100 protein-coding genes, 2 tRNA genes and 5 pseudogenes (2 of these 107 running past the window's edge) are annotated in these 115,343 nt (G+C 62.1%); 58 read left to right on the forward strand and 49 right to left on the reverse strand.

Translation table 11 applies throughout. The annotated features are described in order from the left end of the window. The 3 genes in view from ACPPVP_RS22915 to ACPPVP_RS22925 are tightly spaced (at most 54 nt apart) and all read left to right on the forward strand, a layout consistent with a single transcriptional unit that may run on beyond the window. Positions 1–134, forward strand: the final stretch of a protein-coding gene (locus tag ACPPVP_RS22915) for a thiolase C-terminal domain-containing protein (protein ID WP_426524674.1). It extends 1,126 nt beyond the left edge of the window; the window shows 134 of its 1,260 coding nt (coding positions 1,127–1,260); its start codon lies off the left edge, out of view; the stop codon is at positions 132–134. A 5-nt stretch (positions 135–139) separates the two neighbouring features. Then, a complete protein-coding gene (locus tag ACPPVP_RS22920) occupies positions 140–652 on the forward strand; it encodes a Zn-ribbon domain-containing OB-fold protein (protein WP_426524676.1) in 513 nt (170 codons plus the stop codon). A 54-nt stretch (positions 653–706) separates the two neighbouring features. Then, a complete protein-coding gene (locus ACPPVP_RS22925) occupies positions 707–1,873 on the forward strand; it encodes an acyl-CoA dehydrogenase family protein (RefSeq protein WP_426524678.1) in 1,167 nt (388 codons plus the stop codon). A gap of 11 nt (positions 1,874–1,884) precedes the next feature. Here the strand turns inward: ACPPVP_RS22925 and ACPPVP_RS22930 are convergent, their stop codons facing one another. Further along, complete coding sequence (locus ACPPVP_RS22930; RefSeq protein ID WP_426524680.1) at positions 1,885–2,715, reverse strand: SDR family NAD(P)-dependent oxidoreductase; 831 nt, start codon at positions 2,713–2,715, stop codon at positions 1,885–1,887. A 1,000-nt stretch (positions 2,716–3,715) separates the two neighbouring features. Here ACPPVP_RS22930 and ACPPVP_RS22935 point away from each other — a divergent pair. Continuing rightward, positions 3,716–4,531, forward strand: coding sequence for a Hint domain-containing protein (locus ACPPVP_RS22935; protein WP_426524682.1), 816 nt, complete (start codon positions 3,716–3,718; stop codon positions 4,529–4,531). Positions 4,532–4,681: 150 nt separating this feature from the next. Here ACPPVP_RS22935 and ACPPVP_RS22940 read toward each other — a convergent pair whose 3' ends face one another. Both ACPPVP_RS22940 and ACPPVP_RS22945 read right to left on the reverse strand, forming a co-directional pair. Further along, positions 4,682–4,954: a hypothetical protein gene (locus ACPPVP_RS22940; RefSeq protein ID WP_426524684.1), complete on the reverse strand. Its 273-nt coding sequence runs from the start codon at positions 4,952–4,954 to the stop codon at positions 4,682–4,684. Between the two features lie 98 nt (positions 4,955–5,052). Continuing rightward, positions 5,053–5,127 (reverse strand) — tRNA-Asn (locus ACPPVP_RS22945). A 269-nt stretch (positions 5,128–5,396) separates the two neighbouring features. On the opposite strand from ACPPVP_RS22945, the gene ACPPVP_RS22950 reads away from it, so the two are divergent. The 5 genes from ACPPVP_RS22950 to ACPPVP_RS22970 all read left to right on the forward strand — a co-directional run bounded on the left by ACPPVP_RS22950 (position 5,397) and on the right by ACPPVP_RS22970 (position 12,208). After that, the gene (locus ACPPVP_RS22950) at positions 5,397–5,573 is read left to right on the forward strand and encodes a hypothetical protein (protein WP_426524686.1); all 177 of its coding nucleotides are present in this window, start codon (positions 5,397–5,399) and stop codon (positions 5,571–5,573) included. 134 nt (positions 5,574–5,707) lie between these two features. Beyond that, positions 5,708–6,373, forward strand: coding sequence for a protein-L-isoaspartate O-methyltransferase family protein (locus ACPPVP_RS22955; protein ID WP_426524688.1), 666 nt, complete (start codon positions 5,708–5,710; stop codon positions 6,371–6,373). Positions 6,374–6,620: 247 nt separating this feature from the next. Next, entirely contained in the window at positions 6,621–8,027 is a 1,407-nt protein-coding gene (locus tag ACPPVP_RS22960; RefSeq protein WP_426524690.1) for a TolC family outer membrane protein, read from the forward strand. 316 nt (positions 8,028–8,343) lie between these two features. Beyond that, a complete protein-coding gene (locus ACPPVP_RS22965; protein ID WP_426524692.1) occupies positions 8,344–9,066 on the forward strand; it encodes a PopZ family protein in 723 nt (240 codons plus the stop codon). A gap of 277 nt (positions 9,067–9,343) precedes the next feature. After that, on the forward strand, positions 9,344–12,208 hold the full coding sequence (locus ACPPVP_RS22970) for a valine--tRNA ligase (protein WP_426524694.1): 2,865 nt from the start codon (positions 9,344–9,346) through the stop codon (positions 12,206–12,208). A gap of 505 nt (positions 12,209–12,713) precedes the next feature. On the opposite strand, the gene ACPPVP_RS22975 is transcribed toward ACPPVP_RS22970, so the two are convergent. Both ACPPVP_RS22975 and ACPPVP_RS22980 read right to left on the reverse strand, forming a co-directional pair. After that, positions 12,714–13,199 (reverse strand): cupin domain-containing protein, encoded by a 486-nt coding sequence (locus ACPPVP_RS22975; RefSeq protein WP_426524696.1) that lies wholly within the window; start codon positions 13,197–13,199, stop codon positions 12,714–12,716. A gap of 151 nt (positions 13,200–13,350) precedes the next feature. Continuing rightward, positions 13,351–14,643: a M20/M25/M40 family metallo-hydrolase gene (locus ACPPVP_RS22980; RefSeq protein WP_426524698.1), complete on the reverse strand. Its 1,293-nt coding sequence runs from the start codon at positions 14,641–14,643 to the stop codon at positions 13,351–13,353. Between the two features lie 239 nt (positions 14,644–14,882). Between ACPPVP_RS22980 and ACPPVP_RS22985 the strand changes: the two genes are divergently transcribed. The 4 genes from ACPPVP_RS22985 (at position 14,883) to ACPPVP_RS23000 (ending at position 18,027) form a co-directional block, all read left to right on the forward strand. Beyond that, entirely contained in the window at positions 14,883–15,023 is a 141-nt protein-coding gene (locus ACPPVP_RS22985) for a hypothetical protein (RefSeq protein WP_426524700.1), read from the forward strand. A gap of 2 nt (positions 15,024–15,025) precedes the next feature. After that, positions 15,026–16,618, forward strand: a complete 1,593-nt coding sequence (locus ACPPVP_RS22990) for an ATP-binding protein (RefSeq protein ID WP_426524702.1) — start codon at positions 15,026–15,028, stop codon at positions 16,616–16,618. Positions 16,619–17,009: 391 nt separating this feature from the next. Then, positions 17,010–17,516: an NUDIX domain-containing protein gene (locus ACPPVP_RS22995; protein WP_426524704.1), complete on the forward strand. Its 507-nt coding sequence runs from the start codon at positions 17,010–17,012 to the stop codon at positions 17,514–17,516. Positions 17,517–17,781: 265 nt separating this feature from the next. Then, positions 17,782–18,027, forward strand: coding sequence for a hypothetical protein (locus ACPPVP_RS23000; RefSeq protein WP_426524706.1), 246 nt, complete (start codon positions 17,782–17,784; stop codon positions 18,025–18,027). A gap of 287 nt (positions 18,028–18,314) precedes the next feature. On the opposite strand, the gene ACPPVP_RS23005 is transcribed toward ACPPVP_RS23000, so the two are convergent. Further along, on the reverse strand, positions 18,315–18,920 hold the full coding sequence (locus ACPPVP_RS23005) for a DNA-3-methyladenine glycosylase (protein WP_426524708.1): 606 nt from the start codon (positions 18,918–18,920) through the stop codon (positions 18,315–18,317). 181 nt (positions 18,921–19,101) lie between these two features. On the opposite strand from ACPPVP_RS23005, the gene lipA reads away from it, so the two are divergent. From lipA to ACPPVP_RS23020, 3 genes are read left to right on the forward strand one after another with little or no spacing between them, the layout of a single operon-like run. Beyond that, the gene (gene lipA, locus ACPPVP_RS23010; protein WP_426524710.1) at positions 19,102–20,061 is read left to right on the forward strand and encodes a lipoyl synthase; all 960 of its coding nucleotides are present in this window, start codon (positions 19,102–19,104) and stop codon (positions 20,059–20,061) included. Positions 20,062–20,076: 15 nt separating this feature from the next. Further along, positions 20,077–20,616: a DNA topology modulation protein gene (locus ACPPVP_RS23015; protein WP_426524712.1), complete on the forward strand. Its 540-nt coding sequence runs from the start codon at positions 20,077–20,079 to the stop codon at positions 20,614–20,616. Further along, positions 20,616–21,095 carry a type II toxin-antitoxin system RatA family toxin gene (locus ACPPVP_RS23020; RefSeq protein ID WP_426524714.1) on the forward strand — a complete coding sequence of 160 codons (480 nt, stop codon included), beginning with the start codon at positions 20,616–20,618 and terminating at the stop codon, positions 21,093–21,095. The genes ACPPVP_RS23015 and ACPPVP_RS23020 overlap by 1 nt, the downstream gene beginning before the upstream one ends. Here the strand turns inward: ACPPVP_RS23020 and ACPPVP_RS23025 are convergent. Beyond that, the gene (locus tag ACPPVP_RS23025; protein ID WP_426524716.1) at positions 21,092–21,823 is read right to left on the reverse strand and encodes a FadR/GntR family transcriptional regulator; all 732 of its coding nucleotides are present in this window, start codon (positions 21,821–21,823) and stop codon (positions 21,092–21,094) included. The two genes, ACPPVP_RS23020 and ACPPVP_RS23025, sit on opposite strands and share 4 nt — an antisense overlap. 224 nt (positions 21,824–22,047) lie before the next feature. Between ACPPVP_RS23025 and ACPPVP_RS23030 the strand changes: the two genes are divergently transcribed. After that, positions 22,048–22,959 (forward strand): NAD(P)-dependent oxidoreductase, encoded by a 912-nt coding sequence (locus ACPPVP_RS23030; protein WP_426524718.1) that lies wholly within the window; start codon positions 22,048–22,050, stop codon positions 22,957–22,959. Positions 22,960–23,059: 100 nt separating this feature from the next. Continuing rightward, complete coding sequence (locus tag ACPPVP_RS23035; protein ID WP_426524720.1) at positions 23,060–24,733, forward strand: thiamine pyrophosphate-binding protein; 1,674 nt, start codon at positions 23,060–23,062, stop codon at positions 24,731–24,733. Here ACPPVP_RS23035 and ACPPVP_RS23040 read toward each other — a convergent pair whose 3' ends face one another. Together ACPPVP_RS23040 and ACPPVP_RS23045 are read right to left on the reverse strand one after the other, a co-directional pair. Beyond that, positions 24,734–25,336: a CinA family protein gene (locus ACPPVP_RS23040; protein WP_426524722.1), complete on the reverse strand. Its 603-nt coding sequence runs from the start codon at positions 25,334–25,336 to the stop codon at positions 24,734–24,736. A 1-nt stretch (position 25,337) separates the two neighbouring features. Continuing rightward, positions 25,338–26,534, reverse strand: a complete 1,197-nt coding sequence (locus ACPPVP_RS23045; protein ID WP_426524724.1) for a bifunctional 2-C-methyl-D-erythritol 4-phosphate cytidylyltransferase/2-C-methyl-D-erythritol 2,4-cyclodiphosphate synthase — start codon at positions 26,532–26,534, stop codon at positions 25,338–25,340. Positions 26,535–26,822: 288 nt separating this feature from the next. On the opposite strand from ACPPVP_RS23045, the gene dusB reads away from it, so the two are divergent. The 14 genes and pseudogenes from dusB (at position 26,823) to ACPPVP_RS23115 (ending at position 43,955) form a co-directional block, all read left to right on the forward strand. Continuing rightward, complete coding sequence (dusB, locus tag ACPPVP_RS23050) at positions 26,823–27,824, forward strand: tRNA dihydrouridine synthase DusB (protein ID WP_426538009.1); 1,002 nt, start codon at positions 26,823–26,825, stop codon at positions 27,822–27,824. Next, the gene (locus ACPPVP_RS23055) at positions 27,821–28,996 is read left to right on the forward strand and encodes a two-component system sensor histidine kinase NtrB (protein ID WP_426524726.1); all 1,176 of its coding nucleotides are present in this window, start codon (positions 27,821–27,823) and stop codon (positions 28,994–28,996) included. The genes dusB and ACPPVP_RS23055 overlap by 4 nt, the downstream gene beginning before the upstream one ends. Positions 28,997–29,005: 9 nt before the next feature. Further along, positions 29,006–30,448 (forward strand): nitrogen regulation protein NR(I), encoded by a 1,443-nt coding sequence (gene ntrC, locus ACPPVP_RS23060; RefSeq protein ID WP_426524728.1) that lies wholly within the window; start codon positions 29,006–29,008, stop codon positions 30,446–30,448. Between the two features lie 187 nt (positions 30,449–30,635). Beyond that, positions 30,636–32,987: an ATP-binding protein gene (locus ACPPVP_RS23065; RefSeq protein WP_426524730.1), complete on the forward strand. Its 2,352-nt coding sequence runs from the start codon at positions 30,636–30,638 to the stop codon at positions 32,985–32,987. Between the two features lie 17 nt (positions 32,988–33,004). Beyond that, a complete protein-coding gene (locus tag ACPPVP_RS23070) occupies positions 33,005–34,375 on the forward strand; it encodes a sigma-54-dependent transcriptional regulator (protein ID WP_426524732.1) in 1,371 nt (456 codons plus the stop codon). A gap of 300 nt (positions 34,376–34,675) precedes the next feature. Next, positions 34,676–34,924 (forward strand): RNA chaperone Hfq, encoded by a 249-nt coding sequence (hfq, locus tag ACPPVP_RS23075; RefSeq protein WP_006020546.1) that lies wholly within the window; start codon positions 34,676–34,678, stop codon positions 34,922–34,924. A gap of 11 nt (positions 34,925–34,935) precedes the next feature. Further along, a complete protein-coding gene (gene hflX, locus ACPPVP_RS23080) occupies positions 34,936–36,312 on the forward strand; it encodes a GTPase HflX (protein WP_426524734.1) in 1,377 nt (458 codons plus the stop codon). A gap of 98 nt (positions 36,313–36,410) precedes the next feature. Further along, entirely contained in the window at positions 36,411–37,577 is a 1,167-nt protein-coding gene (locus ACPPVP_RS23085) for a transporter substrate-binding domain-containing protein (RefSeq protein ID WP_426524736.1), read from the forward strand. Next, complete coding sequence (locus ACPPVP_RS23090; RefSeq protein WP_426524738.1) at positions 37,574–38,191, forward strand: ANTAR domain-containing response regulator; 618 nt, start codon at positions 37,574–37,576, stop codon at positions 38,189–38,191. The genes ACPPVP_RS23085 and ACPPVP_RS23090 overlap by 4 nt, the downstream gene beginning before the upstream one ends. Positions 38,192–38,479: 288 nt before the next feature. Continuing rightward, positions 38,480–39,311, forward strand: a pseudogene (locus tag ACPPVP_RS23095) (nitrilase family protein). 51 nt (positions 39,312–39,362) lie between these two features. After that, positions 39,363–40,532 (forward strand): substrate-binding protein, encoded by a 1,170-nt coding sequence (locus ACPPVP_RS23100; protein WP_426524740.1) that lies wholly within the window; start codon positions 39,363–39,365, stop codon positions 40,530–40,532. 66 nt (positions 40,533–40,598) lie between these two features. Next, positions 40,599–41,435: a branched-chain amino acid ABC transporter permease gene (locus ACPPVP_RS23105; RefSeq protein WP_426538011.1), complete on the forward strand. Its 837-nt coding sequence runs from the start codon at positions 40,599–40,601 to the stop codon at positions 41,433–41,435. Continuing rightward, the gene (locus ACPPVP_RS23110) at positions 41,428–43,257 is read left to right on the forward strand and encodes an ABC transporter permease subunit (protein ID WP_426524742.1); all 1,830 of its coding nucleotides are present in this window, start codon (positions 41,428–41,430) and stop codon (positions 43,255–43,257) included. The genes ACPPVP_RS23105 and ACPPVP_RS23110 overlap by 8 nt, the downstream gene beginning before the upstream one ends. Then, positions 43,254–43,955 carry an ABC transporter ATP-binding protein gene (locus ACPPVP_RS23115; protein WP_426524744.1) on the forward strand — a complete coding sequence of 234 codons (702 nt, stop codon included), beginning with the start codon at positions 43,254–43,256 and terminating at the stop codon, positions 43,953–43,955. Before ACPPVP_RS23110 ends, ACPPVP_RS23115 begins: the two co-directional genes overlap by 4 nt. Positions 43,956–43,991: 36 nt before the next feature. On the opposite strand, the gene mazG is transcribed toward ACPPVP_RS23115, so the two are convergent. Next, the gene (gene mazG / locus ACPPVP_RS23120) at positions 43,992–44,849 is read right to left on the reverse strand and encodes a nucleoside triphosphate pyrophosphohydrolase (protein WP_426524746.1); all 858 of its coding nucleotides are present in this window, start codon (positions 44,847–44,849) and stop codon (positions 43,992–43,994) included. A 129-nt stretch (positions 44,850–44,978) separates the two neighbouring features. Here mazG and queC point away from each other — a divergent pair, with 129 nt between their 5' ends. Continuing rightward, on the forward strand, positions 44,979–45,686 hold the full coding sequence (gene queC / locus ACPPVP_RS23125; RefSeq protein ID WP_426524748.1) for a 7-cyano-7-deazaguanine synthase QueC: 708 nt from the start codon (positions 44,979–44,981) through the stop codon (positions 45,684–45,686). A 90-nt stretch (positions 45,687–45,776) separates the two neighbouring features. On the opposite strand, the gene ACPPVP_RS23130 is transcribed toward queC, so the two are convergent. Genes ACPPVP_RS23130 through nthA form a run of 3 tightly spaced genes read right to left on the reverse strand, consistent with a single transcriptional unit; the run spans position 45,777 to position 47,466 of the window. Next, a complete protein-coding gene (locus tag ACPPVP_RS23130) occupies positions 45,777–46,160 on the reverse strand; it encodes a nitrile hydratase accessory protein (RefSeq protein ID WP_426524750.1) in 384 nt (127 codons plus the stop codon). After that, entirely contained in the window at positions 46,160–46,819 is a 660-nt protein-coding gene (gene nthB / locus ACPPVP_RS23135; RefSeq protein WP_426524752.1) for a nitrile hydratase subunit beta, read from the reverse strand. The genes ACPPVP_RS23130 and nthB overlap by 1 nt, the downstream gene beginning before the upstream one ends. Next, the gene (gene nthA, locus ACPPVP_RS23140) at positions 46,819–47,466 is read right to left on the reverse strand and encodes a nitrile hydratase subunit alpha (RefSeq protein ID WP_426524754.1); all 648 of its coding nucleotides are present in this window, start codon (positions 47,464–47,466) and stop codon (positions 46,819–46,821) included. Before nthA ends, nthB begins: the two co-directional genes overlap by 1 nt. Before the next feature lie 62 nt (positions 47,467–47,528). Between nthA and ACPPVP_RS23145 the strand changes: the two genes are divergently transcribed. From ACPPVP_RS23145 to ACPPVP_RS23195, 11 genes are all read left to right on the forward strand, one after another. After that, a complete protein-coding gene (locus ACPPVP_RS23145; RefSeq protein WP_426524756.1) occupies positions 47,529–48,290 on the forward strand; it encodes a hypothetical protein in 762 nt (253 codons plus the stop codon). 87 nt (positions 48,291–48,377) lie between these two features. Next, on the forward strand, positions 48,378–49,184 hold the full coding sequence (locus tag ACPPVP_RS23150) for an enoyl-CoA hydratase/isomerase family protein (RefSeq protein WP_426524758.1): 807 nt from the start codon (positions 48,378–48,380) through the stop codon (positions 49,182–49,184). Between the two features lie 358 nt (positions 49,185–49,542). Beyond that, positions 49,543–51,441 carry an adenylate/guanylate cyclase domain-containing protein gene (locus ACPPVP_RS23155; protein WP_426524760.1) on the forward strand — a complete coding sequence of 633 codons (1,899 nt, stop codon included), beginning with the start codon at positions 49,543–49,545 and terminating at the stop codon, positions 51,439–51,441. A 5-nt stretch (positions 51,442–51,446) separates the two neighbouring features. Continuing rightward, the gene (urtA, locus tag ACPPVP_RS23160; protein WP_426538013.1) at positions 51,447–52,721 is read left to right on the forward strand and encodes an urea ABC transporter substrate-binding protein; all 1,275 of its coding nucleotides are present in this window, start codon (positions 51,447–51,449) and stop codon (positions 52,719–52,721) included. A gap of 148 nt (positions 52,722–52,869) precedes the next feature. After that, positions 52,870–53,247 carry a rhodanese-like domain-containing protein gene (locus tag ACPPVP_RS23165; protein ID WP_426524762.1) on the forward strand — a complete coding sequence of 126 codons (378 nt, stop codon included), beginning with the start codon at positions 52,870–52,872 and terminating at the stop codon, positions 53,245–53,247. A 33-nt stretch (positions 53,248–53,280) separates the two neighbouring features. Continuing rightward, positions 53,281–53,685, forward strand: a complete 405-nt coding sequence (locus ACPPVP_RS23170; protein ID WP_426524764.1) for a DUF302 domain-containing protein — start codon at positions 53,281–53,283, stop codon at positions 53,683–53,685. Positions 53,686–53,750: 65 nt separating this feature from the next. Then, positions 53,751–54,557, forward strand: a complete 807-nt coding sequence (locus tag ACPPVP_RS23175) for an NAD-dependent protein deacetylase (RefSeq protein WP_426538015.1) — start codon at positions 53,751–53,753, stop codon at positions 54,555–54,557. Between the two features lie 334 nt (positions 54,558–54,891). Next, positions 54,892–55,911 carry a TRAP transporter substrate-binding protein gene (locus ACPPVP_RS23180; RefSeq protein ID WP_426524766.1) on the forward strand — a complete coding sequence of 340 codons (1,020 nt, stop codon included), beginning with the start codon at positions 54,892–54,894 and terminating at the stop codon, positions 55,909–55,911. A 72-nt stretch (positions 55,912–55,983) separates the two neighbouring features. Continuing rightward, positions 55,984–57,882, forward strand: coding sequence for a TRAP transporter large permease subunit (locus tag ACPPVP_RS23185; protein WP_426524768.1), 1,899 nt, complete (start codon positions 55,984–55,986; stop codon positions 57,880–57,882). Positions 57,883–57,905: 23 nt separating this feature from the next. Next, positions 57,906–59,555: an acyl-CoA synthetase gene (locus ACPPVP_RS23190; RefSeq protein WP_426524770.1), complete on the forward strand. Its 1,650-nt coding sequence runs from the start codon at positions 57,906–57,908 to the stop codon at positions 59,553–59,555. 14 nt (positions 59,556–59,569) lie between these two features. Further along, positions 59,570–60,163: a DUF2199 domain-containing protein gene (locus ACPPVP_RS23195; RefSeq protein ID WP_426524772.1), complete on the forward strand. Its 594-nt coding sequence runs from the start codon at positions 59,570–59,572 to the stop codon at positions 60,161–60,163. 9 nt (positions 60,164–60,172) lie between these two features. Here ACPPVP_RS23195 and ACPPVP_RS23200 read toward each other — a convergent pair whose 3' ends face one another. The 7 genes from ACPPVP_RS23200 to ACPPVP_RS23230 all read right to left on the reverse strand — a co-directional run bounded on the left by ACPPVP_RS23200 (position 60,173) and on the right by ACPPVP_RS23230 (position 67,476). Next, entirely contained in the window at positions 60,173–60,805 is a 633-nt protein-coding gene (locus ACPPVP_RS23200) for an antibiotic biosynthesis monooxygenase family protein (protein ID WP_426524774.1), read from the reverse strand. A gap of 152 nt (positions 60,806–60,957) precedes the next feature. Beyond that, a complete protein-coding gene (locus ACPPVP_RS23205; protein ID WP_426524776.1) occupies positions 60,958–61,755 on the reverse strand; it encodes an MBL fold metallo-hydrolase in 798 nt (265 codons plus the stop codon). Continuing rightward, entirely contained in the window at positions 61,752–62,543 is a 792-nt protein-coding gene (locus ACPPVP_RS23210; protein WP_426524778.1) for a TatD family hydrolase, read from the reverse strand. The genes ACPPVP_RS23205 and ACPPVP_RS23210 overlap by 4 nt, the downstream gene beginning before the upstream one ends. A 14-nt stretch (positions 62,544–62,557) precedes the next feature. Further along, positions 62,558–64,501: a methionine--tRNA ligase gene (gene metG / locus ACPPVP_RS23215; RefSeq protein ID WP_426524780.1), complete on the reverse strand. Its 1,944-nt coding sequence runs from the start codon at positions 64,499–64,501 to the stop codon at positions 62,558–62,560. Between the two features lie 52 nt (positions 64,502–64,553). Beyond that, positions 64,554–65,594, reverse strand: a complete 1,041-nt coding sequence (locus ACPPVP_RS23220; RefSeq protein ID WP_426524782.1) for a DNA polymerase III subunit delta' — start codon at positions 65,592–65,594, stop codon at positions 64,554–64,556. Then, a complete protein-coding gene (gene tmk, locus ACPPVP_RS23225; RefSeq protein WP_426524784.1) occupies positions 65,591–66,277 on the reverse strand; it encodes a dTMP kinase in 687 nt (228 codons plus the stop codon). The genes ACPPVP_RS23220 and tmk overlap by 4 nt, the downstream gene beginning before the upstream one ends. Before the next feature lie 2 nt (positions 66,278–66,279). Next, positions 66,280–67,476: a D-alanyl-D-alanine carboxypeptidase family protein gene (locus tag ACPPVP_RS23230; RefSeq protein ID WP_426538017.1), complete on the reverse strand. Its 1,197-nt coding sequence runs from the start codon at positions 67,474–67,476 to the stop codon at positions 66,280–66,282. A 244-nt stretch (positions 67,477–67,720) separates the two neighbouring features. Here ACPPVP_RS23230 and ACPPVP_RS23235 point away from each other — a divergent pair, with 244 nt between their 5' ends. Then, the gene (locus tag ACPPVP_RS23235) at positions 67,721–68,665 is read left to right on the forward strand and encodes an alpha/beta fold hydrolase (RefSeq protein WP_426524786.1); all 945 of its coding nucleotides are present in this window, start codon (positions 67,721–67,723) and stop codon (positions 68,663–68,665) included. On the opposite strand, the gene ACPPVP_RS23240 is transcribed toward ACPPVP_RS23235, so the two are convergent. The 3 genes from ACPPVP_RS23240 to ACPPVP_RS23250 form a co-directional block, all read right to left on the reverse strand. Continuing rightward, complete coding sequence (locus ACPPVP_RS23240) at positions 68,662–69,585, reverse strand: septal ring lytic transglycosylase RlpA family protein (RefSeq protein WP_426524788.1); 924 nt, start codon at positions 69,583–69,585, stop codon at positions 68,662–68,664. The two genes, ACPPVP_RS23235 and ACPPVP_RS23240, sit on opposite strands and share 4 nt — an antisense overlap. Positions 69,586–70,606: 1,021 nt before the next feature. Beyond that, a complete protein-coding gene (locus ACPPVP_RS23245; protein WP_426524790.1) occupies positions 70,607–70,963 on the reverse strand; it encodes a hypothetical protein in 357 nt (118 codons plus the stop codon). A 202-nt stretch (positions 70,964–71,165) separates the two neighbouring features. Further along, positions 71,166–71,369, reverse strand: a complete 204-nt coding sequence (locus ACPPVP_RS23250) for a hypothetical protein (protein WP_426524791.1) — start codon at positions 71,367–71,369, stop codon at positions 71,166–71,168. Between the two features lie 364 nt (positions 71,370–71,733). Between ACPPVP_RS23250 and ACPPVP_RS23255 the strand changes: the two genes are divergently transcribed. Further along, positions 71,734–71,823, forward strand: a tRNA-Ser gene (locus ACPPVP_RS23255). Between the two features lie 43 nt (positions 71,824–71,866). Here the strand turns inward: ACPPVP_RS23255 and ACPPVP_RS23260 are convergent. Then, positions 71,867–72,266, reverse strand: a pseudogene (locus tag ACPPVP_RS23260) (IS481 family transposase); the annotation flags it as partial. 320 nt (positions 72,267–72,586) lie between these two features. After that, complete coding sequence (locus ACPPVP_RS23265) at positions 72,587–72,763, reverse strand: hypothetical protein (protein WP_426524793.1); 177 nt, start codon at positions 72,761–72,763, stop codon at positions 72,587–72,589. Positions 72,764–73,029: 266 nt separating this feature from the next. Between ACPPVP_RS23265 and ACPPVP_RS23270 the strand changes: the two genes are divergently transcribed. From ACPPVP_RS23270 to ACPPVP_RS23280, 3 genes are all read left to right on the forward strand, one after another. Next, positions 73,030–73,317: a hypothetical protein gene (locus ACPPVP_RS23270; RefSeq protein WP_426524797.1), complete on the forward strand. Its 288-nt coding sequence runs from the start codon at positions 73,030–73,032 to the stop codon at positions 73,315–73,317. A 385-nt stretch (positions 73,318–73,702) separates the two neighbouring features. Beyond that, the gene (locus ACPPVP_RS23275; RefSeq protein WP_426524799.1) at positions 73,703–74,542 is read left to right on the forward strand and encodes a class I SAM-dependent methyltransferase; all 840 of its coding nucleotides are present in this window, start codon (positions 73,703–73,705) and stop codon (positions 74,540–74,542) included. 123 nt (positions 74,543–74,665) lie between these two features. Continuing rightward, complete coding sequence (locus ACPPVP_RS23280; RefSeq protein ID WP_426524801.1) at positions 74,666–77,929, forward strand: AMP-binding protein; 3,264 nt, start codon at positions 74,666–74,668, stop codon at positions 77,927–77,929. A gap of 338 nt (positions 77,930–78,267) precedes the next feature. Here ACPPVP_RS23280 and ACPPVP_RS23285 read toward each other — a convergent pair whose 3' ends face one another. From ACPPVP_RS23285 to ACPPVP_RS23295, 3 genes are all read right to left on the reverse strand, one after another. Further along, positions 78,268–78,414, reverse strand: coding sequence for a hypothetical protein (locus tag ACPPVP_RS23285; protein ID WP_426524803.1), 147 nt, complete (start codon positions 78,412–78,414; stop codon positions 78,268–78,270). 1,011 nt (positions 78,415–79,425) lie between these two features. Next, on the reverse strand, positions 79,426–82,869 hold the full coding sequence (locus ACPPVP_RS23290; protein WP_426524805.1) for a WD40/YVTN/BNR-like repeat-containing protein: 3,444 nt from the start codon (positions 82,867–82,869) through the stop codon (positions 79,426–79,428). Between the two features lie 436 nt (positions 82,870–83,305). Next, a complete protein-coding gene (locus tag ACPPVP_RS23295; protein WP_426524807.1) occupies positions 83,306–84,250 on the reverse strand; it encodes a Bug family tripartite tricarboxylate transporter substrate binding protein in 945 nt (314 codons plus the stop codon). Positions 84,251–84,735: 485 nt separating this feature from the next. Between ACPPVP_RS23295 and ACPPVP_RS23300 the strand changes: the two genes are divergently transcribed. Beyond that, on the forward strand, positions 84,736–86,496 hold the full coding sequence (locus ACPPVP_RS23300; protein WP_426524809.1) for an adenylate/guanylate cyclase domain-containing protein: 1,761 nt from the start codon (positions 84,736–84,738) through the stop codon (positions 86,494–86,496). A gap of 282 nt (positions 86,497–86,778) precedes the next feature. Here ACPPVP_RS23300 and ccoS read toward each other — a convergent pair whose 3' ends face one another. The 11 genes and pseudogenes from ccoS to ACPPVP_RS23355 form a co-directional block, all read right to left on the reverse strand. After that, positions 86,779–86,973, reverse strand: a complete 195-nt coding sequence (gene ccoS, locus ACPPVP_RS23305; RefSeq protein ID WP_426524811.1) for a cbb3-type cytochrome oxidase assembly protein CcoS — start codon at positions 86,971–86,973, stop codon at positions 86,779–86,781. Next, the gene (locus ACPPVP_RS23310) at positions 86,973–89,165 is read right to left on the reverse strand and encodes a heavy metal translocating P-type ATPase (RefSeq protein ID WP_426524813.1); all 2,193 of its coding nucleotides are present in this window, start codon (positions 89,163–89,165) and stop codon (positions 86,973–86,975) included. Before ACPPVP_RS23310 ends, ccoS begins: the two co-directional genes overlap by 1 nt. 67 nt (positions 89,166–89,232) lie before the next feature. Then, positions 89,233–89,730, reverse strand: coding sequence for a FixH family protein (locus ACPPVP_RS23315; RefSeq protein ID WP_426524815.1), 498 nt, complete (start codon positions 89,728–89,730; stop codon positions 89,233–89,235). A 20-nt stretch (positions 89,731–89,750) separates the two neighbouring features. Then, entirely contained in the window at positions 89,751–91,214 is a 1,464-nt protein-coding gene (gene ccoG, locus ACPPVP_RS23320) for a cytochrome c oxidase accessory protein CcoG (protein ID WP_426524817.1), read from the reverse strand. A 98-nt stretch (positions 91,215–91,312) separates the two neighbouring features. Continuing rightward, positions 91,313–92,186: pseudogene (gene ccoP, locus ACPPVP_RS23325) on the reverse strand (cytochrome-c oxidase, cbb3-type subunit III). Between the two features lie 7 nt (positions 92,187–92,193). Next, positions 92,194–92,358 carry a cbb3-type cytochrome c oxidase subunit 3 gene (locus tag ACPPVP_RS23330; protein ID WP_426524819.1) on the reverse strand — a complete coding sequence of 55 codons (165 nt, stop codon included), beginning with the start codon at positions 92,356–92,358 and terminating at the stop codon, positions 92,194–92,196. 28 nt (positions 92,359–92,386) lie between these two features. After that, positions 92,387–93,121 carry a cytochrome-c oxidase, cbb3-type subunit II gene (ccoO, locus tag ACPPVP_RS23335; protein WP_426524821.1) on the reverse strand — a complete coding sequence of 245 codons (735 nt, stop codon included), beginning with the start codon at positions 93,119–93,121 and terminating at the stop codon, positions 92,387–92,389. A gap of 11 nt (positions 93,122–93,132) precedes the next feature. Further along, positions 93,133–94,779, reverse strand: a complete 1,647-nt coding sequence (gene ccoN, locus ACPPVP_RS23340; RefSeq protein ID WP_426524823.1) for a cytochrome-c oxidase, cbb3-type subunit I — start codon at positions 94,777–94,779, stop codon at positions 93,133–93,135. Positions 94,780–94,908: 129 nt separating this feature from the next. After that, on the reverse strand, positions 94,909–95,142 hold the full coding sequence (locus tag ACPPVP_RS23345) for a hypothetical protein (protein ID WP_426524825.1): 234 nt from the start codon (positions 95,140–95,142) through the stop codon (positions 94,909–94,911). 117 nt (positions 95,143–95,259) lie between these two features. Beyond that, complete coding sequence (locus tag ACPPVP_RS23350; protein WP_426524827.1) at positions 95,260–95,400, reverse strand: hypothetical protein; 141 nt, start codon at positions 95,398–95,400, stop codon at positions 95,260–95,262. A 158-nt stretch (positions 95,401–95,558) separates the two neighbouring features. After that, positions 95,559–96,272, reverse strand: coding sequence for a Crp/Fnr family transcriptional regulator (locus ACPPVP_RS23355; RefSeq protein ID WP_426524829.1), 714 nt, complete (start codon positions 96,270–96,272; stop codon positions 95,559–95,561). 186 nt (positions 96,273–96,458) lie between these two features. On the opposite strand from ACPPVP_RS23355, the gene ACPPVP_RS23360 reads away from it, so the two are divergent. Beyond that, positions 96,459–96,776, forward strand: coding sequence for a c-type cytochrome (locus ACPPVP_RS23360; RefSeq protein WP_426524831.1), 318 nt, complete (start codon positions 96,459–96,461; stop codon positions 96,774–96,776). A gap of 53 nt (positions 96,777–96,829) precedes the next feature. On the opposite strand, the gene ACPPVP_RS23365 is transcribed toward ACPPVP_RS23360, so the two are convergent. The 3 genes from ACPPVP_RS23365 to ACPPVP_RS23375 are packed head-to-tail and all read right to left on the reverse strand — an operon-like array spanning position 96,830 to position 99,850. After that, entirely contained in the window at positions 96,830–97,933 is a 1,104-nt protein-coding gene (locus tag ACPPVP_RS23365; RefSeq protein WP_426524833.1) for an ABC-type transport auxiliary lipoprotein family protein, read from the reverse strand. 4 nt (positions 97,934–97,937) lie between these two features. After that, on the reverse strand, positions 97,938–98,711 hold the full coding sequence (locus ACPPVP_RS23370) for an ABC transporter ATP-binding protein (protein ID WP_426524835.1): 774 nt from the start codon (positions 98,709–98,711) through the stop codon (positions 97,938–97,940). 2 nt (positions 98,712–98,713) lie between these two features. Then, positions 98,714–99,850: an ABC transporter permease gene (locus ACPPVP_RS23375; protein WP_426524837.1), complete on the reverse strand. Its 1,137-nt coding sequence runs from the start codon at positions 99,848–99,850 to the stop codon at positions 98,714–98,716. 77 nt (positions 99,851–99,927) lie between these two features. Between ACPPVP_RS23375 and ACPPVP_RS23380 the strand changes: the two genes are divergently transcribed. The 5 genes and pseudogenes from ACPPVP_RS23380 to ACPPVP_RS23400 all read left to right on the forward strand — a co-directional run bounded on the left by ACPPVP_RS23380 (position 99,928) and on the right by ACPPVP_RS23400 (position 104,725). Beyond that, a complete protein-coding gene (locus tag ACPPVP_RS23380) occupies positions 99,928–100,293 on the forward strand; it encodes a hypothetical protein (protein ID WP_426524839.1) in 366 nt (121 codons plus the stop codon). Position 100,294: 1 nt separating this feature from the next. Continuing rightward, positions 100,295–100,786, forward strand: coding sequence for a phage holin family protein (locus ACPPVP_RS23385; protein WP_426524841.1), 492 nt, complete (start codon positions 100,295–100,297; stop codon positions 100,784–100,786). 50 nt (positions 100,787–100,836) lie between these two features. Then, positions 100,837–101,262, forward strand: coding sequence for a hypothetical protein (locus tag ACPPVP_RS23390; RefSeq protein WP_426524843.1), 426 nt, complete (start codon positions 100,837–100,839; stop codon positions 101,260–101,262). Positions 101,263–101,265: 3 nt separating this feature from the next. Further along, positions 101,266–103,802 (forward strand): annotated as a pseudogene (locus ACPPVP_RS23395) (cation-translocating P-type ATPase). Between the two features lie 83 nt (positions 103,803–103,885). Further along, on the forward strand, positions 103,886–104,725 hold the full coding sequence (locus ACPPVP_RS23400; RefSeq protein ID WP_426524845.1) for a universal stress protein: 840 nt from the start codon (positions 103,886–103,888) through the stop codon (positions 104,723–104,725). A 61-nt stretch (positions 104,726–104,786) separates the two neighbouring features. Here ACPPVP_RS23400 and ACPPVP_RS23405 read toward each other — a convergent pair whose 3' ends face one another. Beyond that, positions 104,787–107,480, reverse strand: coding sequence for a GNAT family N-acetyltransferase (locus ACPPVP_RS23405; RefSeq protein WP_426524847.1), 2,694 nt, complete (start codon positions 107,478–107,480; stop codon positions 104,787–104,789). Between the two features lie 219 nt (positions 107,481–107,699). Here ACPPVP_RS23405 and ACPPVP_RS23410 point away from each other — a divergent pair. Then, positions 107,700–107,906 (forward strand): annotated as a pseudogene (locus tag ACPPVP_RS23410) (YgaP family membrane protein). A 28-nt stretch (positions 107,907–107,934) separates the two neighbouring features. Here the strand turns inward: ACPPVP_RS23410 and ACPPVP_RS23415 are convergent. The 6 genes from ACPPVP_RS23415 to ACPPVP_RS23440 form a co-directional block, all read right to left on the reverse strand. After that, positions 107,935–109,794: a PHA/PHB synthase family protein gene (locus ACPPVP_RS23415; RefSeq protein ID WP_426524849.1), complete on the reverse strand. Its 1,860-nt coding sequence runs from the start codon at positions 109,792–109,794 to the stop codon at positions 107,935–107,937. Positions 109,795–109,807: 13 nt separating this feature from the next. Beyond that, positions 109,808–110,176, reverse strand: coding sequence for a hypothetical protein (locus ACPPVP_RS23420; protein ID WP_426524851.1), 369 nt, complete (start codon positions 110,174–110,176; stop codon positions 109,808–109,810). Between the two features lie 164 nt (positions 110,177–110,340). Beyond that, positions 110,341–111,174 carry a universal stress protein gene (locus ACPPVP_RS23425; protein WP_426524853.1) on the reverse strand — a complete coding sequence of 278 codons (834 nt, stop codon included), beginning with the start codon at positions 111,172–111,174 and terminating at the stop codon, positions 110,341–110,343. A gap of 132 nt (positions 111,175–111,306) precedes the next feature. Then, positions 111,307–112,209 carry a CHAD domain-containing protein gene (locus ACPPVP_RS23430; RefSeq protein ID WP_426524855.1) on the reverse strand — a complete coding sequence of 301 codons (903 nt, stop codon included), beginning with the start codon at positions 112,207–112,209 and terminating at the stop codon, positions 111,307–111,309. Between the two features lie 2 nt (positions 112,210–112,211). Beyond that, the gene (locus ACPPVP_RS23435; protein WP_426524857.1) at positions 112,212–113,783 is read right to left on the reverse strand and encodes an AAA family ATPase; all 1,572 of its coding nucleotides are present in this window, start codon (positions 113,781–113,783) and stop codon (positions 112,212–112,214) included. Then, positions 113,780–114,763 (reverse strand): zinc-dependent alcohol dehydrogenase family protein, encoded by a 984-nt coding sequence (locus ACPPVP_RS23440; RefSeq protein WP_426524859.1) that lies wholly within the window; start codon positions 114,761–114,763, stop codon positions 113,780–113,782. Before ACPPVP_RS23440 ends, ACPPVP_RS23435 begins: the two co-directional genes overlap by 4 nt. Before the next feature lie 173 nt (positions 114,764–114,936). On the opposite strand from ACPPVP_RS23440, the gene ACPPVP_RS23445 reads away from it, so the two are divergent. Then, positions 114,937–115,343, forward strand: the 5' portion of a protein-coding gene (locus tag ACPPVP_RS23445) for a CBS domain-containing protein (RefSeq protein ID WP_426524861.1). Its footprint extends 322 nt past the window's final position; 407 of the gene's 729 nt are visible here — the first part of the coding sequence; the start codon lies at positions 114,937–114,939; the stop codon falls past the right edge of the window.

The raw sequence follows: 115,343 nt of genomic DNA on the forward strand, positions 1-115,343 counted from the left end.
CCGACGGCAGGCGGCAGCACACCTACGATTATCGCGAGGGTGGTTGTCGCCAGGTGAAAAATGCCGAGGTATCGGCCAATCTTGGTTGGGCGATGCCCGGCACGGGATCGGCCATGGTGATGCGGAGAGGGTAGAGCACATGATATCCGCGCAATATCTCGGCATGCCGCTTGAGATCAATGATCTCGACCACGAGAACCTCACCTACTTCGCCTATTGTGCGAAGCATGATTTCCGCCTCCAGCGCTGCGCAGCGTGCAAGCTGCTCCGCTACCCACCGACAACGGCGTGCCCTTGGTGTTCGGAGCTGATTTCGGAATGGGTGTCGGTCGAGGGGCGCGGCATCGTGCATTCCTACACCGAAGTCCATCATGCCATTCAACCTGCTTTCAAGCAGCACACGCCATACCTCGTGTTGCTGGTCGAACTGGACACCCAGAGCGGCGTGCCGACCAAGGAAGAGGGGCTCCGCGTAATCGGCAATCTGGTGCGGCCGGACGGGGTACTCGCGCCGAAGGCCGAAGTCGAGCGGGTGGGCATCGGCAGCCGGGTGCGCATGGTTTTCACCGATGTCGCGCCGGGGCTGGCGCTGCCGCAATGGACGATTGACGAGACCGCGGCCGGCGGCACGCCGTGGAGATACCGCGGGTAGGGGAGCCCGGTCCGCGCGCGGCGACCGCGATGCCCTGCCAATCCGAGGTGACGCATGGACATCCAGACCAGTCCGAACCCGGTTGCCCGCGCCCGCGAGCTCGGGGCGGAGATCGTCGCCGCGGCCGACGAGATCGAGCGGACGCGGCGCATCCCCGAGGCGTTGCTGGAGCGACTGCATGCCTCGCGGTTGTTCCGCATGCTGCTTCCGCGCGCGGCGGGCGGCGACGAGACGGAGCCTACGATCTACGTGGCGGCGATCGAAGAACTCGCCCGGCACGACGCCTCGATTGCTTGGAATGTATTCGTCGCCAACAGTTCCTGCCTGATTGCCGCCTATCTCGAGCCTGCGGCCAATCACGCCGTGTTCGCTGATCCACGCAGCTTCGTGGCCTGGGGACCGCCAAACGCTTCGCGCGCGCGAGCGGTCGACCGAGGCTATCTTCTAACCGGCAAGTGGGATTTTGCCAGCGGCTGTCGGCAGGCCCGATGGATGGGCGCGCACTGCCATGTGCTCGAAGCGGACGGCGCGTTGCGGCTCAACCGCTTCGGCCGGCCCACGGTCCGCACGCTGCTGTTTCCGGCCGGCGAGGCGACCCTGCTCGACACCTGGCGGACGATAGGGCTGCGCGGCACCGCGTCGGACTCCTATAGCGTCAACGAGTTGTTCGTGTTCGAGACGTTCAGCTCGACGCGCGAGGACCCGACACTGCGCCGCGAGCGTGGTCCGCTCTATGCCTTCACCATGCAGGGCCTTTACGCGGTTGGCGTTGCAGGCGTGGGATTTGGCATCGCGCGCGCGATGCTGTCCGAATTCATCGCGCTGGCGTCCCGCAAGGCGCCGCGGGGCCTTGCCCGGCTCGCCGACAATGCGGTCGTGCAGGCCGATGTGGCACGCGCCGAAGCCCGGCTCTGTTCAGCCCGCGCCTATTTGATCGAAACGCTCTCCACGATCTACGCGAATGCCGGCAGTGCGGTGCCGATCGAGGTCGCCGACCGGGCCCGCGTGCGGCTTGCCTGCACCAACGCGATCCACGCGGCGGCCGAGGTGGCAGATTTCGCCTACAAGGGAGCGGGCGTCGACGCGATTTTTCCGGGCAGCCAGTTCGAGCGTCGCTTCCGCGACATGCACACGCTCTCGCAGCAGATCCAGGCACGCGGCGCCCATTTCGAGTCGGTCGGGCAGATCCTGCTCGGCGTTCCGCCCGAGGAGTTTCTTTGAGCGAGCCGTGATCAATGATCCCGGGAATCGCGTTCCGGGCCTTGCAGCGTGACACCGCCGTCGACCACCAGCACTTGGCCGGTGATGTAGCGGGCATGTTCGCTGAGCAGAAATTTCACGGCGTGGCCGACGTCCCAGCCGGTACCTTCCGTCTTCAGCAACGAGGCGTTGGCGCGTTGGGCGCGCGCAGCCTCGCTCATGCCGTTGCCGCGGGCGTAGACCATCGGCGTGTACATCGGACCCGGGCAGATGCAGTTGACCCGGATGTTGTCGCGGCCGTGATCGACCGCCATCGCCTGGGTTAGTCCGATCACGGCGGCCTTTGAGGTCGTATAGGTGGTCAGGCCGCGTGGCCGCAGTGCCGAGATCGACGAGATGTTGACAATCGCGCCGCCTTTGCCGGTCTTGATCATGGCGGGAATGGCGTGTTTGGAAAGCAGGAACATGGTTTCGACGTTGACCTGCATCACCCGCCGATATTCCTCGACCTTCTCGTCGACAACGCTGCCGCGGCTGCCGATGCCGACATTGTTGTCGAGGAAGTCGAGCCGATCCCAGCGGTCGACGGCGGCCTCGACCAGCCGTTTGCATTCGGCCTCAACGGTGACGTCGCAGGCCATAGCCAAGGCAACGCCCCCCTCGGCCTCGATCATTTCGACGGTGCGCGCGGCAAGCCCCGGATCGAGATCGGCCACCATCACCTTGGTGCCTGCGCGCGCCAGCAAGATCGCCGCAGCCCGGCCATTGCCGATACCGTCGCCCGCAGCACCCCCACCGCTGACGATTGCGACCTTGCCAGCCAAACCGGCATCCTCGCGGTGGTCTATGCGCGCTTCCGCCAATTGCCTCTCCACGGTCTCGCCTGACAAAAAATGCCCTAAACCGAAACGTCATGCCAATTCATCAAAGCACGGCGCGTTGATGTTGGGCTAGGCAGAAATCCGGGATGGGTCGATACCGCTACAAAACGTTTCGACAGTATCGTTCAAAGAGTGTCGTGCTCGACTGCTTTCGCGTCCAATGTTCAGCCAACCGGGCGGAGGATCCAGTAGTCGCCGAAAAGCGCCCTAACTATTACGCTATAAATTATGCCGAGCTGCCGGCTCGGTTTTGGGGTCCCGGTGTTGGAGGTCCAGAGGAAAATGTGACTTGCCCGGAACTAAACGAAGCTTCGATCACGCCGCGATATCCAACCGGATTGTAAAGAGGCCCTATGCCGTAACTCGGGAAGCGTGTGAGGTGTCGCCGTCAATGGTGATCGATACGTTAAGCGTGGGCCAAAAATGGGCGCGTAGTGCTCGGTAGCGGATATGGGTTGCCGTTATAGGTGAACGAAGCGCCGGGCTGGTACGTGTCGTACGCACCAACATAGCTGTAGGTCGTTTGCACGGGCACAGCGTGAGCGGATGTGCCAATACCTAGGCCCGCAATGACTGTGAAAAAATAACGCAGCATCATGATCGAATCCCCCCGTTGGGAAAGAAGCACTCCACCATCGCGCGCGGTTGAGTCAACGCGACGTACATAAATGACCGTCCGAAGGCATTCGTTGTCCAGCTTCGAGCTTTCACTTGCGCCTGTGCGGATCCCTGCGATCTGGATTAAGGGTCGAGCCTTCGAGCACGGGACGATCACGCGATCTTTGGCCTCTGATCGTTCTGGTATCATGCCCAGCGAAACTGGCGCGCAACTTGTGCCCGATATTAATCTTACCATTTGAAAAAGCCGTAAGTGGTTCCGCGTGTGGAGCTTTTCGGCTTTTTCTAGTTGGCGCGTGGGCGCTTTTATGTTTGGTTGGCTACCTTAAGGTTGTGTAGTTTTTTGTTTAACCATGAGGCAGATGTGACGAAATCATCGCGTAGACAATTCCTTGGAATCTCGGCCCGCACAGCGGGAAAGGTTGCGGCCACCGGCCTTGTTAGCCTGCCCATGCTTTCGTCCATGTCGAAGAAAGCCGATGCATTGGGGTGGGGCGGTTGGCATGACGATCCACACGCACCGAACGGTGGTGGTGGTAACGGAAAATGTTTCCTTCGCGGAACGCTCATTCAGACTCCCAACGGCGAAATTCCCGTTGAAGAGTTGAAGATTGGTACGCTCGTCGATACTCTGCGGGGGCCGCAGCCGGTCAAATGGATTGGGCGTCAACGGTTCGAGAAAGCCAGCCCATCCTGGCACTGGAGTGTTGCTCCGATCCGTGTCGCGCAGTTTGCCCTCAGCGATGAATACCCTCGTCGTGACTTATTCCTTTCTCCTCACCACAGCCTCTTCATGGACGGCCTTCTCATTCCGGTTGAATGGCTGGTGAATGGAAAAACAATCACGCTGACCGAAATGGATGATTGTGAGGCCATCGACTATTTCCATATCGAGTTGGAAACCCACGAAGTCGTCTTCGCGGAAGGGACGCCGGCTGAAACACTGTTGGTTGACAACGATCGCGAGCACTTTGGGAATTTCGTTCAATACGAACAGCTCTACGGAGACGGCAACGAAGACGCCATGAAGCCGTTTGCTCCGCGTCTCGAATATCAAGGTCCTGGTGGCGAATTAAACCGCCTGCTGCGATCGGCGGTTTCGCCGATTATCGATTCTCGAGATCCCATCCAGAAAGCCCGCGCTCGCATTGCGGCAAGGAGCGAGCTGGTTCTCAGTTAGCTGAACGGAAGAATCTAGTTGACGGCTCTGGCAATCGCGCCAGAGCCGTTTCGCATCCAAGTGCCGCTGCAAATGAACCGCCCCACCTCAAGAAAGGCACCTGGGCGATATTCAGACTGCCATCTTCATTTAGCTGCCTTCAGCCCTGGTCTACAAGCCGGCGAATGGCTTCGGGGCGGCCGGGAGGTATTGCCAGTCCATCGAGAGTCTGGTCGGTGCGTAGCTCCCGAAAGATCCTGTCGCAGGTCTGCGGGTGATTGCGATCACCTTTAAACAACGAAACGTTCTTCGGCCCGGCCTAATCAATGCTGCTGCATCAATGCTGCTGCCGAGCTTGTTGATCTTGGCCGAGATTGAGGCGGCTACGGCGACCAGGGCAATGAGCAGCAGGATTACTGTCGCCACTATGGAAAGGATGGTCATGACCGGCGTCCGCCGACCTGTGTGCATTGGGTGTGCACACTAAAAACCCGCCCCCAAAAAAGATCGGTCGTATGCGGGCCTAAGTGATTGATATGGTTTGGCTCCCCGGGCTGGATTCGAACCAGCGACCATTCGATTAACAGTCGAATGCTCTACCGCTGAGCTACCGAGGAACAGGCGAACAAAGGTTCGCGAGGGGGCAGCGTATAACAAAGCCTTTCGAGTTTGCAAAGGACCAAATCACCGGCTGTGCGCTGGGTGGAGGCGGGGCCGGAAAGCTTCTGCGCTACAATGATTTGTCGTCGTTTTCGCTCCTCGAGCTGACGGTGGCTGGAACCAGAGCCGTGCAATTCCGTCATACACAAGTGTGATGGACCGGGCCGCCAAATCGACTTAATCGGCCAAAAGGCTTGGTCTGCCGGGTTTCATGGGAGCTGATTCGATGCCAGCCATTGCGACCGACCTCCGCGCGGTACCTTCGATCGTCCCAAGCGACATTCCCGCCATGAGTGACGACGAATGCCTGCTTCGGCTAGCGCAAGCCATTGAAGCGCATGACACCGAGCATCTGGACGAGGTCGTGCAGCTAATCGCCCGGCTCGCCGTGGCGATCGAATAGGCGGCTTTTCCGCACCATCGGGAGCGGCCCAGCAAGAGGCGCCCGCATGTTGCGTTTTGCCGGCGCTTGTACCAAAGATGACGCGGTTTCAGCTCTTTCGGCGGCAACGCCGCATGCTCTCAGGGTCTTAAGCAATGTCCGGTTTTGCGACCGCGCGCCAGAAAATGGTCGATGGTCAGGTGCGTCCAAGCGACGTGACCGATATCCGAATTCTCGATGCCATGCTGGCGGTGCCGCGCGAGGCCTTCGTTCCTGAAAACAAGCAAGCTCTGGCCTATCTGGACCTCGATCTCGACGTCAGCGAAAGCGACGCAGCCAAGCGGTTCCTGATCAAGCCGGCGGTGCTGGCGAAGATGCTGCAGGCGGCTGAGATCAAGGAGACCGACCGCGTTCTGGTGGTCGGCTGCGCCACCGGCTACGCCGCCGCCGTGATCGCCCGATTCGCATCCGAGGTGACCGCAACCGAGAGCGATTCGACGCTTGCCGCGAAGGCACAGGCTTGCCTGGCCAGCAATGGCTGTGGAAATGTCACCGTCCGCCCCGCAGCGCCGGCCGATGGCGATGCGGCGAAGGCGCCCTACGATGTCATCGTGCTGAACGGCGCCACCGAAATCGTACCGGAGCGGCTCTACGGGCAGCTGCGCGATGGCGGCCGATTGGTAGGCGTTTTTGCCACATCACGGCCGGCGCGGGCCACCATCGTGACCGCTTCGCACGGCGATTTCGGTCACCGGACGCTGTTCGATGCCGCTGCCCCGGTGCTGCCGGGCATGGAACTTGTTCCGGCCTTCGTTTTCTAGCGTTTCGCCGTTTCCCCGCCCAATATTCGCCCTTCGTCGCCAGCTAAATCCTCTTCGAAATCAGAAGTGTGGCCCGTTTGCCCCACGTGAAGAGTTTCGACGGCGTTTGCTTGCGGGGTGGTTCCGTCCAGCCTACGTGCGGAATAAGGTGAGCCCGGACTCACTTCGAGTGAAGCGACGTTCGGTTAATAATCATGTGCAATCATGGTTGTGGGCCGGGCGAACCAAAATGATTGGATTGCTTGGGATGCGTGGGGTGAAGGCATTTGCCGGGGCTGCGGCTTCGGCCCTTCTATTAGTATGCATGGGCCCGATGCCCGTCTTGGCCGACACGATTGAGGCGGCTTTGGTGCGCGCCTATCAGAACAATCCGCAGCTCAATTCGCAGCGTTCGCAGGTGCGTGTCACCGACGAAAACGTGCCGCAGGCGCTGTCGGGCTACCGCCCGAAAGTCGCGGTCACCGCGAGCGCAGGCTACCAGTATACGGATACGCTGAGCACGCAGGGCGGTGACGCCAACAGGCTCGTGAGAACCGATATTCACGGCGCCAATCCGCCGCGCAGCGTCGGCGCGACCATCACGCAGACGCTCTTCAACGGCCAGCAGACCGCGAACAGAACCAGAGCGGCTGAAGGGCAGGTTTCCGGCGCGCGCGAAGCTTTGCGTGCACTCGAACAGACCGTCCTGCTCAGTGCCGCCACGATCTACATGGACTATCTGCGCGATTCGGCGATCGTCGAGGTGCAGAAGAGCAACGTTCGCGTGCTCGAGCAGACGCTGAAGCAGACGCGCGACCGCTTCAATGTCGGCGAAGTCACCCGCACCGACGTGGCGCAGTCGGAAGCGCAGCTCGCTGCCGGCAGGACGCAGCTCCTGACGGCGGAAGCCAATCTGGTGACAACGCGCTCGAACTTCCGACGCATCATCGGCAACGAGCCGGAAGCGCTCGCGCCGGGCTCGCCGGTCGACCGCTTCCTGCCGTCGACGCTGCCGGCCGCCGTCGAACTCGGCCTGACGCAAAATCCAAACGTCACCGCGGCGATGTTCGGCATCGACGTCAGCTATCTCCAGGTCAAGGTGGCCGAAGGCGCGCTGTTGCCGACGGTCACGCTGCAGGCCTCGGTGCAGCAGACCTATGAGCAGAGCCTGATTCAATACAGGTCGTTCGGCGCTTCCGCGGTCACGCAGCTTACGGTGCCGATCTATCAGGGCGGCGCCGAATATTCGCTGATCCGCCAATCCAAGGAAACGGTGGCGCAGCAGCGCCTCGTTCTCGACCAGACCCGCGACCAGACCCGTGCCAATGTGGTCACGGCATGGGGCCAGCTTGTCGCCGGCAAGGCGCAGGTGCAGTCCGCCCAGTCGCAGGTGTCGGCGTCCGAAATCGCGCTGAACGGCGTACGCGAGGAAGCCAAGGCCGGACAGCGCACCACGCTCGACGTGCTGAATGCCCAGCAGGCGCTGGTGAATGCGCGCGTCGCTCTCGTCACCGCGCAGCACGATCGCGTGGTGGCGTCTTACTCCGTGCTGAGCACGATCGGACGGCTGTCGCCGACCGTGATGAACCTGCCGACCACAGTCTACGACCCGAGCGTGCACTATCAGCAGGTGCGAGACAGCTGGGCTGGCGTTCGCACACCCGACGGACGCTGATATCCGAGTCAATTTCCGCACAGGCGGGATGAAATCGTCGCCCGGCGCCTGAAGCGCCGGGCGCTTTGCTTGCAATCAATTGTGGCGATGACGTACCTTTTCTGGGGCGAGCTGAGCGATTCGTGGCCTGCGTCTTTGCGTTTCGCGGACGCGCGTCGGGTCGTTTTGAGGGGAGCAGGGACTTGCGCGCGATGCCGCGGGCGGGCCTGATCTGGGGACAAGTCGGGCTTGTGCGATGAAAATCCCGGTCTGCATATCCGGAACCAGCAATTCCTTCGTGGCTTTGGTGTAAAATGGTTTGGATGTGGAGTCGGAGATGACGCAACCTGCAAAGGTCCAAGAGCCCTCGATGGAGGAGATTCTGGCGTCGATCCGTCGCATCATAGCCGACGACGAGGCAAAGCCTGCTGCTGCCGAGAAGGCCGCGAGCCCGGCGGCCGCCGCGAAGCCGGCCGTGATGAAGGATATCCCGCCATCGGCGATTGCGCCGGCGCCGAAGCCGGCCGCCGTACAGAAGCCGGCCCCGGCCCCGCCGCCACCTGCGCCCGAACCGGTCGTCAGCAACAATCAGGACGACATCGATGCGATGTTGGCGAGTCTCGATGCGGCGACGCCCGAGGCCGACATAAGGCCTGCGCAGCCCGAGCCTGAACCCGACGTGTTCGAACTCACCGACGAGATGGCATTGCCGGAGCCGGCGTCGGCCCACGCTGCGGCAACCTTCAGCAAGGTCGAACCGCAGGACGACATCGAATTCACCGAAGCCAAGGCGGCACGTCGCCAGCCGGCCTTTGAGCCGCCGTTCGAGACCGCTGCGCCGGCGCGGCCCATTTTATCGCATTCGACCGTCTCCGCCGTGGAGTCCGCCTTCAACTCGCTGGCCAATACCGTGCTGAGCAACAACGCGCGGACGCTGGAAGATCTGGTCAAGGAAATGCTGCGGCCGATGCTGAAATCCTGGCTCGACGACAATCTCCCGGGATTGGTGGAGCGGATCGTCAAGGCCGAAATCGAACGGGTGTCGCGCGGCGGGCGCTAGGCCCAAGGCTGCGTCGAGGCTGCCTCAAGACTGCGTCGAGGCCTCGGCAGGCGTCGATCGGGAGCCCCTTGTACCTTCAAACCGGCGTGACCCGGGCTCCCCGCTGCCCGGGACGTGAGTTGTCAGGTTGACTTGAGGCGCTGTGGCGGCTTTCTAGGGCCGGGCCCGGTGCGATCGCATCCAAACCGGGGCTACCACGTTGATTTGATTTACATTCTTTGAGCGAGCCGGCGACGGTTTCGCTCAAGGGCGCCCCCACCATTCCAATTGCAGTGCCATGATCGAGAAAAACTACCAGCCCGCCGATATCGAGAGCCGCATGTCCCGGATCTGGGAGGAGAGCGGCGCGTTCATGGCCGGCCGCCCCGAGCGAAAAGACGCCGCGCCGTTCACCATCGTGATCCCGCCGCCGAACGTGACGGGCTCGCTGCATATGGGCCACGCGCTCAACAACACGCTGCAGGACATTCTCTGCCGTTTCGAGCGCATGCGCGGCCGCGACGTGCTGTGGCAGCCCGGCACCGACCATGCCGGCATCGCCACCCAGATGGTGGTCGAACGGCAATTGATGGAGCGGCAGGAGCACCGGCGCGACCTCGGTCGCGTCAAATTCCTCGAGCGCGTCTGGCAATGGAAGGCCGAAAGCGGCGGCACCATCGTCAACCAGTTGAAGCGGCTGGGCGCCTCCTGCGACTGGTCGCGCGAGCGCTTTACGATGGACGAGGGCCTGTCGCGCGCGGTCGTGAAGGTGTTCGTCCAGCTGCACCGCGAAGGGCTGATCTACAAGGACAAGCGGCTGGTCAACTGGGACCCAAAGCTGGTGACCGCGATCTCTGATCTCGAAGTGCTGCAGGTCGAAGTCAAGGGCAGTCTGTGGTATCTGCGCTACCCGATCGAAGGCAAGATCTTCAGCCCCGACGATCCCTCGACGTTTGTCGTCGTGGCCACGACGCGGCCCGAGACGATGCTCGGCGATACCGCCGTTGCGATACATCCTGACAATGAGCGGATCGGGCACCTGATCGGCCAGCACGTCATCCTGCCGCTGGTCGGCCGCCGCATCCCGATCATCGGCGACGATTATGCCGACCCGGAAAAGGGATCGGGCGCGGTCAAGATCACGCCGGCGCACGACTTCAACGACTTCGAGGTCGGCAAGCGACACGGCCTGCCGCAGATCAACGTGTTCGATCGCGAGGGCTGCATGGCGCTCAACGAGAACGAGGACTACCTGCGCGGATTGCCCGAAGGCGCGCTGATGCTGGCGGAAGAACTGCACGGCGTCGAGCGTTTCGCCGCGCGCAAGACGATCGTGGCGCGGCTGGAAGACTTCGGCTTCCTGGAGAGGATCGAACCCAACACCCACGTGGTGCCGCACGGCGACCGTTCCAACTCGGTGATCGAGCCCTATCTGACCGACCAGTGGTATGTCGACGCAAAAACCATGGCGCAGCCGGCGATCGCGGCGGTGCGCTCGGGTGCGACCACCTTCGTGCCGAAGAACTGGGAAAAGACCTATTTCGAATGGATGGAAAACATCCAGCCCTGGTGCATCTCGCGCCAGCTCTGGTGGGGCCATCAGATTCCCGCGTGGTACGGCCCGGACGACAAGGTGTTCGTCGCCGAGACCGAGGAGGAAGCCGTCGGCAACGCGCTGGGTTACTACGTCGAGCAGGAAGTCATCACGGAAGAGCAGGGGCGCGAGATGGCGCAGGATCCTGCCAAGCGCGAGGGCTTCATCACGCGCGATCCTGACGTGCTCGACACCTGGTTCTCCTCCGGGCTGTGGCCGTTCTCGACACTCGGCTGGCCGGACGACACCCCGGAAGTGAAGCGCTATTACCCGACCAACGTCCTCGTCACGGGGTGGGACATCATCTTCTTCTGGGTCGCCCGGATGATGATGATGGGCCTGCACTTCATGAAGGAGGCGCCGTTCTCGACCGTCTACATCCACCGCCTGGTCCGTGACGAGAAGGGCGCCAAGATGTCGAAGTCGAAAGGCAACGTCATCGATCCCTTGGGCGTCATCGACGACTTTGGCGCGGACGCGCTGCGCTTCGCACTGGCGCGCGGCGCGGCGCACAGCCACGACATCAAGCTTTCGTCGCAGCTCGTCGAAACCAATCGCAATTTCGCGACCAAGCTATGGAATGCCTGCCGTTTTGCCGAGATGAACGGCTGCGCGCAGCCTGCGGACTTCGATCCGACGGCGGCGAAGCAAACCTTGAACCGCTGGATCGCACATGAGACTTCGCGCGCCACGCGGGAGGTGACCGAGGCGATCGAGGGCTATCGTTTCAACGATGCGGCCAATGCGATCTACCGCTTCGTCTGGAACGTCTATTGCGACTGGTATGTCGAACTCGCAAAGCCCGTTTTGATGGGCGAGGAGGGGGCCGCCAAGACCGAGACCCGCGCCATGACGGCCTGGGCGCGCGACGAGATCCTCAAGCTGCTGCATCCGTTCATGCCCTTCATCACCGAAGAGCTCTGGGCGGTGACGGCCAAGCGCGACGGCCTGCTGGTGCTGGCCGAATGGCCGCGCAAGGCGAGCGCGGTCACCGAAGAACAGATCGCTGCGATGGCGCTGGCAGGGCCGGGCGATCCGCTGATCGCGCCGGTGATGGCCGCGCTCGACGCCGGCGATTTTAGTGACCCTGCCGCCGAGGCCGAAATCGGCTGGGTGGTCGATCTCGTTACCGCCATTCGTTCGCTGCGCTCGGAAATGAACATTGCGCCGGCGACGTTGATCCCGCTGGTGCTGTCGGGTGCGTCCACGGAGACAAAAGAGCGCGCCCAGCGCTGGAACGACACGGTGAAACGTCTGGCGCGTCTGGCGGATATTTCCTTCGCCGATCGTTCGCCGGAAGGCGCAGTGCAACTGCTCGTGCGCGGCGAGGTCGTGGCGCTGCCGCTGAAAGGCGTGATCGATCTTTCGGCAGAGAAGGCCCGGCTCGACAAGGAAATCGTCAAGGCCGACGCCGACATCAAGCGGGTCGACGCAAAGCTCTCCAACGAGAAATTCGTGGCGAACGCGCCTGAAGAGATCGTGGAAGAGGAAAAGGAAAAGCGCGAGGCTGCGGTCGAGCGAAGGACGAAACTGCAGGAAGCGCTCGAGCGGCTGAAGAAGGCGTCCTGACCAGGGCGTTGAGCTATCCGCGTCATTGCGAGCGAAGCGAAGCAATCCATGGTCCCGCGCTGAAAGTATGGGTTGCTTCGTCGCTTCGCTCCCTTGCACAAACGCTTCGCGTTTGTCGCAGACAATGACGACTGAGATAGTCTGAGTCATCGTCGAGGGACCGATCGATGCTGGACCACGCTTCCATCACGGTTTCAGATTTCACTGCGGCCGAACACTTCTAAGACGCAATCAAGAGGCGCTCGACGTGATCAAGGTGGGCCGCAGGGACCGCTAGCTCGGCTACGGCGAACGGGCCGATGCGGTGTATCCCGACCGCGTCTACATTGCCATCTACCACGGCGCAAAGCCTGACGAGGCCACCAGCCGCCACTGGTGCTTCAAGGCAAAGTCGCGAAGTGAGGTCGAGGCGTTATGCCATCGGGCGGAGTAGCGCAGCTCGCTGAAGAGCAGCGAGGCTCCAATCCGCAGAAATGGGCACCGGAAGCTTGGCGTGCTGGCATGATCAGCGATATTCCGTCGCATATTTGCGAGCGATCTCATTGACCTGGTCTTTTGTGAGCTGCTTTGGCGGCACGCCTGGCGGATTGCAGGTTTCCCGGAAAAAACCGTCCAGACCCGGAGGCGCGACAATCCAGAGCAGCAGCAATTCGCGATCGGGATTTGCGAAGCCGTGCCAAGCGTTCTTGGGAATGAATATCGTTCCACCCTTCTCGAAGGGATGACGTACGTCGTTCAATATGAATGTTCCGCTTCCGTCTAAAATGTAGAAAGCTTCGTCCCCCTCAAAGTGTCTGTGGATCGGAATGCCAGCACCAATGGGTACCTGCTGGGTGCCGCAGGCCACATTCTTGGAGCCTTTGACAGGATCAACCTTGATGATGATCTTGCCGGGATTACGGTAGTGAACGAGATGTTCGCCCTCGGCTGCGCCCAGCACGTATCCTTGCGCCTCGGTCTGAGCTCCCACTTCCGCTGCTGATTTCGACATCCGTCCCTCCCAGATTGCAGCGGGGCGCATTCTAACTGGATCGCCAAAATCAACAATGTCCGAGTGAGTCACCAACAGATCTGACGGCTCAGCTGCGGGAATCCCCTGTAGCCGACGTCAGCGGCCGCCAGTTCCCACTGCTGCGCCGGTCCTATTTCACCTTGTCCTGCGACACATCCATGATCATGCGCGCCGATAGATAAAGCCGCGGCACGATGGACTCCAGCTTGACGTATTCGGCGTCGTTGGAGTGGGCGCCGTAGCCGCTCAGGCCAAAACCCTCGATGACGGGTGCGGTGGTTTTCAGCGCGGCGAAGGCGGCGTCGGTGCCGCCGCCGGTGGCGACGTCGAGCACCTTCAATGGCAGCCCGAGTTCTTCGTAGATGGCGGTGCCGTGAGCAGCAAGCCGGCGCGAGGCGGGCGTGGCTTCCAGCGGCGGGCGGCGGATCTCGAAACGGAGCTGCACCTTGGCGTCGGGAATCCGTTGCGCCTTCACGCGTTGCTGCAGCGTGGCTTCCAGCTCGGTGAAATCGGACACCTTCAGCGCCCGTGCGTCGCCTTGCGCGATAGCCTGTGCCGGGATCACGTTGCGGTTGGTGCCGGCCTGCGAGACCGTCCAGTTCAGGCTCAGGCCCTGGTCGCGCCGCGACAGGTCGCTCAATTGCAGCAACTGGTGGGACAGCTCGTAGAGCGCATTCACGCCCCTGTCCGGCGCCGAGCCGGCGTGCGAGGCCTTGCCGTCCACCGTCAGGTATGCCGCGCCGATGCCGCTGGTGGCCAGGCGCAGGCGGCCGTCCTCGCCGCCGCCTTCGTAGGAGAACACGGCGTCCTGTTCGCGCGCCATGCGGGTGATGGTGCTGCGAGAGCCCGGTGAGCTGATCTCCTCGTCGCCGTTGATCAGCACGGTCAGCGTGCCGTAATCCCTGAACTTCAGGGTTTGCAGTATCGCTACCGCGTGCAGGATGAGGGCCACGCCCTGCTTGTCGTCGGCGATGGCGAGCCCATAGGCGCGCTCGCCGTCGATGCGGAAGGGTTGATCCTTCAGCAGGCCGGGCAGGTAGACGGTGTCCATGTGGGCGATCAGCATGATCCTCCTGTTGCCGGTGCCCTTGAATTCGGCGTGCACCATGGCGCCTGGCTTCTCCGGCGTGTCTTCCATCCGGTAGACGTCGGTCGGCTCAATGATCTCGACCTTGCCGCCCAGCCGGCTCAGGCGTTCGCCGATCAACGCCGCCAGCCGGGCCAGGCCCTCGGCATCCTTGCTGCCGGATTCGATGTTCACGAGATCGCGCAGCGTGTCGAGCAGCGGGGTCTTTTCCTGCTGCGCCAGTTCGTGGATGCGAGCGTCAGGCGCGGCCCGCGACGGCACGGCTGACAAGGCGAGCGCGCAGGCGGCGATACAGGCGAGGGCGAAATGCCGAGGGAACCGGACGAGACGCGACATGGGTGGTCCTTTCAAATGACGGCCACAATATTGATGGGGCGCTCGAACGGAAATCGAGACAGTGCCGGACCCGGTTGATAGTAACCGAAAGCTGGCGCCTGCTTCAAACGTTCGAGCGTTCCGGTACACCGGCGACCGCGGCGGCGGGCGCATCACGGATTATCTCCCGCATCGCCAAACCTCGCGTGCTATCGTTCCAACTATCGAAAATATTGGCCCCAGCCCGGGACGGAGCTGCCATGAGCCGGCGTGAATTCATCGACGTTCTTGGGGGCGTCTCCATCGCCTCGTCGCTCGTCTTCCCTGATGCGCGTGGGCAGGAATTGAGGTCTATCGAGCGGGCTTTCCAGCAACGTCTCAACTCCAACAGGATATTCTGAACATGTCGACGCTGACCGCGCGTGGCGCGTGCCTGCTGTGGAAGCCGGAATTGATCTGGCTGAATGCCGTTTCCGACGCCATGGTCGCCGTCGCCTTTTTTACTACCGCATTCGTCCTCGGGTTCTTCGTGTGGCGCCGCCGCCGCGATGTCATGTTCCGCGGCGTATTCTGGACATTCGCCGTCTTCGCCGCGGTCTGCGGGCTGACCCGCTTGCTTTCGATCCTCACCTTGTGGGTGCCGGCCTACGACATCGAGAGCCTTACCAAAGGCTTCCTGGCGCTGATATCGGTTGCGATCACGGCGGCATTGCTGCTGCTGCTGCCGCGGATCCTGGTGCTGCCGACGCGCGTACAACTTCAGCAAGCCAATGCGGCGCTTGAGGAGGAAATCCGGAACCGGCGCAAGGCCGAGGCCATGGTCAAACGTTTTCAGGAGATAGAGGCCAACGAGGCCCAGGTCCGGCAAGCGCAGAAGATGGAAGCTGTCGGCCAGCTCACCGGTGGCGTTGCGCACGACTTCAACAACATTCTGACCGTGATCACCGGAACCATCGAAATCCTCGGCGAGGCGGTCAGGGATCGTCCGCAGCTCGTCCAGATCACCGACATGATCAGCGCCGCCGCAGCGAGGGGCGCCGACCTGACGCGGCATCTGCTGGCCTTTGCCCGCCGACAGCCGCTGCAGCCGCGCAACACGGACGTCAACGCCCTGGTCATCGATGCCGCGCGGTTGCTGCGACCGACCCTCGGCGAGCAGGTCGAAATCGAATCGATGCTGGCGCACGATTCCGCGCCGGCCCTGATTGATCCCAGTCAGCTCTCGACGGCGATCCTCAACCTCGCACTGAATGCGCGCGACGCCATGCCTGATGGCGGCAAGCTGACGCTCGAAACCAGGAATGTCGTGCTCGACGAAAACTACCCCAGCATGACCAGCGAGATTAAGCCGGGCAACTACGTCATGATCGCGGTGAGCGACACAGGGGAGGGAATCCCGGGCAGTCTGCTCGACAAGGTGTTTGAGCCGTTCTTCACCACCAAGGAGGTCGGAAAGGGATCGGGGCTGGGCCTCAGCATGGTCTACGGCTTCGTCAAGCAGTCGAACGGACACATCAAGATCTACAGCGAAGAGAGCCATGGCACCACCGTGAAGCTTTATTTGCCGGCGGCAGCGGGTGTGCCGGACGCGCTGGCCGCCGAGGCTGGCATCTCGGGGGGCGAACATGGCGGCGAATCCATCCTGATTGTCGAGGACGACGCGCTGGTCCGCGAATACGTCGTGACGCAGATCAGCCGTTTCGGGTACCACACCATGGCCGCCGGCAATGCCGCCGAGGCGCTGGCGCTCATCGATGGTCCCGAACGCTTCGATCTGCTGTTCACTGACGTGATCATGCCCGGCGGACTAAACGGCCGTCAGCTCGCAACCGAGGCGCTGAAACGGCGTCCGGAACTCAAGGTGCTTTATACGTCCGGCTATACCGAGAATGCCATCGTCCATCATGGCCGCCTCGACGCCGGCGTGCTCCTGCTGCCGAAGCCCTACCTCAGCTCCGATCTCGCGCGGATGATCCGGATCGCGCTGGCGTCGTGAGTTCTTGCGGAGGGAGGCGCTCCCTTGATCGAACGAGTGGCGTAGGGCGAGCCCCAACACCAGACCGGCATCAGCCGATGAGGTGGGTCGGCTCCGGGTCACTCGCGTCGGTCTGACCGCGTACCGACGACTTCCGCTCTACTCCTATAGACAGACATCGTTACCGTGCGCCGGCATGTCTCAAATGTGCCCCAAATACAGACTCACGCGCTGCAGCAAGCAGGTGCTATTCGATCACCTGGTCGGCTCGCACCAATATGGAGGTGGGCATCGTTCGAATGTCGAGGGCTCGGCTTCAGGTCACCACAAGATGTAGCTGGGACAACAGCCCGAGACCCAGTACCGGCGAAAAGCTGTCCCTCTAACCAGCAAAGGTAGTAGAGGTTGGTCCATGTCAGACCTTGGACAAACTCGACGTTCCACGCTTCTCGACGCTGCCTGGCGGACAGCATACCGCGTCGGTTTCCCGCTTGCCCGCATCTGGTGGCGACTGCGGCACCAGCAGCATGAAGGGGCACTTGTGGCTGTCTACGTCGGTCAGGCGCTGCTGCTGGTGCGCTCGTCGTATAGGATCGAGTGGAACTTCCCCGGCGGCACTGTCCGGCAGGGTGAGACGCCCGAAGTAGCGGCTCGCCGCGAGCTGGCAGAAGAGATCGGCCTCGCCGGAGCATTCCCGCTGGTCGCCGTGGGCGACGCCCAGGGCCTCTGGGAAGGGCGAAAAGATAAAGTGCATTTCTTTGAACTACGACTGGATCGGCTGCCCGAGCTACAGCTCGACAACCGCGAGATCATCTGCGCACGGCTGATATCGCCGAGCGAGTTGCGCGGCATGGCGCTGACCGGGCCGGTCGCCGTCTATCTTGGCAGGACGATTGCGCCGGGCTCCCATTCAGAGTGACCGCGCAACGCTACTCAGCTCCGATCTCGCGCGGATGATCCGGATCGCGCTGGCGTCGTGAGTTCCTGCGCCATCACGGTGGCAGCGCACTTAATTCATCTTCCGACCAGGGCTGTCACCGTATTTCCGCACCGTAATTCCCAGTTGACATCGCGACCGGGCAGGGGCGCGTCACTAAACCCGAATTTAATGGAAACGATGGGGAGCGAAACCCACCTGCTGGTTGTGTAACGGTCTTTGCATAACCGCTCGAAAGGACAAAGCCATGAAAGTCGCAATGTTAGCGTTGGTTGTCGCGTCAATGCTCTCAAGCACATATGCATTCGCAAATACGGCGCATCATGAACCGTTGGTCAGAAGCTATCCCATGCACAGGTATGCTGCTCCAGTCGTCGTCCTGCATCCGAATAACGGCAATCCGAACGGAAATGCGGATGGTCTGACCACGTTGAGTGGCACTGGCGATTCTCAGTTCGGCGGCACGTCGGCTGGCACCAGCGGCTACAACTAGGTGCGGAGTAACAACAAGGACGAAGCCGGTCTTGCTTTGTCCCCGCATACGCGGGCAGCTTGTTGTGGTGTGAACTGCCGCGTCGTCCTAAGGGCCGGCGCGGCTTTCCGTTCATTGATCCCTGACGGCGAGGGCGAAGAGTATTCTGTCGCTTTAGCCTAAAGGTACGCTGTCTTTGTCATTGCGAGGAGTGAAGGCGACGAAGCAATCCATGGCTCCGCTTGCTGAAGCATGGATTGCTTCGCTTCGCTCGCAATGACGGCTTCACGGGCACGGGCGGCCTTTGGTCAAAACGGCTTGCTCCAAAACCTGGATCCCTTCAACCCGTAGCGCCACGGCAGATCGGCTGCTTTGGTAATTCCGATCCGCACGCCGGCGACGATCTCGGGTTTGGCGAGCCGCGCGTGCAGGGCGAATGGCGGCTGATCGAGCGGCAGCTCGCTGTGCTTGATGGTGATGCCGAGCGCCTCGCAGAGCTTGCCGGGCCCGGAACACAGCGCGCGTTCCTCCTGCAGGCCGCGGCGGCGGCGCATCGCCGGCAGACCGTGGGTCGGCTGCAGCGCGCGGATCAGCACGGCGCTGGCCGAGCCTGCCTTTTCGCAGACGAAATTCACGCACCAATGGATGCCGTAGGAGCGGTAGACATAGGCAAAACCCGGCGGGCCGAACATCACGAGGTTGCGCGGCGTCGGCCCGTTGAAGGAATGCGCGGCCGGCTCGGTGTGATGATACGCCTCGACCTCGGTGATGATGCCGCCGACGCCGTCGACCAGCAGCGTCGTTCCGATCAGGCCGGGCGCGACCTCGTGGACGCTGCGGTTAAAAAACGAGCGTTTCAGCGGCTTGCCGAGGCGGGGGGCGGCGGCATAGGCCCTATCAGGATTTTGAGCCATTTTCAGGTGGGAATCACGGCGGAACGGAGTGAAAACTGCCAATATCTTGCACGTTTCTGCTAGCCTCAGCGAGTCTTCCGCAATCCGATTGCGGCGTTCCGCAATCGGATTGCGGTCATCCGGGTTGCGGCCACCAGCGACACGGATTAGCTAAGTGTTTCTCGCAATATCCGGACTTAAAATGGTCGTCCTCGTCGATACCGTCTCCGTAAACCAGGTGCGGCCGCGTCACCCCGAAAAGGTGAACCGGCCGGATGCGCTGTCGCCTCCGAAGCCCGACTGGATCAGGGTGCGCGCGCCGAACACCCGTGGCTATGCGGACACGCGAAAGATCGTCAAGGAGAACGGCCTCGTCACGGTGTGCGAGGAGGCGGGCTGCCCGAACATCGGCGAGTGCTGGGACAAGAAGCACGCCACCTTCATGATCATGGGGGACACCTGCACCCGGGCCTGCGCGTTCTGCAACGTCAAGACCGGCATGCCTGGCGCGCTCGACACCGCCGAGCCGGAACATGTGGCGGAGGCGACCTTCAAGCTCGGGCTCGCTCATGTCGTGGTGACCTCGGTCGATCGCGACGATCTCGCCGACGGCGGCGCCGAGCATTTTGCCCAGACGATCCGCGCCATCCGCGCGCGTTGCCCGACTACCACCATCGAAATCCTGACGCCCGACTTCCTGCGCAAGGAAGGCGCGCTCGAAGTGGTCGCGGCGGCAAAACCCGACGTGTTCAACCACAATCTCGAAACCGTGCCGTCGCGCTATCTCACGGTGCGTCCCGGCGCGCGCTACTTCCATTCGATCCGACTGTTGCAGCGGGTCAAGGAAATTGATCCGACGATCTTCACCAAATCAGGCATCATGGTCGGCCTCGGCGAGGAGCGCCACGAGGTGTTGCAGGTGATGGACGATCTGCGTTCGGCCGAGGTCGATTTCCTGACCATCGGGCAATATCTGCAGCCGACCCGCAAGCATCACGCCGTCATGCGCTACGTGACCCCGGATGAATTCGGAGGGTATGAGAAGGTCGCCTACACCAAAGGATTTCTGATGGTGTCGGCGAGCCCGCTGACGCGCTCGTCACACCACGCGGGCGAGGATTTTGCCAGGCTGCAGGCGGCGCGCCTGGCTCGGGCCCGCTAGCCTCGGATCGAACCAATGCAACGGGTTCTTGTCATGGGATCGTCGGGGTCCGGCAAGTCGACATTCGCTCGACGGCTGTCGGAAATTGCGGGCCTTCCCTTTGTTTCGCTGGATGCGCTGTACTGGAAGCCCGGCTGGGTCGCTTCCGACAATGCCGAGTTCGGACAGCGCGTGGCAGAAGTCGCGCGCCAGCCGCGATGGGTCATGGACGGTAACTTCACCAACCACGGCGCGGGCGAATTGCGCCGCCATTCCAGCGACACCGTGATCTGGTTCGACCTGCCGCGCCGGAGCTGCATGCTCGGCATCATGAGGCGGATCGCCAGCAGCTATGGCCAGGTCCGTCCGGAAATGGCCGAGGGCTGTCCGGAGAGATTCGACCTGGAATTTTTTCGTTATGTCTGGACCTATCGCCGGCAACAGCGGCCGAAGCTGTTGACCTATTTTCAGGAATTGCGCGCCGATCAATCGTTTGTCCGCTTCACCGACCGGACGCAGGCGAACGACTATCTCAACGCTATCGCACTGGAGCAGAACCGGGCGAGTATCCACTGATGCCGCGCTTTTCCAGCAAGCGCCGGGTTCATCACACCGCCTCGCAGATGTTCGATCTGGTCGCCGACGTCGAGCGCTATCCGGAATTCGTGCCGCTGTGCCAGTCGCTGCGGATACGCCAGCGCACGCCGAAGCCTGATGGTACCGAAGTCATCGTCGCCGACATGACCGTGTCGTTCAAGCTGGTGCGGGAATCCTTCACCAGCCGGGTGACGCTGGACCGGCCGAACCTGAAGATCCTGGTCGAATATCTGAAGGGCCCGTTCAGCAATCTCGAAAACCGCTGGACCTTCGAGCCTCGGTCCGAAACCGACTGCGACGTCGGATTCTTCCTGTCCTATGAATTCAGGAGCCGGATGCTGGCGATGCTGATGGGGACGATGTTCGACGCCGCGTTCCAGCGCTTTGCCGCGGCGTTCGAGAAGCGTGCGGACGCGATCTATGGGAAGGGCGGGGCGGTATTAGGCAAAACCAGCTAGACGTCGGCGAAGTCGGCGCGGTCGGCCAGCCTCTGCGCGGCGTTGTCATAGTGCTTGCGGGCTTTTTCGCGCGCCGCGACGGGATCTCCGCGCTTGATGGCCTCGACCAGCCGCGCCTGCTCCTCGATCGCGACCGCGGCAAGCTCCGTCGCCTTGGTATTTTTGACAGCGACCGATCGAAGTTTTTCGGCGATCTGGCTGTCGATCATCACGATGAAATTGAGGGCGTGTTCGTTGTCCGCGACCTTGGCGATGGCGTGGATCAGTTGACGCTCGGCTTCGAAGTGACGCTCGGCGCCGTGATCACTGTCGCCGATCGCGTCCCGCATCTCCTTGAGAATGGCCTCCATGCGGGCGATGTCGCGGTTGGAGCGCGCCTGCGCCGCATCCGCCGCGGCCTCGCTGACGACACCGTTTCGCAAACGTAGCAGCTTCAACAGCTCCTTGCGTTTTTTGAAGCATTCCGGGCTGATCCGAAACGCCGTTCGTTCCTGCGGCTGGGAGATGAAGGCGCCGACGCCGACGCGGCTCTGGACGATGCCGTCGTATTTGAGCTGCGAGATCGCTTCTCGCACGACCGTCCGCGCCACGCCGAACTCGGTCGCCAGCGCTTGCTCGGACGGCAGGCGATCACCGGGCCGAAGTTCGCCGGCGTGCAGGGCACCGGTCAGGCTGGCAACAATCTCCTGTGGCAATGAAGGGGTGCGCTCGAGGGATTTGAACTTCACCTGACTGGTCCTGTCCTGATGGCGGCGCCGCCCTCAACCCGCCGTTGCGATCTACGCCTATTAACAGCCATATCGAAACAAGGCGTGCCGCGCAAATTGGATCAAGGTTGTCAGACAGCCTGCGAGCGTGGTAGCCGGGCGGAAATAGAACGCGGCGCAGCAGAATTGCCAAAGCGAATGCCAGAAAGCCCAAGAGACCGCTAGCCCAGATCGGAAGGCCGGAAATGACGACATTCGAACGCGTTGGCTTTATCGGCCTCGGTGGAATGGGACGAGGGTTGGTGAAGAACCTCGTCGCCAAGGGCGTGGCGGTCACCGCCTACGACCTCAATCCGGCTGCCGTGGCGGCCGCCAAATCGTTTGGCGCGACCGCTGCCAGTAATATTCAGGAAATCCGCGACAATTGCCGCATCATCATGATTTGCGTCAATGAGGCCGAGGACGTTGAAGCGCTGATGGTCGCTCCCGACGGACTGCTTGCCGGCCCGGCGTCGGGGTTCATCATCGTGGACCACACCAGCCCGCAGATGGTCGCGAAGCTCGACCGGATGGTGCGGGAGACCGGCGGGCGCTACGCCGAAGCGCCGATGACGCGAACCCCGAAACACGCCGATATCGGCAAGGTCAACGTGCTGTTCGGCGGCGAACGCGACCTGCTCGACGACCTCAGGCCCTATTTCGAGCTCTATGCCGAAAACATTTTCCACATCGGCCCGCTCGGGCACGCCATCCGCCTAAAACTCATTCACAACTATATCGCCTTCGCCAATGTCGCGGCGTGGTGCGAGGGGTTTGCGCTGGCCGCAAAAGACGGGCTCGATCTCTCGCAGTTGATCAGCATCATTTCCGCCGCCGGCGGCAAGAGCGGCATGCTCGATCTCTACGGCCAGGCCACCCTCGACGGCGACTTCACGCCGCTGATGTCGCTGGCGAACGCCCGCAAGGACGTCCGCTATTACGCGCGCTGGCTGGAGGATGCAGGCTTGCCGGGCTTCATGGCGGAAGCGGTGCACCAGACCTACAGGCAGGCGGCGCTGCTCGGGCATGACGGCGAGTCCTGCACTGCCGTCATCAAGGCCTATGAAGCCGTCACCGGCGTGGAGGCGCGCGTAGGGCCGAAACCGGAGCGAAAATGACCCGCGGAATAGCTGATCGCGCAGGAATCCGGTTGCTGCTACCGACGGCATTCTCTAAGCCGGGTTCAAATCCGTAATCCCCTGGTGGAAGGACGAGGCAATGGACGCAAATCTTCGAACCGGTGGCCATATTCTGATCGAGCAGCTTGCGCTGCACAACGCCGACACCGTGTTCGGGGTGCCCGGCGAGAGCTTCCTCGCCGCGCTCGACGGCATGTACCAGAGCCAGCGCGTGCGGTTCATCAACGCCCGGCATGAGGGCGGCGCCGCCATGATGGCGGATGCCTATGGCAAGCTGACGGGCCGCCCGGGCATCGCGTTCGCCACGCGCGGGCCCGGCGCCACCAATGCGTCGGCCGGCGTTCATGTCGCGTTTCAGGACTCGACGCCCATGATCCTTTTGCTGGGTCAGGTCGGGCGCGACATGATGGAGCGCGAGGCGTTCCAGGAAATCGACTATCGCCAGATGTTCGGGCCGATGACGAAATGGGTCGCCCAGATCGACGATGCGCGGCGAATTCCGGAGTTCATCTCGCGCGCCTTTTTCACCGCTACCTCGGGCCGGCCCGGTCCTGTTGTGCTGGCGCTGCCGGAGGACATGCTCACCGACACCGCCGATGTGCCGGATGCGCCGCCCTACACGCCGCTTCCGATCGCGCCTGACGAGGGCGCGCTGCGGCAGTTCCATGCGCTGCTTTCGGAGGCGAAGAAGCCGTTTTTGATCGTCGGCGGTGGTGGATGGAGCGATCAGGCCCGCCGCGATCTCGAGGCGTTTGCAGCAGCGCATGAAGTGCCCGTCGGCGTTTCATTTCGCTGCCAGGACTATTTTGACAATCTGCATCCCTGCTATGGCGGCCATATCGGCATCGGGCTCGACGCGAAGATCGCCGAGCGGATCCGCACCAGCGATATGGTGATCGCGCTGGGCGCGCGGTTGGGGGAGGCCACTACAGGCGGCTACACGCTGTTCGATATTCCGAAACCAAGACAGCCGCTGGTTCACGTCTATCCCGATCCCGAGGAGATCGGCCGCGTCTATTCGCCGACACTCGGCGTGGTCGCGAGCAGCGCGGCCTTTGCGGCGGCGATCAAGCGGCTGGAGCCGAAGCATCGATCGCGCGCCGACCATGTCAACGCGGCGCATGCCGACTATCTCGGATTCGCCGAGCCAACGCGCTCGCCCGGCGACGTGCAGCTTTCGCAGATCGTCCGCGGTCTGAGCGATCGCTTGCCCCACGACACCATCATCTGCAACGGCGCCGGCAATTATGCTGTCTGGGTGCATCGGTTCTGGCGCTATCGGCAATATCGCACCGAGCTCGCGCCGACCTCGGGTTCGATGGGCTATGGCCTGCCTGCGGCCGTCGCCGCCAAGCTGCAACATCCGGAGCGGACGGTCATTTGCTTTGCCGGCGACGGCTGCTTCCAGATGACCGGGCTCGAGTTCATGACCGCGGTCGAGAACCGGCTGCCGCTGATCGTGATCGTCTGCAACAACGGCATGTACGGCACCATCCGGATGCATCAGGAGCGGGAGTATCCTGGCCGCGTCTCCGGCACCGATCTCGCCAATCCCGACTTCGCAGCACTTGCACGCGCCTGCGGTGGTTTTGGCGCCCATGTCGAGCGCACCGAAGATTTTGCCCGGGCTTTCGATGAGGCCGTTGCCTCGGGGTTGCCTTCGATCATCGAACTCACGATCAGCCCCGAGGCGCTAACCCCGGTAGCTTCGCTGAGCGAAACGCGCGCCAAGGCTTTGGCCGCGCAGGGTTGATTAAGTCCGCGTCGGCCGGCGCCGTTTGACGGCGCTGCGCCGCGGCGTACGCGCCACCCGCGGTCGCAGCCGGCCCATCGTTTCGCGCCGCGGCTTAGCGGGCGGCTGCGGGCCCCGCGCCAGCTCCATCAGCATGCGCAGCGCTTCCACCACGGAGCGCTGGCGCACGGTAGTGCGGCCAATGGCGCCAAAACGGAATTCGCGATGCAGGATCTTGCCGTCGCGCGAGGCAACCGCGAAATGGACCAGGCCGACCGGCTTGCCCGGGGTGGCGCCACCGGGACCGGCAATACCGGTAATGGATACCGCGAGATCGACGCCAGCCTTTTCCAAGGCGCCGATCGCCATCGCGGTCGCGGTTTCCTTGCTGACCGCACCAAAGGTTGCGAGCGTCGTGGCCTTGACGCCGAGCATGGTGCGCTTGGCGTCGTTGGAATAGGTGACGAAACCGCGGTCGATCACGTCTGACGAGCCGGGAATGTCGGTAAGCGCGCCGGCGACCAGACCGCCCGTGCAGGACTCCGCCGTCGCGATCGTCAGCTTGCGCATCCGGCACAGATCGAGCAGCGAGCGGGAGAGGGCGCGCGCATCGCTGCCGCTCATCTTACTCGCTCCAGCCCTTATCAGACCAAGGCAGACGAATGGTGGCGCTCGCGGTCGCGGCGATGCCTTCCTCGCGGCCGGTAAAACCGAGCCGTTCGCTGGTCGTTGCCTTGACGGCGACGCGCGAGATGTTGAGGCCGGTAATCTCGGCAATGCGGGCGCGCATGATATCGCGCAGCGGCCCGATCTTGGGGCGCTCGCAGATCATGGTGACTTCGAGATTGGCGATCCGGCCGCCGCGCGCGGTGACACGATCGACGGCATATTTGAGGAACTTGTCGGATGCCGCGCCCTTCCACTGCGGGTCAGTCGGCGGAAAGTGCGAACCGATGTCGCCGTCCGCCAGGGCGCCTAGAATGGCGTCGACCAGGGCATGCAGGCCGACGTCGCCGTCGGAATGGGCGAGGAAGCCGCGTGTATGCGGCACGCGTACGCCACAGAGCATCAAATGGTCGCCGTCGCCGAAGGCGTGCACGTCGTAGCCGGTGCCGGTCCTGATGTCGCCGAGCTGGGCGGAGAGACGGGCTTCCTCGCGAATGAAGTCTTCTGGCGTCGTCAGTTTCATGTTTGCAGGATCGCCTTCAAATGTCGCTACCGTCAATCCCGCCCATTCCGCGAGCGCCGCATCGTCGGTGAAATCGCTGCGGCCATCGCGCGCGGCTCGGCGATGGGCATCGAGAATCACATCGAAGCGAAACGCTTGCGGCGTCTGCGCGATTCGCAGCCGTGCGCGTTCGGGCGTCGCCTCGACGTCGCCGGTATCGCCGACTTGCTTGATCGTGTCTGTGACCGGGATCGCAGGGACCGCCGCGCCGGTGCGGCCGGCGGCATCGATCGCGCGCGAAATCACCGCGGGCGTTACGAAAGGCCGCGCGGCGTCGTGGATCAGGACGATGTCGGGCTTCTCCGCCGCGAGCGCCTCGAGACCGGCATGCACCGAAGCCTGACGCGTCGCGCCGCCATTGGTGGGCGGCTGGTAGCGTAGTCCCGCGACAGCCTCGTTGAAGATCGCGGCGTCATCGGGATTCACCACCGGCTGCACGGCAAACACGTCCGGATGCCGGCAGAATGCCTCCATGGCGCGGAAGATCACCGTCTGTCCGCCGATCTCGCGATATTGCTTGGGCCCCCCAGCGCCGGCGCGAAGCCCGCGGCCGGCTGCGACGAGGATGGCTGCGGTGCGCTCAGGTCTGGGCATCTGGACTCAAATACGAACGAATCGGGGTTGAGGGGGAGGGGCTCGGGCCGCGCTGGCGCACAGCCCTTACCATGTCGAATACGGAAAATAGAGTGATTCCGATCACCTGTGGGAAAAGCGGTTTTTGTTGCAGTGCACTTGCACAAATGATAGATCTGTCTAAAGTGTAGGCAAGAAGCTTGACTGCCCAAGATTTGTGCTCACAATATGCGCCGACGGTTGCAATGAAGCCGCCGCCCTAACCATGAGAACGACGTGACCGGCCCGGAAAGCTCACGCTCTAAGCCATTGAAAATAGGCGGGATTGCTGTCGCCAACCGGGTTCTCCTGGCGCCGATGTCCGGCGTCACCGACGCCCCCTTTCGACGTCTTGCCGGCACCCTCGGCGCCGGACTGGTCGTTTCAGAGATGACTGCCAGCGACGAACTTGTCCACGGCAGGCCGATGTCGCTTTTGCGCTGCGAGACGGCCGGTGTCGGGGCACATGTCGTTCAGCTCGCAGGTTGCGAGGCGCATTGGATGGCGGAGGGCGCACGGGTTGCGGAAGCGGCCGGCGCCGACATTATCGATATCAACATGGGTTGTCCGGCGCGTCATGTCACCGGCGGTCAATCCGGCTCGGCGCTGATGCGCGATCTCGATCATGCGCTCACACTGATCGAAGCCACGATCGCGGCGGTGAAAGTGCCGGTGACGCTGAAGATGCGGCTCGGCTGGGACGATCGCTCGCTCAACGCGCCCGAACTGGCGCGCCGCGCGGAACATGCCGGCGTGCAGATGATCACCGTGCACGGCCGCACGCGTTGCCAGTTTTACAAGGGCTCGGCCGATTGGGCCGCCGTGCGCGCGGTCAGGGACGCGGTCTCCGTGCCTCTCGTCGTCAACGGTGACATTACTTCATTCGAGAAGGCCGTCCAGGCGCTGGAAGTGTCGGGGGCGGATGCCGTGATGATCGGGCGTGGTGCGCAGGGTCAGCCGTGGCTGCCGGGACAGATCGGCCGCCGGCTCGAAACCGGACAGGCGGAGACGGCGCCGTCGCTCGCCGAACAACTGGCGCATGTGCGCGCGCTCTACGACGAAGTCTGCAGCCATTACGGCCTGCGCATCGGACTGAAGCACGCGCGAAAACATCTCGGCTGGGCGCTGGAGATCGCAGCCCAGTGCAGCCGCGCCCCGGCGGAGACGCTGAAGGGCTGGCGGCAAAAGATTCTGACGTCGGAGGATCCGCACCGGGTACACCGATCGTTGCAGGAAGCGTTCGACGATTTTGCATGGAGTGCTGCCGCATGACGTCAGCCGCAGAACAGCGCCGCACCGTGCCCACCGACGGCGAGGCCATCCTCAACGCGCTGCCCAACCCGGTGTTGCTGGTGGCGCCCGACGGCCGCATCGTCGACGCCAACATCGCCGCCGAGTCCTTCTTCGAGATTTCGACGCAGTTTTTACGGCGGCAGTCGCTGAAGGAACTGGTGCCGTTCGGCAGTCCGCTGCTGGCGCTGATTGACCAGGTGCGATCGAGCGGCTCGCCGGTCAACGAATACAAGGTCGATCTCGGCACGCCCCGGATCGGCGGCGACCGCCAGGTCGACCTGCATGTCGCCCCGCTGACCGAACGGCCCGGCCATATCGTCGTGATGCTGCAGGAGCGCACCATCGCCGACAAGATGGACCGGCAGTTGACGCACCGGAGCGCGGCGCGCTCGGTGATCGCGCTGGCGGCGATGCTGGCGCATGAAATCAAGAACCCGTTGTCGGGCATCCGTGGCGCGGCGCAATTGCTGGAGCAGGCGGCCTCGTCCGAAGACCGTATGCTGACCCGGCTGATCTGCGACGAGGCCGACCGCATCGTGACCCTGGTCGACCGCATGGAAGTGTTCGGCGACGACCGTCCGGTGGCGCGTGGACCGGTCAACATTCACTCCGTGCTCGATCACGTAAAGCGGCTGGCGCAGTCAGGTTTCGCCCGCAACATTCGCTTCGTCGAAGAATACGATCCATCGTTGCCGCCGGTGCTGGCCAATCAGGATCAGCTGATTCAGGTGTTCCTCAATCTCGTGAAGAACGCCGCCGAAGCCGTGGCCGATCTTGGCTCGGACGCAGAAATCCAGCTCACCACCGCGTTCCGTCCCGGCGTCCGCCTGTCGGTGCCAGGCAAGAAATCGCGGGTGTCGCTGCCGTTGGAATTCTGCGTCAAGGACAACGGTTCCGGCGTGCCGGAAGACCTGTTGCCGAACCTGTTCGATCCCTTCGTGACGACGAAGCAAACCGGCAGCGGGCTGGGCCTGGCGCTGGTTGCCAAGATCGTCGGCGATCACGGCGGCATCATCGAATGCGAATCCCAGCCGCGGAAGACCACCTTCCGCGTGCTGATGCCGATGTTCAATCCCACCAAACAGTTCGACCAAAGCAACCGCGACGGCGTTCCGGGTACGCCGCCGCCTGCCTCACAGAACGCAAGATGAGGAACAGCAATGCCCGCAGGTAGCATACTCGTTGCCGATGACGACACCGCCATCCGCACGGTTCTCAACCAGGCGCTTTCGCGCGCTGGATATGAAGTTCGCCTCACAGGCAACGCCGCGACACTGTGGCGCTGGGTGAGCCAGGGCGAGGGGGATCTCGTCATCACCGATGTGGTGATGCCCGACGAGAACGCTTTCGACCTGCTGCCGCGGATCAAGAAGATGCGGCCGAGCCTTCCGGTCATCGTCATGAGCGCGCAGAACACCTTCATGACGGCGATCCGGGCCTCGGAACGCGGGGCCTATGAATATCTGCCGAAACCGTTCGACCTGAAAGAGCTTATCACCATCGTCGGACGTGCGCTGGCCGAGCCCAAGGAGCGGGTGGCGAGCTCGGCCGACGAGGGCGAATTCGATTCGATCCCGCTGGTCGGCCGCTCGCCGGCAATGCAGGAAATCTACCGGGTGCTGGCGCGGCTGATGCAGACCGACCTCACGGTGATGATCTCCGGCGAATCCGGCACCGGCAAGGAACTGGTCGCCCGCGCGCTCCATGATTACGGCAAGCGCCGCAATGGCCCGTTCGTCGCCGTCAACATGGCGGCGATCCCGCGCGACCTGATCGAGTCCGAATTGTTCGGCCATGAGCGCGGCGCGTTCACCGGCGCCAACACCCGCGCTTCCGGCCGGTTCGAGCAGGCTGAAGGTGGCACGCTGTTCCTCGACGAAATCGGCGACATGCCGATGGAAGCGCAGACGCGGTTGCTGCGCGTGCTGCAGCAGGGCGAATACACCACCGTTGGCGGCCGCACCCCGATCAAGACCGACGTCCGGATCGTGGCGGCAAGCAACAAGGATTTGCGCATCCTGATCCAGCAAGGCCTGTTCCGGGAAGATTTGTTCTTCCGCCTCAACGTCGTGCCGCTGCGGCTGCCGCCGTTGCGGGAGCGGATCGAGGATCTGCCCGATTTGATCCGGCATTTCTTCTCGCTCGCCGAAAAGGACGGCTTGCCGCCTAAAAAACTCGATACCCTCGCGCTGGAACGGCTCAAGCAGCACCGCTGGCCCGGCAACGTGCGTGAACTCGAGAATCTGGCGCGGCGGCTGGCGGCGCTCTATCCGCAGGACGTCATTACGGCCTCGGTGATCGATGGCGAGTTGGCGCCGCCGGCGGTCACCTCGGGCGGCAACACCCCGATGGGCGTGGAGAACCTCGGCGGCGCGGTCGAAGCCTATCTGTCCTCACACTTCTCCGGCTTCCCGAACGGCGTGCCGCCGCCGGGCCTCTACCACCGCATCCTCAAGGAGATCGAGGTGCCGCTGCTCACCGCGGCGCTGGCGGCCACGCGCGGCAACCAGATCCGCGCGGCCGACCTGCTCGGCCTCAACCGCAATACGCTGCGGAAGAAGATCAGGGATCTCGACATTCAGGTCTACCGGAGCGGCGGCTAGGGATCGCACGCGCTTTCCCTCGCAATTTCGCTGTCCTTCGCAATAAAGACGGGTGGAACGGCTGGGGATCGACCGTTTTAGCGGTTGGGATGGCCGCGGAATTGTCGCAATTCGGCAACATTGTGATATGAATGCATCAGTCCGCGACAAGCGGGCCCAAGCCCCTTTCAAATCACCGATTGCCGGAATGACCACCGCAGAGACGACCTCGGCACCATCGTTCGACCCGTCGCTTTCCGAATCCGGAGGGGGGATCCTGCGGAAGTGGGTGGCGCCGTTTGCGGTCGCGATCGCGCTGCTGTCGGCGTTCCTGACCTTCGTGGTGCTGAGCGGCCTGACGCCGATCGAGCCGACCCGCCAGGTGGTCTATTCGTTCCTGCTGATCAATGCGGCGACGATTCTGCTCTTGGTCGGCATTATCATCCGCGAAGTCTGGCAAGTGATCCAGGCGCGGCGGCGCGGCAGGGCTGCGGCCAGGCTGCACATCCAGATCGTGAGCCTGTTCTCCGTCATCGCGGTGCTGCCGGCGGTGGTGGTTGCCATCGTCGCCAATATCACCCTCGATCGCGGCCTCGACAGGCTGTTTTCCGGGCCGACGCGCGCGGCGATCGAGAACTCGCTGAACATTGCCCATGCCTATGTCAATGAGCACGCCTATTTGATCAATGGCGACATTTTGGGGATGGCCAACGACCTCTCGAACGCGCGGCCACTTTTCGATCAGGACCGTCAGTCGTTTTTCGAGTTGCTGACCAACAACGCGACCGCCCGCAATTTGCCGGGCGCGATGCTGATCGACAAGGATCGCAACGTTCTGGTGACGGCGCAAACCGGCATCAAGCAGCAGTTCTCGACGCCGCCGCAGGACTTCCTCAACAATATCGACGAAAGCAAACCGGAGATCGCAGTATTCCCGGAAGAGAACTACGTCGCAGCGATCATTCGCCTCCGCGGCTTCACTGACACCTTTCTTTACGTTGCCCGTCTGCTCGACCCGCGGGTGGTCAGCCAACTGAAGCAGACCCAGGCCAGCGTTGCCGAATACGCCCAGATCGAATCCCGCAGGCTCGGCATTCAGGTCGCTTTCGCACTGATGTTTGCGGTGATCGCGCTGACCATCCTGATGGCGTCGGTGCTGATCGGGTTGAATTTCGCCAACTGGCTGGTGTCGCCGATCCGCAATTTGATGAGCGCGGCCAATATCGTTTCGACCGGCGATCTGCATGTCCAGGTGCCGGTGCACAAGTCCGAAGGCGACCTCGCGCAGCTCGGCGAGACCTTCAACAAGATGACGGCCGAACTGCGTACCCAGCGTGACGAACTGGTGAACGCCTCGGACCTGATCGACAGCCGCCGGCGATTCATCGAGGCGGTGCTGTCGTCGGCCAGTGCCGGCATCATCGGCGTCGATGCCTCCGGCAGCGTCGGCATCCTGAACCGTTCGGCGGAGAAGCTGATCGGCCATGCCGAATCCGAGACGCTGGACCATCCGCTGTCGGACGTGCTGCCCGAGCTCGACGACATGATGAAGACCGCGCGCGAGGGCACGCAGCGCCTGGTGCAGGGTCAGATCACGATCACGCGCGACGGCCATGAGCGTAACCTGTCGGTCCGCGTCAGCGCCGAGCAGACCAGCCAGTCGCGCGACAGCTACATCATCACGCTCGACGACATCACCGAGCTGGTCTCCGCGCAGCGGACCTCGGCATGGGGCGACGTTGCGCGCCGCATCGCCCACGAAATCAAGAACCCGCTGACGCCGATCCAGCTTTCAGCCGAACGCATCCGCCGCAAATTCGGCAAGGTCATCATCGAAGACAAGGGCATCTTCGAGCAATGTACCGACACCATCGTACGGCAGGTCGACGACATCAGGCGGATGGTTGATGAATTCTCTCGCTTCGCGCGGATGCCAAAGCCGGTCATGGAAGGCGAGGACGTCGCCGACACCGTGCGGCAGGCGGTATTCCTGATGAAGGTCGGACATCCCGATCTCGATATCGAGACCGATATCAAGCAGGATCCGATGCGCGCGCAGTTCGACCGCCGGCTGATTTCGCAGGCGCTCACCAATATCATCAAGAACGCGACAGAGGCGATCGAGCAGGTGCCGCCGGAAGAACTCGGCAAGGGCCGCATCGATGTCGTCGCCGCGCGCGAAAACGACGACATCGTGATCGACGTGATCGATAATGGTATCGGCCTGCCCAAAGTGAGCCGCGCGCGGTTGCTGGAACCCTATGTGACGACGCGCCAGAAGGGCACCGGGCTCGGGCTCGCCATCGTCGGCCGCGTGCTGGAAGACCATGGCGGCCGCATCGAACTCAAGGATGCCTCCGATTTCCGGCCCGGACAGCGCGGTGCCTGGATGCGGCTGCGGTTTGCCGTGTCAGGCCAAGCGCCGAAGGCGGAAGCGAAGCCGCCGGGATCGGACGCAAAACCGCAGGTTGACGAAACAAAAGCGCCATCAGGCGGAACCAACGAGGCGGCAAGCGCGACCAATGATGAAGCAAAAACCGAAGCCGCAACAGGCAACTGACAAGACAGGTGTAACCCATGGCCAGTGACATTCTGATTGTCGACGACGAAGCCGATATTCGTGACCTCGTTGCAGGCATCCTGGAGGACGAAGGCTTCCATACCCGCACCGCGCGCGACAGCGATTCAGCGCTGACCGAGATTTCCAACCGCCGCCCGCATCTGGTGTTTCTCGATATCTGGCTGCAGGGCTCCAAGCTCGACGGCCTGCAACTGCTCGAGCAGATCAAGAAGGATCACGCCGACGTTCCCGTGGTGATGATCTCTGGCCACGGTAACATCGAAACCGCGGTGGCTGCGATCAAGCGCGGCGCCTATGACTTCATCGAAAAGCCGTTCAAGTCCGACCGGCTGATCCTGGTGGCAACGCGGGCGCTGGAAACCTCGCGCCTCAAGCGCGAGGTGAAGGAACTCAAGCAGCTGGCGCCCACCGCGAGCGTTCTCACCGGCCGTTCCGCCTGCATGAACCAGTTGCGCCAGACCATCGACCGGGCGGCCAAGGCCAACAGCCGCATTTTGATTGTCGGCCCCTCCGGTTCGGGCAAGGAACTGGCCGCGCGCACGCTGCACAATGCATCGGGCCGTGCAGAAGGACCGTTCGTCGTCATCAACGCCGCGGCGATCACGCCGGAGCGGATGGAAGTCGAATTGTTCGGCATCGAGCAGTCGAACGGCGAACAGGCGCGCAAGCCCGGCGCGCTGGAGGAGGCCCACGGCGGCACGCTGTTCATCGACGAGATCGCCGACATGCCGCGCGAGACCCAGAACAAGATCCTGCGGGTGCTGGTCGATCAGACCTTTCAGCGCTCCGGCGGCACCGCCAAGATTCATGTCGACGTCCGCATCATCTCCTCGACGGCGCGCAACCTGGAGGAGGAGATTGCCGAAGGGCGCTTCCGCGAGGATCTCTATCACCGGCTGTCGGTGGTGCCGATCCGCGTTCCCCCGCTGTCGGAGCGGCGTGAGGATATCCCCGAACTGATCGACTATTTCATGGACCAGATATCGGCGGCGACCGGCTTGCCGAAGCGGCAGATCGGCCAGGATGCGATGGCCGTGCTGCAGTCGCATGTCTGGCCCGGCAACGTCCGCCAGCTCCGCAACAATGTCGAACGCGTGATGATTTTGGCGGGAGGCGGTCCGGAAGCGATCATCACGGCCGACATGCTGCCGCAGGACGTTGGTTCGATGGTACCGGCGATGCCGACCAGCAACAATGGCGAGCACATCATGGGGCTGCCGCTGCGTGAGGCACGGGAAGTGTTCGAGCGGGACTACCTGATCGCGCAGATCAGCCGGTTCTCGGGCAACATTTCGCGTACCGCCGAATTCGTCGGCATGGAACGCTCGGCGCTCCATCGCAAGCTCAAGGCGCTTGGAGTTGGCTGAGACCCGCGTGAATCGCTTGTTCGTCGATGCCGCAATCTGCGGCTCATCCGGCTCGATGTGAGCCGATCCATGCACTTGCTTTGGAATATTTATCTCTTTCGGCGCTTTTAAGGAGAATGGCCACCGGGTTCCTGCTAGGCGGAACGCGAACCGGCTTGCCTTAAAAGCGCGCGTGCCCTCTAATCGAACTGCCGAGCCGACCGGAGGGGGATCTCAGGGGACGCCGGCAAGTCGGGGGCGGGCTCCATGAGAGAGCAACAGCCGGCTTAAAAAAAAGAAGCACACTGCGGGACAAAAACAATGGCGGCAGACCGCGCACAAAATCTACAAGACACCTTCCTGAATCACGTTCGTAAAACAAAGACGCCACTAACGATCTTTCTGGTCAACGGAGTGAAACTGCAGGGGATTGTTACCTGGTTTGACAACTTCTGCTTGTTGCTTCGACGCGACGGTCATTCGCAGCTTGTCTACAAGCATGCGATCTCGACCATCATGCCGGGAGCTCCGATTCAGTTGTTCGAAGGCGGCGAGGATGCTCCGGCTTGAGAGTGAACTGATTGGAACCCCTCAACCGTGAAGGGAGCGTCGATCGTCCGCGGTCGGCGGGGGGCCAGCAAAGCGGGCGGGTGATCGTCATCGGCCCCTATTTGCGAATGCGCCGCGGCGACGCCGAGGCGCAGGCGATTGATGTCGTGCGCGATTCCGAAGCCCGGCTCGAGGAAGCGACGGGCTTGGCGCGCGCCATCGACCTCACGGTAGCCGATACGCTGATTGCGCCCATCAGCCAGATCAGGCCTGCGACCTATCTCGGCAAAGGCAAGGTCGAGGAGATCACCGGCCTGATCGCGGGCCACGACATCGAACTCGTGGTGATGGATTGCGCGCTGTCGCCGATCCAGCAGCGCAATCTCGAGAAGGCGTGGAACACCAAGGTGCTCGACCGCACCGGGCTGATCCTGGAAATCTTCGGCCGCCGCGCCAAGACCAAGGAAGGTTCGCTGCAGGTCGAGCTTGCGCATCTCAATTATCAACGTAGCCGACTGGTGCGGTCCTGGACCCATCTGGAACGCCAGCGCGGCGGATTCGGATTCATGGGCGGCCCCGGCGAGACCCAGATCGAGGCCGACCGCCGCCTGATCGGCGATCGCATCGCGCGGCTGGAGAACGAACTCAAAAAGGTGCAGGCGACGCGGCGACTGCATCGCGCGGGCCGGCAGCGGGTGCCGTACCGCGTGGTGGCGCTGGTCGGCTACACCAACGCTGGCAAGTCGACGCTGTTCAACCGGCTCACGCGCGCCGACGTGCAGGCGGCCGACATGCTGTTTGCGACGCTGGATCCGACCCTGCGGGCGTTAGGCCTGCCGCATGGCGGCAAGGCGATGTTGTCGGACACCGTCGGATTCATTTCCAACCTGCCGACCCAACTCGTCGCGGCGTTTCGTGCCACGCTGGAAGAGGTGCTGGAGGCCGACATCATTCTCCACGTTCGCGACATCTCGCATGAAGACGCGGAGGCGCAGGAGCGTGACGTCGACACCGTGCTGCGCCAGCTCGGCATCGATCCCGACCAGGGCGCGCGCATCCTCGAAGTCTGGAACAAGATCGATCGCTTCGATCCCGAAGAACGTGAGAACCTGCGCAACATTGCCGCGCGTCGTCCGCCGGAGCGGCCGTGTTTCCTGGTGTCGGCCGTGTCAGGCGAGGGCGTCAATGAGCTGTTGACCGCGATCGAGGATCGGCTGGCGGCGACGCGCACGACGCTCGATCTCTCGATCGATGCTTCCGACGGCGCAGGCATCAGCTGGCTGCATCGCAATGCCGAAGTGCTCAACAAGCAGCTCCACGACGGGCGCTTCCACATGACGGTGCGCGTCGACGACACCAAGCGCGATATCGTGGTCTCCAGGTTCGACGCCGTGCCCCACGTGGCGTGACGCGGGATACGATCCCTTGTCAGGAAGCCATTCCGGCGCCTAATGATTTGCAGCCGGGATGACGTCCGGCTTGAACCGCAAATGAGAGAGGTGCTGCGATGATCAACCGTGCTGGGTCCGGCACCGAGACTTGGCGGGTTGGGGTTCTGTTTTCCCGCTCGGGCGTGATGGAGGTTACCGAGACCGAGCACTTCTTCGGCACCGCCCTGGCAATCCAGGAGATCAACCAGGGTGGCGGAATCCGCGGCCGTGAGATCGAAGTGGTCGCTTACGATCCGGGATCGGATCCCGAAACCTACCGCAAGCTCGCAGACAGGCTGCTCACCGAGGATGGCATCTCGGTCATTTTCGGCTGCAGCACTTCGGCTGCACGCAAGGCCATCCTGCCGGCCATCGAGCGCCGTAACGGCCTGCTCTGGTACCCATCGCTCTACGAGGGATTCGAATACTCCCCCAACGTGATCTACACCGGCGCTTCTCCCAACCAGAACAGCTTTCCGCTTGCAGAATATCTGGTCCGAAACTACGGCAGGCGGGTATTTCTTGTCGGTTCGGACTACGTCTATCCGCGCGAATCCAATCGGATCATGCGCGATCTCATCGTCGCCTACGGCGGAGAAATTGCGGGCGAACTCTATGTGCCTATGCAAGCGTCGCCGCCGCAGTTGCAAGCTGTCTTGAAAGAGGTGAGGGAGCAACAACCGGACGTATTATTCTCGACGGTCGTCGGACGACCTGCCCAGAACTTCTACCGGCTGTATCACGATGCAGGGTTCGACGCGGCGCAAATGCCGATTGCAAGCTTGACGATCGCGGAAGGAGAAATACGCGAAATCGGCGCCGAATTTTGTGCAGGCCATATTACTGCTGCCACTTATTTCGGATCGCTCGATAGCAACAGCAACAGGACTTTTGTCAGCAACTTTCATCGCCTGTTCGGTGCAGCGAGACCGATCAGCATGTGGAGCGCCGGCGCCTACGCGCAGGTTCGCCTTTTCGCGCTCGCACTAGAAATCGCCGGGACGCTGGATACGCAGCGTCTCGTCGACGCGGCCCTCGGCCTTTCATTTGAAGCCCCGGAAGGCTCGATCCGGATCGATCCCGAAAACAATCATACCTGGCTGACGCCACGGATCGGCAAGGTTCGCCGTGACGGCGGGTTCGACATCGTGTGGGAAGCGAAATCGGCAGTGAAGCCGGATCCTTACCTTGCGGTCACGCCGCTCGGCAGCCGCTGGATCAGCGACGGGACGCTCGCGTCATGAAGCCTGGTATTCGCCGCCTGATGGAGGATTTGAGGGGCGCCAGGGTCCTGGTGGTGCATCCGCGCGACGCCGAGGGAGACGCATTGATCGACCAGTTGAAACGGATTGGCTGCAACGTACGCGGCCTCTGGCCGCCGCCGGCAGAAATTCCCCGCGACGTCGACACTGTTTTCCATTTTGTCGAAGCCGCCGAAACTCCGGACTTCACGGCATCGGCAACCGACGACGGCCCGACCTTCGTGGCGATCATCGACTATGAAAATCCGACCGTGCTGAAGCGGCTGCTCGATAGCAACGCGCATGGCGTTGTGAACAAGCCGATCCGGCCGTTCGGTATCCTTTCGTCCCTCGTACTTGCGCGCTCGGCCCATGGCTATGCGCGCCGCCTTCAGGGCAAAGTTCAGAAACTCGAGGAAACGTTGAAGGCGCGCCGGGATGTCGATAAGGCCGTCAAGATTCTCGTCGCCCTCAAGAAGATTGGCGAGACGGAGGCCTATGAACTCATCCGCCAGCAGGCGACGCAGAAGCGGCTGTCGATGGCCCAGATCGCAACGACGATTATCGGTGCGCAGGAAGTTCTTGGCGGCCTCGGTCTGATGGATGGCAACGACTGACCCGAGTGCGCGTTGCGTGATCATCGTGCCGATTATTTCGCCGCCTGGAAACGTTGACTCTCCGTCAAAGGTGGGCAATCATTACGGCAGATGTCTTGATGTTTGATCTTCGAGAACATCGCAGCGGCCGGTAGGCTGCTTTCATAATCGGCTATGTAGCCCTCGATTGGAGCCTGTCTGGCACCATCGGGGGTTTTTTGTTTTGCGCGCTCGAAGGAGCCTCGATCGATGACGTCGGACGTTCTCGTGGATGCCAAAGGCGGACTGCTGACGGTTGCTTGCATTCAGATGCAGCCGCGCTTCGGTGACGTGAGTCTGAACGTGAAGCACAGCCTGCAATTGATCGATAAGGCCGTCGAGAAGGGCGCAAATCTCGTTGTCCTCCCGGAGCTCTGCAACACGGGGGGACATGTTTGCTTCCCGAGAGGAGGCGTTTGCGATCGCGGAAGAGATCCCTGCGGGACCGGCGGTCGCGGCATGGATCGCGTGCGCGGCGCGCCATCGCCTCCATCTCGTTGCTGGCATTTGCGAGCGGGCAGGGGCCAGCCTTTACAATAGCGCGGTGGTGATCGGCCCGGACGGTTTTATCGGTACGTTTCGCAAGGTCCATTTGTGGAACGAGGAGGTGCTCTACTTCGAACCTGGCGATCTCGGTTTCCCCGTGTTTCAAACGCCGATCGGCCGGATCGGCGTCGCGATTTGCTACGATGGCTGGTTTCCCGAGACGTTCAGGCTCTGCGCATTGCAGGGCGCCGACATCGTCTGTGTGCCCACCAACTGGGTGCCGATTCCCGGACAGGCGGAAGGCCGCCAGGCGATGGCCAACATCCTCGCGATGGGAGCTGCCCACAGCAATTCGATGTTCATCGCCTGCGCCGATCGTGTCGGGATCGAGCGAGGCCAGCCCTTTGAGGGACAGAGCCTCATCGTCAGCTACACCGGGTGGCCTGTTGCCGGGCCCGCCAGCCGGGACTCGGAGGAGATCGTCCTTGCCGAGGTCAATCTGAGTGAGGCCCGGCGCATGCGAAACTGGAATGCCTTCAACCAGGTGCTGCGGGACCGCCGAACCGACGTCTACGACGAGATGCTCGGAAGCAGCGCGAAGTCTGGTTGGTACTGATCGATGATCCCTCCATCAACCGAAATTATCACCAACAGGAGAAGAGAAGTCATGAACCCAATTCGCTCGCTTTCCGCAGCGTTGCTCTTGACCGTGTCCGCGGCGGCGCTGTCCAGCTTCGCGTTCGCGGCCGATCCCATCAAGATCGGCGTTCCCGTGGGCTTGTCCGGTGCCAACAGCGTGGTTGCGCCATCCGTTGTGCAATCCGCCCAGCTCGCAGTCGATGAGATCAACGCCAAAGGCGGCGTGCTCGGCCGGCAACTCGTGCTTGAAGTCGCAGACGATGCATCCGGCGCCGCTGGCGCGCAGAAGGCTTTCGACGCCTTGATCTCGCAGAAGAAGGTCGACGTCCTGATTTCCATGGAAACCAGCGCTGCCCGCAACGCGGCCTTGCCGATCGTGGCAAGAAGCAAGACGCCTTACATCTACACCTCGTTCTATGAGGGCAAGTCCTGCAGCCCATTCATGTTCGTCAACGCCTGGGTCCCCGAACAGCAGGTGCCGCCGATCGTCGATTATTTCGGCAAGGAGAAGGGTACGAAGGCATACTTCCTTATCGGCTCGGACTATGCTTTTGGCCGCGGAATGCTCGCGTTCACCAGAAAGTACATCGAGAAGAACGGCGGCAAGGTGGTTGGCGAGGAGTATCTGCCGATGGACGGCAGCGACTGGACTTCGATCATTTCCAAGTTGAAGGGCGCCGCACCGGACGCGCTAATCACCTCGACAGCCGGCGGCGCGCCAAACGTGACATTGACAAAACAGCTTCGCGCGGCGGGCGTCAAGCTGCCGTATGGCAATCTCGCGGTCGACGAAGGAACGGCGAAAGCGATGGGAACGGATGCGGAGGGCATCTTCCTGTCAGCCTCCTATGTCACGGGAATCGAAACCGCGGCGAACAAGGCCTTCCTGGCTGACATCGCCAAGAAGTTCGGCAAGGACGCGAAAACGCCGAATGATCTTTCGGTTCCGGAGTATGAAGCGGTCTATGCGTACAAGGCGGCGGTCGAAAAGGCCGGCAGTACGAATAGCGCGGCCGTGCTGAAGGCGCTTGCCGAAGTCAGCGTCGTCGGACCGCGCGGAACGATCGCTATGTCAAAGCAGCATCACGCGCCACTGAGCATGTATCTGGGGGAGGTCCAGGGTGACGGCAGCGTCAAGGTCATCAAGAGTTTTCCGAGCGTCGATCCCGGCGATCAGTGCCCGAACCTCAAATCCTGAATTCTTATGGTGCCGCCTGCGGGCAACGTCGCCCGCAGGCGGTATGACTTTTCGGAGCAGAACTTCATGATCGCGCTGGCGCTGGATATCCTCACTACCGCAGCGATCCTGTTTATCGTCGCCAGCGGCCTGTTGATCGTGTTCGGCGTGATGAAGATCATCAATTTCGCTCATGGCGCGTTCATGACCGTCGGCGCCTATGCCGCACTGATCACGTCCAATCTTGCACTACCGGCAATCATGGCTCCGTTTCTTGCTTTCGTTCTGGGCGGGGTTCTTGGCGCCGTCGCCGAGTTTGTAATTGTGAGGCGGCTGTATCATCGACCCCTCGATGCGATCCTGGCGACCTGGGGGCTGGCCATTGTCGTGGGACAGCTCGTGACCCTCATTTTCGGGCGAGGGGTGCAATTCGTCCCGGCGCCGGTCTCCGGCACGACGGCCGTGTTCGGCGAGAATTATTCCGGCTATCGCCTTCTTCTCATCCCGGTCGCCATCCTCATCGGCGCTCTGTTCACCGCGCTTCTTAACGGCACCAGGCTCGGCCTGAACACGCGTGCCGTCATCATGAACGAAACACTGGCGCAGGGGCTCGGCATCGATAGCAGCCGGGTACGCCTTTTGACCTTCGGAATCGGCAGTGGGTTGGCGGCGGTTGCGGGGGCGGCGGTCACTCCGCTCGCCAGCGTCGATCCCAACATGGGACTGCCATGGCTGATCGGCGCATTCATGCTGGTCATGGTTTCCGGCGGTTCGATGCTGACGCTGGCGCTCGCATGTTTCACGCTCGGCGGGCTGCAGGTGCTGGTCAGCACCTTCGTCAGCCCGATCCTCGGGGGCCTGACCATCGCGGTGCTCGCCGCGGTGGCGTTACGGCTCCGGCCGGAAGGATTCGCCCGTGCCTGATCTGACTTCCACTTTGCCGGCCAGCACCAGCCAACGAAGAAGTGCGTCCCAGGCCGTAGGCCTGCTTGCGTTGCCGTGGCTCGTCGCCATCGCTCTGATCGTTGCCGGCCCCTGGATCCTTGATGCCTACACCGTCAACATTCTGATCCGTGCGTTTTTTGTCGCGACGGTGGCCCTGACGGTCGACGTTCTCTGGGGGCATAGCGGCTATCTTACATTTGGCCAATCCGCCTTCTTCGGGCTCGGCGCCTATGTTCTGGCGATCGTCTTCATGCGCCTCGGCTTCGGACCAGCGCAAATATTGACGGCTGTCGCAATCGCCGTTGGCGGCGCTGCGGCGCTTGCCGCCTTTGTCGGCTGGTTATCCTTCTATTCCGGGTCCACACCGCTTTACGCATCGGTGATCTCCCTCGTGCTGCCGATCGTGATGGTGCAGCTCCTTTACTCCGGCGGTGAGTTTACCGGGTCCTCAAGCGGACTGGTCGGCTTCGAGAGCTTCGACCTGTCCACCGAAGCCTGGTTTCGAATCGCCGGCCTGTTCGCTCTGACAGCAACGTTGATAGCAAAGGTAGGAATTTCCAGCGACGCCGGCCGTTTGCTGAGCGCTATCAGGGACAACGAGATGCGTTGCGCATATCTCGGGCTGGACACGGCGCGTATCCGGATCGGACTTCTGGTTCTTTGCGCCATCGTCTCAGCGCTGGCCGGATCCGGCTATGCCGGCTTCGGCGGCATTGCCGCGCCGGAGAATGCGAGCTTCACGTTTGGAACGCAGCTCGTCATCATGGTCGCTCTCGGCGGGCGGGGGACGCTGGTCGGCGCAATAGCAGGCGCGCTCCTTATCGAAACCGCGAGCGCTTACCTCTCCGGCAGCCTGCCGTTCGTCTGGGAACTCATTATCGGTGTTTCGTTCATTGTCGTCATCGTCGTGCTGCCGCGGGGCCTGTTCGGCGGTTTGCGTGATGTGCTGGGGGCCACCGCTCGGGCGAAATCATCGGAACCTTATGCCATCACGCTTGAAACGGCCGGCCGAACGGCTCCGGTCTCGTCCGCGCAAGATGTGGTCGTCGAAGTCGCCGGGCTGTCCAAGAGCTTCGGAAGCCTGTCGGTCCTTTCGGATGTATCGTTCTCCGCGCGCCGGGGCGAACTTGTCAGCCTCGTCGGACCCAACGGAGCGGGCAAGACGACGTTGATCCGGTGCCTTGCCGACGGCGGCGAGCGCTCGGATGGATCGGTCAAGATCATGGGGCGGTCGATCCAGCGCCTGCCGCCGCAGCGCATCGTCGCCCTCGGACTTGGCCGAAAATTCCAGGCGGCTTCGGTGTTCGAAACCTTGAGCGTGGCCGATTGCCTGAGGGTCGCGCGTAAACGGCACGAACGCCCTTCGTTGCTCTTCGCGTCGAACACACTGGCGCTGCCGACGGCCGCACGGGCCGTGCTGGAAACCTCCGGTCTTGCCGAACGTCTGCATGAGGAGGCCCGCTTCCTGAGCCATGGATTGAAGCAGGCGCTGGAGCTCGCGATGGTGCTGGCGCTCGAACCGGAGGTCGTGCTGCTCGACGAGCCGACGGCCGGGCTTACGCGCGCCGAGCGTCAGCGTTTTGCAGAACTCCTGACCGCTCTCGCAAGCGTCGACCGGCTGTGCGTTCTGATCGTCGAACACGACCTCGATTTCGTGCGCGAGATTTCATCGCGCATCATCGTCCTCCATCAAGGCCGGATCGCGCTGGATGGTACGGTTGAGGAAGTCGTGGATTCCCCGCTGGTGCAGGAAATCTACAGCGGCCATCGTTCCAAAGCGGCGGGGGAGGCCAGCCGATGAACGCCCTGTTGGAGGTTGCGAATGTGTCGAGCGGCTACGGCAGCTCGATGGTCGTTCGCGGGGCGTCGCTTCAGATCGCGCCGGGGGAGATCGTTGCGGTTGTCGGCAAGAACGGCATGGGCAAGACCTCGCTGCTCAAGACTATCTTGGGATTTCTCCCGGCCAGGAGCGGCACGGTGCTGCTCGACGGTAGGGACGTCACGCGATTGTCGTCCCATCTGAAGCGCCGGCTGGCGCTCGCTTATGCGCCCCAGGAACAATCCCTGTTCCAGGATCTTACCGTTCGCGAGAACCTCCGGCTCGGGCTCATGAGCGATGCCGGTTTTGATCAGTGCCTGACGAAAGTCGCCGCGTGGTTTCCGATTCTGACCTCAAGACTTCGTCAGCGCGCCGGAACGCTTTCCGGGGGCGAGCAGAAGATGCTCGTCGTCGCCCGAGGCTTGATTGCGCAGCCCCGCATTTTTCTGCTCGACGAGGTGACCGAGGGCTTGCAGCCAACCGTCGTTGACCGGGTCTCCGAGGTACTGGAGCTGACGCGGCGCGAGCAGGGGACAGCCATGCTCGTCGTCGAGCAGCATATCCCGTTCGTGCTCGATCTCGCGGATCGTTTCGCGGTGTTCAAGCGAGGTGAGGTCGTCGATGCCGGCGCGATCGATGCCGGGTCTGCGGCGCGCATCGAGGAGCACATGCGGCTGTAGCGGTGCGGGGCGTCGGATTATTGCCGCATCGGTCGATCATCGGCGGCCATCGGCTTTCGTGGTGGCCGGCGCGGTCGGCCATTCCGCACCCTTGGCCTCGTTCCACAGCGTGTCCATCTCTTCCAGCGTTGCGTCTTCGAGTGTGCGTCCCTTCGCCGCGAGCGCGCGCTCGATATAGGCAAAACGCCGTTCGAACTTGGCGTTGGTGCCGCGCAGCGCGGTTTCCGGATCGGCGCCGACATGGCGGGCGAGGTTGACCAGCGCAAACAGTAGATCTCCGGTTTCTGCCGCGAGTTCTTCGGCGTTGCCGTTGTCCAGGGCTGCTTCGATCTCGTCAGCCTCCTCACGGATCTTGCTGAGCACTGCACGGGGATCGTTCCAGTCGAAGCCGACGGTGGAGGCTTTGCGCTGCAATTCCATCGCCCGCGTCAGCGCCGGCTGGCCCGCCTTGACGCCCGATAGCAGCGATTTGTCTGTGGTCTCCTCGGGCGGCCGCCGCGCCGCGCGCTCGGCCTTTTCCTCGGCCTTGATGCGTTCCCAGGCACTCTTGACGCCGGCGGGGGCGATATTGCCGTCCTTGTCGGCGAACACATGGGGATGGCGGCGGATCATCTTTCGCGTGATCGCTTCGACCACGTCGCCGAAGGCAAAGGCGTTTTGCTCCTCCGCCATGCGGGCGTGATAGACCACCTGCAGCAGGAGATCGCCCAGTTCCTCGCGAAGGTCATCGAAATCGCCGCGCGCGATCGCGTCGGCTACCTCATAGGCCTCTTCGATGGTGTAGGGCACGATCGTCGCAAAATCCTGCTCGAGGTCCCACGGGCAACCCGTGACGGGGGTGCGCAGCGCCGCCATGATCTCAATGAGGCGGGAAATATCGCGGGAAGGGGTCATGGGATTTCCGTCGCTTGGGAGAACGAGCCGCTTTATGCCGCAAGCGGCGCAGCGATCCCAGCGGAACGAGCCGAAATCCGGCAATTTCCACCGGTTGGCCTCAAGGCGCTGGAATGCTAATGGCCCCTCATGAGCGACCAATCATCGTCCGAAACCGCGCTGGTGCTGTTTTCCGGCGGGCAGGATTCCACCACCTGCCTGGCCTGGGCGTTGCGGCGCTTTGCTCACGTCGAAATGCTCGGCTTCAGCTACGGCCAGCGCCACGCCATCGAGCTTGAATGCCGAGACCGGCTGCTGTCGGGCATCACATCGCTGCGGCCGGATTGGGCGGCAAAACTCGGCGAGAGCCACACGCTGGAAATCCCGACATTATCAGAGATTTCCGATACGGCGCTGACTCGCGACGTCGCGATCGAAATGGGCGCGGACGGCCTGCCCAACACCTTCGTACCCGGCCGCAACCTGGTGTTTCTCACCTTCGCGGCAGCGCTGGCGTACCGGCGCGGCATCCGCCACATCATCGGCGGCATGTGCGAGACCGATTATTCCGGCTATCCGGATTGCCGCGACGAGACCATCAAGGCGCTGCAGTCCGCGCTCAATCTCGGCATGGCGAAGAACTTTGAGCTGCATACGCCGCTGATGTGGCTCGACAAGGCATCCACCTGGAAGCTGGCGCATGAGCTCGGTGGGGCAGGGCTGGTCGACCTGATCCGCGAACACTCCCACACCTGTTACCTCGGCGAGCGCGGCGCGCTGCACGATTGGGGCTACGGCTGTGGGGAATGTCCAGCCTGCGCATTGCGGGCGAAGGGCTGGCGGGAATATGCGGGGTAATTGACTCCGTCATTGCGAGCGAAGCGAAGCAATCCATCATGCCTGCGTGGATTGCTTCGTCGCGTTCGCTCCTCGCAATGACGGTTGGGGCTACCCAAAATCTCCCGGCATCAACTCAATCGGCGCGCCGTGGGGCGTGCGGTCCGCAGCGTGGTCCCAGGCGTCGCGGTAGCGATGCAGGGCATCCGAAGTGGTAACGCCCTTGGCGGCGACGAGGGTTTCCAGCGTGGCGAGCCAGTGCCGGTAATAGGTCTCGCCGGTGTCGGGATCGCCTGCGGCCTGCGCGCGCTTGATTTGCGCGCCCAGCGTCTCGGCCCATTCCTTCCAGGTGAAGACGCCGGCCTCATGCAGCGCCAGCGCCATGGCGAAGGCGCGCGCCTCCCACGGCTCGCGAAACACCGGGCCATCCTCGTCGCGGGGCACGCCGGGCACGGCGACGGCCGCCCGCATCGCCTGTTGCGGGGTCAGATTCATCACACGCGCTCCAGATAGGATTCCCAGGCATCGACGGAAACGCTGAGCGTCGGATCTCCGTCCTTGCCCCACAGCTCCGGCCCGTCGAACCGCACGGTGTAGAGCCATTGCGGGTCCTCGCCCTTGCCGAGCGAGTTGGTGTCGGGAAAGACGTGGCAGCCGTGATTGAGTTCAACGGTGCCGAGATGGCCGCGAACATATTGCGGCAGCCGTGTATGCGTCACCGGGTGGATGTCCTTCATCCGCACGGTCTCACCAATCGCAAACATCGCGGGCTGCTTCGCTTGGCGTTCGGTCGGGCCGCCGCGCCGGATCGCCGGCGTGACCTCGGTTGGAGCGATCGGCGTGACGCCTGGCTTGGGCGGGGAGAGCACCTTGCCGGCCTCGATCTCCTCGCGCGTCACCAGCCCGCGCTCGATCATCAGCGTTTCCAGCCCGGCCAGCCAGATCTGGAAATAGCTCTTGCTGAGATAATCCTCGGGCGGGCGGTTTTCGCGCGCAAACCGCGACATGTCGATGTTCCAGCCACCGGGACGCGCCATGGCGACCGTCAGCGCAAAGGCGCGGCGCTCCCAGTCGCCGTGAAACACTGGCTCGTTCGGTTCGGGTACGACCGGGCCAAAGCCCTTGGCGCCGCCCATGTCATGCGCGCCGTCCATCAGGCGGTCTCGCCGGGCTGTTTAGGCAAGCCGGTGCCGATCATGCTGTCGCGGGTGACGAGTTCGGCGAGCTGTTCGGCGCTCCAGCCCTCGGTGCCCTCAGGGCGCATCGGCAGCACGAGATAGCGGATCTCGGCCGTGGAATCCCAGACCCGGATTTTGGTGGTGTCCGGCAGCGTTACGCCAAAATCCTTCAGCACGCCACGCGGATCGGACACGGCGCGTGAGCGATAGGGTGCGGACTTGTACCAGACCGGGGGCAACCCCAGCACCGGATGCGGGTAGCAGGAACACAGCGTGCAGACGACCATGTTGTGCTGGTCGGGCGTGTTCTCCACGACGACCATGTGCTCGCCCTGGCGGCCGGAATAGTCGAGTTCGGCAATCGCCGCGGTCGGGTCCTTTATCAGCCGGGCATGGTAGGCCGGATCGCTCCAGGCCTTTGCGACGACGCGGATGCCGTTGCGCGGGCCGATCTTTTTCTCATAGAGATCGATCAGGCGATCGAGGGACGCCGGATCGACGTAGCCTTTCTCGGTCAGGATCGATTCCAGCGCGCGCACGCGCAGCTCGGTTTCCGACAGCTCGGAATGGTCGTGATCGTGGTGGTGGTGATGGTCGTGGTGGTCGTGATCATGGTCGCTCATGGCTTGAGGATAGGCGCAAAATCCGGGCTATGTCGAGGCAGAGACTCTGCTAGCGTTTGCCGATGGGGATCAGGGCAGGGTGCACGGCAACTGCAGTCGCGGCGGCCATTTTGGCGTGGCTTCCGGCCGGGGAGGCGCGGGCGGCCAACGGCGCCTATGCGGTCGATGCCGCCGACATTTCCGAAGTCGGGTCATGCAAGATCGAGAGCTGGCTGTCGGCCGCGTCCAACACCGATTTTTCGGCCGTGGCCAACCCGTCCTGCGTGGTCAACCCGTTCCAGCCGGTCGAACTGAGCATGCTCACCAACCGTGCGCGCAGCGACGGTGAGTGGAGCACCACGATCCAGCCGAAGGCCAAGATGAACATCGTACCGACCGGCATCGGCAGGCTCGGTTATTCCATTTACGCCGGCGGTTCCTTCGATGCCTTGACCGGCGACAACCTCACGGCCTTTGCCGTGATCCCGGCGACGTTCCGGCTCAGCGAAAACATGCGCGTCAACATCAACGGCGGCTGGCTGTGGGACCGCGGCTTCGATCGCCATTATTTGCTTTACGGCATCGGGTTCGACTGGAAGTTCACGGAAACCTTGCAGTGGACCATCGAAGCCTTTGGCCAGGCGGGCCAATCGGATAGGCCAAGCGTCGTCCAGCCGCGATTTCAGACCGGCGTGCGTTACCGGCCGAACGAGATTTTCTCGGTCGACCTGATCTACGGCCGCAACGTCATGGGCGAGAATGCCAACTGGATCACGCTCGGCACCACGATCCGTTTCCCGGTGCCCGACGGCAAGCCTGAGCACCATCGCACGGGTCATCTCTAAGCTACCCTCAAAAGCGTGCAGCGCTTCCCAAGACAGCCGATTTCTGCGCTAAGGTTTCGGGAAATCAAAGGGCAGGGAGGCCGTGCGTTGGCTGATTTTGTAAAGATCGAGAAGGGCCTGGGGCCGGAAAGCCGCATCGCGGTCGTGCGTTTCGACCGTGGCGACGGGATCAATGCGATGTCGCCGGAGGCGATGCGCCAACTCACGGACGCCGCGAGAAGTTTTGAGGATGACGACGCGACTTCGGTCGTAGTGCTGACCGGCGGCACCAAATCGTTCACCGCCGGTTTTGACCTGAAGGATCCGGAAGGCCGCTCCCGCAAATCCATGGACCTCGGCACGCTGCGCCGGCACCTGAAACTCGGACCGCGGCTGACGCGGGCATGGCAGGAAATGGAGCAGATCACCATCGGCGCGATCGAAGGTTTTTGCGTCGGCGGGGGCGTGGCTTTGGCGGTCGCGCTGGATTTCCGGGTGATGGCCAGAGACGCCCACATCCGCGTGCCCGAGATCGGGCTCGGCATGAATATGAGCTGGCAGAGCGTGCCGCGCATGCTGCATTTGATGGGACCGGCCCGCACCAAGCAGGCCGTGATCCTGGCCGACCAGCGCATCTCGGCGGCCGAGGCCTACGAGTGGCGTCTGGTGGAGGATGTGGCAGATCCGGGCAAGGCCTTCGACTCCGCGATGGCGCTGGCCGCCAAGGTCGCCGCCCAGCCGCCACTGTCGGTCGCCATGACCAAGCTGACCGTCAATCGCCTGGCGCACGCGCTCGACGATCTCGCCAGCCACATGGACGTCGACCAGTTTGCGCTAGCGAGCATGACCGAGGATCACAAGGAGGGCGTCGAGGCGTTTCTCGGTCGTCGCAAACCGCAATTCAAGGGTAGGTAGGCTGTCCAATTATGTGGCTCTTCGGGTCAGAAACGTTTAATAATATCAATGCTCTCTCCGCAGCGTATTCTGAGTCCGGTTTAAGCTAGTCTGGAATCACGAGCAGATCCCCCTGTCGAATCCGAATTCCCTTGGGAGGTGGCCGACGCCGCATTCCGGCTTGTTTTAAGAGCTATTCGGATCTTCACGAGGAATCCGAGAAAGGATTCCCGGCCGCTTTGGTCGGCCGATCCTGCCGGGCCGGGGAGCCTTGGTGCTCATTTCGATAAAGAAGCAATGATGGTTGCGCTGGAAGCAGCGCGTGAACGAACGGCGAAGAGGCTTACCGGCTGCATCCTTCACGAGGAGGGCACGCGGGATGTTCACATTTCGAACCTCACTTACCTTCGCGGTGATGGCGTTTATCGTTGCTCTGGCCGTGCTGCTGATCGCAATTCAGATCCTCGCTCTCCGTTGGGCCACGCACGAAGCCGCGTCTGCCTATATGGATGCGACCAGTGCGAAGGCCCTCGGGCGCCTCAGGACGGAAATAACCGCGATGACTTCGTTGGTGCATGTTCTGGCGACCAGTTCCAGCGTGGCCGATTCAGATGAACGAACCGAGACCGGCCATGCGATCCCGCTATTCAAGGCCGCACTGCGGGAACTGCCTCAAATCGACAGTGTCTATGCAGGTTTCGAAAACGGCGCCTGGTTGCAGGTACGGCGTATTGGCGATCTCAGCAACGAGCAGCGCGGAAAGTTGCGTGCGACGCCTGAGGCTAACATTGCGATCAATTTGGTTCGCCCCACGCCCGGTGGCGATCTGCCGATGCGACGAATTTTCGAAGATCAGCAGGGCAACCAGGTCGGGCAGCTTGATCTATGGAAATACGGATACGACGCGCGCAAGCGGAGCTGGTACCGCGAAACGCTGAAAGCCGACCGCGCGCTGGCCTCATCGCCTTATCTTGCATTCAGCATCGGCGCACCAGTGATCACGGTCAGCGCGCCCTTGCGAGGTAAAGCGTCCGGCGTCCTTGCCGCAGATCTCAAGCTCGACAGCTTCAGCGAATTCGTCCAGTCGCAACGACCTGGAGCGCACGGCAGCGTCTTGATCTTCGACTCGTCCGGCGCGCTTATAGCCCACCCGGATTTCGCACAATTAGTTGTCCATGCGATGACGCATCCGTCCCAACCGCAATTGCCAAGCATCAAGGAAATCAACTCCGGGGTCGTGCAGGAAGCCCTGCGAAGGTCTGATGGTCACGACCACTACGACGGAAGCATCCGTGACGACCACGGGCGGGATTTTCTGTTCAGGGTGACAAAATTCAATCTGGGTGGGCAGTACGACGCCCACATATTGTTGCTGGCGGCCCAGGAAGACTTTGCTCAGGATGTTCGGAACCTCCAATTTACCGGATTGATCCTCGCTATTGTCGCGAGCGCCGCTTTTATTCCGGTCGTTTGGATATTTGGCGGCGGAATGTCTCGATCCCTGAAAGACATTACTGCCCAAGCAGTCAAACTCCAGACTCTGGCTGCGCCCGGTCCCTCATCAGTCCCATCACGCATTAAGGAGGTTCACGAGCTCGGCAGTGCAATGGCGCTCGCGCAGCGCGCTATTTGGTCGTTCGCGCATTTTGTCCCCAAGGAGATCGTCCAGCGGATCGTCGATGACTCCATCTCAACCGAGCTTGGTGGTGTTCGAGAGGAGATTACCGTCGTTTTCACCGACGTCCGGGATTTTACGACCATCGCAGAGTCGGCCGATCCTGACACTCTCATGCACCAAACGTCGCGATATTTTTCCGTGCTTACGGAGGCTTTCCTCGCCGAAGGCGGAACAGTCGACAAGTTCATTGGCGACGCGGTGATGGTGTTCTGGAACGCACCCAATCCACAGCCCGACCACGTCGAGCGGGCCTGCCGGGCAGCTCTAGCGGGCAGGGCGGCATGTGAAGAGCTTAACTCTCAGTTTGAAACCGAGGGTCTGAAGCCGTTCTTCACGCGATTTGGCATTCATGTCGGGGAGGCCGTCGTCGGCAATCTCGGGTCGACGGAGCGCATGAACTACACGGCCCTTGGCAACACGGTAAATCTGGCGGCGCGCCTCGAAGGACTGAACAAGCAGTTTGGGACCACCATTCTTGTGAGCGAAGACGTCTATTCGCGGGTTCAGTATGGCTTCCAGTTCAGAGCCTTCGAGTCGGTAATCGCCAAGGGGATGACGAAGGAAACCCGCATCTTCGAGCTGGTCGGGTCCGCGACATGAAACCAATGATGCCAGGTGTCTTGGCAAGGTTGTTCGGCTTGTGGCTGATGCTCGCTGTCACAGCGGCTCACGCAGGGGAGGACACCATCAAAATCGGAATCCTCCATTCCTTGTCAGGCACCATGGCCATCAGCGAGTCGGTGCTCAAAAATACCGTTCTCATGCTGATAGCGGACCAAAACAAGAAGGGCGGTCTGCTCGGACGGAAGCTGGAGCCGATCGTCGTTGATCCCGCGTCGGATTGGAATCTGTTTGCGGAAAAGGCCAGGCAACTGCTCTCGAACGAAAAGGTCGCCGTTGTATTCGGGTGCTGGACCTCCGCCTCGCGCAAGTCCGTGCTGCCGGTTTTCGAGGAACTGAACGGCTTGCTCTTCTATCCCGTGCAGTACGAGGGCGAAGAAAGCTCGCGTAATATTTTCTACACCGGAGCCGCGCCCAACCAGCAAGCAATTCCGGCCATTCGATATCTGATCAGCAATGAGGGAGGCAAGGTTCGCAGATGGGTCCTGCTCGGTACCGATTACGTCTACCCGCGTACGATCAATCGAATCCTGAGCGCGTATCTTGCTACAGACGGGGTGTCGCCAGATGACATCATGACGATCTATACGCCGTTCGGTCACTACGAATGGCGAGAGATCGTCCGGCGGATCAAGGCCTTCGGTTCGGAAGGAAAGAAGACCGCAGTCATCTCAACCGTTAACGGAGACGCAAACACGTACCTTTACCGCGAACTGGCAGCCCAACAGGTAGACGCCAACACAATTCCGGTGATGGCTTTCTCGATCGGCGAGCGCGAATTGCTGGATGCGGACATTGCCCCCGTCGGGCATCTGGCGGCCTGGAATTACTTCCAGTCGATCAAGTCAGCAGAGAACGACGCTTTCGTGAAAATGTGGGCGGACTTCAACGAGCAACGAGACAAAACCACGAATGATCCGATGGAAGCCACCTTCATTGGCTTCAGGATGTGGGCCCAAGCCGTCGTCCAGGCGGGCACAACCAACATAGATGCAGTCCGGCAAGCGATGTACGGTCAGAGGATCAAGGCCCCGAGCGGCTTCGAAGTCGTAATGAACACCAATCATCATCTTTCCAAGCCGGTCATGATTGGCAAAATAAACTCTTCCGGTACCTTCAATATCATTTGGCAGTCGATCAATCCCGTCCGAGCCGATGCCTGGAGCAGGTACATCCCCGACAGCGCCAACCGTACGGCTGATTGGACCTTTCCCTGGGTCTGCGGGGGATGCATCGAGCCGACGTACAAGGAATGGTGAGGGACGTGGCGTTGTCGAACGATGCCGCCGCGCAAGCCAAGGGGCAGGGACGTAACCAGGCCGCCCCGCTATCCTCATTCAGTTCAAAAAGCTATACCGTGACCGCAATTGTGCGGTCGATTGACCTCGCATCACGGGAGGAGACACCATGAAAACAGTACAAGCTATGCTGGCCGAAGCGGAGGCCGCTGTGCCGCGTATCAGCCCGGACGAAGCCAAGGGATTGCTGGGCAGGGCCGACGTGCTGTTCCTCGACGTTCGCGAGCCTGCGGAGGTGGCAACCTCGGGCAAAGTGCCCGGCGCTCTTGCCGTGCCGCGTGGCCTTGTCGAGTTCCGCGCCGATCCCGCCTCGGCGATGCACGACGCGGCCTTCGACCGCGCCAAGACGGTGATCGCGTACTGCGCCTCAGGTGGACGCTCAGCTCTTGTCGGCAAGACCCTCAAGGAAATGGGTTATTCCAACGTGCGCAACCTCGGCGGCTTCAAGGGCTGGCTTGATGCAGGTGGAGACGTGGAAAAGCTCTGATCGGCGCGAAAGCGGTTTCTCGGAGCATTTGCCATGTCCGCGGACGGATTGATCACGGTATCGAGCAGTTTCGGTCCCGAAGAGACCATGAAGCGCCTGGAGGCCGAGGTTCGGGCAAAGGGGATGACGGTCTTCGCGCGGGTCGACCACGCCGCAGGCGCCGCGGAAGCGGGATTGCCGCTGCGGCCGACCGATCTGCCGATCTTCGGCGCCGCCAGAGGCGGTACGCCGCTGATGCAGGCGGCGCAGACAATCGGGATCGATCTGCCGTTGAAGGCGCTGGTCTGGCAGGACGAGGAGGGGAAGACCTTCGTGTCCTACAACGATCCTGCGTACCTTACCCACCGGCATGGGCTCGCAGACCAGGTCAAGCCCGTGGTCGACACGATGACCGGCGCGCTGAAGGCGATAGCGGCAAAGGCGACTACGGCGCCTTGAGCATTTAGCCGCGAAGAGAGGCACCACTGGCATCGCGGCCACAGGCGAATTAGATGCCGTCAGGCATGGAAAATTCCGCACTCAAGACCTTCATTGAAAAGCACCAACGGCTATTCGTCCTGACGGGAGCAGGCTGCAGCACGAACTCCGGTATTCCCGACTATCGCGACGGCAACGGCGACTGGAAACGAACGCAGCCGGTGCGGTTCCAGGCGTTCGTTACCGACGAGAAGACGCGTCAGCGGTACTGGGCGCGAAGCATGGTCGGCTGGCGACGGTTCGGACGAGCCCAACCCAACGACGCACACCACGCGCTGGCGCGGCTGGAAGAAAGCGGCCGGAGCCAACTGCTCCTCACCCAGAATGTTGACCGTCTGCACCAGGCCGCCGGGAGCAGGGAGGTCATCGACCTTCACGGGCGCCTTGACCTCGTCATGTGCATGGCTTGCGCGAACACGATCCGCCGCGCCGACTTTCAGGACGAGTTAGTTCGCCTCAACCCGGCGTGGGTTCGGCTGGACGCGGCAACGCTGCCGGACGACGACGCTGATCTCGATGGCTTGGACTTCGCGGCGTTTGCCGTACCGCCTTGCGAATGCTGCGGCGGTGTCCTTAAGCCCGACGTGGTGTTCTATGGCGAAAACGTTCCGCGCGATCAGGTCGCCGAGGCTCAGAGGCATCTGGAGGCTGCGGACGCCATGCTGATCGTCGGCTCGTCCTTGATGGTCTATTCCGGCTATCGCTTCGCCTTGGCAGCGGCGCGCCGCGGTATCCCGATCGACGCGGTCAACATCGGCCGGACGCGCGCCGACGACCTGCTGGCGCTCAAGATAGAAGAGCGCTGCGAGGCGGCACTTTCATTTCTGCTGTGAAGCAGCGCGCATCCAGGTGTCGCTCAGTCGCTGCTTGACGGCTGCAGGGCGCAATCTTGCGCTCCTAGGCTCAATATCCACGATTCGCATAAGGTATATTATGGAATATAAATATGTACAATTAGATCAGATATTTGGGAGGCTTTCCTGGCAAACCAAGCCAGCTGGGCGGCTATACGGGCGTCATTTCGGCATTGGCTAGACCCAAGCAATCCTGACCCGCAAAAGCCTTCTGTTGCCGTCGCGGGCGGACGCTGCAATAAGCGCGCGAGTATGCGTATGACTGGCGACATCGGATCATCGCAAGAACAATAACCCCTCCAGGGAGAGCCCAATGAGTTTTTCACGACGCACGCTTCTGAAGGCATCCGCTGCGTCAGCGGTTTTGGGCGGCATTGGCGCGCCGCTGGTGGCGCGGGCCCAGACAGCCGAATTTACCTACAAGTACGCCAACAATCTTCCTGACGGCCATCCTATGAACGCCCGCGCCAAGGAAATGGCGGCGGCGATCAAGGCCGAGACCAATGGCCGGTTCGACCTGCAGATCTTCCCGAATAACCAGCTCGGTTCCGATACCGACATGTTGAGCCAAATTCGTTCGGGCGGCGTCGAATTCTTCACCCTGTCAGGGCTGATTTTGGCGACGCTGGTGCCGGCGGCGTCCATCAGCGGTATTGGTTTTGCGTTCCCGGACTACGACACGGTCTGGAAGGCCATGGACGGGGGCCTGGGCGCCCATATCCGCGGCGAGATCACCAAGGCGAACCTCGTGGTGATGGACAAGATCTGGGACAACGGCTTCCGCCAGACCACGTCGTCGACCAAGCCGATCAATGGTCCTGACGATCTCAAGGGTTTCAAAATCCGCGTGCCGGTGTCGCCGCTCTGGACGTCGATGTTCAAGGCATTCGATGCAGCCCCCGCCTCGATCAATTTCAGCGAAGTTTACTCCGCGCTGCAGACCAAGATCGTCGAGGGCCAGGAAAACCCGCTCGCGATCATCTCGACCGCGAAGCTCTATGAAGTGCAGAAGTTCTGCTCGTTGACCAACCACATGTGGGACGGTTTTTGGTTCCTGGCGAACCGCCGCGCCTGGGAAAAGCTGCCTGAGGACGTCAGGACCATTGTCGCCAAGAACATCAACGCGGCCGGCGTCAAGGAGCGCGAGGACGTCGCCAAGCTGAATGCCGGGCTGCAGCAGGAACTGGCTGGCAAGGGTCTTACCTTCAACCAGCCCAACGTGGCGCCGTTCCGCGACAAACTCCGTTCCGCCGGCTTCTACGCGGAATGGAAAGGTAAATACGGCGACCAGGCCTGGGAGCTGCTTGAAAAGTCCGTCGGCAAGCTGTCGTAATGCATGGCGTTTTCGCGCGAAGTCGGGTGAAGAAAACGCGTTAAACATGAGCCTTAAGTGCAGGGGGTCGCGATGGCTCATGCCGAGTTGAGTGAAGCCGTTGGCGGTGAGGCGGGGCAGTCCCCTCGCCGCCGATCTGGGCTTGTGTCGCTCGAGCATGTACTGGGAATGCTGGTCGAGATTCCGGCGGCGTTTCTGGTCGTCGCCGAAATCGTCATCCTGTTTGCCGGCGTTGTGGCGCGCTATGCGCTGCACCGGCCGCTGATCTGGTCGGACGAACTGGCGTCGATCCTGTTCCTGTGGCTCGCGATGCTGGGTGCCGCGGTCGCATTCCGCCGTGCCGAGCACATGCGGATGACGGCTGTGGTCGCCAGTGCGAAGCCCGCCATGCGCGCCTATCTCGATCTGGTGGCGACGGCAGCCGCGCTGGCGTTTCTCCTTCTAATCGCTTGGCCGGCCTGGGAATACGCCTACGAGGAAAGCTACATCACCACGCCGGCACTGCAGATCGCCAATATCTGGCGTGCCGCAGCGCTGCCGGTCGGCATCGCGCTGATGGCGCTGTTTGCCTTCCTGCGGCTGGCCCGGTCGGGCAACGTCCGGACCATGGCGGCTGCGATCCTGTCGGTCGTGCTGGTCATCGCGATCTTCTGGCTGCTCAGGGGCTCATTGAAGCCGCTCGGCAATCTCAATCTGATCATATTCTTTGTCGGCGTCGCCGGCTTCTGCGTGTTCGCCGGCGTTCCGATCGCGTTCGGGTTCGGACTAGCGACCTACGGCTATCTGGCGCTGACCACGGGTACGCCGCTGATGGTGCTGGTCGGCCGGATGGACGAGGGCATGAGCCACCTGATCCTGCTGTCGGTGCCGCTGTTCGTCTTTCTGGGCTTGCTGATCGAGATGACCGGCATGGCGCGCGCCATGGTGGCGTTCCTGGCGAGCCTGTTGGGCCATGTCCGCGGCGGCCTGCATTACGTGCTGGTCGGCGCGATGTATCTGGTGTCGGGCATCTCGGGCTCGAAGGCCGCCGACATGGCTGCCGTGGCGCCGGTGCTGTTTCCGGAAATGAAGGCGCGGGGCGCCAAGCCGGGTGATCTGGTCGCCCTGCTCTCCGCCACCGGCGCGCAGACCGAAACCATTCCGCCAAGCCTGGTGCTGATCACCATTGGTTCGGTGACCGGCGTCTCGATCGCGGCGCTGTTCACCGGCGGCCTGCTGCCGGGCCTGGTGCTGGCGATCACGCTGTCGGCGCTGGTGTGGTGGCGCTACCGCGGCGAGGACCTGCGGCATGTCACACGGGCGAGCGGTGGCGAGATCGCGCGCGCGTTTGCCATCGCCCTGCCCGCCATCGCGCTGCCGTTCGTGATCCGCTACGCCGTGGTCGAGGGCATCGCGACCGCGACCGAGGTTTCCACCATCGGCATCGTCTATGCCTCCATCGTCGGCTACCTTATTTACGGTCTCTTGATCTACCGCAATTTCGACTGGCGGCGGATCATGCCAATGCTGGTCGAGACCGCGTGCCTGTCGGGCGCGATCCTGCTGATCATCGGTTGCGCCACCGGCATGGCCTGGGGCCTTACCCAATCCGGCTTTTCGCGGACGCTAGCCGCCGCCATGACCGGCCTGCCCGGTGGCTCGGCGACTTTCATCGCCGTCTCGATCGTGGCCTTCGTGATCCTGGGCAGCGTGCTCGAGGGCATCCCGGCGATCGTGCTGTTCGGGCCGCTGCTGTTTCCGATCGCGCGTGCCGTCGGCGTGCACGAGGTCCACTATGCGATGATCGTTATTCTCGCGATGGGTATCGGGCTATTCGCGCCGCCCTTCGGAGTGGGCTATTATGCGGCTTGCGCCATCGGACGCGTCGATCCGGCCGAGGGCATCCGGCCGATCTGGGGCTACCTGCTGGCGCTGATGGTCGGCCTGATTATCGTGGCGATCTTCCCGTGGATTTCCATCGGGTTCTTGTAAACTTTTCAGATGGGACACAGCCGATGAGCGCAGCCCAGAACCAGTACTCACTCGGATTGGACAAGACGCCGGCGAACTACGTGGCGCTGACGCCGCTGAGTTTCCTCGCCCGCAGCGCCGCCGTCTATCCCGATCACATCAGCACGGTCTATGAAGGCCGCAGTTTCACCTGGGCCGAGACCTATGAACGTTGCCGGCGTTTTGCGTCATGGCTCGCTGGTCGTGGTATCGGCAACGGCGACACCGTTGCGGCGATGTTGCCGAATATCCCGGCCATGAACGAGGTGCATTTCGCCGTGCCGATGGCGGGCGCGGTTCTGAACGCGCTGAACATCCGGCTCGATGCGCCGTCGATTGCCTTTCAGCTCGACCATGGTGGCGCGAAAATCATCCTGGTCGACCCGGAATTCTCTGGTGTGATCTCTGAAGCGCTGACGCTGATGAAGGGTCCAAAACCGTTTATCGTCGACGTCGACGATGCGGCGTTTGTGGGCGGCAAGCGGATCGGTGAACTGGAATATGAGGCGGCGGTCGCAGCAGGCGATCCGGGCTTTGTCGCAAGACTTCCCGGCGATGAATGGGACGCGATTGCGCTAAGCTACACCTCGGGCACCACGGGTAACCCGAAGGGCGTCGTGACCCATCACCGCGGCGCCTACCTCAATGCCGTCAGCAATATTTTGGCGGGCAACCTCGGCCAGCATCCGGTGTATCTCTGGACGCTGCCGATGTTCCACTGCAACGGCTGGTGCTTTCCGTGGACAGTGGCGGCCTCCGCCGGCATCAATGTCTGCCTGCGCAAGGTTGATCCGGCAAAAATCTTTGAACTGATCCCGAAGCATGGCGTCACCCACATGTGCGGCGCGCCGATCGTCTACAACACGCTGATCAACTCACCCGGCGCGCCGAAGGGCGGTAAGGCACGTCCCGTGGTCGGATTGATCGCGGGCGCCGCCCCGCCGGTCGCGGTGCTGGAAGGCGCCGAAAGCATCGGCATCAAGCTGACGCATGTCTACGGGCTGACCGAAGTTTATGGTCCCGCCTCCGTCTGCGCCGAGCAGCCGGGCTGGGACGAACTTCCGGCCGACCAACGCGCCCAGATGAAGCGCCGGCAGGGCGTGCCCTACCCGCTCGAGGAAGCCGTCACCGTGCTCGATCCCTCAACCATGCAGGAGGTGCCACGCGACGGCGAAACCATCGGCGAGGTGATGTTCCGTGGCAATATCGTGATGAAGGGCTATTTGAAGAACGAGAAGGCCACGCAGGAAGCCTTCGCCGGCGGCTGGTTTCACACCGGCGATCTCGGCGTGCTCGACGAGCACGGCTACGTCATCATCAAGGACCGTTCCAAGGACATCATCATTTCGGGCGGAGAGAACATCTCCTCCGTCGAGGTCGAGGACATCCTCTACAAGCACCCGGCCGTGCTGTTCGCAGCGGTGGTCGCAAAGCCCGATTCCAAATGGGGCGAAGTGCCCTGCGCCTTTGTCGAGTTGAAGGAAGGCGCCAAGGCGACGGAGGCCGACATCATCGCCTTCTGCCGCAGCCACATGTCGGGCTTCAAGACGCCGAAGGCGGTGGTGTTCGGCGCCATCCCGAAGACGTCCACGGGCAAGATCCAGAAGTTCATGCTGCGCAACCAGGTGGACTCGGCGAAGGCGATTTCGGCCTGACGCGCATGAGTGCAATGAAGGACGATCTCGATTTGGCCAGCGACCCGCGCTGGCGCCGGCTTTGGGATCGTCCGTGGTCCTGCGTGAGCTGCGGCGAAGCACATCAGGGCCTGTTCGATCTTGCGTTCGGCAAGCCCGAGCAATGGCCGGGTGCAGAGGACAAGGCGCCCAACAGCGCTCTTGATCTCGACCTCAGCGGCAACTTCCTCTCAGAGGATTTCTGTGTTTTGGAGGGCCAACACTTCTTTGTGCGTGCGGTGCTGGAGCTGCCGATCCGGGGCAGCGGCGGACAGCAATTCGGTTTCGGCGTTTGGGCGACCCTTTCGCGCAAAAACTTTGAACGCTACATCGCGGAATTCGACAGTGGTGAGCAGGACGAACTCGGCCCATGGTTTGGGTGGTTTTGCAATCGGCTTAAAGGATATCCCGATACGCTCAATCTAAAATGTCAGGTTCATCCAGTGAGCGGACGGCAGCGACCGCGAGTACTGCTGGAACCCACCGACCACCCTCTCGCAATCGAGCAGCAGAGCGGAATCACCTTTGACCGGCTGCTTGAGCTCTATGCCATCTATGGCCATGACATGCGAATGTCGCTCTGCGACTAGATGAAGAACCTACGCTGAAGTGCGGTCCACCGGAGGATAGTATTGCGGCGCTTCGGTGCGTTGGAACATGCCGTAATCGCGCATCACCTCGAAGACGCGAAAATACTGAACCGTCGGATCGGCAAACAGGCGCGTTCCGAATTCGATGCCGGCGCGATCGTCCGGTAAATCGACCAGATGCGCAAAATGCTCCTCGCGATAAACGCTCGCGAAAGAATCACGGCGCCACTCGGTCTCCGCCGCCAGCGTTCCATTCTTCGATTCCGAGGCGAGGATATAGGTCGGCTTGCGCCTTGCGGGGTCGTTATAGGGCGCGCGCCGCTCGGGCCGCCAGACCGGCTGGCCTGGCTTTTGTTCGTGAATGACCTGGGCGACGCGGATCCGATAATCCGAAAAAACCCTCGCGCGGCCGATGGTCTGGACATCATGATGGTGGGCGTGGGCTCGCCACGCCGTCAGGGCCGCCTCGTCCTGCCAGATCTGGTAGGAGAGCAGCAGGTTCTCCCGCGTCAAGCTCCTGAAGCGATCGATGAAGCGGCAGCCGCCCATCGCCTCGAGGTCGGGCTTCAACGAGGCCGCGAGATCGAGATATTGATCGCGGTGCCCGGGCTTCGTCTGAACTTCAAAGAACAGGCCAATCATCGAAATTCCTCCGCGGCCCGCGACGGGGTTTGCGGCGCGACCGACGGGCTCAGTCTGGATTCTCCAGCACTGGCCTGATTCCGTCATAGGCCAGCATCATGTCTGGCGGAAGACCCCTCTTAGTCGAGGTCGTCAGCCGCGCGCTGCGGATCTTAACCTAGCTCCAGCCGCATCCCGTCATAGGCCGGGATGACGCCGGCCGGCAGGCTCTGACGCAGCACCTCGTAATCGAGATCGGAATGCATGTTGGTGATGACGGCGCACTTCGGCTTGAACCGCTCGATCCAGGACAGCGCATCGCTGACGCTGAAATGGCTGGGATGGCCGGCATAGCGCAGCCCGTCGACGATCCAGAGGTCGAGGTTTTCCAGCGCTGGCCAGCTCTCCTCGGGGATGTCGTGAAGGTCGGGTGTGTAGGCGGCGGCGCCGACGCGGAAACCGAGTGCGGGAATCCTGCCGTGGTGAACCAGAAAGGCGGACAGTTTTACCGGACCGCCCTTCCCTTCGGTCTCATGACTCTCGCCCGCTTCGATCGAGTGGCGCGTCAGGATCGGCGGATAGTCGCTGCCCTCCGGCGAGATGAAGCAATAGGAGAACCGCGCCATGATGTCCTTGGCGGTCGATTGGTTGAAGTAGACCGGGATGCGCCTGCGCTGGTGCAATACGACCGAGCGCAAATCGTCGATGCCGTGGGTCTGGTCGGCATGCTCATGGGTCAGGAATACCGAATCGATGTGACCGACATTGGCGTCGATCAACTGCTCGCGCAGGTCGGGCGAGGTATCGATCACGATCCGCGTGGTGCCGTGCGCGCCCGTGCGTTCGACCATCAGCGAGCAGCGGCGGCGCCGGTTTTTTGGATTGTTGGGATCGCAGGCGCCCCAGCCGAGCGCCGGTCGCGGTACGCCGGCGGAGGAGCCGCAGCCGAGGATGGTCAGCGTTACCGTCATGCGGCAGCCTTCGGCGGCGGCACTTTTGAAAATAGCCGGAAGAAGTTTTCCGTCGTCTGCCGCGAGATTTCTTCCAGCGAGACGCCGCGCGTTTCCGCCAGCACCTTTGCGACCTCGACCACGTAGGACGGCTCGTTGCGCTTGCCGCGAAACTTGCCGGGCGCCAGATAGGGCGCGTCGGTTTCGACCATGATGCGGTCAGCCGGGAGCTCGGCGGCGAGCTCGCGGAGGGCTTCGGACTTCTTGAACGTCAGGATACCCGTGAAAGAGATCGACAGGCCGAGGCCAATCGCCTTCATCGCCAGTTCGCGCCCGCCGGTGTAGCAATGCAGCACCGCGCGGAAGGCTCCCTTTGCCACTTCGTCTTCAAGAATGCGGCCGCAATCCTCGTCGGCCTCGCGGGTATGGATCACCAGCGGCAATCCTGTCGCCCGTGCCGCGGCGATATGCGCGCGAAAGCCGCGCTCCTGCGCCTCGGGCGAACCGTTCTCATAGAAATAATCCAGTCCCGCCTCGCCCAGCGCCACGACTTTCGGGTGCCTGGCGAGTTCGATCAGTTCGCCGGCGGGAATTCCGTCCTCCTCATCGGCATGATGCGGATGGGTGCCGACCGAGCAATAGACGTTGGGAAACCGCTCGGCGATGGCCAAAAGCCCGCCGAGCCGCTTCACCCGGGTCGAGATGGTGACGATGCGGCCGATCCCCGCCGTCTCGGCGCGCGCGACGATGGCGTCGAGATCCTCGGCGAAATCCGGAAAGTCGAGGTGGCAGTGGCTGTCAACGAGCATGGCTTGCAAACGGCTCAATCCGCCTTTGGTTCGACATAGCGCGGGAACACGCCGACCGGCGGCGGCAGCGTCCCGCCGGCCTTGATCCGCGTGCCGAGCGCTGCGAAGTCGCGCGCGTCCTGGGGGACGCCGAGACTGTCGAGCAGTTTGCTGGAGGCATCCGGCATCACCGGCTGGGTCAGGATGGCGACCTGCCGCACGACTTCCGCCGTCACGTACAATACGGTTTTCTGCCGTGCCGGATCGGTCTTGGCCAGCGCCCATGGCGCCTCGCCCGCGAAATAGCGATTGGCTTCCGCGACCACCGACCACACCACGTTCAGCCATTGATGAATCTGCTGGGTGGCCATCGCGATCCTCGACGCCGCCAGCATGGCATCCGCCTCCGCCAAAATCTCCTTGTCGTTATCGGTGAACTCGCCGGGTTCCGGCAGCACGCCGCCAAGTTGTTTTGCGATCATCGACAGCGAGCGCTGCGCCAGATTGCCGAGGTCGTTGGCGAGGTCGGCATTGATGCGAGCGACGATGGCTTCATGGTTGTAGTTGCCGTCCTGTCCGAACGGCACCTCGCGCAGGAAGAAATAGCGCATCTGGTCGACGCCGTACTGATCGGCGAGATTGAAGGGATCGACAACGTTGCCGACCGACTTCGACATCTTCTCGCCCCTGTTGAACAGGAAGCCATGCGCATAGACCCGCTTCTGCACGGGAATGCCCGCCGAAATCAGGAACGCCGGCCAGTACACCGCGTGGAAGCGAATGATGTCCTTGCCGATGATGTGCACATCCGCGGGCCAGTAACGCCAGTTCGCCGCGCCCTCGTCGGGGAAGCCGACTCCGGTGATGTAGTTGGTCAGCGCATCGACCCAAACATACATCACATGCTCGGGGTCGTTCGGCACCTTGACGCCCCAGTCGAACGTCGTGCGCGAAATTGACAAGTCTTTCAGGCCGCCCTTGACGAAGCTGATGACCTCGTTGCGGCGCGAATCCGGCCCGATGAAGTCCGGCTGGCTCTCGTACAGCGCCAGCAGCCGATCCTGATAAGCAGACAGCTTGAAGAAGTAGCTCTTCTCCTCGACCCATTCCACCGGCGAGCCCTGCGGGCCGCGGCGCACCTGGTCGTCACCGAGGACAGTTTCCTCCTCGGCGTAATAGGCTTCGTCGCGCACCGAATACCAGCCGGCATAGGTGTCGATGTAGATGTCGCCATTCTGCTGCATCCGGTTCCAGACCACCTGGACCGAATGATGATGCGCCGGCTCCGTGGTGCGGATGAAGCGGTCGAACGATACGTTGAGCCGTTCGTCCATCTCCTTGAACCGGCCGGCATTGCGCGCGGCGAGTTCGGCGACCGCAAGTCCCTCGCTCTCGGCAGTCTGAATCATTTTCAGGCCGTGCTCGTCGGTGCCGGTGAGGAAGAACACATCCTTGCCGTTGAGCCGCTGAAACCGCGCCAGCGCATCGGTCGCGATCGCTTCATAGGCGTGGCCGATATGCGGAATGCCGTTGGGATAGGCGATCGCGGTGGTTATGAAGTAGGTGTCGCGCTCGGCAGCTACTGCCGGCTGGGCAGCTGCAGCCGGCTTCGCGCGCGGCTTGGCTGGCTTTGCGCGTTCAACGACCGGTGTGACCTGTACGACGGGAGTCGCTTCCTGCGATGTTACCTTCGTTTTGTTCGCGGATTTCTTCGCTGACTTCTTGGCAGTTTTCTTAGCAGTTTTCTTAGCAGTTTTTTTGGCTGCTTTCTTCGCAGCCTTTTTAGGAGCCTTTTTCGCGACTTTGCCGGCAGTCTTCTTCGATGCCTTGCCCGCCTTCTTCACGACACGCGTGCGCTTGGCGGCACCTTTCCTGGCGGCGTGCTTCTTCGCGGCCTTCTTGCCGGTGCGTGCGGACGGCGATTTGCTGACCTTCTTCGCCTTGCGCTTTTTCGAAGCTTTCTTTCCAGCCTTCGCCACCACGAATTCCTTTTTAACTCAACGATATCAGGGATTATTTTCGGACGGAGCGTTACCGCGTCGCTTCCGCGAGCATCCCGAACACCGAGAAAACCAGCGGTTTTCGCTCCAGATTATAGGATTCGGTGTCGCGCGCGGCGCGGACGATCTTTTCCCATACCTCGGCCAGCCGTGCAAGGCGGGGCAGATTCGCGTTGGCGTCGTCAGTGCGCAGCTTTTCGCTGATCCAGCGATCGATGCCGTCGATGAAAGCCGCCAGCGCCACCCGGTCGCTGGTGCCCAGCGCATCGCCCAGCGCGTGCAGTTCGCGCGGGTCGACCTGCGGCAGCGTCGCCAACAGCGCGGCGGTCCGCTGCTGCAGCTTCAGCGCGTCGCCGCCGAGCAATGTCAGCGCGCGGGACACGCTCCCCTCCGCAGCGTCGGCAGCCTCCGACAGCGCGGGATCATCGTGCACCATGTCGGTGGCCTTTGAGGCCGCGCGAATGACGTCGTCGGTCGCAAGCGGCCGCAGCGGCAACTTGCGGCAACGGGACAGGATCGTTGGCAAGGCCCGCGCCGGCGAATGACTGCAGAGCAGGAACAGCGATCGTTGCGGCGGCTCTTCGAGGATCTTGAGCAGTGCGTTGGCGGCGTTCGGATTGAGCTCGTCGACGGTGTCGACGATGCAGATCCGCCAGCCATCCACCGCCGCGGTCGAACCAAAGAACGAAATCGTCTCCCGTGTCTCGTCGACGGTAATCACGGTCCGCATCACGCCGCGGTCGTTCAGGCCCCGCTCCAGCACCAGCAGCCCGCCATGCGCGCCGGCCGTGACCTGGCGTGCGACGGGTTCATCCGGAGCGAGCGCAAGCGTCTCGGCGCGCTGCACCGACGGCGACAAGGGATTGGAATTGGCGAGCACGAAGCGGGCCATACGATAGGCCAGCGTCGCCTTGCCGATGCCCTGCGGACCACCGATCAGCCAGGCGTGCGGAATGCGCCCGCTGCGATAGGCATTGAGCAGCGCCGTCTCGGCCTGGTGGTGGCCGAACAAATCGGCCGTTTCGCGGGGATGCCTGACCGCCACGTCTTGCTCGGTCTTGCGCGCGCTCATGCCGTATCCGCCGGGCTCGGGGCCGTGAATACATGATCGCGCAACGCCGTCCAGACGCGGGTAGCGACCGTGTCGGCATCGGCATTGGCGTCGATCAACACGCAGCGCTGCGGGTCTTCGGCGGCGATCTGCCGGTAGGCGTCGCGCAGATCCTGATGGAATTGGAGGTCTTCCGCCTCGAACCTGTCAGGCACGCCGCTGCCGCGGCGAGCGGCCGCGCGCTGTAGACCGACTTCGACCGAGATATCCAGAATGATGGTGAGGTCCGGCTTGAGATCGCCGATGGTGACGCGCTGCATGGCGTTGAGCACGCCTGGCGCGACCTGCCCCAGACGGCCCTGGTAGGCGCGGGTCGAATCCGAGAAGCGGTCGCACAGCACCCATGTTCCCTGGCCGAGCGCGGGCTGGATGACGGTGCGAACGTGATCGTCGCGGGCGGCGGCGAACAACAACGTCTCCGCCTCCGGTCCAAGCAGCTTGCCCATTCCCGACAGCACGAGATGCCGCATGATTTCCGCGCCCGGCGAGCCGCCGGGCTCGCGGGTGACGATGGCGCGCAGCTTTGTCGCGGCAAGACGCTCGGCGAGCTTCTTGATCTGCGTGGACTTTCCGGAGCCCTCGCCGCCCTCAAACGTGATGAACTTCCCGCGTCCGGAGGGCCGCTGCAGCGTTGCCTGGTTCATGCTCAGAGCTTCTCTGCGCTCGCGCGGAACATGCCGATGACGAGCTCGCTAGCGCCGTCGATCGCCCGGCGCATGGTCGAGCCGGTGCCGACCGCTTCCGCCGCATAGACCGGCGCCTCCATGGCAACATTGGCGCCGCGCCACACCCGGACAAGACCCACCGCCTGGCCGGGTTGTACGGGCGCCCGGACCGGACCGTTATAGACGATCCGCGCAATCAATTTCTCGCTGCCGTTCTTCGGCACCATCACCTTGATCGGCTCGGGGCTTGCAAGCTTCACCGAGCGGCTTTCACCGCCGAATACCTTGGCGTAACCGACGGGCTGGTTGGCTGCGAACAGCGTGCGCGTCTCGAAACTGCGAAAACCCCATTCCAGCATCTTCTTCGCTTCTGAGGCGCGATCGTCGGGATCCTCGAGCCCGTTGATCACGACGATCAGCCGGGTGTCGTTCTGCACGGCGGAGCCGACCATGCCGTAGCCCCCCTCCTTGGTGTAGCCGGTCTTCAGCCCGTCCGCGCCGTTGAGCGTGTTCAGCAGCGGATTGCGGTTCTGCTGCCGGATCTTGTTCCAGGTGAACTCCTTCTCGCCGAACAATTTGTACATGTCGGGATAGGTCAGGATCAGGTGGCGGGCGAGTTTTCCCAGTTCCCGCACCGTCATCTTGTTGGCAGGGTCCGGCAAGCCGTTGGAATTGCCGAAGGTCGACTTCGTTAGCCCAAGTTCGCGCGCCCGCTCGGTCAGGAAGTCGGCAGCAAAAATCCGCTCATTGCCAGCCATACCTTCGGCCAGCGCAATGCAGGAATCATTGCCGCTCTGGATGATCGCGCCATGCAGCAGATCGTCGACCGATACCTTGCTGTTGAGGATGGCGAACATGGTCGAGCCGCCGGCCGGCGCGCCGCCCTTGCGCCAGGCGTTCTCGCTGATCCGGTATTCGTCCGTCAGCTTGACCTTGCCTTCCTTGAGAGCGTTGAAGACCACCTCGACCGTCATCAGCTTCATCATGCTGGACGGGGCCCGTAACTCGTCGGCGTTCTTCTCCCACAGCACGCTGCCGCTGGACGCCTCGATCAGGATCGCGGTCGGCGCGTCGCCGTCAAAGCCACCCTCTTCCTTCTTTGGTGCACCCTGCACGCTGTTGTTGGCGGCATACACGACCCCACCCCAACCGACCGCGAGCGCTATGGCGGCAGCCATCAGCCCGCGCCACGGGACGGCGGCCGCGGCGTCGGATTTGCGGGAAACGAAGGTCTCGATTGCCATCGGCGATGTCCTGAATCCGTGCGTTCTAACAGTTGGAAGTATCGCAAACAACACAGGTTTTGGACTTGGCTTTTTGAACTTGCCGCCGTGTCGGTCGGATTGCGGCGCCGGGCGAAGGAACGTATCGTGGCGGAGCTGCAATTTTCCGACAAGATACGAAAAACAGGGCGGAAACGCGATGCCATCCTCACGCACCATTGCCGCCAACGGGCTGGACTTCTTTGTCGTCGAGGAGGGACAGGGTCCGCTGGTGCTGCTCTGTCACGGCTGGCCCGAACTATCCTATTCCTGGCGGCACCAGATCGGCGCCATCGCGGCAGCCGGTTTCCATGTCGTCGCCCCCGATATGCGCGGCTTCGGTCGGACCAGCGCGCCCGCCGATGTCGGCGCCTACACCATCTTCCACAATGTCGGCGACATGGTCGCGCTGGTGGCGGCGCTCGGCGAAAGGCAAGCCGTCATTGTCGGCCATGACTGGGGTGCCCCGGTCGCCTGGCACGCGGCAATGTTCCGGCCTGATGTCTTCACTGGGGTCGCGGGCCTCAGCGTTCCGCCCCCTTCCCGCGGGCGCGGCCTGCCGCTCGAAACCCTGCGGCAGAACGGCATCACCAATTTCTACTGGCAGTATTTTCAGCCGCTCGGCGTGGCTGAAGCCGAGTTCGAGCGCGATGTCGCGGCAACCATGCGAATCGTACTCGGCGGGCGCGGGTTCTCCGATCCGGCCGCCCATCAATATGTTCAGGACGGCAAGGGCTTCCTCGCCGGCGCCGATCCGAATCGGGCATTGCCGAACTGGCTGACCGAGGCCGACCTCGCCTATTTCGCGGCCGTCTACCAGGAATCCGGCTTTCGCGGCGGGCTCAACTGGTATCGCAACATCGACCGCAACTGGGAATTGACCGCGCCATGGCAGGGCGCGCAAATCCACCAGCCGTCGCTGTTTATCGCGGGATCGAAGGATGGCGTCATCACCGGGCTGATCGGCGCCAAGCTGGTCAAGGAGATGGAGCGCGTGCTGCCGAACTTGCGGCAAAAGCTCATTCTCGACGGGGCCGGCCACTGGATCCAGCAGGAGCGGCCCGATGAGGTCAACGCCGCCCTGATCGCGTTCCTGAAAGGCTAGTAAAGCCCGCGGCCGCTCAGGACTTCGCTTGGCCCCCGCGGGTCGACCGGCAGATAAGCCTGGCTCGGAGCCGCATAGTTCGCGTCATTCTCGTAGGACACGGCGCGCGGGTTTTCCGTGACACGGCCACGTGATCGGCTGGAGGCCGACATTTCCGAAGTCGCATTGATCGAGGCGTAATCGGCCGAGCTATTGCCGAGGCTATAGGGCCGCCCTTCCGGCATCGGAACTTCGCCCCGGATTCGGCCGGCGGACGACGACATTTCGGGCACAAACGGGCGGGCCGAAGCGACCCGGACCGTGGACGGGGATGGCGCGGGCTCGCCGGTCCGCAGCGTCGCCATGAGCTGGCGGTCGTCGGAACCCTCCAGGGGCGCGCGGCCGACATATTCAACTCGGACCTTGGCGACGCCATTCGCTTTGAATTCAAGGAGTTCCGCGGCCTTGTTCGAGACGTCGATAAGGCGGTTGCCATGGTAAGGGCCGCGATCATTGACCCGCACGATCAGCGACTTGCCGTTCCGGACGTTGGTGACGCGGGCGTAGCTGGGGATCGGCAGCGTCGGATGCGCCGCCGTCAGCGAGGTCATGTCGAAGACTTCGCCATTGGCGGTCAGGCGGCCGTGGAAATCATCGCCGTACCAGGACGCCATTCCCTCGGCGTGGTAGTTCGGATCCTCTTCCGGCACGTAGACCCTGCCCGCGACGGTGTAGGGCTTGCCGACGCGGTAGGTTCCCCCGCCCTTCGGCACTTCCTCCCCGAACCCGACCACGCGAGGGCTTGAGGAGACGCCATATTTGGGATCGACGCGGCTGGCGAATTTGCTGGACGAGGCGCAGTTGGCAAGGAGAAGGCACGTTGCCACGGCAACCGCACCACGCACCGCCAGCACGATCGTTTTTGGCCGTCGAATCCCCATCGTCCCCAATTACCATTTCCAGCGGCCGACTGCCTACGTCGAAGCATTACGGCCTTACCCCACGATGCGGCCCGCCTCCGCATCACGTCGTGAAGATATCGCAACCGGAACACGGCGGAAATGGGGTGTGCTTCCGCCTGGTGAATGATCTGCTCCTGCGTGGTGAACGAATGGTTGCTTTGCGTATCCGTTGATTTACGGGGCGCGACGCTTCGATTCACGGTGTATGCGCCGTCCGTCGTCGTCTTCCTGTGCCGCCTTCAGACAATCTGTTGCACTAAATCATCACTCACGACCGATCTGTGATTCCGGCCTTTGAATCTTTTTGACTGTGCAACGATGGAGTCGTTCTGTCGATTGCGCGGGGGCGCAAAGGATTTGTGCGATGATCGAGACGGTTACAACGTTGATGGGCCTGGTGAGCGCAGGCATTTTTCTTGCCCATGCATTTGAAGGCTATCGTTCCAGAGCTTGAGTTTTGAACGGCGGGCGGTCGGGAATTTGCCCGGGCGTCAGACAGAGAAATAGTTTGGCAGTTCCGGCCGGGAATTCCGAAAGCTTTAATAAATTCGGACGAGCATCTGAGTGGTAGGTGTAACATGCGCAACCACGACATCGTCTCCAACGGATTTCTTGCCCTGACCACGGCCAGCCTCCTGCTCCTGTGCTCGAGCCTGCTGGCTGCGGCATTCGGCTAGAGAAGCACCCGCTCCGATTGCGGGTCTTTGACGCCGGGACGATACGGTCCCGACCAGAACCAGCTCGCCCTACGGACCGCCGGCGAACGTGGCCGGGGCCGCTCCGGGGGCTGGACCATCCCCTCTCCCCTCTCCCCTCCCCCCTCTCTCCCCAGTCCCTTTGAGAAAGTCGGCGGCTATCCAGACACCGCAGGTGATGCATCGCATCTCAGACCGACGTCTCGCATCGATATCCGGGCAGATCGGCAAATGAACAAACGCTTCGGTCCTTACCTTCTCGCGCTCGCGTTTATTGGTGGCTGATTAACCGCGTCATGTAACGGCTAATTATTAGCATCCGGGTCGACGAGCCAATATTGTCGGCCATTGGTGCGGGGGTCCGACCCGTCGCTCGTTTGGATCCGGACGACGTTGGCCAGCCCATCCGCGGTGAAGTGGACGTTATTGCCGGGCAGCGGCGTCATGTTCTCGTAGATGCTGATCTGTGAAATGTTGGGATATTTGGGCGGCCCGAACACGTACGTCCGGGCGAGATAGCGCGGCCCCTCGACCTCGAACTTGGTTATCATTTCGACGGCCATGCCGGCTGGGCGGTGGAAGGCCGTGAAGCCGCTGCCGGCCCACAGCGAGACGGGAAGGTAAACCGCGTAGATCGCCAAAGCGGCGGCGAGGATCCTCATGTGTCAGACGGAAAATAGATGCGCAGGGTCAGGCGCGCGCAGACGAAAAGCACCAGAAGAACGAATGCTGCATAGATACCGATCTCCATAGGCTGATCCTCTAGCAATGGCTGAAGCCCTGGCTGAAGCAGCCGGCAGACACAGCAGCCCACCAGTGCGGCACTGAGCGCCGGATTCTCACATTGCGATTTTGAATGATTCGCTACACCAACCAGTTAATGCAACCCTTCGCGGTCAGCGCCTCCACGACGCCGATGCGGGCGAGCATGATGTCCCCGCCACGACTGAGCAGCATCAACGCTTCGATCGCCGCCTGCCATTCCTGCAAATCGGGTTCCCTCTTCGGCAGCCTCGTGACGTAGCCGTCCGCGTTCTTCAGCGTAAGCAGCTGCCGGCCGTCGGGCAAAACGATAGAATCTTCTTAACGAAATAGACTAAGGCAACAAATTTACTCAGCTAATCGTCTTGGGTGTTCCTCATGGACACAGCGCTATTCCCAGCGGCTTGTCATCTTGTTCATGTTCTGTGCTATAGCCCGCGCAATGGAAAACAATAGTGAAATCGAGATCCTGTTCAGGCGGCTTCATCTCTACGACCAGCTAAAGCGCAAGGCGGACGGACTCGTCCGCACCATCCAGAGGGCAATGAAGGAGCGCTACGGCAATGCGCGAACAATTGAATCGGCGCCCTTGTCGCCGGCTTCTTCCCATCGGGCCACGCTCGCATTGCGCTCGGGCCAGCCCTACGCTAAGCGACTAAACTCTTGAGCTGGAAGGGTGGCCGAGTGGTTTAAGGCACCGGTCTTGAAAACCGGCGTGCCTGCAAGGGTACCGTGGGTTCGAATCCCACCCCTTCCGCCAAGTTCTGGATGTCCAGCCCGGACACATAGGTAACAGAACGTACCTAAGACATGGGTGACAACCTGGTGCCGAACGGGTTGTCGAGGGGTTGCAGGGGTTTTCTACTCCAAGTCGAAGTATCCCAGATCATAATGGATGAAGCTGACGAGCCAAATGCCGTCGTCGACTTCCTTGATGCCGAGCCTCTGGCCCGCCAACACGGTTGAGATGTTGATCCTCTTGCGGTGCAGGCAGTGCCGCCCGCAGGCGGTGACGAGCACGTCGCGGTCGTGGAAGGGATAGGTCAGGTCCGGCAGACCATCGTAGCGGCGTGTTGAGGCCGTGTTGAGTTCTGCCGGGCATTTCATGCCGAGGGCTTCGTGCGGCCGTTCGGCGTTGAACTCCCGAACGAAGGAATCGAAGCGCTCCTGCTGCTGCAGGCCGCTGAAGCCCGGCGGCGGAGTGAGTCTACAAGCTCCTGGATCCGAAAGCTCCAAACTCACGGCTGCGGACGCGATCAAAGTCCTCCAGTCCGAGGCACAAAAGATTTCCAACGGAATTGCTCTACGAGCAGCGAACAAAGCAATAAATGCGCTCGGTGACTGGCTAGATGCTTGCCATAACTACCGTCACGAAGACGGCGTCGAAGAGCCATCACAGCCGCCGATCGATCTTGCCGTCAGCGTTGCTATCCCACCGGCACGGTGCCAGGCCGATTTCAAAACCGCGGCCGTTATTGATTGCGCCTTGCGGCGTGCTCGGCGATCAATTGCCGAACCTCGGCTTATGCTACGCGGATTTCAGCGAAAATTTCTTCGCAATATTCGCTCAGCCGCCTGGCTCTTTGCCGTTCGGTCCGAAACTTAGCGATCAGTGCCGCAGTATCTGCGCGGCCAGAGGCGGCAACTTCTTCAAGCAATATAAGGGCGTCCAGGGTTACCCGTTCGAGATCGCATTCCATTTTAGACCTCCCGGCTCGTTCTTATCCCTTTCATTGATTGGGACGTTTGAGGGCGGGACCTAGGCGCTTTTTAGAGGCTACATGGTGAAAAGAGGCCAATACTGAGGCCATCGAGCGTTTCGGGCGTGGAGAAAGAGGAGCATTGAAATACCTCTCTAGAAACCGAAGCGGTGGCAAGGATTGGCTCAACGAGGAACCGGTGGATGCTAGGCAAGTGGGAACTCTGCCGGCACCGGAAGTGAATCTGCCAGCTGTCGCGACGGGATATGACAGACGCCCTCTCATCGATGGAATACCCGCACTGGCTGATTATCGCCGGCGCCGTAGTATTGATGCTGGGTCTCGTCGGACTCGCATTGCGTGCACGAAGCGTCGAAGCCGACTCCAATGATATGACGAACGATCAAGAACCATCTGAGCCGGCAGCCGACCTGACCCCGGCAGAGGTTTACGAGCGCACTGCGAAGGAGAAGCGCAAGGCTCGGTGGGCTGAAAGAGAGCGCGAGGAGCCGGCGAACGTTAGGCCCAGCATTTTCGGCGAGGAGTCGAAATGACTGTGCTGATCTAGTGGATGCGAGCAAGCAGGTTGGAGACCCTGATCACTTCAAGGTCTTTGCGAGTGCCTATGCCGCAGAAGCTTGGTGATCGCCATAATTCAGGATTTTTGCACAGACCCGCTGACGTCCCGGGATGTGGAGCGGAACGGACTGCATCGCGGCTTCTCAGATTGGATCCAAACGACATCGACGGTCGGACTGACATCCGGCAAATGGCTCCCAAAGCGATCAGCGGCTCCGTCCGCTTTCGTAGAAATGTGTTAGTCTGGCGGAGAGCCGATCGCGTTCAACCATGAGCCTCAGATTGCCATCATCTGCGGAAGGCTGTGAATGGCCGACTTTGCTTAGCGGAAAATTCGGCGGAATTTGCATTGGAGACTCAATGCGAGAGTCATCGAAGCCAAGCACGCAACCCTACTCGATCTTCAAGGCCTTTGAGCACAAGGCGTGGCAAACGGCGGCTGATCAGTACGGTGCGGCTTTCAGCCGGCTGACGCAGCAAGCGGTTCCATCCATCTTCGAAGCTCTCGACCTCAGGTCAGGCGTGAGACTTCTCGATGCAGCGTGCGGGCCCGGCAATCTCGCTGCTGCCGCGTTACGGCTCGGGGCAATGGTAACCGGTGTCGATTTCTCAGAGCGCATGGTCGAGCGCGCCCGCATGTTGCATCCCGACATTGAATTTCGCGAAGGAGACGCGGAAAGCCTGCTGGATTTTCCAGACGAAAGCTTTGATGTCGTCGCCATGAATTTCGGCTTCCATCATTTGGAGCGACCTGAAAATGCGCTAAGGGCGATCCACCGCATTTTGAAGCCGCGGGGCCGGTTCGCCTTCACGGTGTGGGGTCGGGAGGAGACCGTTGCCGGACTTTCATTACCGCGACGGGCCATCGCGCTGTTGGGCGACATAAACGTTCTGCCGCCGGGGCCTTCTCCGTTCCATTTCAGCGAGCCGGACAATTGTCGAAAGGCATTCATCAGCTGCGGCTTCGTCGATCCGCAAACGCGGACGGTCGATCAGACTTGGGAATTCGGTTCGCCGGAGGAATACTTCGACGCCATTTTGCGAAGCACAGTTCGGACGAGCAGCTTACTCCAAAGACAAACCCCTGAACGGCTGACGGCGATACGCGATCATGTTTGCTCGGCAGCAACTGCGTACCGCAAGGCCGGCAAGGTGTCGCTGCCGATGCCGGCAAACCTCGCCTGGGCCACGAAGCCGTGAAGGAGTTTTCGGTTCGCCTGCCCCGACAACATGATTGAATGAGGCAGAAGGCGCTGCTGGCGGGTTCTGAGTCAGTTTCTGGCAGATACTCACTAACGTAACATTGACGAATAGGGGGCGGGGTTGTCGAAGATCGTAAAAGAATTGCAACACGGAACCGCGCGCAAAAACATCAGAGGACGTCCCTTTTCGTCCCTACCCGACCTTCTCTCCAACTATGCGCGAAACGCGCCCGACCGCTACGCCATTCTTGCCACCGGCCGCGCCCCGATGACGTATGGCGCGCTGTGGATGCAGGCGAACGATGTAATTCGCGGACTGCGGAGCGTCGGTGTCGGCCGAACTGACCGGGTCGCGGTAGTGTTACCGGACGGAGCAGAGGCTGCGGTGGCAATGATCGTTGTTGCAGCCGCTGCAGTTTGTGTACCGCTCAATCCGGGTTTCACTTACGACGAATGCCAACGCTATTTCGGCGAATTGCACCTAGCTGCGCTGTTAACCCGGGCTGATTGGGATTCGCCCAGCCGGCGCGTCTCCCACATCCTGGGCATACCCATCATCGATATATCGACGCGGCCAAATGAGAGAGCCGGCGCGTTCTGCATTGTCGACCAAGCGCCACAGCACGTGGGCGACGACGAGTTTGCGTCAAGCGTTGACGATGCATTCATCCTCTTGACCTCGGGCAGTACGTCGCGGCCAAAAACGGTCCCCCTAACGCATACGAACGTCTGCCTTTCGGCCCACAACGTCGGTGCCAATCTGGCACTTAGGTCTCGGGACCGATTGCTCAGCGTACTGCCTCTATTCCATGGGCATGGCTTGATCTCTGGGCTTGTGGCCGCGTTGGCGGCCGGCTCCAGCGTGGTCTGTACGCCAGGCTTCGATGCAACAGCGTTCTTCGGCTGGCTGACGGAGTTTCGACCAACCTGGTATACGGCGGTGCCGGCAATCCATCGAGCAGTGTTATCGGCAGCGGATCCCCACAAACAGGCCGCACGGCGGTCCTCCTTGCGGCTGGTTCGCTCGGCTTCCACGTCGCTGGCGCCCGGCGTGCTCGGCGAACTGGAAGCGCTGTTTGGTGTCCCCGTTATCGACACCTACGGCATGACGGAAGCGGCCACCCAGATTGCCGCAAACCCTATGCAGCAGCGAAAGGCCGGTTCGGTCGGGCAGCCGGCGGGACCCGAGATCGCAATTCTGGGCAGTGACGATCGACGATTACCACCCGGCAGACGTGGAGAGATCGCGCTGCGGGGACCCACCATCACCAGAGGTTACGACAACGACACCGCCGAGACCGCGTCCGCATTTCGCGATGGCTGGTTCAGAACCGGCGACCTAGGCTACCTTGACGCGGAGGGGTATCTCTTCATTGTCGGTCGAATTAAGGAGATCATCCACAAGGGAGGACAGAAGGTCGCCCCCGCCGAAGTAGAGGCGGCGTTGCTGAGCCACCCGGATGTGATCGAAGCCGCTGTTTTCCCTGTGCCCCATGGACGACTTGGCGCGGACGTCGGCGCCGTTGTCGTCCTGCGTCAGGATGCGCAGGTGAACGCAGAAAGTCTCCGAGACTTTACCCGAGAACGCTTGGTCGGCTTCAAGGTCCCTGGCCTCATTCGGATGGTGCCGGCAGTCCCGAAAGGCGCCGGCGGCAAGATCAAGCGCAGTGAACTTGCGGGCGAATTTTCAAAGACGCAGTCGGCAGCAGGGGAACGCGACAGCAAGCTGGCTTTGCCGGGTTCAAAATTGGAGCGGCAACTGGCCGGGATCTGGTCGGAGATCCTGGACATGGATCAGATCGGCATTGACCAGGACGTCTTTGCGCTCGGCGTTGATTCACTTGCGATGATGCAGATGATCATGCGTGTGAAGGAATATTTTGGCGTCGACTTCTCATTCCAAGACATCTTCGATGCACCAACCATTGCGGCTCTCGCGCTTCGCGTTGAGTCATCAAAAAACTGCTCGACAAACTTATTACGAAGCTCGCGCGATCGGCCAACGGAAATCGCACGAGTGAAAGAGGATGGCCCACAGCCCGTGTCCGTCGTGCAGGAACGCATGCTGCGGATCGAGAGGGAACTCCCCGGACTGCCCCAGTTCAACCTTCGCTTCGCTTATCGGCTGCGGGGGCCGCTCAACGTGCTTGCGCTCGAGCGAGGCCTTGCTGAAGTCGTGCGCCGGCACAGCTCGTTGCGCACCGGATTTGCTTGGCTGGACGAACTGCCTGCTGCTCTCACTACCCGGGCCAGCGACATCAAATCAACCCTGGTCGTGGAGGATCTTGCAGCGCGGGCGCCTGTCGGAAATTCCCGGGTTAAGGCGCTCTTGGTCAGGAAGGCGGAGCTGGGAATCGAGCAAGAGCGCATGAAACTCATCGACACGAACCATGCTCCCTTGTTCCGGGCGCGCCTCTTGCGGCTCAGCGCCGTCGACCACGTTTTAGTTCTGATCGTCCACGACATCATCATCGACGGCTGGTCGATGGAAGTTTTTATTGAGGATCTGTCGGAATTCTATGCCAGTCTCACAACCGGCAGGCAGACTCAGTTGCCCGAACCAGCGCTTCATTTTCCCGACTTCGCCCGTTGGCAGCGTCTGTGGTCTGCCAGCGGTGCAGCAACCCGACAGCTCGGCTACTGGAAGGAGCGCCTGCGAAAGGCCTCACCCGTATTTACAGCGAATGTTGACGTTGCAGGCGAGCTCGCCGCGCGCGTCGTCCACGAACGATTTCATATATCGAACGATTTGGTCGCGCGCCTGAACAGCTTGAGCCATGGCCGAGGCGTAACCCTGTTTATGACATTACTGACCTGCTTCAAGACGCTGCTGTTGCTCCGAAGCGAACGCAACGACATTTGCGTAGGCACCACTATGGCCAACCGATCTCAACTGGGGAGCGAGCGTGTGATCGGCCCTTTCGCGAACACCACGCTTATCCGCACCCGATTCGATGCTGATCTGACTTTTCATGAAGCGCTCGATCGCGTGCGCGACGCCGTCTTGGAGGCTTACACCAGGCAGGAACTCCCGTTCGATATCATTGCCGCCCGACTGGCGGAAGAAGACGGTTTGGATCCGGCCTCACTCGTTCAATTTTACTTCGTGCTCCAGGTTGCGTTTCGCAGACGGATAAAGCTGCATGACGTAGCGGTCCAACCGTTCGGCTATCGGGAAGGAAAGTCGGCGATCGCACCGATTGATCGCACTTGGCTTAGAATGAGCCTCAACAAGACACCGTCGGGAATCACCGGCGTATGCAGATGCAAGAACGATTTGTTCGAGCGAATGAGTGCGCAGAATTGGATTGCTGATTACAAGACGGTCTTGACCAAAGCGGTCAACAATCCCAAGAAGGTTCTCGGCCGGTTGGCCGACCGCTGATCGATCGGCCCGGCTTCGTCGCAAAACTGGCAAGAAGAACACCGCAAGGCTTGCTGGCAGTGTCTCGCCATTCTCAAAGTCCAACAACCTGCAAGGAGACCCGCACGATCTAGTCTTGCTCTCGATCTGAAGAGCGAAGCCAGGACGTCGACAATCAGCTAGAAAAGATCGGTCATCACGTCGCGAATTTACCGCGTCTGATCCCTGCGTCAGCGCCGAGCCGAATTTTTCGGCACACACAGCCCAAATCAGATCTGCTGGAAAATTGATTACGTCGCAATTGCGAGCTAGCCAATTCGTCCAAGCGCGTTTCAGAACACTTCACAACCGACAAGATCTTACTTGAATTTTTGGATCGCTTCTTCGAGCTCTTTGACCCGCTTTTGGAGCTGGTCCTTGCGCTGCTCCAAGTGATGCCTAAGCTTTTTCTTTTGGCTCTCACTCAATGTCTTCATGTCAACATCATCCCCGACAAATTCACACATTGCTCGCCCCTTTGCTGGCGTGACGTGGAGTGTCTCCGATGGAGAAAAGGATCATAGAGGCGTATATTTTTCGAATCAACTGTAAGCCTCCTCCAGACCCGGCGCCCCCGTTAGTCGCATAAAGCGACGGCTTCCAGCATCCGCTGGTGCATCAGTCCGGGCCGCCACGCACAGCCGAGCGCGAGCGTAACTTACTGATTCCGAACCCGCTTTACCTGAGCAGCGTCGTTTGAGCTAAAGACTGTCCGGGATTGGATTGGTGATTACAAAGCAATCCTGACCAAAGCAGCCAAAAATCCAACAACGTCTTTTGGCCGGTTAGCCGACCGTTGATCGATGGGCTCGGCTTCGTCGCAACATTGGTGCACGCCCATGCGACTTGGTGCCAGTGCCTCGCCGTTGCGAGCTCACCGCGTCTGATCCTCATCTACGCCGAATCGAATTTCGGTATACAGCTTAAAATCAAATCTACAACGGCTGCAAAATCGATCACGTCGTAATTGGCCGATCAGCTTCAAGGCTTCACGGACAACTATCTTCCTTTTACTTTTCGAATTGTTTTCTCAAGCGCGTTGACCTTTTTTTGGAGATCTTTCCTGCGCTGCTCTAGTTGAGTCGTAAGCTTTTTCTTTTGACTCTGACTCATTTTCTTCACGTCGACATGATCAACAACAAATTCACACATTGCTCGCCCCTTTGCTTCGGTGACGTGGAGCGTCTCTCAGACGGAGACGGTAATGTGAAGTGTCTCTTAATCGAGAGGATGATAGAGCCGGGTATTTCTCGAATCAACCGGAAGTATCCAAATCCGGACTCCGGTTCCTCACAAAAAGCAGCGGGGTGCTCGCATCGGCAGCACATCACTCCGGCTCAACGATAGGCTCACCACGGCTCGGTTGAGCTTACTTTGTCCGCAGTAAGCCGTGGCCGGCCTCCTGATCCAAACCTGCTTTGCCTTGAATGGCAGCGTGGATAGCATCGTTGGACCTCCCGCTTGCTTCGATTGAAGATTCAGCGTTTCTTTTGCCGAGAGCTGCCGGGCATTACCTTGATGCGCCGGAGCGCGAACGTGTTTCCGCCCAGCACACGCCCGTCACGAGATTCCTGGATCAGCTGGACACTCCCGGTGTTGGGCCGCGTGCCCGCCGTGAAGCCGACCAGGATCGGGATGCCCTGCGATCCCACCGGGATACCGGTGATCGCGCAACCTTCGCGCGGTGCCAATGCGACAAGCGCCTTCTTGAAGTCGTAGAGGGCGGCCTGATTGCCGAGTTGACGGCCGATGCGGGTCCGTTCCGTGGCAGAAACTGGCTTTGCTTCAAGGCCCGTGCAGGTGATCTCGGACAGCGGTATCTCCTTTGGCAACACGAGGCTCAGCGACCAGCCCTTCGGCAGCGCACAGAAGCGAAATACATCGGTTGACGCCCGCGGGTAGAACCGGATCGCATCCCAATAAGCGGACGGCATTGCATCGATGATATGCAGGTTCTTCAGTCCCACTTGCCGGTTCTGCGTCACCAGCGAATCGAGGACCAGCGACGTGACGCCTGGAGAATCCTCATTGCAGGAGGCAACAACGAGCAGGCATGTGTGCTCAGCCGCGGACACCGGGGGCGCCCAGTCCCATTCCAGCACGGCAGGACGTTCCGGCCGCAGCGAAGCGATCGTCTGCGCCGCGCCAATCGGTGTCCATGCGCTTGCCATGCCGGAATTCGCCGGGAATGCCGCCCAGAAGTCGGCTGGGAGGTCCGGCAGGCCCGGCGTGGCGTCGGCGCAGAGAATCTTCACGACGACGTTGCTTCCGGGCAGAACTCCGCGATTATGTACTTGGACGTACACGCGATTCACCATGCCTCGTTGCGGATTTCGGTGTTCGAGCGTCGTTTCAAAGGCGATGTAGTCGACAGACGCAACCGGCATCTGGTACGAGCCCCCTACTGGCGAATCGACCTTCACGTCCGCGCAATTCCACCAGAAAAGTAGATCACCCAGATTGATCTGCCGGCCAGGATCCTCCCAGGCTGACGGCAAGCCGGACGGTGACGGCGTCTGGCGCCCGGTGTCCATGACGTGGTCGCGGATCAAGAGGCGGACGTCGGCAAGGCCCGCGCCGTCGAGCTGGCGCTCCCAGAGACCGCGACCGTGCGTCGCCGCGCGCAACAGCCGGGCCGGCGCATGCAGTTTCAGGTCGTACACAGCGACGTTGGGCAGGCCGTCGCTAAACGGCAACCACTTCGCGCCGCCGTCCGTAGTCGTCCACACGCCGACTTCGGTGCCGACGTACATCGTGTTCGGCGCCGCCGGATCGAGCAGCAACGCGTTGGCCGGTGCGTCGGGCAATCGGTAGGGAGACGTCCCGCTCAAATCTGTCCAGGTCCAGCTGCCGCCCGAGCCCGTGCCTCTCCAAATGTGTGGGGTGCCAAAACCGGCCATTGCCAGCACCACCACGTCGGTCATCCCGGGCACGAGGAAAATGTCCCAAATCCAGCGGGCCGGAAGCGGAGATGCGCTGACCTGCGTCGCGGTCCACGCACCTCCTGAGTTTACAGCCTTGTAGACGAGCCCATTGCTGGTCCCGCAGTAGATCAGCGACGAATTGGCGTAGTGAATCGCCGACACTCGAGCGCTACCGATCCCAGGAAGCGTGATGCTGGTCGGCCAACTGTCGGTGCCCTGCGCATGCGAGAGCCGTAGCGGGTTCGTTCCAAACGCGACGTTGCTGGAATCGGTGTCGTCATAGGTCCATGGCGGATAGAACAGCACGGGACCGCTCAGGCCGTTGCTGATATCGCTGTAGGTGCCGAATTTTCCGGCGGCGGTGGAACGCTCGATACCCCTTTGCGTCACGGGCGGAGGGAGCAGGTTAAAGGTGTGAATTACGTTGTTGGGATTTGCGGGATCGATGCCGGCCTGGCCGCCGTCGAAGTCCGCCGAGTGATAAAAGACGAGGCTGTTGCGGAACATATCGGTCCCGTTATCCTGCGTTCCGCCGATGACCAGCGCATCCGACAAGGGATGCTGGCTGATGAACTCGAACTGGGTGATGACCGGTCCCTCGTTGATACTGTCGTCCCAGTTGGATCCGCCGTCTGCCGACTGGTAAATTCCACCGTCGGTGCCAGCGTAGATCTGCAGGTTATTGGTGGGGTGCGAGGCGAACGCGTGGTTGTCCACATGGATGCGTGTGCCGACGCTAGTCACGGTCCACGCGCCGCCGGTTTGCACGCACTTGTAGAGTTCGAAACCGGAAACGTAGAGCACGTCCGGGGTGGAGACGTCGACGGCGATGTTTAGCGTGTAGGAACCCACGATGGTCAGCGACGTCGTGATGAGGGACCAAGTGTCACCGCCGTCGGTGCTGCCGTACACGCCTTTCGGGGGTGCCTTGCTGGTAGGAGAGTCCGCGATCAACGCGAATATCGCGTCGGGGTTGGAGGGCGACACGGCAAGCGCGATACGACTGATGCCGCTCGCCGGCAGGCCGGTGGTCAGCATGGTCCACGTCGGTGTCGCGGCGTTGGCATTGTCCGTCCGGAATATGCCGCTCCCCCAGAACGCACACCAGGCCCGGTCCGGGTTGGTAGGATTGTAGGCGACGTCAGTGCACGAGATCACGCTGGGCGAGAGCGGCGGAAGACCGCCGGTGATCGCGGTCCACGTGGCGCCGCCATCCTGCGAGCGCATGAGGCCTACACTGGTCGCTCCGAAAAGCACATCGGGATCCGTCGCATGCACCGCGATGCGATAAAATGCGGCGCCTGCGAAATCGGCGCTTCCGACGAGCGTCCAGGTGTTTCCGCCATCACTCGACCGCAGCACGCCCACACCGTGGTAGTCCTCGTTGGCGGCGTTGAGCGGGAAGTTCTGCACCAAAAAGAAGATGTTGCCCTCACCCGTGCCGGCATAGAGCCGGTTGTGATCCGAGGGCGCCATCGCCAGAGCACCGATCGCGAGCGACAGTTCGTTATCGGTCGTAGCAAACCACGTCACGCCTCCGTCGAGGGTCTTCCAGACGCCGCCGCCCGCCGCCGCCACATAAAGCGTTAAGGGCGATGTCGGGTCGACGACGATTCCCGTAACGCGTCCCGTCACGTTGACGCGGGCGCCGCTGCTCAGAGAGCCCTGTCCGTTCGGAATGACGGTCGGTCCGAGCTGCACCCAGTTGTTCGTACCAAGCGAAATGGGCGTAACGATCATTTCGTCCCGACGGGCGACAGAGGCCGCTTTTTCACCAAGGGCATCAAGGCGAAGCCGGGCGATGCTCCTGCCCTCGCTCCCGAAGCGGCGGTCCTGAATGAGCGAGGGATGGCGCTTGTCGGGGCGATCGGTCTGGAAAGGCTCGCGCCGATGACTTCGCTGTTTGACGTTCGGCCGTTTGGTCCTGGCCTTGGCTTTGGCGCTTGCCGCCCTGGACTTCGGTTGCACGCGTTTTACCGACCGTTTCTTAGTCGCCATACTGCGCTTCCTCTGCAGCCACCGCTGCCGCATGCCACGCGCCTCACATCGCCATTATGCTGATGCGGCCCCTCTGCTGCGCCATATCCGATAGGTCCCCGGTGGGAATTGAGCCGCCAGCGGCTTAACCAGACCGGCGGTATTTCACGCGATGCACAATCCACCTAAAGAGAGCGAACGCGATCAACGCGCCCACTCCGATGTAAAGCAGTTCTAGTGTGCCATCACCACCGTCCGGCGAAACCCCGAACCAGCGTTCAATGAAATCCACGGCCGTTCCTCCGTGTTATCCTTGGGGTGACTTGCTTATACTACAAGTTGCCTTCCCAAGTGAGATAATTAGGTCAAGCGACGCGGCCTTCCGGCAGCTCACAAGATCTACTTCGCCCCGGAGGGCACGGCGTGAAGTCCGCAGCGGGCCGCCTTGTCCGTCTCGTCAGGGCTGAACGCCGAGTATCTTAAGTATTGGCTGCCCCCGCACGTAATCGTTCTCATGCATCGCGCGCGCATCGGTACCGGATCGCCATACCTGCTCGAAACCGACAGCCCGCAGTTTTTCTCGGGACCGCTGGGATGCTTGCCGGAAAATCTCCGAAAGTCGGGCAACTTCCTCCGATGAAGTTTCGGGTGGAGCGAAGACGCCGACCCATCCTTCCGTCTCAATCCCGCTGCCGGTTTGTGCAAGAATGCGAAGCAAGTCCTGGAATGGGAGAAAGTCTGGAAAAGGAACGATCGCAAGCGCTACGTGACCTCCAGCGACACTGAGGATCGCTGGCGCCGAACCTTGATAGGGCACGTGCACCATCGGCACTCCGTAATCGCTGAAAAGCTTTGCACCTATGAGGTGGGGAATGCTCCCGGCGCCTGCGGTGGCCACCGTGCGGTATTTCTCCTCGCGCGAGGCCCCGTTCATATATTCCGCAAGATTCGCAGGAGAATCTCTTTTTGTGACGGCAACGTATGAGAAGGTTGCCAAAATTCCGACGGGCACGAGTCCACTCTGAGGAGATGTTTTGAGCGACGATGTGGAGGACATGAACAAGAGTGTCTGAGTCCCCCTTTGCCGTAGCACCCAATCCGCTGCGATCGCTCCTCCCGCACCAGGTCGATTTTCCACGACCGTTGAGTTTCGCGTGATCTGCTCTATTGATTCAGCAAAGATTCTGGCTGCAGTCGAAGAGGTCCCCCCTGCTGCAAATCCCACAACCAACGTGATCTGGCCATCACTCGGCAGCGCGGGACCGGAAAGCATCAGAAGCGCGGTAAAAAAGAACGGCGCGAGTCTCGTCACGTGGCTGACCCTTGTTCGACGCATATCACATGCGATACTGAAATCGACTGGATCGCGCTCTTCAATTGCGAGCTTCTGAAAGAAACGCATTCTGACTGGCTTGGCACCTTACCGTTCTCCGGTGCGGATGTACAACTCCCCCTTAAAAGCTACAGGTAGAAATGCTTCTCGTGTTGCCAGCGCGCACGATGATTTGAGTGGGCCGATCGCGCAATGACCCTACAAGGCAGCGCCGCCATTGGTGCGCCAGCGTCAGTTGGCAACTGGCATTGCCTCGCCAATGGGCACGCAGCCCACGCCACGGACGCGCGGCTCGCCTGCAAGGTAACGTCAGCCGAGCATGACCATATAAACTGGTGCAGCCGTTTCGGCAGCAGTACCGCACTTTCGGCTCGTTTGGGGCGCAACACTTCGCTACTCCCCTGCCAGGACGGCCGGCGATCGACGTGAGGCGAGCGCGCGGCCTCCAACGCGCACTGGCACGTATCGCGGGGACGCCATGTCCCGAGCTCAATGGACACGCTGGGCTTCTGACAATAGACTCATATCCTGAAAGTCGGATCGAGGCGATCTTCATGGCCGCAGAGCGGGTTGAACGACGACTGAGTGCTATTTTTGTGGCCGATGTGTCGGGCTACAGTCGGCTTATGGGTGCTGATGAGGAGGGTACGCACTCCCGGTTGAACGAGCATCTGTCCGCCCTCCTCTATCCCGAGATCGAACAGCACGGCGGGCGGATCATCAGAAGCGCCGGCGACGGAATGTTGGTGGAATTTGCAAGCGTGGTTCACGCGATGCGGTGCGCCATTGCCATACAGCGTGGCATGATCACCCGAAACGCCGACCTGCCAACTGAGATGCGGATCGAGTTCCGCATTGGTATCAATGCTGGCGACATCATCATAGAAGGTGGCGACATCTTTGGGGACGGGGTCAACGTTGCTGCTCGGCTCGAGGCACTTTGCGAGCCTGGCGGCATCTGTGTGTCGCACCGTGTGCGAGAAGATACGCAGGATAAACTCGACATCGCATTTGAAGATATCGGCGAGCAGCAGCTGAAGAATATTGCGCGGCCGGTGCGGGTGTATCAAGTACGGCTCGACGACGCTCCGACGAGGTCGCCGCTTGCGCTTCCCGACAAGCCATCGATAGCTGTCCTGGCGTTTGAGAATATGAGTGGCGATCCGGAGCAGGAGTACTTTGCCGATGGAATTTCGGACGACATTATCACGGAGTTGTCGCGCTTTTCCGACTTGTTCGTGATCGCCCGTAATTCGAGCTTCCGATACAAGGGCAAGGCGGTTGATTTACGCCAAGTGGGGCGAGAACTCGGTGTTCGGTACGCCTTAGAGGGAAGCGTTCGTCGCGGCGGTGATCGGGTCCGCATCAACGCGCAGCTGACCGATGCAGGAACGGGCATTCACCGCTGGGCCGAGCGCTATGACCAGGAACTAAAAGATGTGTTTGCAATTCAGGACAACGTCGCTCGCACAATCGCAGCGATTCTTGTCGCGCATGTGAACAGGGCGGAAGCCGAGCGTACCTTACTCAAACCGCCTTCAACCTGGCAGGCCTACGATCATTTCATGCGCGGGGCTGCTGCCTGGGTTTCGTTCCAGTCGTCGTGGCAAATGAGGGATCTAGTGGAGGCGCGACGGCATCTCGCGGATTCGCTATCCATCGATCCCAAGTATGCCCGTTGCTATGCGATGCTAGCCAGCACTCACCGTGTAGCTTGGCTCAATCCCCTGAATGACGAGTATTTGAACCCCGCCGCCCTTGACGAAGCGATCAAATTGGCACGCACGGCGATTGAACTCAATCCGAGCCTGTCCGAAGCTTATGCGGAATTGGGATACAACATAATCCGCAAGCGCGATTTCGATGCAGCTACTGCCGCCGTCGAAAGGGCGATCGCGCTAAACCCCACTTTCGCTGACTATCGCCTTGCGCAGGTGTTTTACTCGGTAGGAGAACCAGCCAAAGCAATTTCGATCGCCAAGATGCAAATGCGCCTTGATCCATTCCATCCGCATTTTGCGCCGCTGATGGCAGGCGTCGCCCATTATCACCTCAAAGAATATCATGATGCGCAACACTGGTTGAGTGAAGCCATTGGCCGCGCACCCAATCACCAGTATGGCCATGCCTTCCTGGCCGCGACCTATGCTCAGCTGGGACGATTGGAAGATGCTCATGCGGAGGCAGCCGAGGTTCTGCGTCTTAATCCAAGATACAGCATAAGCCGCACCCAACAACGAGTATCCGTTCTCAAACGCGCAGAAGACATGGAGCACCTGGTTGATGGGCTGCGAAAAGCGGGTCTTCCGGGATAACCAGATCAGATTCGATACGCTTCTTCCTTCTTGCAATTTTGGCTTTAGCGGCGTGCACGACGTTCGCCTTGGTTGCCTTCCTTGGCGCTGCCGGATGCTTTCAGCCGCGTCCTTGTAGTTGGCCCGGCGCACGACGGGTTCCCGGACGACATGCGCCGGGCCATAACCACCACGGGTTTCACCCCCGAAATGGCTTGTTCACGCTGGGTCTGATTCTCAGCGGAATTTGGCGCGAAGCTCCGCCAACCCTACTCGTGGGGCGAGCGCCACGCGGCCCCGAGCCTATGGCGCTCGCGCGGTGTCCGGCCCCTGCCCCGCGGAATGGTTTTGAGCAACGGGCTCGTCATCGGCGATCGCGCGCCAGCCGGCGCCCTCGAGGTCGTCGTACTGGCCGTTCTTGAGCGACCAGAGAAAACCCATCAGGCCGATGGCACCGAGCGTCAGCGCGAGCGGCACGAGGAATACCAAAACTTCCATCAGCAAAACTCCCTCGCACCGCGATGCGCGCGCAACGCGTTCAAGATCACCAGCAGTGATGAACCCGACATCGCGGCGGCAGCGACCAGCGGCGTCGCCAGGCCCGCAATCGCGAGCGGCACGGCAAGCAGGTTGTATCCCGCAGCCAGCCACAGGTTTTGCCGCATCAGCCGCAGCGCCTTCCGCGAGAAGCCTATGCCGGCGACGACAGGCGCGAGGCGATCGCCGAGGAAAATCAGGTCGGCGGTTGCCTGGCTCAGATGGGTGGCGCTGACCGGTGACATCGAGACGTGCGCGGCGGCAAGCGCCGGCGCGTCGTTCATGCCATCGCCAACCATCAGGACCCTGACGCCCCGCCGCTTCAATTCCTCGATGCGGGCAATCTTGTCCGCCGGCGTGACGCCCGCGCGCCATTCATGAATTCCCAGCGTCTCGGCCGCTTGGCGTACGGCAGGCTCGCGATCGCCTGATAATATCTCGACCTCGATTCCGGCCTTGAGGAGCGTCGCAATTGCGCCGGCGGCATCGGCGCGCAGGCGCTGTCGGACCGCAAAGACATGCCGCGTTTCGCCATGACGGAAGGCGACGACGGAGGCCTCGGGATCCCGGCACAGGATCTCGTTGGCGATCTGGTCCGCGCCGCAAAACGACGGCCTGCCCAGCCGGACTTCGAGCCCGTCGACGAAGCCACGTACGCCCTGCCCTGCGATCTCCTCGACCCCGGCCAACGGCGCCTTTGCTCCGGAGACCCGGGCCACCGCGGCGGCGACGGGATGATGGCTGGCCAATGCGAGCCGCCCGGCGAGTTCGAACATGTCTTTCGGAACATCGGCGGCATTGGTGACGTCGAGCTCCGGCAAGGTCAGCGTGCCCGTCTTGTCGAACACGACGCGATCGACTTCGGCCAGCCGCTCGATGGCGTCGCCGGAATTGATCAGCACGCCGGTCCGGAACATGGCGCCTGCGACGACGGTCTGCACCGCCGGGATCGCCAGTCCGAGCGCGCACGGACAGGTGATGATGAGAACCGAGATCGCGGTAACGATAGCATCATGCCAGGTCGCGCCAAAGGCCGCCCAGCCCAGCATGGTCAGCAGCGCCGCCGCATGCACGACGGGGGCATAGAGTCGTGAGGCGCGGTCGGCGAGCCGCACGTAGCGGGAGCGCGACTGCACGGCGTTGTCGAGCAGCCGGCTGATTTCCGCCAGCAGCGTGCCTTCGGACGCCGCCGACACCCGCACCCGCAAGGCGCCCGACAGGTTGAGCGTGCCGGCGTAGACGGCCGTGCCCGGTCCCGCCTTCGCCGGCAATGTTTCGCCGGTGATCAGGCTCTGGTCGATCTTGGATTGTCCCTCAATGACAGAGCCGTCGACGGCGGAGCGCTCGCCCGGACGCAGCAGCACGATGTCGCCGGCCTGCACGGCGGCAATCGGCACGACGCTGATTTCATCGGCGCCGACGAATTTCGTCGCCGTTTCGCCCTTGAGTGCGGCGAGGTTTCCGGCAACCGCGCGCGTCTTGCGGCGCATACTTTGATCGAGATAACGGCCGGCCAGCAGGAAGGCGAGCAGCATCAACGCGGCGTCGAAATAGGCATGTTCGGCGTGGTGAATCGTCTCCATCACCGACATCGCGAGCGCCAGCACGATACCGATCGAGATCGGAACGTCCATGTTGGTCGTGCGCGCCCGCAGCGCCCGAAGAGCGGACCTGAAGAACGGCTGCCCCGAATAGGCCGCCGCAGGCAAGGCGATCAACGCCGACAGCCAGTGGAAGAAATCTCGCTGCTCCGGGATCATGTCGCCGACATTGCCGGACCACACGGGGATCGACAGCATCATGATGTTCATCGCGGCAAAGGCAGCGACGCCAAGACAGCGCATCAGGAAGCTCGCCTGCTCGGTCTCATCCGCTTCGGCACGGACCGGCTCGAACGGATAGGCCTTGTAGCCGAGCTCGGCCAACCGGTCGATGAACCGGGCCGGGTCGAGCGTGCCCTGCTTCCATTCCAGCGCCACGCGGCGGTCGGTCAGGTTGACACGCGCCAGCGTCACGTCGGGAAGCGCGGAAAGTCCGCGCTCGATCTTGGACATGCAACCGGCGCAACTGACGCCCTCGACCGCCAGATCGATATGCGACAGCCCCGATTCGAGATGCCGGACATAATGTGAAAAATCCCGCGTCGCCTGCATGATTCCGGTCTCTTTATTTGAGCATTATCTCTTCGGAAAACCGGTTGCCACTTTTCTGGATCATGCTCTAGTTCAACAACACGCGGTTCTTGGACTGAAACAGCCGCTGTCCCGCTCCGACACCTTCGAGCACCAGATCCCATTGGCCTGGCGCGATTGTCTCCGCGCTCCCGCGATAGATACCGATCCCGACTTCGGCGAGCGCGACCGGCAGATCGGCGCGCCGGTCCGTCGGCCGCTCAAACCGGCCGTGAAAGGTCAGGCCGGACATCGGCCGGCCATCATTGTCGCGCGCTTCGACCTGCAGCGTGGCGCCGCCCTGCCCGCTGCGCTCGACATGGGCGTCGACCTTCCAGTTGCGCGCGTTCTGGGCACGAGCGGTGGCGATTTCCTTCTCGTAGGCGAGGCTGGCGCTGTAGGCGCTATCGACTTCGGTGCCGGGCAAGGTCTGGATAGCAAGCCGCATCATGATGAGGTTGACCCCGATCACGACCCCGAAGAAGGCGACCATCATGAAGAGCACCATGCGCCCGGTGATGGGTCTTGGCGGCTTCGCCTGGCTCATGTGAACACTCCTCGAGGGGATCATGGCGACACGAAATGATCGGTGGCGGAGGCAACCTCGCCAAGCCCGATATCGGTCACGTGGAAACGCACAGGCACGGATTTGCCGGGATTGTTCTCTGCTGGCGCCGTTACCAGCAGCCGCAGTTCGGTGGTCGTATCGCGCGCCAGGACGATCATGGGCCGGTCCTGCGTTACGGAATCGGCGCCGACGACATGGAGCGCGGCGTTGACCGGACCATCCACGTCGATCGCGATGACGCGGTCGAAGCCGCGCTTGTTCAGGAGGCGAACGGTATAGGCATTGCGGATCGATCCGTCGGAGAGCTTCACCGCGACTGGATTGCGGTCATGCAAAACGTTGATGTCGAGCAGCGTCCGCGTCAGCATGGCATAGAGCATGATCGCGCCGACGGCCAGGATCATCGCGGCATAAGTGATCGTGCGTGGCCGCACGATGCGGTAGATCGGCGGTTTTCCGGCCTCGCGCCGGTGGATGTTGACGTCGTTGTCGTAGCCGATCAGGCGGGTTTCGCGGCCGATCTTCGTCATCACGGTGTCGCAGGCATCGATGCACAGGCCGCACTGGATGCAGTCGAGTTGCGAACCATCACGGATATCGATGCCGGTCGGGCACACGGCCACGCACTGATAGCAATCGATGCAGTCGCCGACGGGCTGGCCCAGCGCGCGCAGTTCGTTCGCCTTTTTCAGCGACGTGCGCGCTTCGCCGCGATCGTATTTGTAGGTGACGTTGAGCGCCCACTCGTCGGTGAGGGCTGCCTGAATGCGCGGCCACGGGCACATGTAGACGCAGACCTGCTCCCGCATCCAGCCGGCGAAGATATAGGTCGTCGCCGTCAGGATACCGATCCAGATATAGGCGATGACAGGCGCCTGGAAGGTGACGAGCTGCTTCACCAGCGTCGGGGCGTCATTGAAATAGAGCACCCAGGCGCCGCCGGTCCACCAGGCGATCATCAGCCAGATCGAATGCTTGAGCAGGATCTCGGCGAACCGTTCGATCTTCATCGTGCCCTTGGCGGCGTCCTTCCGCATCCGCTCCCGGCGGTCGCCCTCGATCAGGCGCTCGACGGCATAGAACAGATCGGTCCAGACCGTCTGCGGGCAGAGATAACCGCACCAGATGCGGCCTCCGACGGCGTTCATCAGGAATAGCGCCAGGGCAGCAATAATCAGCAGGCCGGTGAAGTAATAGACTTCCTGCGGCCAGAGCTCGATGAAGAAGAAATAGAAGCGGCTGTTCGGCAGATCGACCAGCACCGCCTGGTCCGGCGCACCCAGGCCGCGATTCCATCGCACAAACGGCAGCAGGTAATAGACGCCGAGGCAGAACGCCATCAGGCCCCATTTGGTCCGACGGAAGGTTCCGGAGACGCTCTGTGGATAGACCTTCTTCTGGGCGGCATAAAGCGGCCCATCGTCGTCAAGCGGCAGTTCGGTCGGGTTCAAGGGCTTGTTCATCGCTGGGTTGATCTCGTCTCAGGAGTTCAATGTAGATCCAGCTCGGCGAAGGCCGTTTGATCCACCTCAAAGAGGAAGCAGGGCTGCCCTGCCCGGCGCTATTTGCCTCCGCCGAGCGAGTGGACATAGACCGTCAGCGCCTTGATCGTGGAGGGATCTAGCCGGCCGACCCATGCGGGCATGACGCCGGCACGGCCGTTGCTGATGGTTTCGACCAGCGTCGCCTCGTCCGAGCCGTAGAGCCAGATCTTGTCAGTGAGATCGGGCGCGCCGAGTTCCTGGTTTCCCTTGGCATTATCGCCGTGGCACGACGTGCAGTTATCGGTGAAGATTTTCTTGCCGGCAGCCGCGTCATAACCCGCAGCCGTCGCCAGGCCGGATAACGACCGGACATAATTGGCGACGGTCACGATCTGGTCCTTCTTGAGAACCCCTTCCTTGCCGAAGGGCCAGCATGGCGCTCTCATGGGTCTTCGGATGCCCGGAACGGGCGCCGAACTGGATCGTCTGCATGATCTGATCGAGGCTGCCGCCCCACAGCCACTCGTCGTCGTTCAGATTCGGATAGCCCTTGGCTCCGGCGCCGCCGCTGCCGTGGCATGGCGCGCAATTGTCGCCGAACACGGTCTTGCCGCGTGCGCGGGCCAGCGCCAGAAGTGCGGGATTCTTCTCGATCTCCTCCAGCGAGGCGGCGCCAAGCGCCACCATTTTGTCGCCGCGGATCTTTTCCAGGTTGGCGAGTTCGACGGCGACCTCGGCGCGCGTGGAGTAGTTCCAGATGCCGGTTGTGTGGCTCCAGAGCAGCGGCCATGCCGGATACACGATCCAGTAGCCGACCGCCCAGACAATGGTCAGATAGAAGGTGATCAACCACCAGCGCGGCAGCGGGGTGTTGAGCTCCTTGATGCCGTCCCACTGGTGGCCGGTGGTCGACCTTCCGGAAACGTGATCGATATCGCTGTGTTCGGTCATGATCGGCTCACTCCTCGCGCAAAGGCATTTTTGCCGCTTCATCGAAGGCGGCCTGGTTGCGCGGCCAAAGGGCGTAGGTCACGATGGCAATGAAGATTCCGACGAAGACGGGCGTCCAGAACGTCGTGACGAGGTCCGACGCGATGTTGTGGACAGTGAGAATTGCTTTCATCGTTCTGCTTTCTCAGCGAAGATTTTGCTCAGCGAAGATTTGCTTTTTCATTGTAAAGCTTGAAGTCGACCAGCGTGCCCAGCATCTGCAGGTACGCGACCAGCGCATCCATCTCGGTCGGCGCACCTGACTTGCCGTCGAAATTGCGGGCAACCGCCTTCGGATAACGCTTGGTGAACGCATCCACGCCGGCATTGTCAGGATCGACCTGCGCCTTGAGATCGGCGACGGCGTTGGCAATCTGGTCGTCCGAATAGGGCACACCGACGGTGCGGCTGGTGCGCAGATGCGCCGCGACGCTGGTCTCGTCGACTTCCGTTCGCGACAGGAAGGCGTAACCCGGCATCACCGATTGCGGCACGATCGCGCGCGGATTGGTCAGATGCGTGACATGCCATTCGTCGGAATACTTGCCGCCGACGCGCGCGAGGTCGGGACCGGTACGCTTGGAGCCCCACTGGAACGGATGGTCGTACATGCTCTCGGCCGCGAGCGAGTAATGGCCGTAGCGTTCGACTTCATCCCGTAGCGGGCGAATCATCTGCGAATGACAGAGGTAGCAGCCCTCGCGGACATAGACGTTGCGCCCGGCAAGCTCGAGCGGTGTGTATGGCCTGACGCCGTCGACCTTCTCGATCGTGCTCTTGAGGTAGAACAGCGGCGTGATCTCGACGAGACCGCCGATCGCAATCACCACCAGAATTCCCGCGACGAGGACGATCGAGTTCTTTTCGAAGATTTGATGCCGTGACCAGAAAGACATTGGTGCGCTCCTCATTCCGCCGGCTGAAGAGCGACGGGCGACTGCACTTCCGATTCGCCAACGCGCACCGTCATCCAGAGATTGTAGGCCATGATCAATGACCCGATCAGGAACAGCGCTCCGCCCGCGGCGCGGATGATGTAGAAGGGATGCATCGCTTCCACGGTTTCGATGAAGGAATATTCGAGGAAGCCGAGCGAGGTGTAGGCGCGCCACATCAGGCCCTGCAGGATTCCCGACACCCACATCGCCGAGATGTAGAGGACGATGCCGATCGTCGCGGTCCAGAAGTGCCAGTTGACCAGCTTCAGGCTGTAGAGCCCCTTGCGATCCCATAGCCAGGGAATCAGGCAGTACAGCGCGCCGAACGAGACGAAGCCGACCCAGCCCAGAGCACCCGAGTGCACGTGGCCGATGGTCCAGTCGGTGTAGTGGCTGAGCGAATTCACGACCTTGATCGACATCATCGGCCCTTCGAAGGTCGACATGCCGTAGAAGGCGACCGACACGACCAGCATGCGCAACACGGGGTCGGTGCGGAGCTTGTCCCAGGCACCCGACAACGTCATCAGGCCATTGATCATGCCGCCCCATGACGGCATCCACAACATGATCGAAAACGTCATGCCGAGCGTCTGCGCCCAGTCCGGCAACGCCGTGTAGTGCAGATGGTGCGGGCCGGCCCAGATGTAGAGGAAGATCAGCGACCAGAAATGGATGATCGACAGCCGATAAGAATAGATCGGCCGTTCGGCACGCTTCGGAATGAAGTAGTACATGATGGCAAGGAAGCCGGCGGTCAGGAAGAAGCCGACCGCGTTATGCCCGTACCACCATTGGAACATGGCGTCCTGCACCCCGCCCCAGGCAACGTAGGATTTGGAGCCGAACACCGAGACCGGCAGCGCCGGATTGTTGCCGAGATGAAGCACGGCGATGGTGACGATGAAGGCGAGATAGAACCAGTTGGCAACGAAGATATGCGGCTCTTTTCGCTTGATGATGGTCGCCAGGAAGACCAGCAGGTACACCACCCAGACGATCGTCAGCCACAAATCCGCGTACCATTCCGGTTCGGCATATTCCTTGGACTGGGTGACGCCCAGCAGATAGCCGGTGCCGGCGACCAGGATGAAGAAATTGTAGCCGACCACGACGAACCAGGGGGCGAGATCGCCCGCCAGCCGCACGCGGCAGGTCTTTTGCACGACATAGAACGAGGTCGCGACCAGCACGTTGCCGCCGAAAGCGAAGATCACCGCGGACGTGTGCAGCGGCCGCAACCGGCCGAAGCTGGTCCACGGCAGGTCCAGATTGAGCGCGGGCCATGCGAGCTGCGAGGCGATCAGAAGTCCGACGGCAAATCCGGCGATGCCCCAGATGACCGACATGACGGCCGAGAATTTGATTGGGCCCATATTGTAGTTGGGGCGGCCGTTGATCTCCTGCGGCGGCAGTTCCGTACGCGCAAAATATCGATTCCCGATGACAATGACGGACGCCAGGCTCGCGGCGCTCGACAGCATGGCGTGAAAGGCAAACGCCGTGTCTTGCGCGTTGGCCGCCGCGAACAGGCAGAGAAACGCGGTTAGCGAGAAGACCAGCACCAGACCGGCTTCGCCATGTGTCATCGATTTTGCGATTGAAGATTGGGTCATGGATGAGATTCTCTTCTGCGAATGCCAGCCTTACTGATCACAGCTACGCGACCGCCAAATTGATCGAGGTCAATTTCTTTCCGTTTGCCCAATCCGAAAAATAAGATGCTGATCAGGTCCGGAGCGAAGTCAGCAACAGGATGGGCCGATCGGCAGATAAGCCTGCATTGCCTGGGCGTGCTCCGAAGAAACATCGAGCGTGCTCGGACGTTCTTTTCCGACGCCTGGACAATCGACGCGTCCAACCGGAAGCCCGCAACGTTCCGGATGCGGTTGGGCGGGACGCTTGAACCTGTCGCCGATCGCGCGCACCCGGCGGCCGATGATGGCAGTCAGTCTTCCCGTATCGGCGAACATGATCAAGACGAAGCCTCACAGGAGCACCCGCAACCAAAGCGCGGACAGGTCTCCGGAGTATTGACATAAATCAAGAGAGCGGGTTCGTTCTCCAGATGGTCCCACCCCAGGGGGTCGGCCCTGTCAGAACGCGCGGCGCTTGGCGTTGGAAGAGTTGGCCAGGTGCTTCGGCCGGGTCTGCAGGTCACCCCAGAACAGCACCCCAGCAAACACCGCGAACATCGCGACGACGCAGACGGTGACGAGCAAGGATTCGGTCGGCATGTGACTGAACTCCTGAGAGAGAGAGAGAGAGAGAGAGAGAGAGAGAGAGAGAGAAAGAGAGAGAGAGAGACAGCATGCCTGCGGGCCTCGATCGAGGCTTTGACCTGGATCAAACGGCACTGCCGCTTGCACGAAATTTTGAAATGTCCAGCCGTTTCTTACGCTGCAGCCATGGCCGCAGCCCGGCTCGCGTCCAGTAGACGGACACCACCCGTGACGATGATGAGCATCTTTTCGCGTTCGAAGCGGGTCAGCGTTCGGCTGACGGTCTCGATCGTCAATCCGAGGTAATCCGCGATGTCCTGCCGGCTCATTGGCAGCGCAATGGTTTGCCGCTCGTCGCCGATCTGGGCCAGGCGCTCCCGCCAGCCGACAAGAAAGGACGCGACCTTTTCTTCCGCGGTGCGCCGGCCCAGCAGCAGCATTTGCTCCTGTGCGAGCATCAGTTCCCGTGCCGCGAACTCGTTGATCCGAATCAGAAAATGCGGCCGCCGTTCGATGAAATGCGTGAACGCGTCTCTGGAGAGGCGACACACTGTCACGGAATCGATGGCGTCCGCCGAGAAGCTGTAGCGATCGGATGGCGCCGTGCCGAGAAAGTCGCCCGGCAACGCAAAACCGATCACCTGACGCCGCCCATCCGGCAGCAGCTTGTATAGACGCGCGACGCCCGAGGTCAAACTGTGCACCGAACTTGCGATCTGGCCCGCCGTGAACAGCGCCTCATTAGGCGCGAAATGAACGTGGCGGACGATCCGCTCGAACTCCGCAAGGTCACCCTGATCAAGCGCGCCGCAGATGCTGAGCGAGCGGACGGCACAGGCCGCGCAGCGACCGAAACTTGCCCGATTCGGAGAGATGGTTCGTATCATTGCCCTGCCCGTTCAAGCGCCGGATTGACGCGCTGTCTCCCGGTCACGGCAGACCCGTCGGAGATATATTTCATTCTAGCGGATCCACCGTTCGCTGGTTGATCCAGATCAAACTGGCGGGTGATTAAACCTTCACACTACGACCAGGGCCTCGAAAGCCGCACTTCCCACGGAGTTGAAGTTGCAATGATCGGACGAATTCTGATGCCGCTGGCGTTTACGCTCATCACCCTGACATCAGCTGCGGCGGCTTCGCCCCAGGAGCAGCGCGGCAAGACCTTCGCGCTGAACAACTGTGCGAAGTGCCATTCGATCGACAAGGTTTCGCCAAGTCCTCTCAAGATCGCGCCGCCGTTCCGGACGCTGCACAAGCGTTACCCGATCGAAACCATCGGAGAGGCGCTGGCCGAAGGCATCTATACCGGGCATCCGACGATGCCGGCCTTCCAGCTCGAGCCGGATCAGATCGGTGATCTGCTGGCGTATCTGAAGACGCTCGAATAAACGAACCTCGAGCAAGCTGGCAACAAGCGCCGAGGTAGGCTCTCCTGCCTCGCCTAGTACGCCTGAACCGTCCAGGCGATCATGTTCTTCGCCATTCGGCCGAACGCTTCGCTGAATGCAGCAACAGCCTCGGCCGGTGCGACGTTCGCAAATTTCTCGCGTTCTTCGAACAGCCGCGAGGCGACGACCCTGCCGTTCTTGTCGACGATCCTGGCCGACAAGCCGATCTCGGCTACCGGCTCGGATTCGATGGCGATGCGGAACCGCCTGACGTCGATAAGCAACTGGAATTCGCTCTGTCCGATATCGGTCGCGCGCAGCGGCGCATGCGCAATGTCGTAATTTTCGAAACTTTCAATCAACCGCGCCTGGATCAGTTTCGGCAACGCGTCGGCCCACATCGCCTCCGCGAATCCCGGGTATTCCTGCGCTGGCGAAAACAGGAAGCGCTGCGTCTCCAGCATCGCGACCGCCGTCGGTTCGGGAATCGCCCATTGCACGTTGATGGCCTTGCCCACCGGTCCCGGATTCTGCAGCGCGCGCAGATCATAGGTGATCTTCGGCGGCGGGCTGGTGACCCCGGTCATGCGTTCGAGGCCGGCGACGATGCCGTCCAGCTTGCCGGTGTTGCGCGCCAGGCCTTCCGAGAACACCTTCAAATTAGCGATCGTGTCCTTTAACGCCCCCGAATTCTCCGACAACACCGTATCGACCTTGCGTAGCGCATCACGCGCGGCCTGCGTCATGCCCTGCCCCGCGCCCGGCTCGGCAATGAGCGTCGGCACCTGGCCGGTCTGCGCGACCTGCGTGCCGCCTTCGAGCGCGATCACGGGCACGCCGGTCAGCCCCTGAAACTCCAGGCCGACCTTGGTGTCGGCGCGCACCGGCGTCGTCGCACCGACCGAGATGGTCGCATTGACGCCGCGCGGGTTGCCGGGGGTGAGACCGAGCTCCGCCACCTCGCCGACCCTGATACCATTGAACAGCACGGCGGCGCCGACCAATAATCCCGGCACCGAGCCCTCGAACTGCACGCGATAGCTGGCGCGCGGACCGAGCCCGCCGGTGTTCTGCAGCCAGTAGACGAAGCCGAACACGGCTATGATGGCCGCCAGGACGAAGGCGCCGACAATGACGAAGGGAGCACGGGTTTCCATCTTGTTAGCTCGCTTTGGGTTGCAGCATCTGGGAGCGCTTGCCGTGAAAATAGGCCCGCACCCAGGGATGCTCGGATTGAAGCAATTCGCGCATCGGCCCGATGGCGACGATCTTGCCATCGGCCAGCGCCGCGACGCGGTCGCAGACGGTATTGAGGCTGGCGAGGTCATGGGTGACCATGAACACCGTCAATCCCAGCGTCTTCTGCAGTGTCTTGATCAACGCGTCGAAATCGCCGGCGGCGATCGGATCCAGCCCCGAGGTCGGCTCATCGAGAAAAACGATCGCCGGATCGAGCGCGAGCGCACGCGCCAGCGCCACGCGCTTCGTCATACCGCCGGACAATTCGGAGGGAAACTTGTCGCCGTCCTCCGGCTTGAGCCCGACCATTTCGAGCTTGGCGGTCGCGATCTCGTCCATCAGGGCGTCCGAGAGTTCGAGATTCTCGCGGAGCGGAAACTGGATGTTCTGCCGTACCGTCAGCGATGAGAACAGCGCGCCCTGCTGGAACAGGATGCCCCATCGCCCGGCTGCGCCCCGCGTGGCGCGGTCGTGGTTGATCGGCGAGCCCATCACCTCGATCTCGCCGCCCTGGCGCGGGATCAGGCCGATGATGGTCCGCATCAGCACCGACTTGCCGCCGCCGGAAGCGCCGACCAGGCCGAGGATTTCGCCGCGGCGGACGTCCAGCGCGAGATGATCGATCACGACGTGGCGGCGGAAGCCGACCACGAGGTCGCGCACGCGAATGGCAAATGGTTCGGCGGCTTCCTGCATCGCTACATTCCAATCGATGCAAAGAACACCGCGAACAGCCCGTCGAGCACGATCACCAGAAAGATCGACTTGACCACCGACGTGGTGGTCTGCTTGCCGAGCGACTCCGCGCTGCCCTTCACGCGCAGACCTTCGCTGCAGGCGACGATGCCGATCACCAGCGCCATGAACGGCGCCTTGATGATACCGACCTCGAAATGGGTGACGGAAACGGCCTCATGCAGCCGCGCCAGGAAGATCGCCGGCCCCATGCCGCCGTAGAACCAGGCGACGAAGCCGCCGCCGTAAAGCGCCGACATCGCGCCGATGAAACTGAGGATCGGCAGCGCACAGATCAGCGCCAGGATACGCGGCAGCATCAGCACTTCGATCGGGTCCAGCCCCATGGTCGACAGCGCGTCGATTTCCTCGCGCATCTTCATCGAACCGAGTTCGGCGGTGTAGGCGCTGCCCGAGCGCCCCGCGACCATGATGGCGACGATCAGTACACCGAGCTCGCGCAGCACGAGAATGCCGACCATGTCGACGACGTAGGAATCCGCGCCGAACTTGCGGAAATGGAAAATGCCCTGCTGCGCGATGATGGCGCCGATCAGGAAGGTGATCAGCACGACAATGGGTATCGCCTGCCAGCCGACCCGATAGAGCTGGTAAGTGAGAGACGTCAGCCGCAGCATCCGCGGCCGGCGCAGGATACCCAGGATCGCAATGCACAGCGCGCCCAGCATCTGCAGGAATGCGGCGACGTCTTCCCTTGCATCGAAGGTGGCACGGCCGATATCGCCGAGCTTCGCCACGACGGGATTGCGTGCCGGAGCTGGCGCCGGCGTTCGCCGGTTGACCTGACGAACTTCGTCGATCAGGCCGGCGTAATTGTCGGCGATGCCAATGATATCGGCGCGGTGGCCGGCGGAATGGGCGCGGCGGGACATTTTTTCCAATAGCCAGGCGCCGAGCGTATCGAGTTCTCGCACCCCGGCCATGTCGAGCTTGACGGCGGCGGCGCAATCGAGCTGCGGCGTAATGTCATTGGATAGCCGTTCCAGCGTCGCCGCATTCGAAGCCGTCCAGGAGCCGGCCGGACGCAGCTCGAGCGCATCGCCCGATGACGTCGCCGTTAGCAGAGGTGCCGTCGCCAAGATGATGTTCCTTCAATCAGGTAGCGGTTTCTAGGCTGCGGGTGCAACAGCCATGTTGACCTGCCTCAAAGCGGCAGATGCGCCGGCGTATCGCAGTTGACCCAAATCAAGTGGCGCTTTTGCGGTCTCACCTAGAATTGGTGCGCAAGGAAAGCGAGGCGGGCGCAATGTTCAAATCAGGCGAAATGGGTGACGAGTTGCTGGCGCTCAAAAGCGAGATGCTGCGCCATTTGCATCCGCCTGCCGAAGACATGTTTAACGCCGCGAAGAACAGATCCGAAGCGCTTGCCGAAGAGATCAAGGCGACCCTGGGCGAACTCGGAGAAACTTTGAGCGAAGAAGAGGAGCACGTCGAGCGGCTGATCGCAGAGCGGCCGATGGCGGCGCTGGCATCCGCCTTCGCGCTCGGCATTGCCATCGGTTTCATGCTGAGGAGACATTGACGTGAACAGCGAGAACATCGTCAAGCATCTGCGCGCGCTGTGGCGCACCGACCGCATCATCGCGGAAATCCGGATGCGGCCCATGCTGGTCGGGTTGGGCCTGCGGGCGTTTGCGGCGCTGATCGCGGCGTTCGGCCTGCTGATGCTGGAGCTATCGGCCTATTTCGCGCTGGTGCAGATCTGGAGCGCGGTTTCTGCGGCCGCAATTCTCGGCCTCGCCAATTTCGCGATCGCAGCCGTCCTGTTCGTGGTTGGCGGAAGGCCGCCTGCAGGCCGCGAACTCGAACTGGCGACCGAAATTCACGGCTCCGCGATCGAGGCCCTGCAAGGCGAGGCCCGCGCGCTGCAATCGCAATTCACCGGCATGGTGCACCATCCCCTGAACAGCGCGCTGCCGTTGGTGCTGGTGCCGCTGATCACGATCATCGTCAAGAGCCTGAAGAAATCCAGGGCAACCGCCCCTGCGGCGAAGGCCACGGCAGAGCCGAACTGATCACGGCGGTAGCCGCAGCCTCATACCAAAAATCCAAGGAGCCATACGAGATGTCCAAGACCAGAGCCAACACCCAGCCGACGCCGATCCTGAATGCTTCCCTGCCCGCGCAATTCCGGCAATTCCGCCTCGCGTTGGCCCGCGAACCCGGCCATCCCGACGGCGACGCCGAGGTAGCCTATATCATCGTGGCGCCGCTCGATTCCCAGGATCGCATCGATGCAAAACTATGGCGCGAGCATCGCGACGCGTGCCGGATCGTGCGGCAACGCCCGGACCAGCAGGACAAGCATGGTCATCTGGTTCACCGGCCCGGCGGCGGCTGGGCTTTCCACTATGACGACGGCGAGACCAGCCTGCCTGACGAGGTCGGCTATCACTTCGCGGACGAACGCTTCCTCGTCGGCGAGTATGTCTCGCTCAACGAAAGCGGCAAGATGCACACCTATCGGGTGACATCGGTGTCGTATCTTTGAGCCGTGAAGCCGTTTTCAGGCCTCACTGAAACCGACGCAGCTGCGCGGCTTCTGGCCGAGGGGCACAACGAGCTTCCCCAGCCCAATCGGCGCACACCGTTCCGCATCGCGCTTGAGGTGCTGCGCGAGCCGATGCTGGCGCTGCTACTGGTCGGCGGCATCGTTTACCTGGTGCTCGGCGACCTCAAGGAGGCGGTCATCCTCGTCGCCTTCGCGACCATGTCGATCGTGATCACCGTGGTGCAGGAGACGCGGACCGAGCGCGTGCTGGAAGCATTGCGCGACCTCACCAGCCCTCGCGCTCTGGTTATTCGCGACGGCGAGCGCAAGCGGATCTCCGGCCGCGACGTCGTACGGGGCGACCTCATCGTTCTTTCCGAAGGCGACCGGGTGCCTGCCGACGCTATTCTTCTGCGTTGCACGGATCTGCAGGCCGACGAATCGACCCTGACCGGCGAGTCCGTGCCGGTGCGCAAGGTCGCCTGGGACAATCGCACCAGGTCCGAACCGCAGCGCGCGGGAGGCGACGACCTGCCGCAGATCTTCTCCGGCTCGCTGGTTGTCCGCGCTCGGGGCTGGCGGAAGTAACCGCCATCGGCGCGCAAAGCGAGATCGGAAAGATCGGCCAGTCGCTGGCGACCCTCGAAACCGAACCGCCGCGCCTGCAGGTCCAAACGCGGCGCGTCGTCAGGCTGTTTGCCGTTCTCGGCGGCGGGGTCAGCGTGCTCGCGGTACTGCTCTACGGCATCATGCGCGGCGGATGGCTGGACGCGGTGCTGGCCGGAATTGCGCTGGGCATGTCGATGCTGCCGGAAGAGTTTCCGGTCGTCCTGACCGTCTTCATGGCGATGGGCGCATGGCGAATTTCGCTGGCGCGGGTCCTGACGCGCCGCGCGGCGGCGATTGAGACGCTCGGCTCAGCCACCGTGCTGTGCACCGACAAGACCGGCACCCTCACCGAAAACCGGATGACGATCGTCGAGCTGCGGCTGAAGGATGGAAACGTGTTCCACCCGCAGGGCGGCACGGAAATGCCGGCGCAGTGCCAGGACCTGAGCGAGTTCGGCCTGCTCGCGAGCGCGCCTGAGCCGTTCGACCCGATGGAGCGGGCGTTCCATACTCTGGCGCAGCAGCGGCTGACCGAGGCCTCCTATCGGCATCCGCACTGGAAACTCGTCCATGCCTATGGTCTTCGGCCCGATCTCCTCGCCGTAACACACATCTGGCAAACGAATAGCGACCGGCAGGAATACATCGTCGCCGCCAAGGGGGCCCCCGAGGCGATCGCAGGTCTTTGCCGGCTGAGCGCGGCCGACCGCGCGGCGTTGACGCAGTCCATCGATGCGATGGCCTCCGCCGGCCTGCGCGTGCTGGGCGTTGCGCGTGCCACCCACGCCGGGCCGCCCTGGCCGGCGTCGCCGCGCGATTTTGGATTCGAATTCCTCGGACTTGTCGGCCTCGCCGATCCCTTGCGCGCCAGCGTCGTCGAGGCGGTCCGCGAATGCCGGTCCGCCGGCATCAAGGCCGTCATGATCACCGGCGACTATCCGGCGACCGCTAACGCGATCGCGCAGCAGGCCGGGCTCGAGCACGGCGAGCTGGTGACCGGCGAACAGCTCGAAAAGTTGAACGAGGCGGAACTGGCCGGCCGGGTCGAAACCGCCGGTGTGTTCGCGCGGATCTCGCCGAACCAGAAGCTGCGCATCGTCAACGCCTACAAGGGTAATGGCGAGATCGTCGCGATGACCGGCGATGGCGTCAACGATGCGCCGTCGCTGAAGGCTGCCCATATCGGCATCGCGATGGGCGGGCGCGGAACCGACGTGGCGCGCGAAGCTTCCGCCATCGTGCTGCTCGACGACGATTTCGGCTCCATCGTCAAGGCGATCCGGCTCGGACGCCGCATCTACGACAACTTGCGCAAGGCAATGGCCTTTATTTTTGCCGTTCACGTCCCCATTGCCGGCCTGGCGCTGCTGCCGCTGGTGTTCGGCCTGCCGATCCTGTTCGGACCGATCCATATCGCGTTCCTCGAAATGGTGATCGATCCCGTCTGCTCGCTGGTGTTCGAGGCCGAAACCGAGGAAGACGACGTCATGCGGCGGCCGCCGCGTTCTCCCGACGAGCCGCTGTTCTCGCGGGCGCTGGTCGCCTGGAGCCTGCTGCAGGGACTGCTGGCCTTTGCACTCGTCGCAGCCATTTACGTCATCGCACTCCGAACCGGCATGCCGGTGCCGGAAGTGCGCGCGCTGGCGTTCTTCTCGCTCGTCGTCGTGATCGTCAGCCTGATTCTGGTCAACCGATCCTTCAGCGCATCGTTGCTTACCGCCCTGCGGCGGCCGAACCGGACGCTGGCGGCAGTGCTCGCCGCCGTCGCCGTCATCCTGGCCCTCACCATGCTTTGGCCATTTGCGAACCAGCTGTTCGCGTTCGGTCCTCTTCACGCCGACGATCTCGCCCTGACGCTCGGTGCGGGCGTCATCGCGCTGCTCGTGCTGGAAATGCTGAAGCCGCTGCTGCGCCCGCGGCTGCAATCCTAGAGCCGGCCAGCCAACCACTTGCGATGGATCAAACGCCCCAGGCCGACGGGACGTTAAGTTGGTTCCGGAAGAAGGAGAGCCCCATGGCGTTCAAGGACATTCTGCTGACATTGACGAGTTATCCCGATCCCACCCCGGCCTCGGTCGCCGAGAATGCGGTTGCGATCGCCGCAACCTTCGGCGCTCACCTGGCGGCGGTGGCCTGCGAGGTGCATGTGGAAGTGCCCGGGCACTTCCTTTCCGGCTCGACGGCCAACATTCCCGGGATCATTGCCGGCGAAACGGAAAAGAGCCGGAAGAGCGCCAGGGACATGCTGGCGGCATTTGACGCCGCTGCAAACGAGGCCGGCATCCTGCACGAAACCTATTTGGAAAAGTGCCCGACCTTCGCCGTGCCGGATCTGCTGGTAGACCATGCGCGGCTTCGCGACCTCACCATCGTGCCGGTACCGGAAGGCTACGACCAGTGGTACGCGGAAGCCGTAATCTTTGGATCGGGACGGCCTACCTTGGTGCTGCCGGAGGCCCCGCGGGCCCTCCCGTTCGAACTTGGGACTGTCGCCATCGCCTGGGATTTCAGCCGCGCCGCGGCTCGCGCAATTTCCGATGCCATGCCGCTGCTCGAAAAGACCAGGAAGGTGCGGATCGTCACCGTCACCAACGAAAAGAAGTTCGATAGCAAGCATTCCGCCGAAGCACTGGCCAAGAACCTCGCACGCCACGGCATCGACATTGTGCTCGACAAGGTCGATGCCAACGGACGGCGGATCGGCGAGGTGCTCGAGGCCTACACCGCTTCGCATCAGGTCGACGTTCTCGTGATGGGCGCCTATGGACATGCGCGCTGGCGCGAGTTCATTCTTGGCGGCGCCACCAAGAGCCTGCTGTCAAAGCCGCCGCTCCCGATCCTGTTCTCGCATTGATGGACAGCCGCCGTCACCGATTGCCGGCAGCGCCGTTCTTGCACTGCGAGTGCAAGAACAATTAGAGCGTCAGCCTGACGTTGCAGATGTCGTGCTCCTGCGGGTCCGATTTCACCTCGAAGCCAAGGCTGCGGCACATCGCCAGCATCACGGTGTTGTCGGCCAGGACGTCGCCTGAGATGGCTTTCAACCCTTCCGATTTCGCATATTCGATGATCATCTGCATCAGCGCCCAGCCGAGCCCCCTGCCCTTGAGGTCCGACCTCAACAGGATCGCATATTCGCCGCTCTCGTAGATCGAGTCGGAATGAATCCGGACCACGCCGACCAGTTCGTTGGTCGCCTCGTCGAACGCGACAAAGGCCATCGCCCGGGCATAATCGAGTTGGGTCAGGCGGGCGATGAATTCATGGGAAAATTCCTTCATCGGGGCGAAGAACCGCAGCCGCAGGTCCTGCATCGTGACGTGCTTCAGCATCCCGTGGATCAGCGGCTCGTCCTCGGGCCGGATTGGACGGACGTATATGCGCCAGCCGTCCTTGACTTCGATATGACGCTGCCACTGCGAGGGATAAGGCCGCACGGCGAAGTTCGCCGGGCCTGACCCGCGAAACTTCCGCTCCACACGCCCGATCACGACGCGTGCGTCGACGGCGAGCACGCCAGCTTCATCGGCCAGCAGCGGGTTGATATCGAGCCCGCGGATTTCAGGAATGTCGGCGGCCATCTGCGCCAGCTTGACCAGAACCATTGCGACGGCGTCCGGCTTCACCGCCGGCACGTCGCGATAGGCGCGCAACAGCCGCGAGACGCGGGTGCGCTCGATCAGGCTGCGCGCCAGTTGCAGGTCGAGCGGCGGCAGCGCCAGCGCCTTGTCGTTGATGATCTCGACCGCCGTGCCACCACGGCCGAATACGACGACGGTGCCGAAGGTCGGATCGTCGGCGAGGCCGAGAATAAGTTCGCGCGCCTTCGCCCGAACCACCATCGCCTGCACCATCACGCCCGAAATCCGCGCCTCCGGCCGCAGCGATCTTGCCCGCGCGAGAATCTCGGCGGTCGCCTTGCGTACCGCATCGGCGTTGGTGAGGTTGAGCACGACGCCGCCGACATCGGACTTGTGCACGATGTCGCGCGACATGATCTTGAGCACGACAGTCGAGCCCTGCGCAAAGATTGCATTCGCATGCGCGACTGCCTCGTCGGCATCGGCGGCGGCGAAAGTGGGAACAACGGCGATGTCATAGGCGTCGAACAGCCGCTTGACCTCGATCGGATCGAGCCAGGAGCGGCCATCGGCGAGCGCCGCCGCAACAATCTGCCGGGCCGCATCGGTATCGGGCGCAAACTCACTCGGCATGGCGGGCGGAACCTGCGCCAGCGCCTCCACCGCCTCGCGATGGCGAACCAGGTGCATGAAGCCAAGGACAGCGTCGCCGCCGGTCTGATAGTTCGGAATTCCCGCGCCGCTCAGCAAGTCACTGATCGGCTGGTCCGCCCCGACCCAGACCGCCAGCACGGGCTTTGGCGATGTGCGGCGTCCGGCACGATATTTCCCGACCACGCCGATGACGGCCGCGGCAATGTCGTCGGCACGGGCGATCGCCGTCTGCACATTCATTGCCAGCACGGCGTCATTGCCGGGGTCGGCCAGCAACAATTCAAGCGCCGCGGCATAACGCGCCGGATCGGCATCACCCACGATATCGACCGGATTTGATTTCGACCATGTCGGCGGTAACACCGCATCGAGCTGTTCGCGGGTCGCAGGCGAGATATCGGCGGGAATGCCGCCGAGTTCGACCAGCCGGTCGACCGCCAGCACGCCGATGCCGCCGCCATTGGTCAGGATCGCAAGCCGCTTTCCGGGCGGCGATTTGAGCCGTCCGAGCGTCTCGGCGCAGTCGAACAATTCGCGCAAGTCCGACACGCGCAGGATGCCGGCGCGCTGAAACGCGGCGTCGTAGACCGCGTCAGCCCCGGCCAGCGCGCCGGTATGGGTCGCAGCCGCCCGTGCGCCTTGCGCCATCCGGCCTGATTTGACGACCACGACCGGCTTTATTCTCGCAGCCGCGCGCGCCGCCGACATGAACTTGCGCGCATCCTTGATCGCCTCGATGTAAAGCAGGATGGCGTTGGTCTTCTCATCCAGCGCGAAGTAATCGAGCAGATCGGCGATATCGACATCAAGCTGGTCGCCGATCGAGACAATGCCGGAAAACCCAACGGCCCGCTGGGCTGCCCAGTCCACCATGCCCGCGGCAATGGCGCCAGACTGCGAGATCAGCGCCAGATTTCCCACAGCCGGCATATGCGCGGAAAAGCTCGCATTGAGACTGACGCAAGGCATCATGATGCCCAGGCAATTCGGGCCGATCAGCCGCATGCCGTATTTTTGCGCGGCCCGCTCCGCCGCATCCGCCAGCGAGCCCGGGCCATGGCCGAGCCCGGCACTGACGATGACGGCGCCCGCCGCGCCGTGGCGGCCCGCCTCATCGATCAGGTCTGGAATCGTGCGGGCCGGTGCGGTGAGGACAACGAGTTCCGGCACGAAAGCTAGTTTTGCGATGCTGCCGATTGTCGCCACACCGTCGATCTCGTGATAGCGCGGATTGACGAGACCGAATTCGCCCTTGAATTGCGCTTTTCGAATATTGTTGAGAATGGCGCGGCCGACCGAGCCGTGGCGCGGACTAGCCCCGACCAGCGCGACGGAATGCGGCGCAAGCAGATTCTTCAAACGATAAGTCGACATCGGTCTTTCGTATCCGGCGGGTTGCGGTGTCCCGTGAACAGGTATCGCGCGCAATGTGTTCCTGGCGCGGCATGTTAACCCGGACACGGCCTCGGTCCGATGACAACTCTGCCGGCGCCTTCTTTAACTTTCACAGTCAACTTATTGTTGAGACAGATCAAAGCCGATACCGGCATCGCGTGAGAGGCTTGCCCCAGCTCATTCGCTCAGGGGGCTGCAATGCCGGTAAATATCGGAACGTTAGATCAATATGTACGGATCATCCTGGGATTGGCGCTGATTGCCTACGCCTTCCAGGAAGGCCTCGCCATCCAGGGCTGGCACTGAGTCGGGTTGTTCGGCGTGGTACCGCTCGTGACGGCCTTCTTCAGGCGATGCCCGCTGTATGTCGCCCTGGGCGTTTCAAGCTGCCCCGTCCGACAGTAGATCAACGGGTTTGCGGGAACAGCCGTGCTCAGTGGCGAACGTAGTCGCCGGGCGCATCGGCCAGATTCGCGCTCTCGTCAGCTTCGGTTCCCATCCGCGGTGGCGCGGACGGCTCGCCGGATTGCGCGGCCAACCACTTCGTCCATTCCGGCCACCACGATCCCTCGACTGATGGCACCGTGTTCAGCCATTCGTCGGGACCGGTATAGGTGGCGTGCGCCACCTCGGTCTTGATCCGATAAGTATGCCCCGGTTCGCCGGGAGGCGCGACGATCCCCGCGTTATGGCCGCCGCTGGTGAGAAGGAAGGTCACGTCGGCATCGACCTGGTAGTGGATCTTGTAGACGGACTTCCACGGTGCGACGTGATCGCGGAGCGTTCCGACCACGAACATCGGGGTGTGGATGTCCGATAGCGAGATAGGCCTTCCCTCGACGAGATATCGGCCCCCGGCAAGGTCGTTGTTGAGGAACAGCTTGCGCAGATACTCCGAATGCATCCGGTACGGCAGGCGGGTGGCATCGGCATTCCAGGCCATCAGATCGCTCGGCGCCGCCCGCTCCCCCATCAAATAGTCGCGGGTCAGCCGCGACCAGATCAGATCGTTGGAGCGCAGCAACTGGAATGCGCCCGCCATCTGCGTGGTATCGAGCACGCCCCGCTCCCACATCATGTCTTCGAGGAACGCAACCTGGCTTTCGTTGATGAACAGCGTCAGTTCGCCGGCCTCGGTGAAATCGGTTTGCGCGGCAAGCAGGCTGATCGACTTCAGCCGGTCGCCGCCGTCCCGCGCCATGGTGGCGGCAGCGATCGACAGCAGCGTGCCGCCCAGGCAATACCCCAGCGCATGGACCTGACGGCCCGGAACAATGCTGCCGATCGTATCGAGCGCGGCTTCAACGCCAAGTTTTCGATAGTCGTCAAAAGCGATCTCGCGGTCGGCGGCATCAGGGTTGCGCCATGAAATCATGAAGACGGTGAAGCCTTCGCCGGTGAGATATTTCACCAGCGAGTTCTGCGGCGACAGATCGAGAATGTAGTACTTCATGATCCAGGCCGGCACGATCAGTACCGGCTCCGGATGCACCTTGTCGGTGGTTGGCGTGTACTGAATCAGCTCGATCAGTTCGTTGCGGAACACCACCTTGCCGCGCGATGTGGCGACGGTCTCACCGACGACGAAATCGCCGGTCGTGACCGGGCCAGAGTTCACGTCAAGGCCCGCCGACGCCAGGCGGATCCAGTCGCTGCAGAAATTTCGCCAGCCGCGCACGAAATTGTCGCCGCCGCTCTCGAACGTTCGCCGCAACACTTCCGGATTGGTCGCGGCAAAATTGGAAGGCGACATCACGTCCAGCATCTGCCGGATCGAAAATTCGACGATCGCCTCGTTCTGCTTCGCCACGCCACGCACGCCTGTGGTCGCGTTGTGCCACCATTGTTCGCCGAGCAGAAAGGCCTGCGCCATCAGATTGAACGGCGGCTGTTTCCACTCCGGCCGGCCAAAGCGCTTGTCCTGCGGCTGCGGCTCGATCAGCGACCACGGTCCCTGATCGGGTAAGAAGAACCGCTGCGCGGCTTCCAGGAAGCGCTTGGTGTCGATCAGCGCTTCCTGCGCGATCTCGATCCGTCGCTGTGGCGACGAGGCCAGATGCGATAGCCAGTCCGTATAGGCCAGCAACAACGCGGCCGGCGAAATGCCGCCGCTCAGGCGCGCCAGCATGGCATGCAGGGCGCGGTCGGCCTGGTAAGTCTCGACGTCTTCAGCGCCTTTCGTCGGCGGTGAGACCTGCTGGACCGGCTGCCGGTCCTCGCCGCGGCCCGAAACCGCGGTGCGGATCGGCAAGACGGTAACTTCCGCCGTCGGAAGGGTCGATTTCTGCTGCATGCTGTTTGGCCGGTCAGTTCGGAGCGCGGCCGCTGATCAGGTTCGACGTGGTCGCGATCATCCGCTCGCCATGCTTGAATAGCCGTTCGGAGTCGCGGCGGATGAAGTCGAGCTGATGCTGGCCGCATTCCTGGCACATCGTCCGGATGTCCTTTACGGAATGCGCACCCGCCATCTTCGCGACGAACTCCGTGAACAGATGCGTTTCGGTCCGCGTTCGCTCCAGCATCTCGTCGCCGAGGAACACCAGTTCCTCGAACATCATTTTCTGCGCGCCAAGCATGAACTCCAGCGCGCCCTGGTTCAGCTTGGTAGCTTCCACTTCTGCATTTGCGACTGCTGGAAAGGAACCGGAAGCAGCCCGCTCAGACAGTTCTGACATGACAATCTCCGATTTCTGAGTTTCCGCCGAAACGATATCGACCGGCGTCGGGCCGAACATTGAGGTGCATCAAACTGGCGTCATTACGACCGCAGCCCCTGCCAGGAAGGCCCAAGGCAGGGAACTCAGCGGGACGAAAGGTCAGATCTCCTGACCACCCGAGATCAGTGCGACATCAGCACCGGTACGGTCATGCAGTCGAACATGCTGCGCGTGACACCGCCCAGAATTCGTTCGTGCAATCGCGAATGGCCGTATCCCCCCATCACAAGCAAGCCCATATTGCTTTCGGCCGCGACCGACAGAATGGCGCCCTGAACCTTGCCGCGATCCATCGTCAGCCGCTGCACTCGGGCCGCAATCCCGCGGCGTCCCAGATGCGCGGCAAGCTGGTCCGAGGAAGCTTCACCCGCCTCCTCATTGATCGCAATCACGGTCACGGCCTTGGCGCCGATCAGAAACGACATCGCGTCGCGCACCGCGCGCGCCGCAAGGCGGCTGCCGTCCCAGGCGATGCCGACATGGTGGGCATCGAGCGGTCCCTTGTGGATATAGGGAACCATCAGCATCGGCCCGCCGGAATTGAACAGGACGTGCTGCGGAATCTCGTTGTCGTAGCTCGTCGTCGAGGCTTCCGGTTGCAGCACGATCGTCATGTCGTAAAGCCTGGCAAGTGCCCCGATGGTCTGACCCGCCTCGGCAGGGATTGCCGCCAAGGTCCTGATGCCGTAGGCGATTTTGGCGAGCCTGGCCTCGATCTCGAATACGGCGATAGCACCATCAGCCCTTTCCTGGGCGCGCTCCTGTTCGGCGCCCATCACGGCGGCAACGGCGGCGCCGCCGCCCTCGACGATCATCCCGGCGGCACTCATCGATTCATAGCCAATGGCAACAGCATCGAGATGCGAGCGGCGCGCAATGGTCAGCGCGACAGCAACGTCAATCACTGGCCTGACCGGACGCTCGGAGGGAATATGAACCAGAATGTTCCTGAACATCGCCCTTCTCCCACACATTTGCGAGGCTTTCAGCCCCGTTGCTGACGGCAAGGGTAGGCGATGGGCGGATGGCCGGACTTGACCCACATCAAGCCCGGACAAGTAGAGCGGCTACAGACGCGAATAGCGATGTCAGCAGAGCCTTGCGTGCCCGAGGTCGCGATGAGCCGCGATGGCGGCATCAAGCAGCTTTTCCCTTCGATCGCGATAGCCCGGCGGGTGCTTCCCGCCTCGTTTGCCATTTTCGGCCGGCGGCGATCCGTCGCCGAGGTCGGCAAAACGCTCCAGATCGCGCATGTCGCCCAGGGCGCGCTGTAATCGCCTTGCCGGCCTGTACAGGTGATGGAATTCACCCCGGCCCCGCAGCGCGACGGTTTCCGTCAGCGCTTCAAGCATGTAGCGGAAGCGTTTAGCCTTGATCCGCAGCCGGTGGCGGCGCGAGGCTTCCAACGTCTTCAGGCGTTTCCCCTTGCGGACCAGCCGTTCGTGCCAACGGTTGAGTTCGCCCGCGCAATAGGACTGCAAAACTTCCGCGTCCTTGCGCTGCTTGTAACGCCCCAGCCACGCTCCCTGTCTGATCCAGCGCGCCATGGCTGCGACCAGGCGCTGCGTCCGCGCGGAACGCAGCGAGCGCACCAGGCGGCGGTGGTTCTGCGTCTGGCGTTGTTCGACTTGTTCGCCGATCATGGCCTGCGTCCATGCGCGGTATCGCTTGCGGCGCGCATATTCCAGGACGACATCGCTGTCGCGGGCGGCGCCGAGCGGGCCATTCAGCCAGGCGATTTCCTGTTTCAGGCGCAACCATTCCGCATCGACCACGATCGGCGCAAAGAACGCCACGGCGGCGCGTAACCGGGTGATCGCGACCCGGATCTGATGCACGGCTTCGGCATCGCCGGTGCAGGCGCCCGCGTGATGGGCCTTGATATCAGCGACGCAGCCGAGCGCAATTTTCTGGAATGCGGCTGCACAATCGAGACCCGCCGCTTCAGCGGCCTTGCGCCGCCTGGAGGTTCCGGTTGGATGAACTCTCATCGTCAACGCTCGTCCGGCACCGCAAACAGGATAGTACGGGCGCTGCGGAGCGACTGATCCGGCGTCCCAGAGGCATCGATTATGTGCCAGTCTACCGCCCCGATCGCGAAAGTCTCCTGCGTCAGGACGACACTCCGCGTTGCATCGGACGCATCGCCCCTGCGCCGCTCGATCCGCGCCAGCCGCGTCGCGAGATCCGCGGTGAGGAACAGGCCGACGAAGCGAATGCCGTAAGTGGCTGCTAGAGTTACAATTTCTGTCCGTTCCGCTTCCTGCAAATAGGTGGCATCGAGCACCACGGAACAATCTTGGGCGAGGACACGCTGCGCGGTGCTCCAAAGCCTGCCGTAGACCCGCTCCGTGACATCGCCCCGATAGGCGGATTCCGGCAGGGGTGTGGTTTCAGCGGCACCGAACAGGTGCTTGCGAACGACATCCGAGCGAATGATGACCGCGCCGGGCGGAGGATCGATCAGGCCCGCGAGCCCGCGCGCGAGCACCGATTTTCCTGTCCCCGACAACCCGCCGATCGCGACCAGCCGCGGCGGCCTCGGTGCGATGAGGCGCGCAGCCAGATCGAAGTAGCGCTTGGCCTCCCGCCAAACCGCGTCGTTTCCTCCAGCCTGTTCGCTCTTCATGAACAGCACATGCGCGCGGATCGCCGCCCGCACCGACAGAAACAGCGGCAGCAGGCGGAGGCCATCAAGAGCTTCGTCCCCTGCCCCCGCAAGGTAGCGATTGAACGCCGCGTTGGCCGCCGCAGCCTGATTGAAGTGGACCAGATCCATCAGGGTAAAGGCGAGATCGTAGAGCACATCCGTCGTAGCGATGACGGGATCGAATTCGATGGCATCGAACAGCAGCGGCCGGCCGTCCACCAAGGCAATGTTGGCGAGATGCAGATCGCCGTGACAGCGGCGAACGAATCCGCGGCTGGCACGCTGTCTGAGCAGCGGTTGCAATGCCGTCGCAGCATCGCGGCTGGCGGCATCGAGTTGATCCACGGCAACGGCATGAAGTCCGCGCACGGTGCGAAACTTTGCGGTGTTGCGCTCGACGATAGGTGAGATAGAGGCAAGCCAGCTCTCACCGTCCGCACGCGGCGCCTTGTCGTGGGATCGCAGAATCGCGTCGGCCAAAGCCGTCGCAAGGGATGGATCGACCTTCTTGGATGCCGCGACGATATCGAGCGACCGCGTCTCGTCGAACCGCGTCATTTCGACCGCCCATTCGACGGGGGCGCCCGCGCCGTCGATTTCGAAGGTGCCGTCGGCATTGCGCGTGATGGCGACGACCCGCCTATAGAGCTCGGGGGCGTTGCCGGCGTTGACCCTCAGCTCTTCCTCGCAGGCGCGCTTGCGCTTCTCCAGTGTCGAATAGTCGAGGAACGGCAATCGCACGGACCGCTTGATCTTCAATGCCCGATCGGCGCCAAGAAAAACCATGGAAGCATGGGTGTCGATCCGCTTGCCGCCGCCGGCCGGACCAAAGCTGGAACCATCGAGGAAGTCGAGCACCTGCTGCTGCAGGTCTCCCTCGGCTATAGCGGTGTAGGCGGGCGGGCGCACGGTCATGGCAGCAGCACAGCGGCGCCGGTGATCTGCCCGGCGCGTAGTTTTGCAAGGACTTCATTTGCTTCGCGCAACGGGAACACGCTGGTGTGGGTCCGAATGCCCGCTTGCGCCGCGATCTTGAAAAACTCGGTCCCGTCGCCGCGCGTCAGATTGGCGACCGAAAGCAGCTGCCGTTCCTCCCAGAGGATGCGGTAAGGGAACGATGGAATGTCCGACATGTGAATGCCGGCGCAGACCACGCGTCCACCTTTACGCACGGCGCGTAGCGCCAGCGGAACGAGATCGCCCACCGGCGCGAAAATAATCGCGGCGTCGAGCGGCGCTGGTGGTCGATCCTCCGACCCGCCGGCCCACTCCGCGCCAAGCGATCTTGCGAGACGCTGCGCCTCGACGTCGCTCTTGCGGGTGAAGGCGTAGACCGAGCGTCCCTGCCAGCGGGCTACCTGCGCGATGATATGGCCGGCCGCACCGAAGCCGAAGATTCCCAGATGCTTTCCATTGCCCGCCATTACCAGCGAACGCCAGCCGATCAGGCCGGCGCACAGCAGAGGTGCAATGGCGACATCGTCGCCGGCCTCGCCAAGCGGAAAGCAATAACGGGCATCCGAGACGAGATGCGAGGCAAAGCCGCCGTCGCGCGTGTAGCCGGTGAAGCGTGGGCGGTCGCAAAGGTTTTCCCGGCCGCTCCGGCAATAGGAACATTCGCCACAAGTATAGCCCAGCCAGGGAACGCCGACCCGCTCGCCAATTTTCAGGGAGGTGACGCCGGCACCGAGTGCATCCACCCGGCCGACCACCTCATGGCCAGGCACGATCGGATAGGCGATGTCAGGCAATTCTCCATCGACGACATGCAGATCGGTCCGGCACACGCCGCAGGCGGCGACCTTGACGCGCACATCGCCGGGCCCGGGGACCGGATCTTCCCGCGTCTCAAACCGAAGCGGCGCGCCGGGCGCCGACAGGACCATGGCGTGCATCTCGTCCGATATCCTCACGCAAGCGTGTGCAGCCTAGCCCGGTGGGACCCGGCCGCGTTTGATCCTCGTCAATCGAGACCGAGCAAACCCTCTCTAACATGGCGACGTCCGCAGCGCCGCGCCAGCCCGCGGTGTTTTGCTACTTCTTGATACGTGGAACAGGAGATCGTCACATGCGCGCCCATCAGATCATGACCCGGTCCGTCATCTCGATCACGCCCAACGCCACCATCCTCGAAGCTGCCGATACCATGCTGCGGTACCATGTCAGCGGGCTTCCGGTGGTCGATGCAAACGGCAAGCTGGTCGGGGTCGTCTCGGAGGGGGATTTCATTCGCCGCAGCGAGATCGGCACCCAGCGCAAGCGTGGCCGCTGGCTCAAATTCCTGCTGGGCGCCGGCGCAGCCGCAACCGATTACGTTCACGAGCACGGCCGCACGGTTTCGGAGGTCATGACCGGCGACCCTATCATCGTCACCGAAGATGCGACGCTGGAAGAGATCGTCAACGCGATGGAAACCAACGGCGTCAAGCGCCTGCCGGTGATGAAGGGCGACAAGCTCGTCGGCATCGTATCGCG

This window comes from Bradyrhizobium sp. McL0615 (genome assembly GCF_049993905.1).
GTDB lineage: Bacteria > Pseudomonadota > Alphaproteobacteria > Rhizobiales > Xanthobacteraceae > Bradyrhizobium.

Coding starts and splice junctions, on each gene's coding strand:
- ACPPVP_RS23350 (WP_426524827.1), bottom strand. CDS start 95,400: ATGCCGACCGAATCCTTGCTCGTCACCGTCTGCGTCGTCGCGATGTTC.
- ACPPVP_RS22960 (WP_426524690.1), top strand. CDS start 6,621: ATGCGTGGGGTGAAGGCATTTGCCGGGGCTGCGGCTTCGGCCCTTCTA.
- ACPPVP_RS23355 (WP_426524829.1), bottom strand. CDS start 96,272: ATGATACGAACCATCTCTCCGAATCGGGCAAGTTTCGGTCGCTGCGCG.
- ACPPVP_RS22980 (WP_426524698.1), bottom strand. CDS start 14,643: ATGTCGCGTCTCGTCCGGTTCCCTCGGCATTTCGCCCTCGCCTGTATC.
- ACPPVP_RS23100 (WP_426524740.1), top strand. CDS start 39,363: ATGAACCCAATTCGCTCGCTTTCCGCAGCGTTGCTCTTGACCGTGTCC.
- ACPPVP_RS23030 (WP_426524718.1), top strand. CDS start 22,048: ATGACGACATTCGAACGCGTTGGCTTTATCGGCCTCGGTGGAATGGGA.
- mazG (WP_426524746.1), bottom strand. CDS start 44,849: ATGACCCCTTCCCGCGATATTTCCCGCCTCATTGAGATCATGGCGGCG.
- ACPPVP_RS23270 (WP_426524797.1), top strand. CDS start 73,030: ATGACAGACGCCCTCTCATCGATGGAATACCCGCACTGGCTGATTATC.
- ACPPVP_RS22985 (WP_426524700.1), top strand. CDS start 14,883: ATGAGCCGGCGTGAATTCATCGACGTTCTTGGGGGCGTCTCCATCGCC.
- ACPPVP_RS22970 (WP_426524694.1), top strand. CDS start 9,344: ATGATCGAGAAAAACTACCAGCCCGCCGATATCGAGAGCCGCATGTCC.
- ACPPVP_RS23020 (WP_426524714.1), top strand. CDS start 20,616: ATGCCGCGCTTTTCCAGCAAGCGCCGGGTTCATCACACCGCCTCGCAG.
- ACPPVP_RS22995 (WP_426524704.1), top strand. CDS start 17,010: ATGTCAGACCTTGGACAAACTCGACGTTCCACGCTTCTCGACGCTGCC.
- ACPPVP_RS23290 (WP_426524805.1), bottom strand. CDS start 82,869: ATGGCGACTAAGAAACGGTCGGTAAAACGCGTGCAACCGAAGTCCAGG.
- ACPPVP_RS23085 (WP_426524736.1), top strand. CDS start 36,411: ATGATCAACCGTGCTGGGTCCGGCACCGAGACTTGGCGGGTTGGGGTT.
- ACPPVP_RS23185 (WP_426524768.1), top strand. CDS start 55,984: ATGGCTCATGCCGAGTTGAGTGAAGCCGTTGGCGGTGAGGCGGGGCAG.
- ACPPVP_RS23055 (WP_426524726.1), top strand. CDS start 27,821: ATGACGTCAGCCGCAGAACAGCGCCGCACCGTGCCCACCGACGGCGAG.
- ACPPVP_RS23210 (WP_426524778.1), bottom strand. CDS start 62,543: ATGCTCGTTGACAGCCACTGCCACCTCGACTTTCCGGATTTCGCCGAG.
- ACPPVP_RS23145 (WP_426524756.1), top strand. CDS start 47,529: ATGGGGATCAGGGCAGGGTGCACGGCAACTGCAGTCGCGGCGGCCATT.
- ACPPVP_RS23435 (WP_426524857.1), bottom strand. CDS start 113,783: ATGACCGTGCGCCCGCCCGCCTACACCGCTATAGCCGAGGGAGACCTG.
- ACPPVP_RS23400 (WP_426524845.1), top strand. CDS start 103,886: ATGGCGTTCAAGGACATTCTGCTGACATTGACGAGTTATCCCGATCCC.
- ACPPVP_RS23175 (WP_426538015.1), top strand. CDS start 53,751: ATGGAAAATTCCGCACTCAAGACCTTCATTGAAAAGCACCAACGGCTA.
- ccoO (WP_426524821.1), bottom strand. CDS start 93,121: ATGTCTTTCTGGTCACGGCATCAAATCTTCGAAAAGAACTCGATCGTC.
- ACPPVP_RS23000 (WP_426524706.1), top strand. CDS start 17,782: ATGAAAGTCGCAATGTTAGCGTTGGTTGTCGCGTCAATGCTCTCAAGC.
- ACPPVP_RS23300 (WP_426524809.1), top strand. CDS start 84,736: ATGGCCGCAGAGCGGGTTGAACGACGACTGAGTGCTATTTTTGTGGCC.
- ACPPVP_RS23440 (WP_426524859.1), bottom strand. CDS start 114,763: ATGCACGCCATGGTCCTGTCGGCGCCCGGCGCGCCGCTTCGGTTTGAG.
- ACPPVP_RS23220 (WP_426524782.1), bottom strand. CDS start 65,594: ATGAGCGCGCGCAAGACCGAGCAAGACGTGGCGGTCAGGCATCCCCGC.
- nthB (WP_426524752.1), bottom strand. CDS start 46,819: ATGGACGGCGCGCATGACATGGGCGGCGCCAAGGGCTTTGGCCCGGTC.
- ACPPVP_RS23370 (WP_426524835.1), bottom strand. CDS start 98,711: ATGCAGGAAGCCGCCGAACCATTTGCCATTCGCGTGCGCGACCTCGTG.
- queC (WP_426524748.1), top strand. CDS start 44,979: ATGAGCGACCAATCATCGTCCGAAACCGCGCTGGTGCTGTTTTCCGGC.
- ACPPVP_RS23275 (WP_426524799.1), top strand. CDS start 73,703: ATGCGAGAGTCATCGAAGCCAAGCACGCAACCCTACTCGATCTTCAAG.
- ACPPVP_RS22990 (WP_426524702.1), top strand. CDS start 15,026: ATGTCGACGCTGACCGCGCGTGGCGCGTGCCTGCTGTGGAAGCCGGAA.
- nthA (WP_426524754.1), bottom strand. CDS start 47,466: ATGAGCGACCATGATCACGACCACCACGACCATCACCACCACCACGAT.
- ACPPVP_RS23115 (WP_426524744.1), top strand. CDS start 43,254: ATGAACGCCCTGTTGGAGGTTGCGAATGTGTCGAGCGGCTACGGCAGC.
- ACPPVP_RS23205 (WP_426524776.1), bottom strand. CDS start 61,755: ATGACGGTAACGCTGACCATCCTCGGCTGCGGCTCCTCCGCCGGCGTA.
- ACPPVP_RS22950 (WP_426524686.1), top strand. CDS start 5,397: ATGCCAGCCATTGCGACCGACCTCCGCGCGGTACCTTCGATCGTCCCA.
- tmk (WP_426524784.1), bottom strand. CDS start 66,277: ATGAACCAGGCAACGCTGCAGCGGCCCTCCGGACGCGGGAAGTTCATC.
- ACPPVP_RS23045 (WP_426524724.1), bottom strand. CDS start 26,534: ATGCCCAGACCTGAGCGCACCGCAGCCATCCTCGTCGCAGCCGGCCGC.
- hfq (WP_006020546.1), top strand. CDS start 34,676: ATGGCGGCAGACCGCGCACAAAATCTACAAGACACCTTCCTGAATCAC.
- ACPPVP_RS23405 (WP_426524847.1), bottom strand. CDS start 107,480: ATGTCGACTTATCGTTTGAAGAATCTGCTTGCGCCGCATTCCGTCGCG.
- ACPPVP_RS23245 (WP_426524790.1), bottom strand. CDS start 70,963: ATGAGGATCCTCGCCGCCGCTTTGGCGATCTACGCGGTTTACCTTCCC.
- ACPPVP_RS23230 (WP_426538017.1), bottom strand. CDS start 67,476: ATGGCTGCCGCCATAGCGCTCGCGGTCGGTTGGGGTGGGGTCGTGTAT.
- ACPPVP_RS23365 (WP_426524833.1), bottom strand. CDS start 97,933: ATGGAAACCCGTGCTCCCTTCGTCATTGTCGGCGCCTTCGTCCTGGCG.
- ACPPVP_RS23285 (WP_426524803.1), bottom strand. CDS start 78,414: ATGTGTGAATTTGTCGGGGATGATGTTGACATGAAGACATTGAGTGAG.
- ACPPVP_RS23155 (WP_426524760.1), top strand. CDS start 49,543: ATGTTCACATTTCGAACCTCACTTACCTTCGCGGTGATGGCGTTTATC.
- ACPPVP_RS23035 (WP_426524720.1), top strand. CDS start 23,060: ATGGACGCAAATCTTCGAACCGGTGGCCATATTCTGATCGAGCAGCTT.
- ACPPVP_RS23380 (WP_426524839.1), top strand. CDS start 99,928: ATGCGCCGGCGTATCGCAGTTGACCCAAATCAAGTGGCGCTTTTGCGG.
- ACPPVP_RS22920 (WP_426524676.1), top strand. CDS start 140: ATGATATCCGCGCAATATCTCGGCATGCCGCTTGAGATCAATGATCTC.
- ACPPVP_RS23105 (WP_426538011.1), top strand. CDS start 40,599: ATGATCGCGCTGGCGCTGGATATCCTCACTACCGCAGCGATCCTGTTT.
- ACPPVP_RS23090 (WP_426524738.1), top strand. CDS start 37,574: ATGAAGCCTGGTATTCGCCGCCTGATGGAGGATTTGAGGGGCGCCAGG.
- ACPPVP_RS23295 (WP_426524807.1), bottom strand. CDS start 84,250: ATGCGTTTCTTTCAGAAGCTCGCAATTGAAGAGCGCGATCCAGTCGAT.
- ccoG (WP_426524817.1), bottom strand. CDS start 91,214: ATGAACAAGCCCTTGAACCCGACCGAACTGCCGCTTGACGACGATGGG.
- ACPPVP_RS23195 (WP_426524772.1), top strand. CDS start 59,570: ATGAAGGACGATCTCGATTTGGCCAGCGACCCGCGCTGGCGCCGGCTT.
- ACPPVP_RS23040 (WP_426524722.1), bottom strand. CDS start 25,336: ATGAGCGGCAGCGATGCGCGCGCCCTCTCCCGCTCGCTGCTCGATCTG.
- ACPPVP_RS23165 (WP_426524762.1), top strand. CDS start 52,870: ATGAAAACAGTACAAGCTATGCTGGCCGAAGCGGAGGCCGCTGTGCCG.
- ACPPVP_RS22940 (WP_426524684.1), bottom strand. CDS start 4,954: ATGACCATCCTTTCCATAGTGGCGACAGTAATCCTGCTGCTCATTGCC.
- ACPPVP_RS23130 (WP_426524750.1), bottom strand. CDS start 46,160: ATGAATCTGACCCCGCAACAGGCGATGCGGGCGGCCGTCGCCGTGCCC.
- ACPPVP_RS23430 (WP_426524855.1), bottom strand. CDS start 112,209: ATGAGAGTTCATCCAACCGGAACCTCCAGGCGGCGCAAGGCCGCTGAA.
- ACPPVP_RS23235 (WP_426524786.1), top strand. CDS start 67,721: ATGCCATCCTCACGCACCATTGCCGCCAACGGGCTGGACTTCTTTGTC.
- urtA (WP_426538013.1), top strand. CDS start 51,447: ATGATGCCAGGTGTCTTGGCAAGGTTGTTCGGCTTGTGGCTGATGCTC.
- ACPPVP_RS22965 (WP_426524692.1), top strand. CDS start 8,344: ATGACGCAACCTGCAAAGGTCCAAGAGCCCTCGATGGAGGAGATTCTG.
- ACPPVP_RS23315 (WP_426524815.1), bottom strand. CDS start 89,730: ATGAGCCAGGCGAAGCCGCCAAGACCCATCACCGGGCGCATGGTGCTC.
- ACPPVP_RS23065 (WP_426524730.1), top strand. CDS start 30,636: ATGACCACCGCAGAGACGACCTCGGCACCATCGTTCGACCCGTCGCTT.
- ccoS (WP_426524811.1), bottom strand. CDS start 86,973: ATGGAAGTTTTGGTATTCCTCGTGCCGCTCGCGCTGACGCTCGGTGCC.
- ACPPVP_RS23360 (WP_426524831.1), top strand. CDS start 96,459: ATGATCGGACGAATTCTGATGCCGCTGGCGTTTACGCTCATCACCCTG.
- lipA (WP_426524710.1), top strand. CDS start 19,102: ATGGTCGTCCTCGTCGATACCGTCTCCGTAAACCAGGTGCGGCCGCGT.
- ACPPVP_RS23420 (WP_426524851.1), bottom strand. CDS start 110,176: ATGTCAGAACTGTCTGAGCGGGCTGCTTCCGGTTCCTTTCCAGCAGTC.
- ACPPVP_RS23190 (WP_426524770.1), top strand. CDS start 57,906: ATGAGCGCAGCCCAGAACCAGTACTCACTCGGATTGGACAAGACGCCG.
- ntrC (WP_426524728.1), top strand. CDS start 29,006: ATGCCCGCAGGTAGCATACTCGTTGCCGATGACGACACCGCCATCCGC.
- ACPPVP_RS23415 (WP_426524849.1), bottom strand. CDS start 109,794: ATGCAGCAGAAATCGACCCTTCCGACGGCGGAAGTTACCGTCTTGCCG.
- ACPPVP_RS23265 (WP_426524793.1), bottom strand. CDS start 72,763: ATGGAATGCGATCTCGAACGGGTAACCCTGGACGCCCTTATATTGCTT.
- ACPPVP_RS23425 (WP_426524853.1), bottom strand. CDS start 111,174: ATGTTCAGGAACATTCTGGTTCATATTCCCTCCGAGCGTCCGGTCAGG.
- ACPPVP_RS22975 (WP_426524696.1), bottom strand. CDS start 13,199: ATGTCGAAATCAGCAGCGGAAGTGGGAGCTCAGACCGAGGCGCAAGGA.
- ACPPVP_RS22955 (WP_426524688.1), top strand. CDS start 5,708: ATGTCCGGTTTTGCGACCGCGCGCCAGAAAATGGTCGATGGTCAGGTG.
- ACPPVP_RS23330 (WP_426524819.1), bottom strand. CDS start 92,358: ATGAAAGCAATTCTCACTGTCCACAACATCGCGTCGGACCTCGTCACG.
- ACPPVP_RS22925 (WP_426524678.1), top strand. CDS start 707: ATGGACATCCAGACCAGTCCGAACCCGGTTGCCCGCGCCCGCGAGCTC.
- ACPPVP_RS23200 (WP_426524774.1), bottom strand. CDS start 60,805: ATGATTGGCCTGTTCTTTGAAGTTCAGACGAAGCCCGGGCACCGCGAT.
- ACPPVP_RS23240 (WP_426524788.1), bottom strand. CDS start 69,585: ATGGGGATTCGACGGCCAAAAACGATCGTGCTGGCGGTGCGTGGTGCG.
- ACPPVP_RS23310 (WP_426524813.1), bottom strand. CDS start 89,165: ATGCAGGCGACGCGGGATTTTTCACATTATGTCCGGCATCTCGAATCG.
- ccoN (WP_426524823.1), bottom strand. CDS start 94,779: ATGACCCAATCTTCAATCGCAAAATCGATGACACATGGCGAAGCCGGT.
- ACPPVP_RS23015 (WP_426524712.1), top strand. CDS start 20,077: ATGCAACGGGTTCTTGTCATGGGATCGTCGGGGTCCGGCAAGTCGACA.
- ACPPVP_RS23170 (WP_426524764.1), top strand. CDS start 53,281: ATGTCCGCGGACGGATTGATCACGGTATCGAGCAGTTTCGGTCCCGAA.
- ACPPVP_RS23180 (WP_426524766.1), top strand. CDS start 54,892: ATGAGTTTTTCACGACGCACGCTTCTGAAGGCATCCGCTGCGTCAGCG.
- ACPPVP_RS23390 (WP_426524843.1), top strand. CDS start 100,837: ATGTCCAAGACCAGAGCCAACACCCAGCCGACGCCGATCCTGAATGCT.
- ACPPVP_RS23070 (WP_426524732.1), top strand. CDS start 33,005: ATGGCCAGTGACATTCTGATTGTCGACGACGAAGCCGATATTCGTGAC.
- ACPPVP_RS23005 (WP_426524708.1), bottom strand. CDS start 18,920: ATGGCTCAAAATCCTGATAGGGCCTATGCCGCCGCCCCCCGCCTCGGC.